We start from the raw sequence: 111,244 nt of genomic DNA on the forward strand, positions 1-111,244 counted from the left end.
TCCGGGCCATGGAACTGCGCGCCACCGACTATCGCTACAGCGGCTACGTGGTTCTGGGCTGCGCCATCAAGGGCGCCACCGACCACTACGAGCACGTCTGCCGCGAGGCCATTTCCGGCGTCCAGGCGCTGGCCGTGCAGTACTCGCTGGCCCTGGGCAACGGCATCCTGACCTGCCAGACCCGCCAGCAGGCCGAGGAGAGAGCCCGGGTCGACGGCGACTATGACGTTGGCGGCCGGGCCGCCAAGGCCTGCCTGCGCCTGCTTGAGGTGAAGCGGGAAGTCGGCCTGTAACGCCTCCCATCCCGCGCCGCCAAGCCCCGCCACCCTTTCGTTTCGATAGAAGAATGACCGCCGACACCCCTCCAACGCCGCTGGCCGAAACCCCGGCCGATCCGCGCTCCATGGCCCGCCTCAACGCCGTACAGGCGCTGTATGGGCTGGCCGTCAGCGAGGCCGCCGTCGATGACGTGCTGCTCCAGTTCCTGCCCCAGCGCCTGGGCGACGAGCGGCTGGGCGGCGCCTCCATCGAGGAGGACCCGGACACCGGCGACGAAACCGACGTTTCCCTGGGCGAGCCGGACAGCGCCCTGCTGATCCGGCTGGTGCGCGGGGTTTGTGAGCGGCGCGACGACCTGGATCGCCTGATCGGCGGCGCCCTGACCGGCGACTGGACCCTGGCCCGCCTGGAGTTGACCGTGCTCTGCCTGCTCCAGGCCGGGGTGTGGGAACTGCTGGCCCACGCCGAGGTGCCATCCAAGGTGGTCATCACCGAGTACGTGGAGCTGGCCCGGGCCTTCTACGCCGGTCCCGAGCCGGCCATGGTCAACGCGGTGCTCGACCGGCTGGCCCGCACCGTGCGCGAAGGCGGCCTTGCCGCCGCCCCGCCACCAAGCGCCGGATAGGGTCGATGACATCCCGCACCCGCAGCGAGTTCGACCTGATCGGCCAGGTCTTCGCGCCCCTGGCCAAGACGCTGCCCGGCGCCTTCTCGCTGACCGACGACGCCGCGGTGCTGACCCCGACCGCCGGCCACGATCAGGTGACGACCCTCGACGCGGTGGTCGCCGGGATCCACTTCCTGGCCGACGATCCGCCCGAGTTGGTGGCCAAGAAGGCGGTGCGGGTCAACCTCTCTGATCTCGCCGCCATGGGCGCCCGCCCGCGGGCGCTGTTCGTCGCCGCCTGCCTCAACCGCGACCTGTCGGACGCCTGGATCGACCGCTTCGCGGCCGGCCTGGGCGAGGACCTGGCGGCCTTCGACGTCGCCCTGGCCGGCGGCGATACCGTCTCCACCCCGGGGCCGACCACCCTGGCGGTGACCGCCGTTGGCGAGGTGGCGCGCGGCGCCGCCCTTCGGCGCAACGGGGCGCTGCCGGGCGATCTGGTGGTGGTCAGCGGGACCATCGGCGATGGTGCCTTCGGCCTGATGGCGGCGCGCGGCGAGTTGGACGGACGTCTGGAGGCGGCCGAGTGCGTCAGCCTCGCCGAGCGCTACCGGCTGCCTCGGCCACGCTGCGGCCTGGGCCAGCAACTGGTCGGCCGGGCCACCGCCTGCATCGACGTCTCCGATGGCCTGTTGGCCGACCTGGGACACATCGCGCGCGCCTCCGAAGCACGGCTGATCGTTGAACGCTCCCGCCTGCCGCTGTCCGGGCCGGTGCGCCGGCTGATCGCGGCGGCCGGGGACGACGACAGCGCCTGGGCCCCGGTGTTGTCGGGCGGTGATGACTACGAACTGGCCTTCACCCTGCCCGAGGACCGCCTGCCGGCCCTGGCCGCCGCCGTCCAGGCCGAGGTGCCGCTGACCGTCATCGGGCGGGTCGAGGCGGCGGGCGCCGGCACCGCCGGCCGGCCGGGGGTCGACCTGTTGGACAGCGGCGGCCGCCGGCTGGCCGTGCACCGCACCGGCTGGCTGCATCGCGAGGCGGCGGAAGAGGGCACTCCCCGGTCATGAAAAAGCTGATCCCCATCGCCCTGGCCCTGATCGTGGTCGCCGCCGCCGCATGGTTCGGGCTGACCGCCCTCGGTCTGGTCCCCGACTCCCTGGGCCTGGGCATCGGGCCGCCGCCGGCCGAACAGCAAGCCGCCGAGCCCGAAGTCAAGGAAGAGCCGCCGCCCCCGGCCGCCGAGTTCGTGCAACTGGACGACCTGATCATCCCCGTCATCGGCGGCGGCGGACCCCAACGCACCCTGTACCTGACCGTGCGCCTGAAGGTGCCGGCCGGCGGTCAGGCCGCCTTGGCACCGGAAAAGGCCCGGATTCAGGATGTTTTCTTCCGCCATCTGTACGATTTCCTGCCCCGCCACATGGCTGACGGCCGGGTCCAGCCCGACCTCGAGGTATTGAAGTCGCGCCTGCTGACGGTGGTCCGGCGCACCGTCGAGACGCCGGTGAACGAGGTTCTGATCATCTCCGTCTACACCCGCTGACGCCGCCCCCACATTGTGGATCATGACGGTTGCCTGACGGGGGGGAGTCTGGCAAGTTCTTGCCGCCTTCGGCCCGGCTCCCTTGGGGGGGACCGGCGTCGGGGCGCCCACGGGGGATGGCGCCCCGCCCGTCGCCTCTTCGCGGCCCGGGCCCGGCGCACCAAGGAGGGGGGCTCGCACCGGAACACCGTTCCCATCACCGACCGACAGGGTCGCGGCGGGACACGCTGTTCGCGCCCGCCGTATCCCACACGCCCTCGTCGGACGGTGGCACGACTGAGCACTTCACGTCGCTGCCCTTTTAGATCCCGCGCACTCGAACCCTTGACGCGATGGAACCGTCCATGACTGAGACATATTTCGTGATCATTGCCTGCGGCCTGTTGGCCCTGGCCTACGGGGCCTATTCCATACGCGCGGTGCTGGCCCAGGATGCCGGCACCGAGCGCATGCAGGAGATCGCCGCCGCCGTTCAGGAGGGGGCCCAGGCCTACCTCAACCGTCAGTACCGCACCATTGCCATGGTCGGCGTGGTGGTCGGCATCCTGCTTGGCCTGAGGCTGGGCATGCATGTGGCCGTCGGCTACTTCATCGGCGCCGTGTTCTCCGGCGTGGCCGGCTACATCGGCATGCTGGTGTCGGTGCGGGCCAACGTCCGGACCACCGAGGCGGCCCGCTCCGGCGGCCTGCAGCCGGCGCTTGACGTGGCCTTCAAGTCGGGCGCCATCACCGGCCTGCTGGTGGTCGGCCTGGGCCTGCTGGGTGTGGCTGTCTACTACGTGGTCCTGCAGAGCATGGGGATCGAGCAGCGCGGCATCCTGGAAGCCCTGGTTGCCCTGAGCTTCGGCGCCTCGCTGATCTCCATCTTCGCCCGTCTGGGTGGCGGCATCTTCACCAAGGGGGCCGACGTCGGCGCCGATCTGGTGGGCAAGGTCGAGGCCGGCATCCCCGAGGACGACCCCCGCAACCCGGCGGTGATCGCCGACAACGTGGGCGACAACGTGGGCGACTGCGCCGGCATGGCGGCCGACCTGTTCGAGACCTACGCGGTGACCATCGTCGCCACCATGCTGCTGGGCGCCATCTTCTTCACCGGCGAGGCCCAGGACCTGCTGATGACCTTCCCGCTGCTGGTCGGCGGGGTGTGCATCGCCGCCTCGGTGGTCGGCACCTTCTTCGTCAAGCTGGGGCCGTCGAACAACATCATGGCCGCCCTGTACAAGGGCTTCATCGTCACCGCCGTGCTCTCGGCGCTGCTCATCGTCGGCTGTGCCTACTATCTGCTGGGGGGTGACTTCACCGCCACCGCCAGCAACGGGGTGTCGATCAGCACCATGGGCCTGATCGGCTGCGCCGTCACCGGTCTGGTCGCCACCGGCCTGATCGTCTGGATCACCGAGTTCTACACCTCGACCGAGTACCGCCCGGTGCGCTCGGTGGCCCAGGCCTCGACCACCGGCCACGGCACCAACGTCATCCAGGGTCTGGCCGTCTCCATGGAGGCCTGCGCCCTGCCGGTGCTGGTCATCTGCGCCGGCATCATCGTCGCCTACATGCTGGGCGGCCTCTACGGCATCTCGGTGGCGGCGACCACCATGCTCGCCCTGGCCGGCATGGTGGTGGCGCTGGACGCCTACGGTCCGGTCACCGACAACGCCGGCGGCATCGCCGAAATGGCCGACCTGCCGGAGGACGTGCGCAAGACCACCGACGCCCTGGACGCCGTCGGCAACACCACCAAGGCGGTGACCAAGGGCTACGCCATCGGCTCGGCCGGTCTGGCTGCCCTGGTTCTGTTCGCCGCCTATACCGAGGACCTCAAGCACTACTTCCCCAACGTCGATGTCAGCTTCGAGCTGCAGAATCCCTACGTGGTGGTGGGTCTGTTCATCGGCGGCCTGATGCCCTACCTGTTCGGGGCCCTGGGCATGCAGGCGGTGGGCCGGGCGGCCGGCGCGGTGGTCGTCGAGGTGCGCCGCCAGTTCAAGGAAATCCCCGGTATCATGGAGGGCACCGGCAAGCCCGAGTACGGCACCTGCGTCGACATGCTGACCAAGGCGGCCATCAAGGAGATGATCATCCCCTCGATGCTGCCGGTGCTGTCGCCGATCGTGCTCTACTTCGTGATCTCGGCCATCGCCGATCAGGCCGCCGCCTTCGCGGCGCTCGGCGCCATGCTGCTGGGCACCATCGTCACCGGGCTGTTCGTCGCCATCTCCATGACCTCCGGCGGTGGCGCCTGGGACAACGCCAAGAAGTACATCGAGGACGGCAACCACGGCGGCAAGGGCTCGGAAGCCCACAAGGCCGCGGTGACCGGCGACACCGTCGGCGATCCGTACAAGGACACCGCCGGCCCGGCGGTCAACCCGATGATCAAGATCACCAACATCGTGGCCATCCTGCTGCTGGCCCTGCTGGCCGCCTGATCGGGCGCCGGCAGATCACCGAAACCAAAGGCCCCGGGGAAACCCCCGGGGCCTTTTTCGTGGTCGGATTTTCGCCCCTCGAGACCGGCCATCCCCACCCGGGCGGGGAAACCTACATACGCGGGGTGTGGTCCGCCTCGCCCTCGACCCGGGCGATGCGCAGGATGTTGGTGGTCCCCGGGGTGCCGAAGGGGACCCCGGCGATCAACACGATCTGCTCGCCGGGGGGAGCGAACTCCTCGCTCCGGGCCACCTCGCAGCCCTGGATGACCATGTGGTGGAAGCTCGCCACCTCGCCCTTGGTGTGCACGTTGTGCAGGCCCCAGACCAGGGCCATGGCGCGCGCCGTGCCGACGTTGGTGGTGACGCACAGGATGGGCACGGTGGGCCGCTCGCGGGCCGCCCGCAAGGCGGTCGAGCCGGACGAGGTGAAGGTGACGATGGCCGCCGCCTCGATGGTGCGGGCGACCTGGCTGGCCGCCGCCGACAGCGCCCCGGCCGAGGTGCGCACCGGGGCGTGGCCCCGATTGCGGACCACGTCCTCGTAGTGCTCGTCCTTTTCGGTGCGGTCGATGATCTTGTTCATCATCGCCACCGCCTCGAACGGGTACTCGCCGACCGCGGTCTCGGCCGACAGCATCACCGCGTCGGCCCCATCCAGCACCGCGGTGGCCACGTCCGAGGCCTCGGCCCGGGTCGGTGACGGGCTGGTGATCATGCTTTCCAGCATCTGGGTGGCGACCACCACCGGACGCCCGGCGCGCCGGGCCGTGGTGGTGATGCGTTTTTGCAGGATGGGCACCGCCTCGGGCGGGGTTTCCACGCCGAGGTCGCCGCGCGCGATCATCACCGCGTCGGACAGGCCGACGATGTCGTCGAGATGGGTGATGGCCGAGGGTTTCTCCAGCTTCGAGATGATGCGCGCCCGGCCGTTGATCAGGCGGCGCGCCTCGGCCACGTCCTCCGGCCGCTGGACGAAGGAGAGGGCGATCCAGTCGGCCCCCAGATCGAGCGCGAAGGTCAGATCCTCGCGGTCCTTGGCGGTCAGCGCCGAGATGGGCAGGGTGACGCCCGGCACGTTGACCCCCTTGTGGTCGGACAGCATGCCGCCGGTGACCACCTCGGTCTCGGCCCAGTCCTCGCCGTGGGCCAGAACCTTCAGGCGCAGCTTGCCGTCATCGAGCAGCAGGTCGGTGCCGTCCTCGATGGCCTGAAAGATTTCCGGGTGGGGCAGGGGGGCGCGGCTTTCCGAGCCCTGCCGGCTGTCCAGATCGAGGGTGAAGCGGGCCCCGGCCTTCAGCAGCACCTTGCCCGAGGTGAAGCGGCCGACCCGCATCTTGGGTCCCTGGAGATCAACCAGCACGCCGATGGGCCGCTTGAGGCGGCTTTCCACCTCGCGGATCGCCTTGTAGCGGCGGCGGTGATCCTCGTGCTCGCCGTGCGACATGTTCAGTCGGAACACGTCGGCACCGGCCAGGAACAGACGCTCGATGGCGTCCGTCCCGGAGGTGGGGGGGCCCAGGGTGGCGATGATCTTGGCGTATCGTTGTCGGCGCATGACGACAAGAGTAGGCAGGAAAACCCTGCTTCGCCAGAGGGAAAAGAGGCCGCCGCGGTGAAGGTTTTCCGACCGCCCGCGGGCCAGGGCTCAGCCCATCACCAGGAAGGCCCGGAAGTCGTTGACGTTGGTCAGGGTGGGACCGGTCACCACCAGATCGTCCAGACGCTCGAAAAACCAACAGGATTGATGATGGTCGAGCATGCCTTCCGGGTCCAGCGCCTGGGCCCGGGCCCGGGCCAGGGTGTCGGGGGTCAGGATGGCCCCGGCGTTGTGGCCGCTGCCGTCCTTGCCGTCGGTGTCGCAGGCCATGCCCCAGATGCGCGGATGCCCTTTGAGGGCCAGCGCGGCGGCGAGCAGGAATTCGCCGTTGGGGCCGCCGTTGATGGGCGCCGTGCGGGCTTCGGGCGGGGGCAGGGTGACGGTCAGCTCGCCGCCCGAAAGCAGCACGCAGGGCGGCGCCAGCGGCATCTCGTGGATCGCCGCCGAGAGGGCCATGGGGGCCAGGGCGCGGGCCACCTGGGCCGCTTCGCCTTCCAGCGCGTCGCCCAGGATGACCGGCTTCACGCCGGCCTCGCGGGCTGCCTCGGCGGCCGCCCTCAGGGCTTCCATGGGGGTGATGATCAGCCGGTTCTCGACCTTCTCGAAGCAAGGGTCGTCCGGCTTGGGGGTTTCGGCCTCGCCGCTTTCCAGGACCCGGGTGATGCTCGGTGGCGGCGTCACCCCGATCCGGGCGAGCACGGCCAGGGCGTCGGCGCAGGTCGAGGGGTCGGCCACCGTCGGCCCGGAGGCGATCACCGAGATGTCGTCGCCCGGCACGTCGGAGACGATCATCGAGACCACCCGGGCCGGCGCGGCGGCGCGGGCCAGCCGGCCGCCCTTGACCGCCGAGATGTGCTTGCGCACCGTGTTGAAGGCGCGGATGTCGGCCCCGCTGGCCAGCAGGGCCTCGGTCAGCGCCTGCTTGTCGGCCAGATCAATGCCCGGCAGGGGCTGGCTGAGCAGGGCCGAGCCGCCGCCGGAGAAGAGGCCGATGACCAGATCATCGGCCGACAGCGACTCGAGCCGGGCGAGCATCCGCGCGGTGGCCTCGAGGCCGGCCTGATCGGGCACCGGATGGGCTGCCTCCACCACCTCGATGCGCTGGGTCGGGCGGGCGTGGCCGCGCCGCGTCACCACCAGCCCGGAAACCGCGTTCACCGCCGAGGGCAGCCAGCGCTCGGCCAGCACACCTTCCAGGGCCTCGGCCATGGCCCCGGCCGCCTTGCCGGCGCCGACCACCACGGTGCGGCCGCGCGGCGGATGAGGCAGGTTGGCCATCAGCCGCTCGAACGGATCGACGGCGTTGAGCACCGCCCCGAACAGGGTGCTGAGGAAGATGCGCGGATCGGCCGGGCCTTGGTTGGGCGGCGGGCTCATTCACGGGGTCCTCGACTTGACGGGTCCTCGAACCTGGGGCTTCCCCCGACGCCCACCGGCGCGGCGGACATCGATGGCGCTCACACCGCGCGATCCTCGCTGTCGACCTGCCGGCAGCGGGTCTCGCGGGCCAACAGGGCGGCGAGCAGGGCCAGCCCCCAACAGCCCGGCAGCACGGCCAGGGCCAGACCATAGGTTTCCGGCGAATAGACCCGGGCCCCGTCCATCATGCCGCCTTGCCAGCCAAGATCAAGCAACCAGCCGAGCAGGGGCTGGAAAACCGCCCCCGAGCCCATCACCGACATGTTGACGAAGCCCAGCGTCGCCCCGGCGTGGCGCAGGCGGTTGTGCTCGCGGGCGAAGGCGAACACCAGCACCATGCCGCCGTTGAACAGCCCGGTGACGAAGAACAGTGCGATCACCGCCCACAACGGCAGGCCGGCATACAGCCAGACCAGCGAGACCACGAGATTACCCCCCGAGGCCATCAGCATGAACGGCTTGCGGCGCCGGAAATGATCCGACATCCAGCCGACGATGGGCGAGGCGACGCCCCAGCCCAGCAGCATGGCCGAGGTGGCCATGGCGGCATCGGTGCGGGGCAGGCCGTAGGTGCTCATCATGTAAGGCACGCCCCACAGGCCGGCGAAGGCCAGGATGGGCGCCGCCATCATCGGCCCGTAAAGGCAGGCGACCCAGGTCTGTGGCCGGCGCAGGGCCTGGCCGACGCCGTACAGGATGCCGGGGCGGGCCGGCTCGTCGGCGGCCCGCTCGGGGGGCGAGTAGGGGCCCCGGTCGCGCACGATCAGCCACAGCGCCCCGCCGAGCAGCAGGGCGAAGCCGGCGGCCCCGGTCATGGTGGTCCGCCAGCCCAGGGTATCGACGGCGGCGGCCAGGGGGGCCTGTCCGCCGACCGCGCCGATCATCCCCAGGGCCATGGTCATGCCGCTGATCATGGCGAAGCGCTGCGGCGGGAACCAGGCGGCGGCGATGGTCAACCCGCCGACCCAGGTCACCGCGGCGCCGACGCCGATCAGGGCGCGGCCCAGATAGGCCATCCACAGGCCATCGGCGGTGGCGAAGAGCAGGCTGCCCAGGGCGCTGACCAGGGCCGCCGAGGTCAACAGCTTGCGCGGCCCCCAGCCGTCGAGCAGCACGCCGACCGGCAGCTGCAATCCGGCGTAGGTGTAGAAGTAGAGCGCCGAAAGCATGCCGGTGATGGCGCCGGCGGCGGCGAAGTCGCGCATCAGGTCCTCGACCATGACGCTCGGCGCCACCCGCTGGAAGAAGGCGTAGAAGTAGAAGGCCGCGCCCAGCCCCCACATCACCCAGGGCAGCCAGCCGGCGCCACGGGTCGTGTCGGCGCGCCCGGTCATCGGCCCACGCCGCCCCGGCGGCGGGGAAAGGTCTGGTCGGAGAGCATGTCGGGAACCTGTATATGAGGAAAAACAGCGGTGTAAGCAGGGCATGGTAGAAAAGGGGGCGGGGTCCGTCAATCGACCAGCCAAGCGGCCTCCCCCCTTGACCTCCCCCCTTGACCTCCCCCCTTGGCGGCCCCGACGCATGGGGTATAGTGGCGGACATGATGTCACCCCCGCTGACCGATCCGGCCCCCGACGAGGCCGAGACCACCCCACTGCTCGAGGCCGATGAGCCGGCGCCCCTGGAAATCATCAACGCCGAGGGCGCCCGGCCGGTCCTGCTGATCTGCGACCACGCCAGTTGCCGCGTGCCGCGCCGGCTGAACGGCCTGGGGCTGCCGCCCGACGAGTTGCGGCGCCACATCGGCTGGGACCTGGGCATCGCCCCGGTGGCGCGTGGTCTGGCCGAGCGGCTGGACGCGCCGGCCCTGCTGGCCGGCTATTCGCGTCTGGTGATCGACCTCAATCGCCAGCCGGGCGACCCCGAATCCATCCCCGAGGTGAGCGACGGCACGGAGGTTCCCGGCAACCGGGCCCTGCCCGAGGCCGAGCGCATCGCCCGCCAGAAGGCGCTGTTCGATCCCTATCACGAGGCCATCACCCGGACCCTGGCCCATCTGTGGCGGGTCCACGGCCATGCCCCGGCGCTGATCTCGCTACACAGCTTCACGCCCAGCCTGAGGGGCGGGCCGCCTCGGCCCTGGCACATCGGCACCCTGTGGCACCACGACCCGCGCCTCGCCGGGCCGTTCATGTCGCGGCTGGCCGAGGCCAACCCCGAGCTGTGCATCGGCGACAACCAGCCCTATGCCGGGGCCGAGTTGGGCTACACCGTGGATGCCCATGGCGAATCCGCCGGGCTGCCCTGCCTGGGCCTGGAGGTGCGCCAGGACGGCCTCGCCACCCCGGCCGACCAGCAGCGCTGGGTCGAGCGTCTTCACAACGCCTTGTCAGGCGTGTTGGCCGATAGCACACTCTACCGGGTACGCCACTACTGAGCCGCCGCCGGGCCCGCCGGCGGCGTTCTGGCGAGCAAGGGAGAGGACAATGGCCAACCTCCACCAGCCGGCCTTCACCATCGGCGTGGAGGAGGAATATTACCTGGTCGATCCGGCGACCGGCGATCTGGCCACCGATCCCCCCGAAGAGATGATGAAGGCCCTGGAGGGCAGCGCCGTCGGCGTGGTCGGGCCGGAGTTCCTGCGCTGCCAGCTTGAGATCGCCACCCCGGTCTGTGGCTCGGTGGGCGAGTTGAAGCGGGCCCTGACCGACCTCCGGGGCATGGTCGGCGAGGTCACCGGGCGTTACGGTCTGGCTCCGGTGGCCGCCTCGACCCACCCGGTGGCGGCCTGGGACCAGCAACAGCACACCGACAAGGAACGCTACAACTTCCTGGCCAACGACCTGCAGGGCGTGGCGCGCCGGCTGCTGATCAACGGCATGCATGTGCATGTGGGGCTCGAGGACAGCGAGCTGCGCATCGATCTGATGAACCAGATCACCTATTTCCTGCCCCATCTGCTGGCCTTGTCGACCAGCTCACCGTTCTGGCGCGGCCGCGACACCGGGCTGATGAGCTACCGGCTGTCGGTGTTCGACGAGTTGCCGCGCACCGGCCTGCCCCAGGTTTTCGACTCCTATGGCGAATACGAACGCCACATCGAGGTTCTGACCCACTGCGGGGTGATCGAGGATGCCAGCCGCATCTGGTGGGATGCGCGCCCCTCGGTGAAGTTCCCGACCCTGGAGATGCGCATCACCGATGTCTGCACCCGGGTCGAGGACGCCATCGCCATCGCCGCCCTCTACGTCTGCGTGCTGCGCATGTTGTACCGGCTGCGCGTCACCAACCAGCGCTGGCGCATGTACGGCGGCATGCTGATCAACGAGAACCGCTGGCGGGCCCAGCGCTACGGTCTGGACGAGGGGATGATCGATTTCGGGCGCGGCGAGATCGTGCCCTATGGCGACCTGCTGGAGGAACTGCTCGATCTGGTCGCCGAGGACGCCGAGGCCCTGGGCGCCGAGCAGGAAGTGGCGGCGGCGCGCGATATCCTGAGCCGCGGCACCTCGGCCCACATGCAGCGCCGGGTCTACCGCCAGGCCCTGGCCGAGGGATGCGCCGAGGAGGTCGCCCTGAAGCGGGTGGTGCAGCATCTGGTGGCCGCCACCGTGGGCCGGGACGGCGGGTAGGGCTGGTCCCCCGGACGACCAGCCCCCGCGCCGGTGGATCAGGCCTCCAGGCGGGCGGTGGCCTGGGCCTCGGCGGCCTCGCGATGGTCGCGCACCACCTTTTGCAGCTTCTCGAAGGCGCGCACCTCGATCTGGCGCACCCGCTCGCGGCTGATGCCGTACTGCTGGCTGAGGTCTTCCAGGGTCAGCGGCGCCTCGCGCAGGCGGCGCTCGACCAGGATATGACGCTCGCGCGGGTTCAGGGTGCCCATGGCCTGATTGAGCAGACGGCGCCGCAGCCCCTGTTCCTGCCGGTCGCCCAGGGCCGACTCCTGGTCCTGCTCCTCGTCGACCAGCCAGTCCTGCCACTCGCCCTCGCCATCCATGCTGAGTGGGGTGTTCAGGCTGTGGTCGGGGGCCGCCATGCGGCGGTTCATGTGCAGCACCTCGGCATCGGGCACGCCCAGCTTGTCGGCGATGACGCGGATCTGTTCCGGCGCCAGATCGCCTTCCTCGACCGCCCGCATCTGCGCCTTCATGCGCCTGAGGTTGAAGAACAGCTTCTTCTGGGCCGCCGTGGTGCCCATCTTGACCAGCGACCAGGAGTGCAGGATGTACTCCTGGATGGCGGCCCGGATCCACCACATGGCATAGGTGGCCAGCCGGAAGCCGCGATCCGGGTCATAGCGCTCGATGGCCTGCATCAGGCCCAGGTTGCCCTCGGAAATGATCTCGCCCAGCGGCAGGCCGTAGCCCGAGTAGCCCATGCCGATCTTGGCGACCAGCCGCAGGTGACTGTTGGCCAGGGCATGGGCGGCGGCCAACTCGCCGCCGTCGCGGAAGCGATAGGCCAGGGACTGCTCTTCCTCCACCGTCAGCATGGGAAAGCCCCGAATGACGCGCAGATAGCGCGACAGGTTGCGTTCCGGCGTGAGGTCCGGCGCCAAGGTCGGGCGCAGGGGCGTCGGACGCGGGGGCGTCGGACGTGGGGACGGGGAGGGCGTGGAAGCGGGGGAGCGCTGGGTCGTCATGGTCGATCTCCGCGCCGTCGGGAAGGGCCCCCATGGGCGACCGGCGGACCATCCGCCGCGCCTGGGAGTTGTGCGCTGGAGATGATGGTAGAGCAGGGCCGGCGGCCCCGACAATCATACCCTTGAACCGCCCTCCGAGAGCCCCCAAGGCTCAGATGACGGGCCAAGAGCGCCCTGAAACTGCTTGAAATCAGGCGGAGTTTCCGACTGGAAAACCATTCTTTCCTGACTATACGGATGGGTAATTTCCAGGCGCCACGCATGGAGTAGCTGGCGGCTCAAAGGCATGAGCCGCGCATCCTCGGGCAGCCCACGCGCCTTGCTGGCGTGGCCCCGGCCGTACAGCGGGTCGCCGACCACCGGGTGGCCCAGGTGGGCCAGATGGACCCGGATCTGATGGGTCCGCCCGGTTTCCAGCCGACAGGTCAGCAGGCTGACCAAGGGCCAGGTGCGTTCCACAGTCCAATTGGTGACGGCGCGGCGGCCGTTCAAGCGAACCACGGCCATCTTCGTGCGGTTGCTGGGACTGCGCCCGATCAGGGTGTCGAGCCGGCCGGATGGCGCCTTGGGCACCCCCCAGACCAGGGCCTGGTAGGTGCGCCCGGCGCTGTGGGCGGCGAACTGCTCGGCCAGGTGCAGGTGGGCGCGGTCGGTCTTGGCGACGACCAGCAGGCCGCTGGTCTCCTTGTCCAGCCGGTGCACGATGCCCGGCCGGCGGGTGCCACCGATGCCCGACAGACTGTCGCCGCAATGGGCCAGCAGGGCGTTGACCAGGGTGTGGTCCGGGTTGCCAGGGGCGGGATGGACGACCAGCCCGGCCGGCTTGTCGATGATGATCAGCGCCTCGTCCTCGTAGACCACGCTCAGCGGCAGGGCCTGGGGGGCGGCCTCGGCCGGGGCCGGCGGAGGAACCTCCAGGCTGACCGGCAGACCCGGTTTGATTCGGTGTTTGGGCTCGGTTATGGTCTGCCCGCCGACGCTCACCCGACCGTCGCGGATCAGCCCGGCCAGCCGGGCCCGCGACAGCTCCGGGCAGGCCTCGGCCAGCCACTTGTCGAGCCGTGCCCCGGCCGCCTCGGCGCCGGCGATTAGGTGTTGTGTCGTCGCGCCGGGCGTCACGCCGTCGTTCGCTTCTTCAGCCATCATCGTCCAGCCCCCGGGAGACCCCGCATGAGCGCCCTGTTGAAGACCCTGGTCATCGGCATGGGGGTGTTGATCGTCCTCGGCATGGGGGGTGTGGCCTACGGCATATACGCCAACATGCAGCGCTTGCAAGAGAGTGCCAGCGGCGACGGCTGGGGCGAGGTGGTGGTCGAGCTGCCGGCCGGGGCCCGGGTGACCGACATGGAGGCCGCCGACGACATGCTCTACCTGCACCACCAGCGGGCCGGCACCGGCGGCGATGGCGTGGTGGTGGTCGATACCCAGCGCGGCCGCGTGGTCGGCCGCCTGCGCTTCGAGGCCGCCACCGAGTGAGCCGCCTGTGGCTGCCCAAGGCCCTGGCCGAGACGATGCGCGCCGAGGCCCGGGCGGCCCATCCGGCGGAGTGCTGCGGCCTGCTGATCGGCACCGGAGACCCCTCGGCGGCGGACGGCGCCCGGGTGGAGGAGGTGGTCCCGGCGGCCAACCTGGAAGCCTCCCATCGACAGGATCGTTTCGAGATCGATCCGGCCATCCGGCTGGCCGTGATGCGCCGCCTTGGCCAGTTGGACGGCGACAGTGGCGCGCGCGCCGAGCGTTCCCTGCGGGGGCCGCGTCTGCTCGGCCACTATCACAGCCATCCGGCGGGCGCCGCCGAGCCCTCGGAGACCGACCGTCAGCGGGCCGAGGAAAGCGGGCTGGTGTGGCTGATCATCGGCGCCGAGGGACATCTGGGCGCCTGGCTGGCCGAGCCGGACGAGGCGGGCCGCCCGAGCTTCCGCCGCCTGACCCTGCGGCTGGGCTGAGCGGGCCCGTGCCCTCGGGCGAAACCCGCGCCTTCGGTCAAAAAAGGTGTTGCCAGCCGCGGCGATGTCCGGTAGGTAACGCGTCCTCCACAGGCCGACGGCCACCGCGCTGTCCCCTTCGTCTAGAGGCCTAGGACACCGCCCTCTCACGGCGGCAACAGGGGTTCGAATCCCCTAGGGGACGCCAATCCGGCCTGTAATACAAAAAGCCGCCCACAACGGGCGGCTTTTTGCGTTGGGGGCTGGCGGCAGCGGGCCGCGAACCGCCTATACAGAAATATGGCGGGGCATGCCCGACGAAAATGCGAAATATTCGTTCGCCATGGCCCTCAGAATAGGACGTTGCCGTAATCAGGAAAAATCGGGAGAATTGTTGAGCTGTCCGTCTGAGCGAGCCTTTATATGACGACGGGGATGGGCCTTTCCATTCTTTCTGCCTTTGGCACGAACGGCAGTCTTCGGTGAGGAAACCGAACTTTCCAACGGATCCCTCAGTGGCGTTTCTACTCAGCCCGCTGCGGATCAATGTCGAAGTGAAGCGCCTCTTCGCGCTGCCCGAGTTTGGAGTAGAGCGCGATGGCCGCATCGTCGCCGTGATCGGCCTGGACGAAGACCACCCAGGCGCCGCGCTTCTTTGCTATGGCGGAGAAGGTGCCTATCATCGCCGTCGCAACACCGCGCCGACGGTAAGGCCCGGAAACGGCGAGGTCGTAGATGTAGAATTCGCTCCGCTCACGCTCGAACTTGCGAAGCTCGTAGCCGGCAAGCGCACCTATGACGTTCTCCGCTTCGACGGCGACCAAGGCGATGAAATTCTCTTCGGCGAGAAGACCATCGCGGTAAGCCGCGCCCGGCGATGCGCCGAGATAGGTTTCGTGTTCCTCAAACGCATCGGCGAAGATCGTCAGCATGCCGTGGAAGAGAACGGCGTCGCCGGGACGAAGGCGGACTATTTCGACCATCTCAAATCGCTTCCTCCACCGGCCAGTCACGCACGACCGCGCCAACACTACGCGCTTGCCGCGCCCGTTGTGATGAGAGTTTTGCGCGCGGAGCATGCGGTCACCTCATGGCGCCTGAACCAGGCGTCGTGCCGCAGCTCGGTGTTGCCGCGCGGGTCGAGGCCGATCGTCAGCCGGTTTTTGAACGTGCCGCCAATGATCCGGACAAACGTCCTCCGGCGCCTGGCCGTATCTGCGCGCCACAAGATGCGTGGAAACTGCAAACGGCGTTTACACTTTTGTTCCAGGGTGGCGGAGGAGGTGGGATTCGAACCCACGAACCCGGTGAGGGGTTGCTGGTTTTCAAGACCAGTGCCTTAAACCGCTCGGCCACTCCTCCCGCATGGGCCTTCCTTTAGGCATTCGGCCGGGGGCAGGTCAACGCCCATCTCGGCACCCCCCTTTCAGGCGCCTCGACATCGACTGGCAAGAGGCAGAGGTCACTTCCGCCGCCGGTTATTCCTGATAGTGTGAAGCACCGATCCACCCCGCCCGGCTTGCGAGACCCCCCGTCCGATGCGCCCACACCTCCTGTCCGTCCGGCTTGCTGCCCTGCTCGTGGCGCTGTGGGCCACCCCGCCGGCCCTGGCGCAACAGGATGTCTTCCGCTTCGGGGCCTGGAAAGGGCAGGCATTCTTCGACCACGACAGCGGCGCCTTCACCTACTGCGCGGCCGGCCAGATCGATGAGGCGCTGGGCGAGTTGTCGTTTTTCCTGTCGCGCAACCGTGTTCCGGCCCTGGGCGTCCATCGCCCCGATTGGCACCTGAAGGCGGCGGCACCGCCCGAGGTTGGGCTGACCATCGATGGCCGGATCACCCACACGGTGGTGCAGGCCTCGGTGCCCGATCCCCATTTCCTGGTCCTGCCGCTGCCCATGGACGACCTCGACCTGATGCAGGCGGTGGCCGCCATGCGCGCGCTTGAGGTGCATGCGGCCGGGCGCACCGCGCGCTTTCAGGTAAAGGACCTGCGGCAGGTGATCTTTCGCCTCAACGACTGCGTGGATGTCCGCCTGCGTGCCGAGGCGGCGAACAACTGACCCATCCGGCCCGCCCCATCCCGTGCCCCCATCCTCCCCATCCTGCCCCCCCCGGAGCCTGAACGACAGTGGACCTGGACCCGACCTACCTTTTGGCCAAACTGGCGCGCCCCCTGACCGATCTGGAAGGCCTGCTTTCCCTGCTTCTGGTGCTGGCGGTGATTGGCCTGTTCATCGGCCGCTTCCAGCGTGTGGCGCGGCGGGTCCTGGCCTGCCTGATGGGAGTCGGCCTGCTTGGCAACGCGCTGCCGCTTGGGCCGTGGCTGGCGTTGCCGCTGGAAACCCGGTTCCCCATCCCCGAGCGCCTGCCGGAACGGATCGATGGCATTGTCGTCCTGGGCGGCTACATGAACCTGGCCGCGACAGAGCTCAGCGGCCAGCCGCAGGCCGACGGCGCGATCGACCGCCTGCTGGTCGGCCTGACGCTGGCCCAACAGCACCCACAGGCCCGGGTGGTTCTCTCCGGTGGCGCCGGCGACCCATTCGACCAGAGCCGGCGCGAGGCCGACCTGGCGGCCGGCGTGATCGCCCGGCTGTATCCCGACACGCCCGACCTGGGCGGGCGACTGGTGATTGAGCGGGAGTCGCGCAATACCCGCGAGAACGCGCTGTTCAGCCACCGAATGGCGACCCCCCAGCCGGGGGAAAACTGGGTTCTGGTCACCTCGGCCCTGCACATGCCGCGCGCCGTGGGCAGTTTCCGCGCCGCGGGGTGGACGGTGCTGCCTTACCCGGTGGATCATAACCACGCCTTTAGGCCGCCAGCGGTGGTACGCTGGCCGCGCCTGCCACACAGTCTGCTGCCCGGGGTGAATACGGCACTGGAAGCCTGGGCCGGCCTTGTCTGGTACCGGGCGCGGGGCTACATGACGACCCTGGTTCCGGGCCCCGACCCGACGTGAAGCCCTTGAAAAAAATCGCCAAGCCCTTTGGGGAGAGCCTTGTCATGCGCCATGTCTCGTTGCCCGCCATCGTCGTTGGCGTCTGCGCGCTGCTGATCGGGTGCGCGGCACCGGGGCAGGGGGCGGAAAACGAGCCCGGCGAAACCGCCGCGGTCGGCGCCGAGCCGACACCGCCCGCCCAGGCAACGGCGCCCCCCGCCGCCGAACCTGTCACCCCAGCTCCGCCCCCCGAAGCGGCGCCACCGTTCGACGTCTGGCTGGCCGGGCTGCGGGCCGAGGCACGGGGGCGGGGGGTCTCCGAGGCGACCCTGGATGCCGCGCTGACCGGCATTGCCCCGCTGCCAAAAGTGCTGGAGTACGACCAGCGACAGCCCGAATTCACCCGCACCTTCTGGGACTACATCGGGCGTGCCGTCGATCCGTCGCGGATCGCGCGCGGGCAGGACCTGCTGGCGCAACATGCCGGGCTGCTGGCCCGGGCCGAGGCCCGCTTCGGCGTGCCGGCCCACGTGCTGGTCGCCTTCTGGGGGCTGGAGACCGATTTCGGCCGCCATTTCGGCGGCTTCCCGGTGGTCGAGGCACTCGCCACCCTGGCCCATGACCGGCGGCGCAGTGCCTTCTTTCGGCAGGAACTGTTGTTGGCTCTGGACATCCTGGAGCGTGGCGACATTCCGGCGCCGCGGATGGTCGGCTCGTGGGCCGGGGCGATGGGGCATTTCCAGTTCCTGCCTTCGACCTTCACCCGCCACGCCGTGGACGCCGATGGCGACGGGCGGCGGGACATCTGGGGCAGTCTGCCCGATGCCGTGCTCTCGGCCGGCAACTTCCTCGGCAATCTGGGTTGGCGGGCCGGCGAGTTGTGGGGCCGCGAGGTCAGCCTGCCCGAAGGCTTCGACTATGCGCTGGCCGACGGGCAGGTGGAAAAGCCGCTGGCCGCGTGGCAGGCCCTGGGCGTGCGGCGGGCCGATGGTCGGCCGCTGCCGGTGGCGGAGATGGAGGCCGCCCTGCTGGTGCCGGCCGGTCACCAGGGGCCGGCCTTCCTGGTCTACCCCAATTTCCGGGTCATCCTCGACTGGAACCGTTCGGAGCTGTACGCCCTGGCGGTCGGCCACCTGTCCGACCGTCTGGCCGGCCGGCCGGGGCTGTCGGTCGAGCGGCCGGCCGACCTTCAGCCCCTGCGCCCCAGCGACATCGCCCGCCTGCAGGCGGCGTTGGCCGATCTCGGCTTCGATCCGGGGCCGGCCGATGGTATGCTGGGCCCGCGCACCCGAGGGGCGCTCAGGGCTTGGCAGCAGGCCCACCGGCTGCCGGCCGACGGCTACCCGACGCGGGCCATGATCGGCCGCATCGTGGCCGAAGCGGAGGCCTGACCCCCCAGGAGGCCCAGCCCCCCAGTCGCCGCCAGCAAGGAACCCCCGGATGAGCCGAGTCGCCCGATCGTCGAGCCCATGGACCATTGCCCTGATGGTGGGAGTGCTGGGGGTCGCCCTGGCCGGCTGCGCCGAAACCAAGCTGGCCTCGCACGCCGTGAAATCGGCGGTGCCCAGCGAACAGGTGAATCCGGACACCCGGGGCGGCACCTACAAGGTTGGGGCGCCCTATCAGATGGCCGGGGTGTGGTACTACCCCAAGGAGGACTATACCTACCGCGAGGAGGGGGTGGCCTCGTGGTATGGCCCCAAGTTCCACGGCAAGCCCACCGCCAACGGCGAGATCTACGACCAGAACGGCCTGACCGCCGCCCATCGCACGCTGCCCATGCCCAGTCTGGCCCGGGTCACCAATCTGGCCAACGGACGCTCGGTGGTGGTGCGCATCAACGACCGTGGGCCGTTCTCCAAGCGCCGCATCCTCGACTGTTCGCGCCGTTGCGCCCAGTTGCTGGGCTACCTGAACCAGGGCACGGCCCATGTCCGGGTCGAGATGATGGCCGATGAAAGCCTGGCCCTGAAGAACCGCATCCTGGGCCTGCACGGTCGCCAGCCCGACCCGCTGCCGGCCACCCCCTCGGGCACGGTGAGCCAGGGCACCCTGTCGGTTCCGGCCGCGCAGCCGGCGCCGCAACCGGTCGCGGCCACCGCCAGCGTGACGCCCCAACCGACGGCGGCCCGGCCCGCCCCCCAAGTTCCCCCCCAGGTTGCGTCCGAGATCACGCAGCCAAGCCCGCCACCCGTCGTGACCACGGCCAGCCCGAGCGCCCCGCCAAGCGCCACGGCTTCCGCCCGCGCCGCGCCCCCATCGACGCCCCGACCACCGCTGCGGGCGACCACCGCCGCTCCGGCCTCTCCGCCCGGGCTGCCCCAGGGCACCTTCATCCAGGTCGCCTCGTTCTCCAGCCGCGGCGCCGCCAGCCAGGTCCTGACCGATTTGGGCGGGGTGGCCAGCGGTCTGCTGGCCGAGGCCGAGGTGGGCGGCCAGACGTGGTACCGGGTACAATTGGGCCCGCTGGCCGACGCGGCGGCGATCCAGGCGGCCCTCGACGCGGCGCGCCGGGCCGGTTATGCCGATGCCATGATCGTCCGCCGCTGAATCGCCTTGATGCGCCCGTATCCCTCGACCCCGACCCCGACCAAGCCACCGCGAAGGACCTCCATGCTGCGCTGCCCCACGTCGCTCCCGCCGCGCCTCCCGGCGCGCCATCTCATCCGCCCGCTGTTCCTCCTGCTGCCGCTGGTCGCCCTGCTGCTGGCGGCGGCGCCGTCGGCCCGGGCCATCGACACCTCGGCCGACTATGCCTGGATGGAGGATTTCGAGACCGGCGCCGTGCTGCTCGACAAGAACGGCCGGGCTCCCATGCCGCCGTCCTCGATGAGCAAGCTGATGACCCTCTACATGCTCTTCGAGCAGCTCAAGGAGGGCAGCCTGTCGCTGGACGACAGCTTCCGGGTCAGCGAGAACGCGTGGCGCAAGGGCGGGGCGGCGAGCGGCGGCTCGACCATGTTCCTCGAGCCCAACACCTCGGCCCGGGTCGAGGATCTGGTGCGCGGCATCATCATCCAGTCGGGCAACGACGCCTGCATCGTGGTGGCCGAAAATCTGGCCGGCTCGGAGGCCGCCTTCGCCCAGTTGATGACCCGCCGGGCCCATGAACTCGGCCTGACCGACAGCACCTTCGTCAACGCCACCGGCCTGCCCGAGCCCGATCATTTGACCACGGCCCGCGATCTGGCCCGGCTGACCCGCCACCTGATCAGCGATTTCCCGCAGTTCTACCCGATCTTCGCCGAGACCGAGTTCACCTACAACGGCATCCGCCAGTACAACCGCAACCCGCTGCTCTACGGCTACAGCGCGGCCGATGGCCTGAAGACCGGCCACACCTCGGTCGCCGGGTATGGCCTGACCGCCTCGGCGAAAAGCGCCGACCGGCGGCTGATCATGGTGCTGAACGGCCTGGACAGCGCCGAAAGCCGCAGCCAGGAAAGCGCCCGGCTGCTCGACTGGGGGTTCAGGTCGTTCGCCAACTACCACCTGTTCCAGGCCGGCGAGACGGTGACCCAGGTGCCGGTGTGGCTGGGTCAGGCCGAGGCGGTGCCGGTGATGATCGAACCCAAGGTCACCGTCACCCTGCCGCGCAGCGCCTGGAACGACACCGTGGTCAAGGCGGTCTATGGCGGTCCGGCGGCAGCCCCGGTGGCGGCCGGCCAGGAAATCGCCACCCTGGTCATCGAGGCCCCCGATCTGGCCCCGGTGCACTACCCGCTGGTCGCCGCCGAACCGGTTGCCCGGCTGGGCTTTCTGGGCCGCATGGCCGCCGCCGCCGAACATCTGCTGATGGGCCGCTTGCAGTGATGGCCCCGGCGGCCGGACGCTTCATCACCTTCGAGGGTGGCGAGGGCGGCGGCAAGACCACCCAACTGGCCCGTCTGGCCGAGGACCTGCGCGCCGCCGGCCATGCGGTGCTGACCACCCGCGAACCCGGCGGCAGTCCGGGGGCCGAGGAAATCCGCCGCCTGCTGGTCACCGGCGAGGCGGGACGCTGGGACGCCCGCACCGAGGCCCTGCTGCACATGGCGGCGCGGCGCGATCATCTGGTCCGCGTGGTCTGGCCGGCCCTGGCCGAGGGCAAGGTGGTGCTGTGCGACCGTTTTCTTGATTCCACCCGGGCCTACCAGGGGTATGGCCATGGCCTGGGCCGTGATTGGGTTGATCGGCTGGCCAGCGTGGTGATCGGCGACTTCGCCCCCGACCTGACCCTGATCCTCGACCTCGACCCGGCCCAGGGGCTGGCCCGCGCGGCCGGCCGGGGCGACGCCGAGACACGCTACGAAACCTTGGCCGACGCCTTCCATCAGCGCGTCCGCGAAGGCTTCCATGCCATCGCCAAGGCCGAGCCCGGGCGCTGCCGGCTGATCGACTCAAGCCAGCCGAAAGAGCGCGTGGCGGCACTGATCGCCGGGCAGGTGAGGGCGCTGCTGGCGGCCTCGCCACAGGCGGTCCGGACGCCATGAGCCGGTTGCCCGAGCTGGTCGGCCAGGAAGCCGCCGAGGCCCAGTTCATGACCGCCTGGGAGGGCGGGCGGCTGGCCCACGCCTGGCTGCTCTCCGGGCCCCGGGGCATCGGCAAGGCGACCCTGGCGCGGCGCATCGCCGCCCTGGTGCTGGGCCGGCCGGCCGGGCAGGGGAGTCTGCTCGGGGCCGGGCCGGGCGGGACCGGGGGGCGGGTCGAGCCCGACCCGGACCACCCGGCGGTGGCCCAGGTGACGGCGGGCAGTCACCCCGACCTGCGCCTGCTCACGCCGGGCGTCAATCCCAAGACCAACAAGCAGCGCGACGAGATCGTCATCGACGATGTGCGCGAGGCCATCCACTTCATGGCCATGACGCCGGCGCAAGGCGGCTGGCGGGTGGTCATCGTCGATGCCGCCGACGAGATGAACATCAACGCCGCCAACGCCCTGCTGAAGGTGCTGGAGGAGCCGCCGCCGCGCGCCCTGCTGCTGCTCGTCGCCCACCGGCCGGCCCGGCTGCCGGCGACCATCCGCTCGCGCTGTCGTGGCCTGACCCTCAGGCCGCTGCCCGAGGCGATCCTGGAGCACCTGCTGGCGGCCCGCGCCGAACAGCCGGACAGTGGCATCGCGGCGGCCGATCTGCGCTTCCTGGTCCGCCTGGGCGAGGGCAGTGTCGGCCGGGCGCTGGATCTGGCCCGCCTGGGCGGGGTCGACATCTACCGCCAACTGGTCGACCTGCTGGCCGCCTTGCCCGGGCTCGATCCGGGCCAGGCCTACGCCTTCGCCGAGAAGGTGACCCGGCATCCGGAAGGCCTGCGCATCGCCGGCGACCTGCTGGAAGGCTGGGTCGCCCGGCTGGCCAGCACCGGGGCGCGGGGCGCCGATCCGGCGGCCAGCTTTCCCGGTGCCCCCGGCGAGGCCGAGGCGGCGCGCCGCCTGCTCGCCGCCGCGCCCCTTGATCGCTGGGTCGGGGTGTGGGAAAAGATCAGCCACCTTCTGGGGCGGGCCCGGGCGGTTCATCTCGACCCCCGGCAGTGCCTGGTCAACGCCTTCCTTGATCTGGACACCGTGGCCCGGGGCGGACGCCCGGGCTGACGCCGGCGCCGACCCCCGTCGTCCCCAGCCTTCCTTCCGCGCCAAGGGGCAGCAACGACCATGAGCGGGCCCAAGCCCTACTACCTCACCACGCCGATCTATTACGTCAACGACAAGCCGCACATCGGCCACGCCTACACCACCCTGGCCTGCGACGTGATGGCCCGCTTCAAGCGGCTGGACGGCTTTGACGTGCGCTTCCTGACCGGCACCGACGAGCACGGCCAGAAGGTGGAGAAGTCGGCCCAGGCCCAGGGCATCGAGCCGCAGGCCTTCACCGACCGGGTGTCGGCCAATTTCCGCGATCTGGCCCAGGCCCTGAACGCCACCACCGACGACTTCATCCGCACCACCGAGGATCGCCACCGCACCGCCTGTCAGGCCTTGTGGCAACGGCTGATGGCCGAGGGCCACATCTATCTGGACAGCTACGCCGGCTGGTACGCGGTGCGCGACGAGGCCTTCTACGCCGAAAGCGAGCTGACCAAGGACCCCGACGGCACCCGCCGCGCGCCCTCCGGCGCCCCGGTGGAGTGGGTCGAGGAGCCCAGCTACTTCTTCCGCCTGTCGGCCTGGCAGCAGCCGTTGCTGGACCTCTATGCCCGGCGGCCCGACTTCATCCTGCCGGAAAGCCGGCGCAACGAGGTGATCCGCTTCGTCGAGGGCGGCTTGCAGGATTTGTCAGTGTCGCGCACCACCTTCCGCTGGGGGGTGCCGGTGCCGGGCGACGACGCCCACATCATGTACGTGTGGCTGGACGCGCTGACCAACTACATCACCGCCATCGGCTATCCCGATACCGACAGCGACCTGTTCCAGCGCTACTGGCCGGCCGCCCTGCACATGGTCGGCAAGGACATCCTGCGCTTCCACACCGTCTACTGGCCGGCCTTCCTGATGGCCGCCGGCATCGAGCCGGCGCAGCGGGTGTTCGCCCACGGCTGGTGGACCAACGAGGGGCAGAAGATCTCCAAGTCGCTGGGCAACGTCATCGACCCCTACGAGCTGTTCGAGACCTACGGCCTGGATCAGGTGCGCTACTTCATGCTGCGCGAGGTGCCGTTCGGCAATGACGGCGATTTCGCGCACCGGGCCATTGTCGGGCGGATCAACGGCGAGTTGGCCAACGAGCTGGGCAACCTGGGCCAGCGCGTGCTCTCCATGATCGCCAAGAATTGTAACGCCTCCGTTCCGACCCCGGGCTCGCTGGAGCCGGCCGACCACGAGCTGCTGGACGCCGCCGCCGGGGCCCTGGAGGCGATGCGCCGGGCCATGGACCGCCAGGCCTTCCACGAGGCCATCGAGAGCGTCTTCACGGTGATCCGCCAGGGCAACGTCTACGTAGACCGTCAGGCCCCCTGGGTGCTGCGCAAGAGCGACCCCGCGCGCATGGCCACGGTGCTGTACGTGCTGGCCGAGGCGTTGCGCCATGTGGCCATCCTGCTGCAGCCGGTCATGCCCCAGGCCATGGGCCGGTTGCTCGACCAGTTGGCGGTGCCCGAGGACAGGCGCACCTTCGCCGACCTGGGCGAGGCCGGGCGGCTGGTGCCGGAAACCCCGCTGCCCAAGCCCGAAGGGGTGTTCCCGCGCTATGTGGAACCGGAGAACGAATAGGTCCTTAAAAGCGATGTCCGAGACGCCTTTCCTGGTCGACAGCCACTGCCACCTGGATTTCCCCGACTTCGCCGAGGAACTGGACGAGGTGGTGGCCCGGGCCGGGCGGGCCGGCATCGGGACCATGCTGACCATCTGCACCCACGTCACCCGCTTTCAGCAGGTGCGCGCGTTGGCCCATCGGTTTGACGCTGTCTGGTGCTCTGTCGGCATCCACCCGCACGAAGCCGGGCGCGAGCCGGCCACCGATGCCGCCCGGCTGATCGAGCTGGCCGACGACCCCAAGGTGGTCGGTTTCGGCGAAACCGGGCTCGAGTACTTTTATGAGCACAGCCCGCGCGCCGACCAGCAGCGGGCCTTCCGGGCCCACATCCAGGCGGCCCGCGAAACCGGCCTGCCGTTGATCATCCACAGCCGCGACGCCGACGCCGACATGGCCGCGATCCTGCGCGAGGAAGCCGGGCAGGGGGCCTTTCCGGGGCTTGTGCACTGCTTCAGCTCGGGACCGGAACTGGCTGAAACGGCGCTGGAACTGGGCCTTTACCTTTCCTTCTCCGGCATTGTCACCTTCCCCAAGGCCGAGGCCTTGCGGGAGGTGGCCAAAACGGTGCCGCCAGAGCGCATCCTGGTCGAGACCGACGCCCCGTACCTGGCCCCGGTGCCCAAACGGGGCAAGCGCAACGAGCCGGCCTTCACCGTCCACACGGCGACCCGGCTGGCCGAGGTGCTGGGCATGGAAGTGGCCGATCTGGCCGCCCAAACGACCGAGAATTTCTTTACCTTGTTCGGCAAGGTCCAGAGGCCAAGCCCTTGAGTGGTTTGGAAACCCACCCTCAAGGAACCCGCCTGACCCTGCTTGGCACCGGCGGCGCCGGCGGGGTGCCCATGGTCTCCGTCGGCTGGGGGGCCTGCGACCCGGCCGAGCCGCGCAACCGGCGTCTGCGCTCCTCGGCGCTGATCGAGACGGCCGGGCGGCGCATCCTGATCGACACCACGCCCGATCTGCGCCAGCAATTGCTGACCGTCGGGGTCAATCGGCTGGATGCCGTGCTGTTCACCCATACCCATGCCGACCACATCCACGGCCTGGACGACCTGCGCGAGGTGAACCGTGTCATCCGCGACGGCCTGCCGGTCTACGCCGACGCGTCGACCCTGGACAGCCTGACGCATCGCTTTGCCTATGCCTTCGATGAGCTTGATCTGGAAAAGGAACCAGTCTGGCGGCCCTGGCTGCGCCCAAGGGTGATTGCCGACCCCAAGCCGGGCCCGGTGCGTTTCGAGGTGGCGCCGGCGGATGGCGGGGCGGCGGTGACGCTGACGGCGCTGTGGCAGGATCACGGCATCGGCCACTCGCTGGGCTTCCGCATCGGCAACATGGCGTACTGCACCGACGCCTGGGAACTGCCGCCTTCGACCCGCGATGCGCTGCGCGGCCTTGAGGTGTTGGTGGTCGGCTGCCTGATCAACCGCGAGCATCACACCCATGCCCATGTCGACAAGGTTCTGGCCTGGGTCGACGACCTCAAGCCCCGGCGCACCGTGCTGACCCACATGGGGCCGGGGCTCGATTTCGGGCGCCTGAGCCGCGAACTGCCCGAGGGCGTGGAGCCGGGCCACGACGGAATGGTGCTGTACGGCACGTAACCCCAGGCCCTGGCCCGCCTCTGGTGGCTGGTTTGTATTCATAATATAAATTATGCGACAATTGGTTCGGGGCTGTTGTGCCGAGACACGGCTCGCTTGAGCCCAAGGTCATACCCCTCACCTCGACCTCTCAACGCCCGCTGGAAGCGCTTGGGTCGTCAGCCGGCATCCTGCCAGAGCCAAAGCCCGCGACGGGTCCGGCATGGCGGATGGCGCTGAAGACACTCACCGCACAGAAAGCGGCGGTGAGCCCGCCCCGGCCGCCCCCGGCCATCCCGCAAGATTCACGAAGCACGTGCTCTATGGCGCGGCGAACAGATGATAGCGGTCGATCCTGACTCGCAACGACTGCCCTGGCTGCAGCTCACGCCATCCTTCGCCCTTCATGGGCAGTTCCAGTTCGATGGGTCGCGCCAGCCCCCCAACTTTCATGTCGACGCGCACACGGCCAAGGGAAACCCGCACCATTTCGGCGATCCCCCCCAGCCCAGGGCCTTGCCTGTCGACGGCAAGCATCATGTCGCACGGCCTGGCTTGCAGGGTGTAGTGGCCGTCGCCGGCCTCGATGCCGTCTGCCACCGGAACGGGGCACCCCGCGAAGAAGGCCCGGCCGTCGCGGACCTCCACCGGCAGCACATTGGTGGAACCCAGGAAGTCGAAGACAAACGCGCTCTCCGGCCGCAGGTAGGCCTCGCTGGGTGTGCCGATCTGTTCGAGGCGTCCCTGGTTGATGATGGCGACGCGGTCGGACAGTTCGAGGGCCTCTTCCTGATCGTGGGTCACGAACACGGTGGTGTGGCCAGTACGGTCGTGCAACTGCCTCAACCACCGCCGCAAGTCCTTGCGTACCTTGGCGTCGAGGGCGCCGAAGGGCTCGTCGAGCAGCAGGACCGTGGGCTCGATGGCGAGTGCGCGGGCGAGCGCCACGCGCTGCCGCTGGCCGCCCGAAAGCTGGGCCGGGGAGCGATGCTCCAGCCCCTGCAACTGCACCAGCGCCAGAAGTTCCTCCGCGCGTCTGCGGATTTCCGCCTTGGCGGGCCGATTTGCGCGCGGCCGCGCCGCCAGACCAAAGCCGACGTTGTCCAGCACCGTCATGTGGCGGAACAAGGCGTAGTGCTGGAAGACAAAGCCGACGTTGCGCTCCTGCACGGTACGGTGGGAGGCGTCATCGCCGTCGAACAGGACTGAGCCGCCGGTTGGGAATTCCAGGCCGGCGATGACGCGCAGAAGGGTCGTCTTGCCCGACCCCGAGGGCCCAAGCAGGGCCAGCAATTCGCCCGAGCGGATGGTCAGGCTGATGCCGTCCAATGCGGCGGCGGTGCCGTCGAACGTCTTGCGGATATCGTGGACCTGAATTTCCATGGTGGAAGGCTCCTACGGCCTGCCGGACGAGGACACGCCGGGCCCGCCGCGCGCTTCGAGGCAGGTCTTGAGGACCAGGGTGACGAGCGCCAAAACGGCGAGCAGCGAGGCGACGGCGAAGGCAGCGGCGAAGTTGTACTCGTTGTAGAGAATTTCCACATGCAGCGGCATGGTGTTGGTGAAGCTGCGGATATGGCCGGACACCACCGAAACGGCCCCGAATTCCCCCATGGCCCGCGCGTTGCACAGCAGAACGCCGTACAACAGGCCCCACTTGATGTTGGGAAGGGTGACCTTCAGAAACGTGCGCCAACCGCTGGCCCCCAGCGACAGGGCGGCCTCCTCGTCGTCGGTACCGCTCTGCTGCATCACGGGGATGAGTTCGCGAGCCACGAAGGGCAGCGTTACGAAGATGGTGGCGAGGACGATTCCGGGCACGGCGAAGACGATCTGGATGTCATGCCCGGCCAGCCAGGGGCCAAACCAGCCCGACGATCCGAACAACAGGACGTAGATCAGCCCCGCGATCACCGGCGACACCGAAAACGGCAGGTCGATGAGCGTGACAAGCAGACTCTTGCCCTTGAACTGAAACTTGGCGATGGACCAGGCGGCGCACAGGCCGAAGATCAGGTTCAGCGGAACCGAGATCGCCGCGACCAGCAGCGTCAGCTTGATGGCCGCGATCGCGTCGGGATCAACCAGCGCGGCAAAATAAGGGCCGATGCCCATCCGCAGCGCTTCCACGAAAACCGCCGCGAGCGGCATCAGGAGGAAGAACAGAAGGAAGACGAGCGCGGTCACGACCAGGAGCCATCTGGTGGCGGGCCTCTCCGTTACCGGCGAGACCCGGCGAAGCCCCGGTGTGGTCGGGTGCGGTGGGGCGGAAAGGCGCATGGTGTCACGCCCTCCCCATCCGTTGAGAGCTCCAGGCCTGGATCAGATTGATGAGCAGCAGCAGAATGAAGCTGATTGCCAGCATGATGGCGGCAACGGCTGTTGCCCCGGCATAATTGAACTCCTCCAGCCGAATCACGATTAGAAGGGGCGCGATTTCAGAAACATGCGGGATGTTGCCGGCGATGAAGATCACCGACCCGTACTCCCCGACGCCGCGCGCACAGGCGAGCGCGAAACCGGTCAACAGGGAGGGACTGAGAACCGGCAGGATGACCTTTCGAAACGTGCGGGCGCGGCCGGCGCCGAGGGTGGCCGCGGCCTCCTCGATCTCCGCATCCAGATCGTGAAGGACCGGCTGGATGGTACGCACCACGAAGGGCAGACCGATGAAGGTGAGCGCCACCATGATGCCAAGTGGCGCATAGGCGACCTTGATGCCCAAGGGTTCGAGGAACTGGCCAATCCAGCCGTTGCCGGCGTAGAGCGACGTCAGCGCGATGCCGGCGACCGCCGTCGGCAAGGCGAAGGGAAGATCCACCATGGCGTCGAGGACCCGCTTACCGGGAAAGCTGTAGCGAACCAGCACCCACGCCACGAGCAACCCGAACACGGCATTGAGGGCCGCCGCCAACAGAGCGGTTGAGAAGCTGAGGCGTACCGCCGCCAGGGTCCGGCTGTCGGTGGCGAGTGCGAGAAAGTCCTGCCACCCCAACCCGGCGGCGCGAAACATGACAGCGGACAGTGGGATCAGCACGACGAGGCCCAGGTAAGCGAGCGTGAACCCCAGCGTCATGCCGAATCCTGGCATGACGCTCGGACGCACCCACCCGGAGCAGATGGCACGGGCGCTCATGACCCCCTCACTTCGGCTGGTAAATCTGATCGAAGATGCCGCCCTCGGCGAAGAACTTCCGCTGCGCGGCCTGCCACCCGCCAAAGGTGTCGTTGACCGTCACCAGCCTGGCGTCGGCGAAGCGGGCAAGGTCTTCCGGCGCGGCATGCTCGGGGCTCACGGGGCGATAGTAGTGCCTTGCCGCCAACCGCTGGCCCTCGGGCGAATAGAGGTAGGCCAGGTAGGATTCGGCGACATCGCGTGTCCCGCGCCTGTCAACCCCGCGCCTGTCAACATTGCCATCGACCACGGTTACCGGTGGCTGCGCCAGGATGCTGAGCGACGGCACCACGATCTCGAACCGATCGGGCCCCAGTTCCTCAATGGCGAGGAACGCCTCGTTCTCCCACGCGAGCAGCACGTCGCCGATCCCCCGTTGAACGAAGGTGGTCGTCGAGCCGCGCGCTCCCGTATCGAGGACCGGCACGTTCTTGTACAGCGTGCTCATGTAGCCGGCGGCGCGTGACTCGTCGCCACCGAACCGGTCAAGCGCCCAGGCCCAAGCGGCGAGGAAGGTCCATCGGGCTCCGCCGGACGTTTTGGGGTTCGGCGTGATGACCTGCACGCCCTCCCTCACCAGATCGTCCCAGTCCTGGATGTCCTTCGGGTTGCCCTTGCGGACCAGCAACACGATGGTCGAGGTGTAGGGCGCGCTGTCGTTGGGCAATTCGGCCTGCCAGTCGGCATTGATCAGGCCGGTGCGTTGACCAATGGCGTCGATGTCGTAGGCAAGCGCCAATGTCACCACGTCGGCGGCGAGGCCGTCGATCACCGCGCGGGCCTGCTTGCCGGATCCGCCGTGCGACATGCGGACCACCACGTCCTCGCCTGTCTTGGCCTTCCAGTGCGCGGCGAAGGCCTGGTTGAACGCCTTGTAGAGCTCCCGCGTCGGATCATAGGACACGTTGAGGAGGACGCTTTCCGCCCGGGCGGGGCTCCCCCAGGCGAGACTCGCGGCGAGAGCGGCGATGGCGCCAAAGCGCATGAAACGGGTCGTTCGCATGATTTGCATTGCCCGGTGCGGCGGAACACTCTTTATATTCCCTATCTAGTAGGTCTACAAAGTCAAGATTGATTTTGGGCCTCGCCTCCCGCCGTGACCTTCGTGATGGACCTTGACCCACTCCGGCGTATCGGCGACCAAAGGCAGCCCACCCCCAGCGCGCGGATCCGGAGCGTGATCTCTCAGAAGGCAAAGTATGCATTGCGTGCCCTGCTGGCACTGGCCGATGTCGGCGTCGGTGAATCGGTGCTGATTTCAGACATCGCCGAGAGGCAACGGATTCCGCGCAAGTTCCTCGAACAGATCCTGCTCGACCTGAAAAACCGCGGCCTGCTGAGCAGCCGGCGCGGAAAGAACGGCGGTTATGCGCTGTTGCGCGACCCCAACCAGATCACGGTGGGAGACGTTGTCCGTATCGTTGACGGCCCGCTGGCCCCCCTGCCCTGCCTGTCGCGCATGGCCTACCGCCGTTGCGAGGACTGCGACGGCAACGAGGACGCCTGCCGCATCCGCCGGGTCTTCGCCGAAGCGCACCGCGCCAACACGGACGTCCTTGACGGCACGACCCTCACCCAAATGGCCGGACAGGATATCAGCTTGGCCGCCGATGCGGGTTGAGTTGAATTCGGGCTTGCAATAAGCCCCCCTGCCTCACGGAGCCCCCCAATGTCTGGCGACCTCCCGCAACGGCCCATGGACCGACTGCTGGCCATCATGGCCCGGCTGCGCGATCCCGATACCGGGTGTCCCTGGGACGTGGAGCAGACCTTCGCCACCATTGCCCCCTACACCCTGGAGGAAGCCTACGAGGTGGCCGACGCCATCGCGCGCGACGACATGGACGATCTGCGCGACGAGTTGGGCGACCTCCTCTTCCAGGTGGTGTTTCACGCCCGCATGGCCGAGGACTCCCCCGATCCGGCGCGCCGCTTCACCTTCGACGAGGTGGCCGCCGGAAGCTGCGCCAAGATGGAGCGCCGCCACCCCCATGTCTTCAGTCAGGCCGAAATCGCCGATGCCGAGGCGCAGACCCAAGCCTGGGAGGAACACAAGGCGGCCGAGCGCGCCGCCAAGGCAACCGGCGAGCCCAGCGCCCTGGACGGCGTGGCGCTGGCCCTGCCGGCCCTGCTGCGGGCCCTCAAGCTTCAGCGTCGCGCCGCCCGGGTGGGCTTCGACTGGCCCGACTGGCGGCCGGTGGTCGACAAGCTGCACGAGGAATTGGGCGAACTGGCCGAGGAACTGGACGTCGAAACCCCGAACCCCGATCGCCTGCTCGACGAAATGGGCGATCTTCTGTTCGTCTGCGTCAATCTGGCCCGCAAGCTGGATCTCGACCCGGAAGCCGCCCTGCGCCACGCCAACGACAAGTTCAGCCGCCGCTTCAAGGGTGTGGAGGCCCGCCTTCGGGCTTGCGGCCAGACCCCCGAGACCGCCACACTGGAGGACATGGAGGCCCACTGGCAGGCGGTGAAAGCCGCCGCGCGGGCCGCCGGGAATTCCTCCTCCGGGGATTGAGGACATGACCTTCAAGGTGCTGAAAAGACTGGCTGCCGCCCTGCTTCTGGTGGGCGGGCTGAACAGTTGCTACCTGCCCGACGACTACCTGGCCGAGATCCGCCTCAACTGGAGCGGCGGCTATGGCCTGATCTACAAGGGCATCCTGACCTGGGTGCCGCTTTATGCCGACATCATTGATGGCAAGCTGAGCGCCGCCGAGGCCAGCGAGAAGGTGGCCCAGATCCGCGACGATCTGGCCCGCGACAGCCACTTCAAGAGCATCGAGTCCCTGGGCCGTGGCCAGTTCCGCGTCTACTACGAGCGCGAAGGCATCCTGGGACCCAGCGAGCAGGTCTCCTTCGTGCGCCGCAACGCCCTGATCCTGAGCCTGATTTCCAAGGAGGACGGAACGCTGGAGGTGCGTGCCAACACCATCCCGGCGGAGCGCCTGAGCGATCTGGACCGCCTCGACCTCAGCACCATCGGCCGCTTCCGTGTCACCACCAACGCCCAGGTCATCAAGCACAACGCCCCGGTGGCCGGCCCCTACCCCCAGGGCTACCCGGGATTCTATGTCTTCGACTGGCATCTGACCGGCAATCCGGCCTTGATGGACAGCCCCAAGCTGACCGCCGTCCGCCGCCCGGCCAAGGGGTTGCCGTGAAGTCTTAAAGGGCTTGGTCAGGGTTTGGGCAGGTCGGGGCGCAAGTCCTCGGCCAGGGCGGCCGAGTTGGTGAGCAGCAGCCGACTGTTGCCGCGATACGCCACCGGACGGTAGGCGGCCGGCGGGTCGTCGGCGTGATGCACCTCGGCATGGCCGCCCGCCTCTTCCAGGATCAGCACCCCGGCGGCATGGTCCCATGGCATCATGCGGCCGAACAACGCCACCTGAAGCCGCCCGCCGGCCAGATCGAGATAGTCCAGCCCGGCACTGCCCTGGCGGCGGGCGGCGTGCATGCGCTGCCCCAGAGGTCCCTGCGCGGTGCGCCAGGCCAGACTGGCGGTCAGCCGCTCGGCGTCGCCGACCAGCAGCCGGTGGCCGGTGTGATCGTAAGCCCCCTGCCCGGCCACGGCCACCGCCCGGCGGCCGCTCATCGGCTCCAGGATCCAGCCGCCCCGGGTCTCGCCACCCAGGACCAGGGCAACGATCATGGCGAAGCCCGGTCGGCCGTGGGCGAAGTTGCCGGTGCCATCGACCGGATCGACGATCCACAGCGGCGGCGCCCCGGCCCCGGTATCGGCGCACCAGTCGAGCCGCCCGGGGTCGGCGAAGGCTCCCTCCTCGCCCAGCACGCGGCTGCCCGGCAGCAACGCGGTCAGCCGCGCCTCGAGGGCCCGTTCGGCGGCCAGATCGGCCTCGGTCACCAGATCGCTGGCGTGCCGTTTGGCCCGGATGTCCTCGGGCGCCAGACGGCGGAAGCGCGACACCACCTCGGTCAGCGCCACCTCGGCCATGATCTCGGCCACCATTGCCGGGTCGACCGGCAGGGGGGCGGCGGGGTCGGCGGGCGTGGCGGGAGGATGGCTCACGGGGCGTACATGTCCCGGTCGCGGTGATAGGCCCCGGCCAGCAGATCGAGCAGACGCCGGGCCTCGGGGTTGTGTTCGGCCTGTTGGCGCAGACCCTGGGTCAGGTAGGCCGCGAAGCTGACCGCCTCGGCCTTGCCCTTCAGGTCGAAGGCCTGGGCCGCCTCGGTCAGGAAGCCATGCACCTGGGCCCGGGCCATGACGTTGAGCTGGCTTTTCACCGGCCGGTTCTTGGCCCGCCAGCGCTGCTGGGACGTGGTGGCGGCCATCGGGGTCCTTTCGGGGTCGGAACGAGATACGGGATATCTACTAGTAGACCGCGCCGGTTAATAGATCATGCCAGCCGACGGACTGTCAAACCGGCCGCAGGGAATGCTCTGGAAACGTGGCGCTGAAACGCCCGACATTGGCCGCGTCCAGGCGCACGGTGACGAACAGGCGCTCATCCTCGGTTTTCTGCGCGACCACCTCGCCATGGCGATGCAGCCAGGCGAGGATCTTCCCGTCGGCTGTCGGCAGCTCCAGGCGATAGCTGAGCCGGTTCTCGTCGAACACCTCGTCCAGCGCCGCGACCAGCGCCGCGATGCCCTCGCCGGTCAGCGCCGACAGGGCCACCGTGGCGCGCACCGGCGGCCCCTCCCCGGCCCCTTCCGGCGGCGCCGGCAGGGGGTGGCGGCGGGCGTCGTCGCCGGCCAGTTGGTCGGCCTTGTTCAGCGCCTCGATGACCGGCACCGTGGCGTCCGGCCCCAGACCCATCTGGCCCAGCACGCTGTCCACGTCGGCCTTCTGGGCGGCGCTGTCGGGGTGCGCCACGTCGCGCACGTGGATCACCACATCGGCCGACAGCACCTCTTCCAGGGTGGCCCGGAAGGCGGCCACCAGTTCGTGCGGCAGGTCGGAGACGAAGCCCACCGTGTCGGACAGAATGACCCGCCGGCCGCCCGGCAGGTCGATGCCGCGCATGGTCGGGTCGAGGGTGGCGAAGACCTGATCCTCGGCCCACACCGAGGCCCCGGACAGGCGGTTGAACAGGGTCGACTTGCCGGCGTTGGTGTAGCCGACCAGGGCGATCACCGGGTGCGGCACCTGGGCCCGGGCCTGGCGATGCAGGCCACGGGTGCGGCGCACCTCTTCCAGTTCGCGGGTCAGGCGGGTGATGCGCTCGCCGATCAGGCGGCGGTCGATCTCGATCTGGGTTTCGCCGGGGCCGCCCAGGAAGCCCACGCCGCCGCGCTGGCGCTCGAGGTGGGTCCAGCTTCGGACCAGCCGCGAGCGTTGGTAGGTCAGGTGGGCCAACTCGACCTGCAACTGGCCTTCGCGGGTGCGCGCCCGCTGGCCGAAGATTTCCAGGATCAGGCCGGTGCGGTCGATGACCTTGGTTTGAAGCGCCCGTTCCAGATTGCGCTGTTGCAGGGGCGACAGGTGGCCGTCGAGCACCAGCAGGCCGATCTCGTCCTCGGCCACCTGGGCGGCCAGACGGTCCAACACCCCCTGCCCGAGCAGCGTCGCCGGGCGCGGCCGGCCGAGCGGCACCACCTCGGCCCCCACCACCTCCAAATCGATGGCGCGGGCCAGTCCGACGGCTTCCTCGAGGCGATTTTCCGGGCTGCGCCCCCGGCGGGCGTCGCGGACGCCGGGGTGCTTCAGGGCCGGATGAACGACCAGGGCCCGGGTCGAAGCCGGGCGTTCGTATTCAAAGCCGCCAACGGGCATGGGGCTGAACCGGACCGGCGCTTACGCGGCGCCGTCCTCCTTGGGCTGCGCCGGATCGTGATCGAACAGCTGGACCGGCACGGACGGCATCACGGTGGAGATGGCGTTCTTGTAAACCAGCTGGGTATGACCGTCGCGTCGCAAAAGAAGCGTGAAGTTGTCGAACCAGGTGATGATGCCCTGGAGTTTCACCCCGTTGATCAGGAAGATGGTAACCGCCACCTTGTTCTTGCGGATGTGATTGAGGAAGACATCCTGAACGTTCTGGTTCTTATCGTTAGGCATGGGTTCTCTCTTTTTATTGGTTCTTGACAGCTCACTGGCGGATACGGCGGAGCCGCTCCGTTAAGGTCCGGCGGCGACTCCACCGACTCTCCGTAAGGTATTCGCTGTCATGGATATTTCAACCGGCTTCCGAAGCTGACCCGACACAGGTCGCGGAATCCGGCCCAATCGTCCACCCGGTGGTCGGCCGGCCACTCGGCAAAGGCGGCGTCGGCGGCCCGCTCGGGGTCGGCGATGAGCACCGTGGTGCAGCCGGCCTGCCGGCCACACCCCATGTCCACCGCCGCGTCGCCGACGAACCAGACGTCGGGCCCGGGGGCGATGCCGGAACCTTCCAGGGCCAGCAGCGCGCCGTCCGGATGGGGCTTGTCGCGGGCCGCGTCGCCGGCCCCGACCAGACGGTGGAAATGGCTGTTCCAGCCCAGGGCCTCGGCCTCGCGCAGCAGCAGGAAGGTGGTCTTGTTGCTGACCACGCCCAACGCCACCCCCGCCCCGGCCAGCCCGGCCAGCAGTTCGCCGGCCCCCGGAAAGGGGCTCAGGCGGTCGATGTGCAGACGGCCGAAGGCGGCGTAGAAAACATCGCGGGCTTCTTCCCAACGCTCCTTGAACAGCTCCGGGAAGGTGTCGCGCAGCGAGCGCCCCACGTTGCGCCGGGTGTCGGCCACGTCCCAGACCGGGTGGCCCATGGCGGCCAGGGTTTCGTTCCAGGCGGCGTGGATCACCGGCCAACTGTCGATCAGGGTGTTGTCCCAGTCGAGCAGCACCGCCCGGGGAGCCGGCAGGTTGGCGCCGTTCATTGCCACCAGGCCGCCTCGGTCAACTGGCCGATCATGCCTTCGTACAGCTCGCGCAGGCGGCGGGTGACGGCACCGGGGCGGCCATCGCCGATCACCGCCTCGTCCACCTTGACCACCGGCATGGCAAAGGCCGTGGTGCCGGAGACGAAGGCCTCGCGCGCCGCCAGGGCCTCCTTGAGGGTGAAGATGCGCTCTTCCACCTCGATCCCCTCGCCGCGGGCCAGTTCCAAAAGCTTGAGGCGGGTGATGCCGGCCAGGATGCGGTTGGACAGCGGCCGGGTGATGGCCCGCCCGGCCTGATCGACGATCCACACGTTGGAGGCCGCCGCCTCGCTGATGGTGCCGTCGTCCTCCACCTGCCAGCACTCGAAGGCGCCGGCCCGGGCCGCCTTTTCCTTGGCCATGCAGTTGGGCAGCAGGGCAACGCTCTTGATGTCGCGGCGCAGCCAGCGGATGTCCGGCGTGGTGACCACCGTCACGCCCTTCTCCAGCACCGCCGCCGGGGTCGGCGGCAGCGGTCGGGCGGTGATCACCACCGAGGGTTCCGGGGCCGGGTTGGGGAACGGATGTGAGCGGGGCGCCACCCCCCGGTTGACCTGAAGATAGACGATGCCATCCCACACCCGGTTGGCCCGCACCACGCGGCGCATCACCATGACCATGGCCTTGGGCGTCATCGGCATGGGGATGTCGATTTCCCCCAGCGAGTGTTCCAGGCGGCGCAGGTGGGCCGCCATGTCGACCGGCACCCCGTGGCGGATGGCGATCACCTCGTAGACGCCGTCGGCGAACTGGTAGCCCCGGTCCTCGATGTGAACCAGGGACTCGGCGTGGCGGGTGTACTGGCCGTTGACGTAGGCAAGGCGGAACATGGGGTTCGGGGCTCCCTGGAAGCTTGGCGGAATGGATGAGGAATCTGGTTTAACGGCCTCGATCAGAAAAACTCAAGGCGAACCTGGAACATCTTTTCGATCTTCTTCACCGCCTCGGCGACGGCGAACAGCACCACCCGGTCGCCGGCCTCGATGACCGTGCTGCCGCGTGGGCTGATCACCTGATCGCCGCGCACCACGGCGCCGACCAGCACCCCGGGCGGCAGCTTGACCTCCTTCAGGGGCGCGCCGACCAGGGGCGAGGTTTCCAGGGCGTCGGCCTCGATCAACTCGCCGAAGCCCTCGTGCAGGCTGTGCACCGAGTGGATGCGTCCCCGCCGCACGTGCTGCAGGATGGTCGACACGGTGATCGAGCGGGGATTGACCATGGCGTCGATCCCCAGGGTGTTGACCAGCGGGTTGAAGGTGGTCTTGTTGGTCAGGGTGATGGCCCGCCGGCAGCCGTAGCGCTTGGCCAGCAGCGACGACAGGATGTTGGTCTCGTCGTCGTCGGTCAGGGCGATCACCGTGCCGGCCGAGCGCACCCCGGCCTCGTCCAGGATGTCGGGGTCGAGCACGTCGCCGTGCAGGACCACCGTGCGCTCCAGCGTCTTGGCCACGAACTCGGCCCGCTCGCGCTTGGCCTCGATCACCTTGACGTTCATCTCCGGGTGGTTCTTTTCCAGGCTCTGGGCCAGGAACAGCCCGATGTTGCCGCCCCCCAGGATAAGCACCCGCCGGGCCTTGGCCTCCTCGTGGCCGAAGGCCGCCAGGGCCCGCCGCGTCTGATCCGTTGCGACAACGAAATAAACCTGGTCGCCGGGCAGGATCTGATCCTCGGCGGCCGGCACCATGGGGTGGTCGCCGCGCAGGATGCCGACCACCACCAACTGAAGATCGGGAAACAGCGCCGTCAACTGGCGAAGCGGCGTGTTGACCACCGGCGTTTCCTCGCCGCAGCGCACGCCGATCAGGCGCACCTTGTCACCGACCAGGGGGATGACGTCCATGGTGCCCGGCACCTGCAGGCGGCGGTCGATGGCCCGGGCCACCTCGATCTCCGGCGAGATGACCACGTCGATGGGCATGTTCTCGCGGCTGAACAGGTTGGCCCACTCGCCGCGCAGATAGCTCTGGTCGCGCACCCGGGCGATCTTGGTCGGCACGGCGAACAGCGAATGGGCGACCTGACAGGCGATCATGTTGATCTCGTCGGTGTAGGTCACCGCGATGATCATGTCGGCATCACGGATGCCGGCGCCTTCCAGCACGTCGGGCTGCGAGGCGTGGCCGACCACCCCGGAGACGTCCAGCGAGTCGCTGATCTTGCGGATCAGGTCGGCGCGCTGGTCGATCACCGTGATGTCGTTGTTCTCGCTGGCCAGATAGCGGGCGATCGACGAGCCCACCTGACCGGCGCCACAGACGATGACCTTCATGATTCCCCTCCCCGGCCGGTCCGCCGCCTCACGCCCGACCCTCGGCGACCACGCCCAGGCTCTTCAGCTTGCGGTGCAGGGCCGAGCGTTCCATGCCGACGAACTCGGCGGTGCGCGAGATGTTGCCGCCAAAGCGGGTGACCTGGGCCAACAGGTATTCGCGCTCGAACATCTCGCGGGCCTCGCGCAGGGGCAGGCCAAGCAACTCGCTGGCCCCCTCCAGGCGCAGGGTCTGCGGGGCGTCGCTGGTGATCTCCGGGGGCAGCATCTCGGCCTTCACCGGGCTGCCCGGCGTCCCGCCGCCCATGATCAGTACCCAATCGATGACGTTGCGCAGCTGGCGCACGTTGCCCGGCCAGTCGTAGGCCTGCAGGGCGGCCAGGGCGTCAGCGGCCAGCGGCCGGGGCGAGACCCCGTTGAGGCGCGCCGCGCGGGCCATGAAGTACTCGGCCAGGGCGGTGATGTCCTCGCGCCGCTGGCGCAGGGCGGGGACCTCCAGCGACACCACGTTGAGGCGGTAGAACAGGTCCTGGCGGAAGCGGCCGGTGGCGATGGCGGCCTCCATGTCGCGGCTGGTGGTGGCCATCACCCGCACATCCACCTCGACCCGGGTCGAGCCGCCGACCCGGCAGAAGCGTTGTTCCTGCAACACGCGGACGATCTTGCCCTGGGTTTCCTCGGGCATGTCGGCCACTTCGTCGAGCAGCAGGGTGCCGCCATGGGCCTGCTCGAACAGGCCGATGCGGCGCGCACCATTGGGGCTGTCGGCCGGCGGGTTCTCGGTCCCGAACAGTTCCAGTTCCATCGACTCCGGGGCCAGCGCGGCGCAGGTGACGACCACGAAGGGTCCGGCGGCGCGCGGCGAGGCGGCGTGGATCTGCCGCGCCACCACTTCCTTGCCGGCCCCCTGGGGGCCGTTGATGAAGACCCGCGAACTGGCCGGCCCCAGTTTCTCGACCATCTGACGCAACTGCCCGTGATGGCCGGAGGCGCCGATGAACTCGTCGCCGGCCACGGTGCGCTGGCGCAGGTCGGCCAGCTCGCGGCGCAGCCGGGCGATCTCGATGCCGCGCTCGACAATCAACAGCAGGCGGTCGGTCTGGAACGGCTTTTCGATGAAGTCGAAGGCGCCCCGCTTGATCGCCGAGACGGCGGTCTCGATGTTGCCATGGCCGCTGATCATGACCACCGGCACCTGCGGGTGGTCGCGGACGATCAGGTCGAGCAGTTGCAGCCCGTCGAGCCGGCTGCCGACCAGCCAGATGTCGAGAACGACCAGACTGGGCGGCCGTTCCAGGATGGCGGCGCGGGCCGCCTCGCTGTCGGCGGCCTGACGGACGGTGTAGCCCTCGTCCTCGAGGATGCCGGCGAGAATGGCCCGGATGTCGGCCTCGTCGTCGACGATCAGGATTTCCTTGGCCATGCTCACTCTCCGCGGCTGTCCGGCGGGTTGTCGGGCAACACCACACGCACCCGGGCACCGCCCCCGGGCCGGTCTTCCAGTATCAGTCTGCCGCGATGGTCTTCCAGGATTTTCTTGACGATGGCCAGCCCCAGGCCGGTGCCCTTGCTGCGTGTGGTGACATAGGGCTCGGTCAGGCGGGACCGCTCGTTTTCGGGCAGGCCACGGCCGTTGTCGGCCACCGTCAGATGGATCTCGCCATCGGCGCGCTCAAGCGACAGGCCGACCCAGCCGGGCGGCGGGTCGGTGTCGTCGCGGCCCTCGATGGCCTCCACCGCGTTCTTCACCAGATTGGTCAGCACCTGGCCGATCTGGCGGGCGTCGCAGGCCAGGGTCAGCGGCGCCTCGGGCAATTCGGTGGTGAAGCGGATGTGGGGATGGGCCTCGCGCTGGAACACCACCGCCCGGGCCACCAGATCCTTCAGGTTTTCGGGCTTCATCACCGGCGAGGGCATGCGGGCGAAGGCCGAGAACTCGTCCACCATCTGGCCGATGTCGCCGACATGGCGGATGATGGTGTCGGTGCACTGCACGAAAACCTCGCCGTCGTCGTCGATCTGTTTCAGGTAGCGCCGTTTCAGCCGTTCGGCGGAAAGCTGGATGGGGGTCAGCGGGTTCTTGATCTCGTGCGCGATGCGCCGCGCCACGTCGGCCCAGGCGGCCATGCGCTGGGCCGATTGCAGGTCGGTGATGTCATCGAAGGTCAAGACGAAACCGATGGTCTCGCCGCGTCCATCCGTCTCCAGGCGCTCGGCGGCGATGACGGCGCGCAGGGTGCGCCGCCGGCCGCCCCGGGTCAAGGCCACCTCGGCGCTGACCGGCGCCCCGGCGCTCCGCTCGTCACCCTTCTCCTGGGCCCGCGCCTGGGCCGCCGACAGCAACCCGGCCAGGTCGGGCGCCACCTCGGCCAGCGCCCGACCGACCAGATCGTCGGGAGCGGCGGCCAGCAGTTCCGCCGCCGAGCGGTTGGGCAGGGTGATGCGGCCATCGCGGTCCAGCCCGATGACCCCGGCCGACACCCCGGACAGCACGGTCTCGGTGAAGCGGGTGCGCTCGTCCAGCGCCCGGTTGGTTTCCAGCAGGTGGCGTTGCTGCTCGGAAATGCGGGCGGTCATGCGGTTGAAGGCGCGGCTGAGTACCGAGATTTCGTCGCCGGCGGCGATCTCCGGCACGCGCACCGCCAGATCGCCGCCACGCACCTTTTCCGAGGCATCGATCAGGGCGACCAGCGGCCGGGCCAGTCGGTTGGCCAGGATCAGGCCGAAGCTGATCGCCGCCAGCAACACCAGCAGGGTGACCACGATGAAGATCAGGGTGAAGGTGATCTCGAAGCCGGAGCGCTCGCCCTCCAGTTTCTGGTAGTCGTTGACCGCCTGCTCCACCTCCTCGACGTGGGCCAGCACGGAGGCATCGACAAAGCGGCCGACGAACAGGAACAGGTTGGCCAGGGGATCGACCCGGACCAGGGCCCGCACCCGGTCGTCCTCGTCCGAGGGCAGGATCACCACCTCGCCCTGGGCCGCCTGCTCCTTCGACCAGATGGGCACTTCCTCGAACTGCAAGGAATAGGAATAGCCGGCGTAGGCCAGGATGTTGCCGTTGCCGGTCACCACCATCGCCTCGGACAGCCCGCGAAAGCCGATCTGCTGGGACAGGAAGCGTTGCAGGGCGCCCGGATTGCGCGACAGCCCCTCCCACTGGCGGGCCAGATCGCTGGCCATGGCGGCGGCGTCACCGGACAGTGTTTGCTGGTGCTCGCGCAGATAGGCCTGGGCCACGTGATAGGACTCGGTGACCGCCGTGCGCACCGTGTCGTTGAACCAGCTGGTCACCCCCTGATTGAAGAACAGGGCGGAAAACAGGGCGGTCAGCCCGGCCGGCGTGACGGCGACCAGCGAGAACAGGACGACCAGCCGCACATGCAGCCGCGAGCCCGCCCCGCCCCGCCGTCGGTCGGCCCACAGGCGGACCAGCCGGCGCGCCACGATGGCCCCCAGGGCGAGCAGCACCAGCAGGTCGATATTCAACAGGATCAGGACGTTGGTGGCTTCCGGGGCGATCGGCCCCTGGCCCGTGAGCAGGATGTAGGTGGCCGCGCCCAGGAGCACCGCCAGAATGCCGAGCGCCACGGTCAGCCGCCGGCTGAGGCGAACCCGGCGGGCCCACAGGCCAAGCTTGAGGAGGCGGCGATGCAGTCCGGCCGACATGGTTTCTCAGGGTCCGGTTAGAGCAAACCCCCAGCGATCCAGAACGGGTCGCGACGACGATTTGCGGCAATATCAAGAGTCTAGAGCATGTCGCGTTTTTCACAAAGCACGCAACAGGCCCCAAGGCTCAGCGGGCGCCGCGCACGACACTGATGTCGAGGTCGCGGATCTTCTTGCGCAGGGTGTTGCGGTTGAGGCCCAGCACCTGGGCGGCGCGGATCTGGTTGCCGCGTGTCGCCTCCAGGGTCAGGGTGATGAGCGGACGTTCGATCTCGCGCAGCACCCGGTCGTAGAGGCCGGGTGGCGGCAGACTGTTGCCGTGGCTGGAGAAATAGTCGCGCAGGTTGCGCTCGACCAGATCCCCCAGCCCCTCGCCCTCGCCGCCCCGGGTCGGCGGTGGTGGCGGGGTGGCGGCGGCCAGTTCGCCCTCGATCTCCTCCAGGCCCAGGACTTCCTGGTTGTAGAGGGCGGCCAGCCGGCGCACCAGGTTCTCCAGCTCGCGCACGTTGCCCGGCCAGCGGTGGCGCGACAGGGCGGCCATGCCGGCCGGATCGATGGTCTTGGGGGGCAGCCCCTCCTCCATCGCCTGATCGAGGAAGTGCTGGACCAACTCGGCGATGTCCTCGACCCGCTCGCGCAGGGGGGGCAGGCGGATCGGCACCACGTTCAGGCGGTAGAACAGGTCCTCGCGGAACAGGCCCTGGCGGATCAGCTGGCTCAGGTCGCGGTGGGTGGCGGCGATGATGCGCACGTTGGCGCGCATCGCGGTGCGCCCGCCGACCCGGGTGTATTCGCCTTCCTGGAGGACGCGCAAAAGGCGGGTCTGGGCATCGGGCGGCATGTCGCCGATCTCGTCCAGGAACAGGGTGCCCCCCTCGGCCTGCTCGAAGCGGCCCAGGGCGCGGGCGTTGGCGCCGGTGAAGGCGCCCTTCTCGTGGCCAAACAGCTCGCTTTCGATCAACTCGCGGGGGATCGCCGCCATGTTGATGGCAACGAACGGCCCGTTGCGCCGCTTGCCGTAGTCGTGCAGGGCGCGGGCGACCAACTCCTTGCCGGTCCCCGACTCGCCGGTGATGGTCACGGTGAGGTCGGTGTTGATGAGCCGGGCCAGGGTCCGATAGATCTCCTGCATGGCCGGCGAGCGGCCGATCAGCGGCAGCCGCTCGTCGTCGGCGTCGCGCCCGGCCCCGGTGGCCGGGGTCTGCGGGGTGGCGAAGGCGCGCTCGACCACGCCGACCAGCTCGCCCAGGTCGAACGGCTTGGGCAGGTATTCGAAGGCGCCGCGCTCGGCCGCCTTGACGGCGGTCAGAAGGGTGCTCTGGGCGCTCATCACGATGATGCGCAGGTCGGGGCGGATCTTCTTGATGCGCGGAATAAGGTCGAGGCCGCTTTCATCGGGCATCACCACGTCGGTGATGACGAGATCGCCCTCGCCGGCGGCGACCCAGCTCCACAGGGTGGCGGCGTGGCCGGTGGTGCGCACCTCGTAACCCTTGCGGCCCAGGGCCTGGGTGAGCACGGTGCGGATGCCGTTGTCGTCGTCGGCGATCAGAATGGTCGACGGCTGACTCATCCCCTGTCCTTTTCCTGTGGGGGCTGGTTGCCCAGTTCCCGGTTGCCCAGCTCCCGGTGGGGTTCGCTGTACATGGGCAGCATGACGCGGAACACGGTGCGCCGGGGCATGCTGTCGAACTCGACGATACCGCCGTGGTCGGAGACGATCTTGGCGACCAGGGCCAGCCCCAGGCCGGTCCCCTTCTTCTTGGTGGTGACGAAGGGATCGAACAGGTGCTGATGCAGATCGGCCGGGATGCCCGGGCCGTTGTCCTGCACGCTGATCACCAGGGGCAGGCTAACCCGGCTGGTCGAGCCCGGCACCGAGACCCGCACCCCGTGGCGATAGCCGGTGGCCAGCACCACCTCGCCGCCTTCCGCCACCACCGCCTCGGCGGCGTTCTTGATCAGGTTCAGGAAGACCTGGACCAACTGATCGCGGTTGCCGAGCACCGGCGGCAGCGAGGGGTCGTAGCGCTCGATGATGCGCACCCCCCGGGCAAAGCCGTTCTCGGCCACCCGGCGGACATGTTCCAGCACCAGGTGGATGTTCACCGCCTGACGCTCCAGCGGCCGGTCGTCGGCGAACACCTCCATGCGGTCGACCAGGGCGACGATGCGGTCGGCCTCGTCGCGGATAAGCTGGGTCAGGGGACGGTCCTCGGCCGAGACGCCCTCCTCCAGCAACTGGGCCGCCCCGCGAATGCCGGACAGTGGGTTCTTGATCTCGTGGGCCAGCACGGCGGCCATGGCGGTCACCGAGCGGGCGGCATGGCGGTGCGACAGCTGCTGGCCGATCTTGATGGCCAGGGTGTGTTCGAGCAGCGACAGCACCACCCAGCGCGGCCGCTCGGCGATCGGCACCACCTGCACCGTGACCATGCGCTGGCCGGTGCGGATGCTGTCCAGCATGACGCCGTATTCCGAGGTGCGGATTTGCGCCCCGCGAGCCTGCTCGGCCAGATTGACCACCGGCGAGTCGGCCGGCAAAAGGTCGGTCAGCGACATGGAGGTGAGGTGGGAAAAGCTCGATTCGAAAAGCTGTTCCGCCGCGCTGTTCACGTAGGCGATGCGGTTTTCCTCGGCCAGCACCAGGACCGCCGCGCCCAGACAGTTGAGCACGGTGACGGCGTCGATGGTCCCCGAGGGTGGGGTGGGTGCGGTCTCGGAGGGGGGCATCAGGCAGCCATTCCCGCCTCGGCGGCGCGGGCCAGGAAGTCGGCGATGGCGGCGCGGGCCCGGGCGGCGTCCTCGATGGCGAAGTAGGCGGCCCGGAAGACGGCTCCGCCGGGCTTGCCTCGGGTATACCAGCCGATGTGCTTGCGGGCCACCTTCAGGCCGTTTTCGGTTCCGTAATGACCCAGCAGGGCGTCGAAGTGGCGGACCACCAGGGCCGTCTCCTCGGCTGCCGCCGGCGGCCGCAGCGGCGTCCCCCGGCGCAGCGCCTCGGCCAACCGCCCGGGCAGCCAGGGCGCCCCCTGGCAGGCCCGGCCGACCATCACTCCGTCGGCTCCGGTGGCGGCCAGCAGACGCCGGGCGCTGGCCGGGTCGGTGACGTCGCCGTTGGCGATCAGCGGCAATCGGGTGGCCGCCTTGACGGCGGCAATGCCCTCGGGGTCCACCGTGCCACCGTAGAACTGGTCGCGGGTCCGCCCATGAACGGTGAGCAGGGAAATCCCCTCTTCCTCGGCGATGGCGGCGAGGCGCGGCGCGTTCAGGCTGTCGCGATCCCACCCCAGACGCATTTTCATCGATACCGGCACCGTCACCGCCGCCACCACGCGGGCCATGATGTCTCCCGCCAGGGTCTCGTCGCGCATCAGGGCGGCGCCGCCGCTCGCCCCGTTGACCACCTTCTTGGCCGGGCAGCCCATGTTCAGGTCGATCATGGCGGCGCCCTGGTCGGCGGCGAAGCGGGCCGCCTCGGCCATCAGGGCGGGGTCGCGGCCGGCCAGTTGGACGATCAGCGGCGCCTCGTCCAGCGGCGCGGCGCGCAGCCAGTTGTGGCGGCGATGGGCGTGCATCAGCTCGGCCCCGGCGATCATCTCCGACACGGTGATCCCCGCCCCGTACTCCCGGGCCAGGGCACGGAAGGGACGGTCGGTGATCCCCGACATGGGGGCCAGCAGGACCGGCGGGTCCAGGGTCAGCGGGCCAACCCCGAGGGCCGGCGGCAGGGCAGCGGAATCAGGCATCACGGGGTTCCGGATGTCATCCAGGAAGCAGTGCATATTAATTAGGCAGTTGGTCGGGGCGCAATGGGCAACACCGCCCCCCGTCCCTGGTCGGCCGAGGTCAGGGCAGCAGCACGTCGGCGACGAACTTCACCCCCAGGTAGCCCAGGGTGAGATGCAGATAGGCCAGCAGGATCCAGCGCGCCGCCAATCGGCCGCGCACGCCGATCCACTGGTGCGCCGCCAGCACCCCGCCAATGATGACGAAGGTGGCGAAAGACAGCAGCGTCTTGTGGTCGAGCAGCCTGATCTCGTCATAGAGCAGCAGATCAAGCGCCAGACCGGTGCCCAGGCCCACGCCAAGCACCAGCTCGCTGCCCATCAGCAGCTTGAAACTCAAGGATTCGCCGGCCGCCGCCGGGGGCAGCCGGCGGGACAGCCGGGTCGGCCGCTTCAGCTTCAGGGCGCGCTCCTGCAGGAAGGCGCCGAAAGCCGCCACGGCGGCCAGGGTGAGCAGGGCATAGGTCAGCACGCCGACCAGGATGTGCAGGGCCACCCAGGGGTTGTCGCGCACGCTCAGGACCAGCCCCTGGGGCTCGCCGGGCAGCAGGATGGCCATCAGGGCCAGGGCCGCCAGATAGGGCATCAGCAGCGGCAACAGCCGGCGCATGGCATCGGACACCACCGTGCCCGCCACGTAGAGGATCAGGCTGGTCGCGATGCTCACCCACAGGGCGGCCGAGAGTTCCGAATCCCAGCCCCCGAGCAGCGCCATGCTGCCCCGGCTGAGGGCCGAGAGCAGGGCCATGGCCAGCGCCGCCCAGAAAACCCAGCCGCCGACCCGCAGCGTTTTCGGGTCCTGCCCGGCGCGGGCCGGGTTGCCGGTGCGCAGGGGCACGTAGCCCACCCAGCCGACCATGGTCGCCGGAAGCAGGCCGAGAAAGGCGGTCAGGGAATGGGTCAGAAGGGTGTCCATGGGCCCGGACTATACGACGCGCGCGGCGAAACTCAATCCACGAATGGAAACCCATCGCGGCGGCCCCCACAAGGCCGGGCGGCCTTGAATCGGAACAATGGGCAAGGCCGGGAGGCCTTGAGACGGGCAATGGGCAAGGCCGGAGGCCTTGCGTCGGGACGCCGGGGCGGGTAAGCGAACCCCCGACACGAACACTCGGCAGCGGGAGCACTTCCCCCATGGCTCTGAAATGCGCGGTTCTGGTGGTGGCGGCCGGGCGCGGCCAGCGATTCGGCGGCGGCCTGCCCAAGCAGTACCGCGACCTGGGCGGCCGCCCGGTGCTGGGCCACAGCCTGGCCACCTTCGCCGCCCATCCCGAGGTGCGTCTGGTGCGCGCCGTCATCCACCCCGACGACCGACCGTTGTACGATCACGCCAGCGCCGATCTGCCGCTGCTCGAGCCGGTGCCCGGCGGGGCCAGCCGCCAGGAGTCGGTGCGCCTGGGCCTGGAGAGTCTGGCCGGCCTCGACCCGGCGCCCGATGTGGTGCTGATCCACGATGGCGCCCGGCCGCTGGTCGATCCGGGGCTGGTGTCGCGGGTCATCGCGGCGCTCACCGAGCACGACGGAGCCATCCCGGCGCTGCCCATGGCCGACACCGTGAAGCGCGCCGACGGCGATGGTTTCTGCCTCGAAACAGTTCCCCGCGAGGCCCTGTGGCGGGCCCAGACCCCGCAGGGCTTCCGCTTCGCTCCCATCCTGGCCGCCCACCGGGCCGCCGCCGGCCGTGAGCTGACCGACGATGCCGCGGTGCTGGAGGCCAATGGCGGCAAGGTCAAGCTGGTGCTGGGGGCGGAGCGCAACACCAAGGTCACCACCTCGGACGACCTGCGGCGTCTGTCGCGCCTCTTCACCGGGGCCGAGGAAATGCGCACCGGAACCGGCTACGATGTTCACAAGCTGGAAGAAGGTGACGGCGTATTCCTTTGTGGAATCAAGATTCCGCATGACCGGAAGCTGGCCGGCCATTCCGATGCCGACGTCGCCCTGCACGCCCTCACCGACGCCCTCTTGGGGGCTATCGGGGCGGGCGACATCGGGCATCACTTCCCGCCGTCGGACGCCCAGTGGAAGGGCGCCGCCTCCGACCAGTTCCTGGCCCACGCCGCCCGGCTGGTCCGTGCCCTGGGCGGGCGCATCGTCAACGCCGACCTGACGGTGGTCTGCGAGGCCCCCAAGGTCGGCCCCCACCGCCCGGCCATGATCGCCCGCACGGCGGAGATTCTCGAGCTGCCGGCGGGTCGGGTCAGCGTCAAGGCCACCACCAGCGAACGCCTGGGCTTCACCGGCCGCGAGGAAGGCATCGCCGCCCTGGCCAGTGTCACCGTCGCCCTGCCGGCGCTGGACGGCTGAGCCCTCCGGGGTCAGGCGGTCTCCTCGCCGATCCAGTCGAGGAACGGCGGGTGCCCGCCCTCGATGGGCAGGGTGATGGCGCACGGGCAGTCGTAGGTGTGGATCTCGGCCAGACGAGCGGTCAGCCGTTCCACCAGATCCTGGCGCGTCTTGGCGATCAGGGCCACTTCCTCGCCATCGGTGACCCGGTCCTGCCAGCGGTAGACCGAGGTCATGGCGCCCAGGATGTTGACACAGGCGGCCAGGCGTTCCTCGACCAGGGTGCGGGCCACTTCCTTGGCCTCGTCGTGGCTGCCGGCGGTCATGTAGACCACGCAGTAGGACATGGACTCCGTCCTCCTCGATCCGTAAGGTTGGCGCGCCGCCTCGGTGTGCGTATCCCCGCCCAACAGACTGGCCGCGCCGACCCCATGTCGTCCACCCCACAGTCCCCAACCGCCCGTGCCGCCCCGTCCAAGGCCCCGCCGCCCGCCGGCAACGGCCGCCCGGGGAGCCCGACTCCGGCCCAGGCGGCGTGGCTGGCCCGCGGCCTGGACCAGCCCGGGGGCAAGCTGCCCCTGTTCGACACCAACGGGCGCAAGGTCAACGCGCGGATGATCCGGGCCTGCCTGGACAAGGGCTGGGCCGAACCGTGGTTCGCCAACCCGGTGAAGCCCGACTGGCTGGTCTGCCGCCTGACCGAGGCCGGCCGGCGCGCCGTCGCCGACCGCCAAGGCTGACCCTGCCCGCTGATCCTACCCCCCGTAGCGGGCGACCAGCGCCTCGGCGATCTGCTCGGCGCCATCAGGCGGTTCCGGGCGCGGCCATGGCGCATCCTGGCGCATCAGGCGGCGCAACAGGCGCCCCACCCGGCCCGGGCCCAGAGCCTCCAGCGACACCATCTCCAGCGGCACATGGCGCGCCGTCCAGGCCAGCAGGCCCTCGGTTTCCGGCCAGTCCGGGCGCTCCTGGCAAAGCACCGGCGTGCCGACCAGCGCCGCCTCGGTCAGCGTGCCGTAGCCCGGCTTGGTGATCACCGCGTCGGCCGAGGCGATCAGGTCGGGCAGCGGACAGCCCTTGTCGTCACCCACGGCGACCATGTGCGGCGGCAAGCGGCGCGGTGTTTCCGGCCCCCGGGGAACGGCGTAGATCCAGCCCGGTTGCTCCGGCCAGGACCACACATCGATGCCCGAGGCCATGCCCCCGAAGGCAACCACGGCCAGCCGGTCCTCGTGGGCGATGCCCAGGGCGGCGCGCAGTTCGGGCCCCCGGGGCCGGCCGCGCCGGCACACCGGGCCGACCGGGACCAGATTGGGCAGGTCGGCCATGGGCAACGCCGGCTGGGGTGCGAAGAAGGCGTCGCAACCGGCGTAGATCTCGCGCATCAGGGCGATCAGGCTGTCCATCCCCGGTTCGTCGCCGCAGTAGGCGTCGAGGATGTCGGCCCAGTGGAACGGCCCCAGCCCCACCGCCGGCACCCCCAGGGCCTGGGCGGCGGCCAGACTCTGCGCCGGGATGCAGCCCAGCACCAGGTCCGGCGCCACGGCCCGGATGCGCCGCGCCTCGGCGACCAGGATGCGCCGCCAGTCGGCCGCCTGATGGCGATAGGCGGCGGCGCTGGCCGCCACCCGGACCCGGGTGGCGCTGTCCATGATCATGCCGAAGTCGCTGCCCTGGGGGATCAGGCGGAAGGGCACCTCCAGCCGGCTGGCCAGCCAATCGGCCGGCAGGTCGCCCTGGATGGTCACATCCAGCCCCGGACGACGGCGGGCCAGGGCATTGATCACCTGACAGGCGATGGCGCCATGCCCCAGGCCGTGCGGGGTGACGGCGCAATACAGGCGCTCCAGGGGCATGGCTTTTGGGGTCCGTGAGCAGGCGGCGGCCGGGGCGGCGGAATCACGCCAGCAGATTGAGCAGGCTGCCCGGCCGGGTCAAGCCCTGCCCGCTGGCGCCGTCGTCGTTGCCCCGCATCGCCAGCCGTTGCTCGGCCAGCACCGCGTCCAGGCGGCCGGGCTGGGGAGTGGCCTCGGACTCCTCCCGCTCGGCGCGCTGTGCCTCGTTCTTCATCCGGGCCAGCTCAGCCTCGGCCTGGGCGGCGACGGCCTCGGCCTGGGCGGCCACGGCGCGATCCTGGGGCGAGGGCTCGGCCGGGGCCAGGGCGGCCCGCTTGATCGCCTCCATCTTGCGGATGGTCGCCTCGGGGTCGCCGTTGACCGCACTGACATCGATCGACACCTCGCCGGCCACCGCGTACTGCCGGCCGTCCGGGCCGGTCACCGTCTGGATGGAGGCCGGGCCGGTATAGGGGCCGCCAGCCGCCTGATGGGCCTGCTCGTGGGCCCGCACCTTGGCGTCGATGCGTTGCAGGCGGGCCACCTCGGCCTTTTCCTCGGGGCTCAGCTCGAAGGGATTGGCGGTGCCGCCCGGCTCGGGGGAGTCGTCCTGCCGCGCCAGACGGTCCACCTCGGCCAGCGTCTCGTCGGCCAGCCGGGCCCGCGACGGTCCGCTCAAGGGAGCCGGGCCGGCGGCTCCCCCGGGGCCGCCCCCCTGCCCCGGCGCCGCCACGTTGTCCGCCACCTTCGGCGCAACCGGAGACCCCACCGGCGCCACCGGCGGCGGCGGTTGAATCGGCTCGGCGGCCAGCGGCAGGATATAGGCCATCGCCTTTCCTCCCGACCTTGGTCAGGCGGAGGGTTCAAGGGTAATATCAGGCGGCCGGAGGGCGCCGACAACCCGCCCGCCTGCCTTCAAGGGGGGGACTCTGCCGCCATGGCCTCGGAAACGCCGACCCGTCTGGGTCGCCTGCGCCGCGCCCTGCTGTCGTTGCGGGCGCTGCGCCTGCTGCTTACCGCCGGGCTGCTGGGCGGCGGCGCATGGCTCACCTGGAGCCAGCCCTATCTGGTTGATTTCACCCGCGAACAGGTCTGGGATGAACTGGTCTCCCGGGCCCCCCGCCAGCCCCCGGCCAACCTCCCCTTCCAGGTGCGGGTGATCGACATCGACGAGCGCAGCCTGGACCGCCACGGCCAGTGGCCCTGGCCGCGCACCCGCATCGCCCGCCTGCTCGACGAGCTGCGCGCCGCCGGGGCGCGGGTGGCGGTGATGGACACCATCTTCGCCGAGCCCGACCGCACCACCCTGGCCCGGGTGATCGACGACCTCTCGGCCGACCTGCCCGACTTTCAAAGCCCGCTGCCACCCACCGCCCTGGCCGCCCTGCCGGACAACGATCAGGTGCTGGTCCGCGCCCTTCGGCGGATGCCCACGGTGCTTGGCTTCAGCGTCACCGAAAGCCCGACCGAGGGCCGCCTGGACAGCCTGCCGCGCATCCGCTTCGACAATCGCCGCCACCAGCGCTATCTGCCGCGCTACGAGGGGAGCGTGGCCAGCCTGCCCGAGTTGCAGGCCGCCGCCGCCATGAACGCCGCCCTGATCATGGTCACCGACCCCGATGGCGTGTTGCGCTGGGTGCCACTGCTGGTGCGGGCCGGGCCCGACAACGCCCCCACCCTGTCCTCGGCCGCCCTGGCCGTGGCCCTCGAGGCTCCCATCGCCGCCCACAGCCGGGATCGGGGGCTGGAGGCGGTCTCCATCGGCGCCTACACCATTCCCACCGACCGCTTCGGACGGATGCGGCTGTATGACAGTGGCAGCCGGCCGGATCGCTATGTCTCGGCGACCGACGTGCTGGACGGCACCCTGCCCGAAGGCGCCCTGGAAAACGCCATCGTGGTGGTCGGCTCCAGCGCCGCCGGCCTCAAGGACATCCGCATCACCGCCCTGGAAGGCGCCGTGCCGGGGGTGGAAATCCACCTCCAGGCGCTGGAGCAAATCCTCGCCGGCCAGTTCCTGACCCGGCCGGACAGCGTACGTCAGGCCGAGCTGGCCGGCCTGATCGCCGTTTCCTTGCTCATGCTCGGGCTGGCCGCCACCCAGGGCGGCGCCGCCCAGGGCGGGCGGCGGAGCGTGCCCATCGCCCCGTGGATGATCGCCGTGATCGCCGCCGGGGGAGTCACCGCCACCGCCCTGTGGGCCTTCCAGACCCGGGGCGTGCTGGTCGACCCGCTGTGGCCGGCCGGCACCGTGCTGCTGGCCGGGCTGGTCGAGCGGCTGATTCTGCTGGCCGAGGTGCACCGCGAGCGCAGCCGCATCCGCAACGCCTTCACCCGCTATCTGGCCCCGGCCCTGGTCGACCGGCTGTCGGCCGACCCCTCCATGCTGCGCCTGGGCGGCGACCGCCGCGACCTGACCGTGATGTTCGCCGACGTGCGCGGTTTCACCGCCATTTCCGAGCGCTTCTCCGACCGCCCGGAAGACCTGACCCGGCTCATCAACCGCCTGCTCACCCCGCTGACCGAGGCGGTGCTGGCCGAGGGCGGCACGGTCGACAAGTACATGGGCGACTGCATCATGGCCTTCTGGAACGCCCCGGTGGACGTGGCCGACCACGCCCGGGCGGCCTGCCGCACCGCCCTTGCCTTCCGCCGCGCCATGGTCGGGATCAATGCCGAACTGAGCCAGGACCCCGGGTTGACCGGCCTGCTCGACGGGTTGGCCATCGGCACCGGCCTGAACAGCGGCACCTGCTTTGTCGGCAACATGGGGGCCGACCAGCGCTTCGACTATTCGGTGATCGGCAACGCGGTCAACCTCGCCTCGCGCCTGGAGGGCCAGTGCAAGACCTATCTGGTCGACGTGGTGGTGGGCGAGGAAACCGCCCGGCTGGCCGGCGACGCCTTCCGCTTCTTCGAACTGGACCGGGTGGCGGTCAAGGGCATGCAGCGCCCAGCCGCCGTGTTCACCCTGCTCGCCGAGGCTCCGCCCGGCGCCGAGCCCGACCTCGACCGCCTGATCGACCGGCAAGGCGCCTTCCTGACCGCCTACCGAAGCCAGGACTGGGACGCCGCCGAGAGCCACCTGGAGGCCCTGAAGGACCACCCCGCCGCCGGCCCCGTGGCCCGCTACCTGGGCATGATGGCCGGCCGCCTCGCCGCCTTCCGCGCCACCCCTCCCGGCACCGACTGGGACGGCACCTTCCGCGCCACCGAGAAGTGATCCGCCGCATCCCGGCGAGACGAGGCAGAGGCAAAGGGGCGCTGCCCCTTTGAACCCCGCTGGGGAGGCCGGGAGGCCTCCCCAGACCCCACCATGAGTCAAAGCCGTGAAGAGGGGGGTATCCGAGCGCGCGCGCTCGGATACCCCCCTCTTCACGGCTTTAAGTCGCGGCGGGGGTCCGGGGGGGCCCCTGGTCCCCCCGGCGGGGGTTCCAAGGGGGCAGCGCCCCCTTGGCTCTGCCGCGTCCCGGCGGGATGTGGGGGATCAGCTTGACGGGATCAGGAACATGCCTTGGCGGTATTGTTCCTCGCTGACCTGGGCCGAGGTCAGGCAGGCCTGGAACATGGCCCGAGTGCCGTCCTGTTCGCAGCGCCTGAGCAGCTTGCCCACCTGATCGGCCTGTCCGCTCCGGCGGTGCACGGTGATGGCGTAGGGCACAATGGTCACCGGGTCGCCGTACACCTGTCGCGCCTTGTCGAGGGTGGCCACGGCGCGGTCGGTGCGGCCCTGCTCCAGTTCCAGTTCGGCCATGTTGCGATAGACAGACCACGGCACCTCGGGATCGCGCATGGCCAACTCCAGGTTCTGGCGCGCCTTGTCGCGCCGCCCCTGCATCTTGCGCACCTCGAAGAAGGCCAGCCGCGGATAGGGCGCGTTCTCGGTCGGGCTGCCGACCGAGGTGCGCGCGGCGGCCAGGGCCGGGTCCACCTCGCCGGCATAGATCTGCTTGCGGGCCTGGGAGGCGGCCTCGTAATGGGCCAGCACGGTGCCGGTCACCCCGCCGCCGTGGATCGCCTTCCAGGCATCCTCGGTGAAGCGGCGGCGGCGGTCGTCGCGATGGAACTGGCGGATGTATTCGCTGACCTGCTCCTTGCGCTCCTCGGCCGAGCGGTGCTCGCGGGCGGTATCCGAGGTGGATATCCAGGCGGCGCCGACCTGGATCAACCCGGCGGCGGCCTCGATGGCATCGCCGGTGCTCATCGAGCCGGTGGCTCCACCCTCGGCCAGCTTCATCACCGAATTGGACAGCGCCTCCTGGTTGGCCGGGTCGTCGAGCACGCTCTGCGCCTCGGCCCGCTCCTCGATCAACTTTTCGTAGGCGATCAGCACGTCCATCACCCGGCTCATGCCGGTGGGATTGTAGCCCGCCTTGGTCATCAGGTCGGTGCCCAGAAAGTCGGCCTGATCCTCCTGGTCGCGGGTCCAGGCCGGGCCGACCACGGTCTCGCTGACCAGATAGACGGCGCGCGCCGCCTGGGTGGTGCTGTTCAGACTGCTGACCACATCCGAACCGGCCATCTGACCGAGCAGCATGGTCGCCCCGTTCAAGGCATTCAGGCCCTTGGCCAGATCATCCTGGGTTTCCAGGAAGCTGTCGCTGTCGTGGTGCCCATAGAGGATGTGCGACAGCTCGTGGCCGAGCACGGCGGCGATTTCGTCCTCGCTCTTGAATTCGCGCAGCAGGCCAAGCGGGATCAGGATGCCGCCCCCCTTGGTGGCCACGGTGGTGAAGTCGTTGTTGGGCAGCACGAAGGCACGGGCCTGACAGTCGGGCCGCGGCGAGGCGGCGACCAGCCGTTTCAGGATGCCGTTCATGTAGGCTTCCAGACGCGGCTCGCGAACCACGCCCAGGCCGAAGTCGACCCGGGCCATCTGCACCGCGTCGGCGCCATCGCCGCCACAGGGACCGGTCGGGGCGTCGGCCGTCATCTCCTCGTAATGGGAGGTGGTCACCTCCGGGCCGCCGTCGGACAGGCCGAGGGACTCGCCGGCCTCGTCCAGGGTCTGGCAGCCGCCCAGGGTGAGCCCGGCGCCAAGGGTCAGGGCAAGGACGAAACGGCTCATTCCGCACACCCCTCGCCCAGGCCGCGCGAGCCGAACTCCACCGTCGAGCCCTTCATCTCGGGCTCGCAGGCGATGTCCAGCGACAGGGTGCGGTCGGTCTCCACATCGTCGGCGATGACCCAGTATTCGGCGCCATTCACCTTGAGCAGCACCATGCCGTTGCCGCTGGCTTTCAGCACCGGGGTCGGGAAGGAAAAGTCGCCGGCACTGGCGGTGCCCACCGGATCGGCCATTTCGTCGGTCGAGGAAAACAGGTCCAGGGGCTCGTAGGCCAAACCGACCACGTTGACCCCGGTGCCCTCGGCCACGGCCGCTCCGCCGGACCACAATGCCGTGCCCACAACGGCCGCCGCCAGGCCGCTCCGCCAGTTGAACATGCGCATGCTTCGGGTTCCTTCCAAATGCGCGCCGGCGGACGTGTCGGACCCGTTCAGGCCGTGCAAACCCGATCAGGCATCCGTGGCCCGCCCCCCGACAGGTCTCCACGGTTTTCGTGATATAGACTAAGGGGCGGACACGTTGTTCTTCAACGCCAATACGCAATCCGGCGCGGGAATGACCCATCGCCGGGCGGCACCGTCCCCCGGTTCCCGACCCAATTCAGCCCGACTCGGAACCGGTCTGGGCGATGGCGCCGACGGCACGCAGCACTTCCTGACAATAGAGGTGGTGTGCCTCCGGCAGGCCGGACGGCGTCGCCAGCCAGAAAGCCAGCACCACCGTGCTGGCGCCACCGCCGAAACGGCCGACCAGATGAGATGCCAGATCGACCAGAAGATCGACCTGGCAGGCCGGCAGGTCGGCGCGGATCGGCTCGCCGGGGGGGGCCGCCGACATCTAGTGTACCTGCCGAGGCGCGGGGTGGAGTGGAGGTGGCTCGCTTTCCGTGCCGGCGGCACGGGCTTCGTGGGCGGCGGTCATCGCCAACTCGATGAGAAACGCCAGTTCCCGGCACGATGGGCAATTCATGGTCAGGGCCATGGTGCGCAGACAGTTGAGGTGCTCGTGGATGAAGGCAAGATCTTCCAGGACCCGGCAATCGCCTGTCGGCGGTTCGTTGTCCATCATCGAGGGCATGGGTCGAACTCTCCACTGGCAACGTTGAAATCGCGGCACACAAAGGGGTGTCCCGCAAGATGGGACACGGAATCGATGTCGGTTCACTCGTCGCAGGGGATCCGTGGCCCCTTCTCCACAGGGTGACGGTGCCTCGGCGGGGCGGCAAAGTCGTAAGAAGTTACGATGCCATCCCGCCTCACGGTTCGATCAGCCCCAGGCGCAGGGCCTTGGCCACCGCCTGGGGCTTGGAGAAGCTGTCCAGCTTGCGCAGCGCCTTGTAGGTGTGATGCAGCACCGTGCGTTCGCCGATGCCCAGGATCAGGCTGATTTCGGCGGCCGTCTTGCCATCGGCGGTCCAGGTCAGGACCTCGCGCTCGCGCGGGCTTAAAGAGGGGCTGGACGGGGCCAGGGTTCCCTCCAGGCCAGCCAACAGCGGCTGAAGATGCAGGCTGAACAGATGCAGGGCGTGGGCCTGCTCGGCGACCAGACGCTTGAAATCCGCCGGCCCGGCGCGCGAGATGACCGACATCAGCGCGAACTCCCCGCCCGGCCCGTAGACCGGCAGGGTGACCCCGCGTCGCACCTGATGATCGCAGGCGGCATTCAGGAAACCGCGCGTCGGGTCGGCATGGGTTTCGGCCAGTTGCTCGGCGTCCCAGGCGTAGGGCAGCCGGCGGCGCAGGGTTTCCACCACCACCGGATCGATGGCGCCGAAGTCCTCGCTCAGGTAGGTCGCGACCCAGTCGGGGGGAAAGCGGTTCAGGAACAGCGGCGGCACGGCCCACATGTCGTGCCCGCCGCGCCGGGGATTGAAGGCCCGCCCGCTGAACCACGCATAGCCGTCGAACCCGGCGCCGCCAATCAGATCGGCCAGCCAGCGCTCCAGACGCGGCACGGCCTCGTCCGTGGGCGTCGCGTCGACCAGCGAGCCCAACCTGTCGGCCATTTCGGCAGGATTGATCAGGAGGTTTCGGCCCATCGTCCAGCGCCCCTCCCGAGCGTGGCGAGGCGCCGCTGGCGCCGCCGGCGGCACCGTATCGTGCCGTCGGAAACCACCTTCAACGCCGATCAGAAAGCCCCCAGACCACAAGAGGATGATGGTCCCGGCTGATCGGCGTCAAGGCGGAAATGGTCGGAGCGACTGGATTCGAACCAGCGACCCCTTGACCCCCAGTCAAGTGCGCTACCAGACTGCGCCACGCTCCGACCTCATGGTGCCCGCCACCTCGCCCCGGCTGCCCCATTCGATCACTCAAACAGGGGAGCGGTGGACTTGGCGGCGGCGCCAAGGGGGCGCACTATAGCCGCCGTCCCGGGGCGACGCAACACGCCATTTGGCGCCTTTTTGCGGCTTTTCACGCGGCCCCGTTCAAGGCGCCACGGCTCGCCCAAGAAGACCCTTCAGGTCTTCCAGTTCGGCCACCACCTCGGCCAGGATGCGGCGCGTGTCGGCGTCCATCGGCGCGGCCTGACGGGGCGCCGACGCCTCGGATGGGCTTTCCGGGACACCGGCCATGGGATCGACCGGCTGCTCGAGCAGGGCCTTCACGCCCCGTTCGGCAAGCAGCTTCTGAACCCCGCGGATGGTCAGGCCGTCATCATGCAACAGGGTCTGGATGCGGCGCAGCAGGGCCACATCCTCGGGCCGGTAGTAGCGCCGCCCGCCGCCCCGCTTCAGCGGCTTGACCTGGGTGAACTTGGTTTCCCAGAAGCGCAGGACATGCTGCGGCACCCCCAGGTCGTCGGCCACCTCGCCGATGGTCCAGAAGGCGTTGGCTGACTTCTCTCGGGCAGATTTCTCTCGGGCCGACTTCTCCCGGCTCGCCTTCTCGCGGGCCGGCTTCTCCGGTGCCGCCTTTTCGTGGCGGAGGTTGGACGGGTCATCGGCCGAGCCAGCCACCGTCGGGGCCACCGTCGGGGTCACCTTGACGAGCGGCGGCGACGCCTCCTCGGTCGTGTCCCGGGGCGTTTCAGGGGGGGTGGTCAGGGCACTTCGATCGCCGGGCATTCACCGTACGCCTGGTTCAGAGCCTTTACGGCCCAATGGGTTGATCGGCCTTTCTCACGTGGCTGATGAGCGCGGTCCCGCCGTCATGCCTTGGCGTTGATGCGCCCCTTCAGCAACTGCGAAGGCCGAAAGACCAACACGCGGCGGGGCAGGATGGGCACTTCCTCGCCGGTCTTGGGGTTGCGCCCCACCCGCTGGCCCTTGCGCCGCACCGAAAAGCTGCCGAAGGAGGAGATTTTCACCACCTCTTCCTGGACCAGGGCCTGGGAAATCTCATCCAGCACCATTTCCAGCAAATCGGCCGACTCGTTGCGTGACAGGCCGACCTCCTGATAGATGGCCTCGCTGAGCTGGGCCCGGGTAATGGTTCGCTCCGACATGCTTTGTGCATCTCCCCCTGTGTCAGGCTCGATCAGCGGCAGTTTGCCTCGATCCACCCGCGTTGCCCCGAAAACAGCCGTGCGGCTCACCGCTCGCGGCGTCGCTCGCGGCGTTGTGCAAGGGCGCGGGCACAGCCAAGCGCGCCTCCCTCCCACTGGAGTCGGGAGAGAACCGTAGCCTGACGGAGGAAACCCGTCAATATCAGAGCCTTGAAGAGGGGTTTTTGAGAGCCGCGATTGACTCGTTTCAGACTCGTAACAGAGCCGAAGCCCAAGTGAATCCGCCTCCCATGGCCTCGAACAGAACCAGGTTCCCGGGCTGGATTCGGCCATCCCGCACGGCCTCGGAGAAGGCCAGGGGAATCGAGGCGGCCGAGGTGTTGGCATGACGATCCACCGTCACCACCACCCGCTCGGCGGGAATACCCAGCTTGCGGGTGGTCCCCTCGATGATCCTCAGGTTGGCCTGATGGGGCACCACCCAGTCCACCTCGCCGGCCGCGACGCCGGCGCTGTCGAGCGCCTCGCGCGCCACCTCGGCCAGCTTGACCACGGCATGGCGGAAAACCTCGCGGCCCTCCATCTGCACCGTGCCGGCGGTGCCGGTGGTCGACACACCACCATCGGTGTACAGCAGGTCGTGGTGGCGCCCGTCGGAATGCAGGTGGGTGGTCAGCACACCCCGGTCGGCCGGGGTGCCCGTGCCCTCGCCGGCTTCCAGCAGCATCGCCCCGGCGCCGTCGCCGAACAGCACGCAGGTCCCCCGATCCTCCCAGTTGAGGATGCGCGAGAAGGTCTCCGCCCCGATGACCAGGGCGGTGCGCGCCTGACCGGAGACCAGGAAGCGGTCGGCCATCGCCAGGGCATAGACGAAGCCCGAACAGACCGCATGCACATCGAAGGCGAAGGCCCGCGGCCCGGTCGCCCCGAGCATGGCCTGGACCCGCACCGCGGTGGCCGGAAAGGTGTGGTTGGGGGTCGCGGTGGCGACGATGATCAGATCGACATCCTCGCCCTTGCGGCCGGCCTGCTCCAGGGCCTGGCGGGCGGCGGCGGCGGCCATGTCGGCGGTGGTCTCGCCCTCGGCCGCGATGTGGCGCTGGCGAATGCCGGTGCGCTCCCGAATCCAGTCGTCGCTGGTCTCGATCTGTCTGGCGAGGTCGTCGTTGGTCATCACCCGGGCCGGGAGATACGCTCCCGCCCCGATCATCCGGGATCTTGGCACCATCAGCGTTCGGCCGCCTTACGCTCGCTCCCGGCGGCAGCGACCCTGGGCTCGGCCCCCGGCCCGGGAATCACCTTGGAATTTTCGCCCAGTTTGGAACTGTTGCCCAGTTCCGGCCCCACCTCGCCGTGCGGGGCGTGCAGATGCCTGAACTCCTCGCGGATGCGGTCGTTCAGGCCCTGCGAGATCAGGTCGATGGCCACCCCGACCGCGTTGGCGAAGCCCAGCGCGTCGGTGCCGCCATGGCTTTTCACGGCGATGCCGTTGAGGCCCAGCAGCATGGCGCCGTTGTAGCGCCGGGGGTCGGCCCGCATGCGCACCTTGTGCAGGGCCCGGCTGGCCAGCAGGTAGCCCAGCTTGGCGACCAGCGAACTGGCGAAGGCCTCGCGCAGGTAGGACGAATAGAGGCGCGCCGTGCCCTCGACCGACTTCAGGGCAACGTTGCCGGTGAAGCCGTCGGTGACCACCACGTCGACCGTGCCCTTGCCCAGGTCGTCGCCTTCGACAAAACCCTTGAAGTCAAGCGACAGGTCGCTTTCCTCGCGCAGGGTGTTGGCCGCCTGACGCAGCGCCTCGGTGCCTTTCAGGTCTTCCGAGCCGACGTTCAGCAGGGCGATGGTCGGCCGCTCCAGACCGAGCAGGACGCGCGCGAAGACCTCGCCCATGATGGCGAACTCGATCAGGTTGTTGGCGTCGCACTCGGTGTTGGCGCCCAGATCCAGCATCACGCTTTCGCCGCGGATGTTGGGCATCAGCGAGGCGATGGCCGGCCGGTCAATGCCCGGCAGGGTGCGCAACTGGAACTTGGCCAGGGCCATCAGGGCCCCGGTGTTGCCCGCCGAGACAACGCCGGCGGCGCGCCCTTCCTTGACCGCCTCGATGGCCAGCCACATGCTGGTCTGACGGCCCCGGCGCAGCACCTGCGAGGGCTTGTCGTCGTTGCTCACCGCCTGATCGGTGTGGACGATCTCGGTCACCTCGCCGAGGCCGGCCTTGTCGACCAGCGGACTCAACCGGGCCTGATCGCCGAACAGCAGGTAGCGCACCGCCGGGTAGCGGACATGGGCCTTCTTCAGCCCTTCCACCACCATGGTCGGGGCGTGATCGCCGCCCATGGCGTCCAGCGACAGGGTGAAGCCCGAGGTCACGACAACACAGCTCCCGGCAGCGGAGACACGACGAGGCATGGCGCGAGCAGTCCCCCGCCCTCCCGGCTGAGAGGGCTGGCGAGACTGCGACGACGCCCCATGCCGCGATGATCCTTACGCGGCTTCCTCGGTGGAAACCACCTCGCGACCGTCATAATGCCCGCAGGCCGGGCAGACGTGGTGCGGCCGCTTCAGCTCCCCGCAATTGGCGCACTCGCCATAGCTGGCGGCGGGCAGGGCATCGTGGGCGCGGCGCATGTTGCGCTTGGATTTGGAGACTTTTTTCTTGGGGACAGCCATGACGCAAAATGTGTCCTGTGACAGGAGTCGGTACGAAAGGTGTGGACGGAGCCCGCTTATTTAACGGATTGCCCGGCGCCCCGCAAGCCAAACCCTGGGCCAATCGGGTGTATTCCAAAAGGCTCGGGACTCAACCGTCGGAGCGAAGCCGGGCCAGGGCCGCGAATGGCCCCTTCCCGCCCGACGCCGAGTCCGCCTCTTCCGGGGGGTCGGGGTCGCCCAGGGGAGCCGGCGGCTCGGCCTCGGCGGCGCGCGGGAAGGGGTCGAGGCCCAGCGACAGATGCTCCAGCACGATGGCCGACAGATCGACACTGTCGCCGACCAGGGTCTCCGGCGGGTCGTCGCCGGTCGGCTCGATGTCCGGCGCCCCTCCCCGGTCGGCCCGCCCCGGCGGCACGAACCGCACCCGGAAGGCCTCGTCCACCTGACCGGTGACCGGAGCCAGACTGACCACACAGGTCTGGACCACCCGGGCCTGCACCCGGCCGCTGACGGTGAGTCCCCGGCCACGCGGCTTCAGCTCGGCCTCGACGCTCAGCCGGTCGATGGCCGGCAGATCGAGAAAGGCGGCGACCCGGGCCCGGGTCTCGGCATCGGCCTTCAGGCGCACCACGCGCCCGTTGCCCGGCAGGTCGGTCACCGTGACCGGCGGACAAAGCACCGGTGGCGGGATTTCGGCGGAGCGGGTCATGGCAATCTCACGCCTCGGGCGCGGCGGGGAAATCCACCTCGCCGGCCAGCAGGGCGTCCAACGGCTGGGTTTCCAGGTGACGCACCGACTGGCGGGCATAGGCAGCCACCCGGGCCACCTGCTCGGCCGACACCGACTCGGCGCTGCGGTACAGGTTGCGGAACAGGACATCGCTCAGCGGGCCATCGATGGTTTCCGACAGCGCCGCGTCATAGGCGGCAAGGCGGCCGGAAAAGGCGGCCGACATGCGCTTCACCTTGCGCGCGATGCTCATGTCGCCGACCCCCATCTCGCGCAGCGACTGGTCCATGTCGACGAACAGGCGGTCGTACAGCGCCTGGGAAACCACGCCCGCCGCCGCGCCGCGCCCCTTCAGGCGATGCATCACCAGGGTGGCGTGCAGGGCGATCATGTCGAAGCGGCCGTCCAGGGTGTCGGCCACCCCGCAGACGGTATAGAATCCGGGCTGGCGGGCCTGGGCGACCACCGCCGCGTAAAGCCGGTCGGCCGCCTCGCGGATCGCCCTGCGGGCTTGTCGACGTTCCTGCCAGCGTCGCCAGATCATCGTCGGGAAGGTCCTGTCATCAAGGGAATCGGAAAAGCGATGGGCCTGACATACGCCATCGCCCGGGGGCCCGGCAAGCGTCGGCCGCCCGGCATCCGCGAGGGGGCTTGGTGGCGATACCCGGGCAGTGCTATCTAGGGGGCTTGCAACCCCCCTGCCAGCGGACCCGCCCATGCCGTCTCGCCCGCCCGTTCTTTCCGTCGCCACCGTCGTCCTGGCTCTCGGCCTGACCCTGGGCGCCTGCGCCCAGGATGTGGTGCCGCGCGGCAACGAGCCCAACCCGGACATGCTGACCCAGATCAAGCCCGGCGAGGTCGGCCGGCGCGAGGTGGCGGCCCTGCTCGGCACGCCCTCGACGCGCAGCGCCTTCGGCCAGGAAACCTGGTACTACATCAGCTCCAAGACCGCGCAGTGGGCCTTCATGGAGCAGGAAGAGTTGGATCGCCAGGTGGTCGCCATCGATTTCGACGAGAAGGGTGTGGTCAGCCAGGTGCGCACCCTGGGCCTGGAGGACGGCCAGCAAGTCGGTCTGGTCGACCGGGAGACCCCGACCCATGGCAACGAGCTGAGCCTGATCCAGCAGTTGCTGGGCAACGTCGGCCGCTTCGGCGACACCAGCGGCGAGCAGTAGAACCGCTACACCCCGACCGGGCGCGGACCGCCGGTCGCCCAGTCGAGCAACTCCACGGTGTGAACCAGGGTCAGGTCACTGTCCCGATCCAGATGGGTCAGGCAGCCGATGTTGCCAGCCGCCACCACGCGGGCCCCGGTGGCCTGAAGGTTGGCCAGCTTGCGGGCCTTGAGGCGGCCGGACAACTCGGGCTCGAGCACGCTGTAGGTGCCGGCCGAGCCGCAGCAGATGTGCCCCTCCGCCACCTCGCGCACCTCGAATCCGGCCGCCTTCAGCAGGTCGCGCGGTGGCGCCTTGATCTGTTGGCCGTGCTGCAGCGAGCAGGCGGCGTGGTAGGCCACCGGCATTCCCGGCGCGATGACCGGCGCCTTCAAGCCCCCCTCGCCCAGGATATCAGCCAGCACCTCGGACACATCGCGGGCCAGCCCGGCGATGCGCCGGGCCGCCTCGGCCAGTTCCGGATCGTCGGCCAGCAGATGCCCATAGTCCTTGACCGTGGTCCCGCAGCCCGAGGTGTTGATGACCACGGCATCCAGGCCACCACCCTCCAGTTCCCGGGTCCAGGCAATGACGTTGGCCCGGGCCAGGGCGCGGGCCTTGTCCATCTCGCCCATGTGCTGGACCACGGCGCCGCAGCAGCCGGCCCCCTTGGCGACCACCACCTCGACGCCATGGCGGGTCAACAGGCGCACCGTGGCCTCGTTGATCTCGGGCCTCAGGGCCGGCTGGACGCAGCCGGTGAGCAGGGTGACCCGCCGGGTGCGTTGACCCTCGGCCGGGAACACTCCGGGCCGCGAGGCCGGGCCGGCCGCCGGCACCGTCTTCGGGGCCTGATCCATCAGGGCCTGCATCGGCTCGGGCAGCCGGGGCTTCAGGGCCGAGGTCACGGGGCCGGCGGCGCGCGACAGGGCCAGCGCGGCGCGGAAGCGGTTTTCGTGGGGCAGGATGCGGACCAGGGCCTGACGCAGCAGGCGTTCCGACCGCGGCCGCTCGTAATTGCGGGCGATGAAGGCCCGGCCCTGCTCCAGAAGGTGCATGTAATCGACCCCCGAGGGGCAGGTGGTCATGCACGACAGGCAGGTCAGGCAGCGGTCGATGTGGCGCACCACGTTTGGGCTGGGCGCGGTGTCCTTCTCCAGCATCTGCTTCAACAGGTAGATGCGGCCGCGCGGGCTGTCCAACTCGTCGCCCAGCAGCAGGTAGGTGGGACAGGTGGCGGTGCAGAAGCCGCAGTGCACACAGGTCCGGAGGATGTCGTTGGCCTGGCGCAGCATCGGCTCGCGGGCCAGCCGGTGGTCGGGGAACTCGGTCTTCATGGGGTCACTCTTCCGGCTGCTCGGCGATCAGGCGCCCGCGATTGAGGATCAGGCGCGGATCGAAGCCCAGGCGCAGGCGCCGCGACAGGGCGGCGGTCACCCGGTCCTCGGGCTGGAACACCGCCACCCGGGCCCGCAAGGCTTCCGGGCCGCGCAGCAGCAGGGCGTGGCCGCCGCCGTGCTCGGCCAGCGCCCGGCGGATCGGTCCGGCGCCGCCATCGCCCTGCGCGGTGTCGCCCGGCACGGCCAGCCAGACGAGGCCGCCGGCCCAGTCGTAGAGCCCCCGGGTGCCGGGCAGCCGCTGGACAATGGCATGGGCGATCTCCGGGCCCCGCATGGGGGTCACCGAGAGCCGCCAGATGAGCCCCTCGGCCGGCTCGGCGAGCAGGGTGGCGTCGCGGATTTCCTGCCACAGGGTGGCCCCCTGGGCGTCGTGGATGTCCTCGGCATCGGCCGACAGGTCGGCCAGATCGGTCTTCAGGCCGCCGGCCCGATGGGCCACCGAGGGCCCCGGGCCCTCCACCTTGAGGGCGGTGACGGCCCGCCCCTCGGCCCCCGCCCGGGCCACCGCCGCCACCTTCGACAGCGCCGCCACCCCGGCCGGCAGGTGGGCCGCGGCGGCCACCTCATGCGGTCCGCCCATGGCCCGTGACAGGGCGCGCACGCCCAGGCCGTCGGTGAGGCCAAGCAGCAGCACGGTCCGACTGGTCTCGGGCAGCGGCTGGACCTTCAGGGTCAGCTCGGTCAGCACGCCCAGGGTGCCCCAGGAGCCGGCCATCAGCTTGCACAGATCAAAGCCGGTGACGTTCTTCATCACCCGACCGCCGGCCTTGTAGGCCTCGGCCCGCCCGGAGACGGCCTTGTAGCCCAGCAGGTGGTCGCGCGGCGCCCCGGCCGACAGGCGGCGCGGCCCGCCCAGGTTGGGCACCACCATCCCGGCCAGCGTCCCCCGCCCCGCCGGTCCGCCGAGCAAAGCACCCAGGTCGGGCGGATCGAAGGCCAGACGCTGCCGCTCGGCGGCCAGGGCGGCCTCGATCTCGGCCCGGGGCGTGCCGGCGGCGGCCCTTAAGACCAGTTCCGCCGGCTCGTACAGGCTGATGCCGGTCAGCTTCGAAAGATCGAGCCTGGACTCGGCTTCCATGGGTCGGCCAATCGCCCGTTTGCTGCCCTGGCCGACCACCTCGAGCGGCGTTCCGGCGGCCAGGGCCTGGGCCACGGCGTCCACCACCTGGTCGGCGGTGGCGGGCTTCAGGGTTTCGGACATGCGGGAAGCCTTATTCCTAGAAACGCGGCAAATCGGGGAACGGCATCCGTCCGCCCGACACATGCAGGCGGCCCAGTTCGGCACAATTGTGCAATTCCGGGAACATCTTGCCCGGGTTGAGCCGGTGCCGGGGGTCGAAGGCGCATTTCACCTGTTGCTGGTGGGCCAGATCGACCGGTTCGAACATCACCGGCATCAGGTCGCGCTTTTCCACCCCGACGCCGTGTTCGCCGGTCAGCACGCCGCCCACCTCGACGCACAGCTTCAGGATCTCGGCCCCGAAGGCCTCGGCCTTTTCCAGGTCGCCCGGGCGGTTGGCGTCGAACAGGATCAGGGGGTGCAGGTTGCCGTCGCCGGCGTGGAAGACATTGGCCACGTCGAGGCCGTATTCGGCCGACATCTGGCGCATGCGGCCCAGCACATGGGGCAACTGGTGGCGCGGGATGGTGCCGTCCATGCAGTAATAGTCGGGGCTGATCCGCCCGACCGCCGGAAAGGCCGCCTTGCGCCCGGCCCAGAAAGCCTGGCGTTCGGCCTCGTCGGCCGAGACGCGCAGCGAGTTGGCCCCCTTGCCCCGGGCGATGGCGGCCACCTGCTCGATCAGGTGCTCGACCTCGGCTTCGGGGCCGTCCAGCTCGCAGATCAGCAGGGCCTCGGCGTCCAGCGGATAGCCGGCATGGCAGAACGCCTCGGCGGCGTGGATGGCCGGGCGGTCCATCATCTCCAGCCCGGCCGGAATGATGCCGCCGGCGATGATGGCGGTGACGGTGTCGCCGGCCGCCTCCGACGACTCGAAGCCCATCAGCAGGGCGCGTGCCGTGGCCGGCGTGGGCAACAGGCGCACGGTGACCTCGGTGACCACGCCCAGCAACCCTTCCGAGCCGGTGATCACCCCCATCAGGTCGTAGCCCGGGCTGTCCAGGTGCTTGCCGCCCAGGCGGATCACCTCGCCCTCGATGGTGACGAACTCCAGGCCCAGCAGGTTGTTGGTGGTCAGGCCGTACTTCAGGCAATGCACCCCGCCCGAGTTCTCGGCCACGTTGCCGCCGATCGAGCAGGCGATCTGGCTCGAGGGATCGGGGGCGTAATAGAACCCCTGCCCGGCCACGGCGGTGGAAATGGCCAGATTGGTCACCCCCGGCTGAACCACGGCGCAGCGGTTCTCGAGGTCCACCTCGAGGATGCGGTTGAACTTGCCCAGGCCCAGCGTGATGCCATCAGCCAGCGGCAGCGCCCCGCCCGACAGCGAGGTGCCGGCCCCGCGCGGCACCACCTTGACCCCGGTCTCGTGGCAGTATTTCAGCACCTGGGCCACCTGCCGGGTGGTCTGGGGCAGCACCACCACCAGCGGCAGTTGGCGGTAGGCTGTCAGGCCGTCGCACTCATAGACCGCCAGTTCGTCGGGGTCATGGATCACCCCGCCCGGCTCGGGCACCATGCGCCTGAGCTCGTGGACCACCGACAGGCGGCGGTCCAGGGTGGTGGCGTCGGGCTCGGGCATGCGCATGGGGGGACCTCGGCGGGCAAAGATGAGGTTCGCCGAACGGCCTTGAAGGAACGCCGTGCGACCCAGTAGGCCGCCAGTATGGCCAGAAAATCCAGCAGCAACAACAGGCTGTCGCAACTTGGAAGCGGGATCGTCGCCCCGCCTACCGGACGACCGGAGAGTCTGTCCCGGCCAGTGGCGGGCTGCCCCGTGTCACCCCAGGGGGAATATCAGTCGTGCCGGCGCAGGACGAACCAGGTCAGGTCGTCCTGCGGGAAGGCCGGATCGCGTTTCCAAACGAACCCATAGTCGACCAGTTCCATGTCATCGAAACGGTCGAGAAACTCGCCGGCAAAATCGCGCTTGAACAGCTTCTCCCGGTGGCCCCGGTAGGTCACTTCAACCGGGGTGGGATTGTAGTACTCGGCGATGACGACATAGCGACCGGCGGCCTGGTGAAGAGTGTCGTAAACCCCCGGCAGCGCCGACGGATCGACATGGATCAGAAAGCCTTTGGTGATGACCAGGTCGTAAAGGCCATCGGGCTCCCACTCCAGAGCCGACTGGTTGATGGCGCGCACATTCGGCACCCGACCCAACTCGGCCGCCGCGCCGGCCTGAATCTCCACCCCGGTCATCCGGGACTCGGGGCTCAGGACGTTGATCGCCCGCAGGTTCTGACCCACGTTGGCGCCCAATTCCAGAACGCTGCCAGGCACCCCGGTCAGTTCCAGAATGCGTGACCAGAAGGCCACATTCGCACTGCGGAACTTGGTCGACCGCTCAGTATAGGCCACACCGAACTCGCCGGCCCAGAAGGCTTCCTGCTCGGTCTTATAACGCGTCATCGGCGGTTCTCAAATCAGGGCACCCTTTGCGCTGGCGCCCGGCAAACCGCCGGGGCCACGTCGCGCGGAGCGTGCAACCCAGTCGGCTCAGCCCTGGCGGGCCTTCATCCGGGGGTTCTTCTTGTTGATCACGAAAACCCGGCCACGGCGGCGCACCACGCGGCAGTTCTTGTCCCGGGTCTTGGCCGATTTCAGGGAGTTGCGGACCCGCATCGGGGAGATCCTTCTTGCTTGCTTCGTTACGGCAACAGAAAACCGGGGCCGCCGACCCAAGGGGCCGGCGGCGCCGAAATGAGGAGCGCACCCTAGTCAGCGCCGCCTGCCCTGTCAACGAGCTTCACGCGCCCAGGGGAATCCCGGGGCCGGCGCCCCTATTCCGGCAGGGCCCCGGGATCGGGAATGACGTCGGCCCGCCGCTCCAGTTTGCGCGCGACGTGGCGGGCGGACAGCTCGGTCAGGCGCCTGACGGTGGCGTCCAGCTCGCCCAGTTCGCGCAGCATCTCGTTGGACAGCTCGTCCATGCCGACCAGATTGACACACTGGCGCAGGCTGTCCGAGTGCCCCTCAAGCACCTTCACGAAATCTGCGATGCTGCGCGGCCGGGTCATGTAGACGGCGTGCACGTTGCGCAGGTTTTCCATCAGGATGTCGATCAGGGCACGGATGAACGGGTCGGCCCGACCCAGCTTGTCCTGCACCACCCGGCCCGGGATGCGCACCAGGACCGAGGCCTCCAGCGCCACCGCCGAGGCCATGCGCGGCGAACCATCGACCACCGCCATCTCGCCGAAGATCGAGCCCTTGTGCAGGGTGCCCAGATGAACCTTGCGGCTGTCCACCTGCTTGTAGATGGCCACCTTGCCGCTTTCCACCAGATAGGCGGCATCGCCGGGGTCGTTCTGGCGGAAGATGGTGGCGCCCTCCGGGAAGGGGCGACGTTCGAGCAACGGGTCACGGAACATCGGCGACGCCCCTTCTGCAAGGCCCGGCCGGCGGGAGAGACAGGCCGGCCATCAAACGACCGGCATCACGGCCCGGTCAGCCACAGGCGCATCAGGGCGGTGACCGCCACCGGCTGCTCCAGCGGCGACAGGTGGCCGCACGCCTCGATGATGGCCAGACGGGCCCCGGGGATGCCGTCGGCCATCTCCTGGTGCACCTTGGGCGGCGTCAGGGCATCCTCGCGGCCGCACAGGACCAGGGTCGGCACGTCGATGGCGCCCAGTTCGGGGCGGCTGTCCGGACGCTCCAGCAGGGCCCGCTGCTGGCGCACGAAGGTTTCGGCGCCGACCCGCTCGGCCATCGCGTCGACCTCGGCGTTCAGGGCCGCGTCGGCCATGCGGTCCGGGTGGATCAGGAATGGCCGGGTGGTGCGCACCGCCTTCTCGAAGCCGCCGCCCTCGGTCATCTCGATCAACTGGCGGCGCTGCTCCTTCTGTTCGTCGCGGTCGGCCCGGGCGTTGGTGTCGAGCAGGCACAGCCGGCTGACCCGCTCGCGGGCCTGACGCAGCACCGCAAAGGCGATGTAGCCGCCCATGGACAGGCCAGCCAGGGCAAAGCGCGGCGGCGCGGCGGCCAGCAGGTTGGCGGCGATCTCGTCAACCGTCGTGCCGGCGGCCGCATCGGCGATGGTGATGTCGGCCACCTCGGCCAGCGGCTCGACCTGCCGGGCCCACAGCCCGTGATCACACAAAAGCCCGGGAACGAGCACCAGCGGCGTTTTTTCCATTGCGAACGTTTCCTTGTTTGACAACAGGTTATTTGATCAGCTTCTGCATTTCCTTGAAGGCCGGATGACGCGCGTCGCCCAGCCATTCGAAGAGCACCATCTCCACCGTCACCAGGTCCACCCCGGCCCGGGCCAGACGTTCCAGGGCCGCCGCCTGGCTCTCCGGCTGGCGCGACGACACCGCATCGCGCACCACCCGGGTGGCGTAGCCCATGCGGTGCAGGTCGAGCGCCGTCTGGGTGACGCAAACGTGGGCCTCGATGCCGGCGATGACCACCCCGGGCCGGCCCAGCTGCTCCAGGCGGCGCAGGATCGACGGCTCGCCGGCGCAGGAGAAGGTGGTCTTTTCCAAGAAGGCGTCGGGCTCGGCCAATTCGCGCAGGTCGATCATGGTCGGCCCCAGGCCCTTGGGGTACTGTTCGCTGACCAGCACCGGCACGCCGACCAGCGCCGCCCCCTTCATCAGACGCTGCCCGTTGACCAACACCCGGCGCGGGTCGTCCATCACCGGGGCCAGCTTTTCCTGCACATCGACCATCAGCAGCACGTCGCGTGCATGGTCCATCAGCATTGGTTCGTCTCCTGACTGAATGGCAACGGCAAAGACGCCATGACGGGTGGCGAAGCTAGCGCAGATTGCGAGGTGGAGAAACCATCTTCCCCCGCTCACGCGGGCCGCCCGGCCTTGATCGCGCCGGCCGTCCGGCCGTGGCACCCGGGACACGCCCAGCGCGGAAACCGGCGGCACCACGCCGCCGGAGGTTGACAGCCCCCGGTCAAGGGCGGATAGTCCGCCGCCGGTCGGGGTTCCGACACCCTCCGCCGCCGCCATTCGGCGGGCGCCCGAAGGATCCAGGGACCCCGTGGGCCGGCTCTTGGGAAACCGGCTCTTGGGAAACCGGCTCTTGGGAAAAGCGTCGGGCTGCGTGCCGGAGCACCGGGCGTGACGGCCGGAACCGCGCCGGACCAAGGCGTCAACCGGGCACACCGCCGCTCCCAAGGCGCGGGACCACCTCGAGCCATGGCCCCGCGTTGCGTGGCCGGTCGCCCGGGTCCAGCCCGCCGCTGGCGGCTCCATCGTGCCGCCGGTTGATTTTTGCCCCCCGGTTTGCCGTATCCGAAATTTCCCTATCCGAACTTCCCCCGTATCCGAACTTCAAGGACAGTCGGTCAGAGTTGATGAGTTTCGCCGACCTCGGCCTCAGTGCCGACACCCTCAAGGCCGTTACCGAAGCGGGCTATGAGACCCCCACCCCGATCCAGAGCCAGGCCATCCCGATGGTCCTGCAGGGCCGCGACGTGCTGGGCATCGCCCAGACCGGCACCGGCAAGACGGCCGGTTTCACCCTGCCGATGATCGACATCCTGACCAAGGGCCGGGCCAAGGCGCGCATGCCGCGCTCGCTGATCCTCGCCCCGACCCGCGAGCTGGCGACCCAGGTCGCCGACAGCTTCAAGAACTACGGGCGCTATCACCGGCTGACCCACGCCCTTCTGATCGGCGGCGAATCGGTGGTCGAGCAGCGCAACGTGCTGATGCGCGGCGTCGACGTCTTGATCTGCACCCCGGGCCGCCTGCTCGACATGTTCGAGCGCGGGCTGCTGCTGCTCACCGACGTCAAGATCCTGGTCATCGACGAAGCCGACCGGATGCTCGACATGGGCTTCATTCCGGACGTGGAACGGATTGTCGGCCTGCTGCCGCCGATCCGCCAGACGCTGTTCTTCTCGGCCACCATGGACAAGGAAATCCAGCGTCTGGCCGACGCCTTCCTGATGAACCCCAAGGAAATCCGCATCGCGCCCAAGATCTCCACCGCCGAGACGGTGACCCAGCATCTGGTCTGCGTGAACGTGATCGACAAGCGCGAGGCACTGCGCCACGTCCTGAACATGGAGGAGGTGCGCAACGCCTTCATCTTCTGCAACCGGAAGCGCGACGTGGACGTGCTGCAACGCTCGCTGCACAAGCACGGCTTCGACGCCGTCGCCCTGCACGGCGACATGCCCCAGTACGTGCGCACCCAGACCCTGGAGCGCTTCAAGGCCGACCAGATCAGGCTTCTGGTCTGCTCCGACGTGGCGGCGCGCGGGCTGGATGTGGTCAACGTCAGCCATGTGTTCAATTTCGACGTCCCCAACCACCCGGAGGACTACGTCCACCGCATCGGCCGCACCGGCCGGGCCGGGCGCGAGGGCAAGGCCTACACCCTGGCCACGCCGGAGGACGGCAAGCATCTCGACGCCGTCGAGCGCTTCATCGGCCGGGCCATTCCGGAAATCGTCCTGGAAGGCATCGACCGCTGCGAGATCACCGAGCAGGACCGCCAGGAAGGCGGCAAGAGCCGCCACAAGCGGGCCGGCGGCGAACGCGGCGACCGGCGTTCTTCGTCCAAGACGGAGCGCACCGCCGCCCGGCCGCCCCGAGGCGAGCGCGGAGAGCGTCCTGAACGCGGTGAACATCCTGAGCGCGGAGAGCGCCCTGAACGCCCCGAGCGCCCTGAACGTCCTGAGCGCAACGCCCAGCGGGAAGAGCCGCGGGACAGCCGCCCGATCCGCTCCGACGAGCGGCCGGCGCGCGGGCGGGATCGCGGATCGCGGGGCGACTCCGGGCGTGAGGGCGGCGACCGGCCGGTGGTTGCCTTCGGCGATCAGATCCCGGCCTTCATGCTGATCGAACCCCGCCCGGCCGGCGGCAGCGACGACGACGACGGCGAGATTGCGCCCGAGGACTCCAAGCCCGCCGCCAAGCCCGCCACCAAGAGCCGCCGCAAGAAGGCCGCGCCGGTCGGCGAGGGCAAGCCGCGCCGCAGCCGCAAGAAGGCCGAGCCGACGCCAGAGCCCGACAGCGTTGAGGCGCAAGTTGAGGCGCCAACGGTTGAGGCGCCAACGGTTGAGGCACAGGGTGAGCCACAGGGTGAGGACGCTGCCGAGGCAGCTTCCGAAACCGCTCCCGAGGCCCTTCCCGAGACTGCTGCCGCCAGCGACGACGCCGCGCCGCCGGCCAAGAAGCCGACCCGACGCCGCACCACGCGCAAGAAGGCGGAGGCGGCGGACCCCGCCGAGGCAGCGGCCGAGACGACGGCGGAATCCCCGGCCGAAGGGGCCGAGGAGACTCCGCCGACCGCCAAGCCCGCGCCGCGCAAGCGTCGCAGCCGCAAGAGCGCCGAAAGCGGCGCCGCAGCCGGCCCGGCCGAGGGTGGCGAAGGAACCGGCGCCGACAGCGTCGAGCCCCCCGCCGCCAAACCGGCCCGCAAGCCCCGCACCCGTCGCAAACCGGCCGCCAAGGCCGAGACCGCCGACGCTGCCGACGCTGCCGACGTTCCCGACAAGGCACCGGAGCCGTCGCCCTCCGAAGCCGCCAGCGAAACGCCCGCCGACTGAAGCGCGCCGCGACGGGGCGATCTCTGGGAATTCACCGTTCGGGGATCGCCAGGCGCCCTTGATTGCCGGACCCAGGCCACGTCCCGGCCAGTTGAGGGCGGCGGGCAACGCCACCGGGCCGCGACCCTGCCACCATCATTGAATTGATGGGGAGGCCGATTTGGGCGACAACCGGAAGCCACCATGTGGTTCCCCCTTGTTCGCCCCCGGCTCCAGGAATCCCCCACCATGTCCATGCCTTCCGCCGCCGGCACCGCCCCTCTCGGACGGGTCCTGCTGGATGCCCTGCGCGCCCACGGGGCGCGTGAGATCTTCGGCATCCCGGGCGATTTCGCCCTGCCCTTCTTCCGCCACGTCGAACAGGCCGGCATCCTGCCCCTGTTCACCCTCAGTCACGAGCCGGCGGTCGGCTTCGCCGCCGATGCCGCGGCGCGCTGGCACGGCGGACCGGGGGTGGCCGCCGTCACCTATGGCGCCGGGGCGTTGAACATGGTCAATCCGGTGGCCGGAGCCTATGCCGAGAAATCGCCACTGGTGGTGATCTCCGGCGCCCCGGGGCTGGCCGAGCGCGACCGGGGGCTGCTGTTGCATCATCAGGCCCGCACCGTCGATTCCCAGTTCCGCATCTTCTCGGAAATCACCTGCGACCAGTGCGTGCTCGACGACCCGGCCGAGGCCCCGGCCCGTCTGGCCCGGGTGCTGCGCCGCTGCCGCGAGGAGTCGCGGCCGGTCTACATCGAACTGCCGCGCGATCAGGTGGACCGCCCCTGCGCCCCGGTGCCGGTGCTGCCCGCCTCGCCGATCGACACCGAGGTCGTGGACGCCTGCGCCGACGCCGTGCTGGCGCGCCTGGCCGAGGCCCGCGCCCCGGCCATGATCATCGGCGTCGAGGTGCGCCGCTTCGGGCTGGAGGACAAGGTGGCGACGTTGGCCCGCCGGCTTGGCCTGCCGGTGGCCAGCACCTTCATGGGGCGCGGCCTGCTGGCCGAGGCCGAGGCGCCGCTGCTCGGCATCTACCTGGGCCCGGCCGGCCATCCCGAGGTCAGCCAGCCGATCGAGGAGGCGGACGCCCTGCTCATGCTCGGGGTGCTGCTGTCGGACACCAACTTCGGCGTCTCGGCCCGGCGGATCGACCTGAGGCGGGCCATCCGTGCCGTGGATCGCACCGTCAATCTGGGCTTCGCGGTCTATCCCGAAGTGCCGCTGGGAGCCCTGCTCGACGCCCTGCTGGCCCGTCTGCCAGAGGCCACGCCGGCCGGCCGGCCGGTGCCGCCGCGCGCCGAACCGCCGCACGGGCTGATCGCCGACGAGGCGCCGGTTGCCCCGGCCGACATCGCCCGCGCCGTCAACGACCTGTTCGCCGCCCACGGTCCGATGCCCATCGCCGCCGACATGGGCGACTGCCTGTTCACCGCCATGGACATCGCCCCCAGCCATCTGGTGGCGCCGGGCTACTATGCGACCATGGGCTTCGGGGTGCCGGCCGGGTTGGGGCTGTGCGCCACCGACGCCGGGCGGCCGCTGATCCTGGTCGGCGACGGGGCCTTCCAGATGACCGGCTGGGAGCTGGGCAACTGCCAGCGCCTGGGCTTCGCGCCGCTGGTCATCGTCTTCAACAACGCCAGCTGGGAGATGCTGCGCACCTTCCAGCCCGAGGGCGGCTACAACGACCTATCGGCCTTCCGCTTCGCCGACATCGCCGAGACCCTGGGCGGGCGCGGCCACCGGGTGAGCACCCGGGCCGAACTGAAAAGCGCGCTGCAGGCGGCCCACGCCGACCACGGCCGCTTCCAGCTGGTCGAGGTGATGCTGCCCAAGGGGGCGGTGTCGGACATGCTGGGCCGCTTCGTGGCGGCGGCGCGCGGCGCCAACAGCTGACCGCGCCTCACACAGGCGGTCGGCGCGGCCATGCAAGCCGCGCCGGCCGGAAGCGGGATCAGCCGTGCAGCCGCTCGTACTTGGCGGTCAGCTCTTCCTGGCTTTCCTCGTGGTTGGGATCGACCAGGATGCACTCCACCGGACAGACCACGATGCACTGCGGCTCGTCGAAGGCACCGACGCACTCGGTGCAGCGGTCCGGATCAATGGTGAAGATCGGGTCACCCTCTTCGATGGCGTCGTTCGGACACTCGGTGGGACAAGCCCCGCAGGCGATGCAGTCTTCGTTGATGTAAAGGGCCATGGGAAAGCTCCTCGGCGATACTTCTGGGGCGATACGTCTGGGGCGAACCGTCCGGACGTCAATCGGGGTGACGGGGCCCAGGTTTCAAGGCACAAGGCCCGGCGAGCGGTGGCGGAAAGTACCGCTCGGCGGGCCGGTTATAGGGAATGCCGACGGTGGAATCCACCCTGCATTTCCTGCCGGTTTAGCCGATCACGCGGCGCCATGAATTGAGACTTATCAACCCCCACGGACGACCGCCGCGCCAAGTCACCGATCGCCGCCCCGGGCTTGATTGGCAATATGTGTCGGCTTGGTGTATACCCTCCCTTCAAAAGGCGCCCTTCAACCTTCAAAAGGTGCCCCTTCCAGACCTGCCCGGCCCGCTGGGCCAAGGGCCGGCCCCGACGACCTTTAAAGACGCCGCAAAGATGCCGGCGCTGATTGATCCCGAGGTTGTGAATTGATCCCGAGGTTGTGAGAAGCCCATGTCCAATCCGTCCGTGTCGATTGCCCTGACCGGCAGCGGCGGCGCCGGGGTGATGACCGCCGGCCAGATGCTGCTCACCGCCGCCGCCCGAGCCGGCTGCTATGGCCTGATGAGCCGCTCGCTGGGGCCGCAGATCCGGGGTGGCGAAAGTGCCGCCCTGCTGCGCCTGTCGACCGCCCCGGTCGATGGCCCGGACGACATCTTCGACCTGCTGCTGGCCTTCGACTGGGGCAACATCGACCGCTTCGCCGCCGAGCTGCCGCTGAACGAAAACAGCGTGGTCATCTACGACCCCGGCCAGGGCCCGGTGCCCGAGGTGGTGCGCGAGCCGGGGCCGCGTCTGGTCCAGGTGCCGCTGAAGGAGATCGCCAAGGGCATCCCCGGCGGCCGCGAGAACATGGTCGGCCTGGGCCTGATCACCACCCTGATTGGCCTGGACGCCGCCTCGCTGCGTCAGGTGATCGAGGAGAGGCTGGGCCGCAAGGGAGCCGAGGCGGTCGACACCTCGTGGCAGGCGGTGGAAGCCGGCGCCGAGGCCGCCACCGTCGACGGCCTGCCCCGGCTCGACCAGGCCAGCCCCGCCGCCCCGGGCAGCCGCTGGCAGATTTCCGGCAACGATGCGGTCGGCCTGGGCGCGCTGCGCGGCGGCGTGCGTTTCGTCGCCGCCTATCCGATCACCCCGGCCACCGAGATCCTGGAATGGATGGCCGTCAACCTGCCCAAGGTGGGCGGCGCCCTGGTCCAGTGCGAGGACGAGTTGGCCTCGGTGTGCATGGCGCTGGGCGGCAGCTACGCCGGCGTGCCCTCGATGACCGCCACCGCCGGCCCCGGTCTGGCCTTGATGACCGAGGCCATCGGCCTCGGCGTGGCCAGCGAAACCCCGGTGGTGATCGCCAACGTCATGCGTGGCGGCCCCTCGACCGGCATTCCCACCAAGTCGGAACAGTCCGACCTCAACATCGCCTGTTACGGCCTGCACGGCGACGCGCCGCACATCGTCACCGCGCCGACCTCGATCGCCGACTGTGTGTTCACCGCCCAGTGGACGGTCTATCTGGCCGAGGCCCTGCAATGTCCGGCCATCCTGCTCTCCGACCAGGCCATGGGTCAGGCCCAGGCGGTGATCGAGAAGCCCGCCGAGGTGGCCTTCATCGGGCGGCGCAAGGTGGCCCGTCCGGCCGATCTGGAGAACTACCAGCGCTATCGCATCACCGCCGATGGCATCTCGCCGGTCGCCCTGCCCGGCATGCCCGGCGGCCAGCACACCGCCGACGGACTGGAACACGCCCCTTCCGGCACCCCTTCGACCCAGGCCGCCCACCACCAGGAACAGCTCGACAAGCGGCGCCGCAAGCTCGACAGGTTCGACTACGGCGACCACTGGGCGATCCGCGCCGGCGACCCCGAGGCCGAGCTGGCCCTGATCACCTTCGGCTCGCTGACCGGGGCTGCCCGCGACGCGGTGACCCGTTGCGCGGAGGCCGGCCTGCCGGTGCGCCTGATCGCCCCGCGCCTGCTGCTGCCGGTCCAGGTCGAGCGTTTGGAGGCCGCCCTGGCCGGAGCGACCAAGCTGCTGATCGTGGAACAGAACCACGAAGCCCAGTTGCGCCACCTGCTGGCCGGCCATATCCGCCTGCCGGCGGTGGTCGACAGCCTCAACCGGGCCGGCCCGCTGACCATCCGCCCCGGCGAGATCGTCAGCGCCCTGACCACCCTGGCCGCCTGAGCCCCGTCCCCTCCCGAGCAGAGCCGAGACAGAGCCGACCATGAGCGCCATCGACGCCGACACCGCCGCCCCCGTCCTCAAGGCCAGCGACTACAAGTCCGACGTCAAACCCGTGTGGTGCCCGGGCTGTGGCGACTTCTCGGTCCTTTCCGCCATCACCAAGGCGCTGGCCGAGCTGGGCATTCCGCCGCACGAGGCGGTGGTTGCCTCGGGCATCGGCTGCTCGTCGCGCATTCCGGCCTACACCACGGTCTATGGCTTCCATTCCGTGCACGGCCGGGCGCTGCCGGTGGCCTCGGGCATCAAGCTGGCCCGGCCCGAGCTGACCGTCCTCGCCGCCGGCGGCGACGGCGACGGGTTCTCCATCGGCGGCAACCACTTCATCCACGCCTGCCGGCGCAACGTCGACATGACCTACATCGTCATGGACAACGCCGTCTACGGGATGACCAAGGGCCAGGCCAGCCCGACCACCGAGCCCGACTGGACGGCCAGCAAGCTGACCCCGGACGGCCCCGGCATCAGCGCCTTCCAGCCGCTGGAAATGGCCCTGTCGGCGGGCGCCCAGTTCATCGCCCGGGGCTTCACGGCCAATCCCAACACCCTGGCCCACCTGATCTGTCAGGCCATCCGCCATCCCGGCTTCTCGCTGGTCCAGGTGCTCAGCCCGTGCATCACCTACCGGCCCGAACAGCGCGCGTACAAGAACCGGGTGCACCAGCACTTCGGCCATCCCGAGCCGGCCACCGACCGCCGCGAGGCCTTTGCCCGCCTGATGGACGACGATGGCTTTTCCCTCGGCGTGCTCTACAAGGGGTCGCAGCCGGTCTATCAGCCCGCCCCGGCGCCCAGCGCCACGCCCGAGGAAGTGGCGGCCCAGTTCGCCATCTGCTGAGCTCCCTGCCCGCCCCTTGGCCCGACGCCCGCCGGGTCGGCCTCACGCCCCCCTGTATCCACGCAGCCCATGGAGGAGACGGCCCCATGGATACCCTGGGAGAGTTCCTGGTCCACGCCATCACCCTGGAGGACGAGTCGGCACAGCGCTTCGACGAGTTGGCCGACGTGATGGAGGTCCACCACAACAGCGAGGTGGCCGGCCTGTTCCAGCGCATGGCCCACTACTCCCGCCTTCACCTGGCCGACATCAAGCGGCAGGCCGAGGGCAAGGAGTTGCCCCACATCCCCCCCTGGGAGCTGAAGTGGCCGGATGACGAGGCCCCGGAAACGGTGGCCCACGAGGAAGGCCACTACCTGATGACGGCCTACCACGCCCTGCGCGCCGCCCTGCGCAGCGAGCGCACCGGCCACGCCTTCTATGCCGGCGTGGCGCGGGATACCCAGGACCCGGAAATCCGCAAGCTGGCCAGCGAGTTCGCGGCCGAGGAAGCCGAGCACATCGCGCTGCTCGAACAATGGCTGCTGAAGTACCCGCCGCCCCGCGAGGGTTGGGACGAGGACCTTGACCCGCCTGCGGTAGTGGATTAATCGAGGTTGGCAATCCCCTGATATATTTTGGAGTTCAACCGTTCATGAGCCGCGTCGCGTTCGACTGGGAAGACCCCCTGCTGCTGCGTGAGGAACTGTCCGACGAGGAGCGCCTGATCCTCGACAGTGCCCGCGCCTATTGCGCCGACAAGCTGATGCCCCGGGTGCTGTCGGCCCATCGCGAAGAACGTTTCGATCGCGAAATCATGAGCGAGATGGGCGAGATGGGCTTCCTCGGCCCGACCCTGCCCGAAACCTATGGCGGGACCGGGGTGAGCCACGTCGCCTATGGCCTGATCGCCCGCGAGATCGAGCGGGTCGATTCGGGCTACCGCTCGGCGATGAGCGTGCAAAGCTCGCTGGTCATGCACCCCATCCACGCCTACGGCAGCGAGGAGCAGCGCCAGAAGTACCTGCCCAAGCTGGCCACCGGCGAATGGGTCGGCTGCTTCGGCCTGACCGAACCCGACCACGGCTCCGACCCCGGCGGCATGAAAACCCGCGCCGAGGCCATCGATGGCGGCTATCGCCTGAACGGCCAGAAGATGTGGATCACCAACAGCCCGATCGCCGATCTGGCGGTGGTGTGGGCCAAGTCGGCGGCCCATGACGGGCGCATCCGCGGCTTCATCGTCGAGCGCGGCATGGCCGGCTTCTCGACCCCCAAGATCGAGGGCAAGTTCTCGCTCAGGGCTTCGATCACCGGCGAGATCGTACTGGATGACGTGGAAGTGCCCGAAGCCAACCTGCTGCCCGAGGGCAGCGGCCTCGGCGGGCCCTTCGGCTGCCTCAACAAGGCGCGCTACGGCATCGCCTGGGGGGCCCTGGGCGCCGCCGAGTTCTGCTGGCACGCCGCCCGCACCTATACCCTGGATCGCAGCCAGTTCGGCCGGCCGCTGGCCGCCAACCAGCTGATCCAGAAGAAGCTGGCCGACATGCAGACGGAAATCACCCTGGGGCTGGCCGGGGTGCTGCGCCTGGGCCGGCTGATCGACGCCGGCCAGGGCGCGCCGGAAGCGATCAGCCTGATGAAGCGCAACAACTGCGGCAAGGCGCTGGACGTGGCCCGGATGGCCCGGGACATGCACGGCGGCAACGGCATCAGCGACGAATTCCACGTCATCCGCCACCTGATGAACCTGGAGACGGTGAACACCTACGAGGGCACCCACGACATCCACGCCCTGATCCTGGGCCGCGCCCAGACCGGCCTGCAGGCCTTCACCGGGGCCTGAGCACCGGCCCGCGATGAGTAGGACTCATCGCGGCGTGGTCAAGCCCTTAGGGTCCGGGCGCCAAGTTGGGGGCTTTGCCCCTTCGGCCGCTCAGGCGGTTGATTGGGGGCTTTGCCCCCAACCCCCCATCGGGGGACCGAGGCGGTCCCCCGAACCCCCTCCATTCATTAATTCATTCATTGATCGCCGAGCGAGCCGAACAGTCGGACGGATTTCCGCAGGCAGGCCACCAAAAACCAAGACGTGCTCCGCTCAGAGGCAACGATTGTTCACCAACGAATGGAGGGGTCCGGGGAAGCCCTGCTTCCCCGGTGGGGGTTTGGGGGCAAAGCCCCCAACTTAATAACGCCCCAAACTTGGCGCCCGGACCCTGATACGGACCTTTGGATGAGTTTCTCTCATCGCCGGTTGGTATCAATAGGTCAGGGCCGGCGACACCCGGACCACCACCCGGCGGTTGATTTCCTGGTTGTTGGGCAGGGGCTCGCCGAAGGGATCTCGGTTGGGCACCTTGGGCGCCACGTCGGCCAACCCGATGGCGCTCATGCGCGGCGTGTAGATGCCCTGGTCGGCGAAGAAACGGACCACCGAGGAGGCCCGGGCCGACGACAGCTCCCAGTTCGAGGGATACTTCTCGGTGCTGATCGGGGTGTCGTCGGTGTGGCCCTGGACCTCGATCTGGAAACCCACGTAGCGTTCGCCCATCAGGGTGGCGGCGACCCGGGTCAGAATGGGCAGGGCGGCCGGGTTCAACTCGGCCGACCCGGGGGCGAAAAAGGCGGTGGAGGCGAACTCGATGGTGATGCCCCGGCTGTCCTCGCCCAGACCGACCACGTCCTCCACCTGCATGGTCTCGATGGTATCGGCCAGTTCCTTCTTCAGGGTCTCGATGGGACGTTCCCTGGCCTCGGCGCCCAGCCCCTCGGCCAGCCCCGCCTGGACCTGCTCGAACAGCACCAGATCGACCTTGGAAATGGAGGCCAGAAGAACGAAGAAGGCGAGCAGCAGGGTCACCATGTCGCCATAGGTGATCATCCAGTCCTCGGCCCCTTCGTCGTTCCGACGCCGCGAGGTGAACTTGCCGTCTTTCTGATGGAACATGCATCCCCCCTGCCCGGGGTCTGACCGCCAGGGGTCAGCCCGGCCGGCGCTTCATCTTGTCGATGTTGAAGTGGACCGAGGGATCAAGATAGCTGTTCATGCGGTCCTGGATGTAGCGTGGCGACTTGCGCTCGGCCAACAGGGCCAGCCCCTCGGCCAGCAGGTAGTTGCGAAAGCGCACGATTTCCTCGCGCTGCTGGACCTTGCTCGCCGCCGGCAACAGCACCAGACGCGACAGCAGCACGCCATACAGCGTGGTCACCAGGGCCACCGCCATGCCCGGCCCCAGCATGGCGGGATCCTCGCCCATGTTGTCGAGCATGATGATCAACCCGACCAGGGTGCCGATCATGCCGAAGGCCGGCGCCGTGCTGCCCATGTTGCGCAAAATGTCGGCCTGCACGGTGTTGCGGCCGTAGTTGCTTTCGATGGTGTTGGCCATGATCTCGCGCACTTCCTGGCCGGTGTAGCCAGAGGTCACCAGATCCACCCCGAAGCCCAGGAAACGGTCGTGCCGACGCACCTTGCCGGCATCGGTTTCCAGGCCCGGCAGGCCGTTCTTCTGGATGATGTAGCCCCAGCGGATGACCCGGCCCACCTCGTTGGTCAGGATGGCCCGGGTGACCTCGGTGGTGAAGAGGATCGACAGCAGCCCCCGGAAGGCCTGCACCACATAGCGCGCCTCGAAGGAGACGAAGGCCGCCGCGAAAGTGCCACCGGCGACCATGATGAAGCTTGGCCCATCCAGGAAAACCAGGATGTTGTCGGTTTTGAGGACCACCGCGCTGACGAACAGCCCGAAACCGATGATCACTCCCAGAATGGTGGCAAAGGACATCGGCTGGCGCCCTGATCAACCCCTCCGGCGGCGGTCCGACCCCTGGCCTTCCGGGTCTGCTGTTCCACCAACCGGCCCCAAATGTTGCGGCCATTGTCACAAGATACACGTTTCAGGCCAGAAGCCAAGGCGCACCAAGGGATTGTCGGGGCAAACCCGGGCTTTGCCCAAGGGCTCAGCGCTCGCGGAAGGCCTCGTGGCGCAGCTTCAGCACCGGGCGGATCAGGTAGTCGAGCACGGTGCGGGTGCCGGTGTGGATATCCACCGTGGCCTGCATCCCCGGCGAGATGGGCAGGTCGCCCGGTCCATCGCCCAGCCAGGTGCGGTCGGTGGCGACCACCACCCGGAAGAAGGGGGCCTGCCCCTCCGGCGTGGTGGAATCCGGGGCGACATGGATCACCTCCCCCTCCAGGCCGCCATAACGGGCGAAATCGTAGGTGGAGACCTTCACCGTCGCCGGCTGGCCCTCGCGCACATAGCCGCGGTCGACCGGCGACAGCCGGGCCTCGACCACCAGTCGGTCGCGCGACGGCACGATGTCCATGATCGGCGCCCCGGGGCTGACCACGCCACCGATGGTGAAAAAGCGCAGGTTCTTGACCACGCCGGTGATCGGGCTTTCGATCACCGTGCGCCGCGCCTGATCGGAGGCCAGCTTGAGCATCTCGCGGTGGCGGGCGATGTCGGCTTCCACCTCGCCGGCGTTTTCCAGGGCCTCGCGCCGGAAGGCCTGGCGGGTCTCGGTGATGCGCTGGCTGATCTCCGACAGCGCGGCGCGGGCCCGGGCCAGCGCTTCGCCCTGGCTTTCCAGCTCGCCGCGCAGGCTTTCCACCTCGCCTTCCAGGCGAACGTGTTCCATGCGCGCCGTCAACCCCTCGGCCAGCAGGTCGGCCGACATGGCCAGACGCTCCTCGGCCAGGTCCAGTTCGCGGGCCAGCGAGGCGCGGCGCGAGGTGATTTCGGCGATGTCGGCCTGACGCTGACGCTGCTGGTCGGCCAACACGCCGAGGGTCGAGATCAGCTCCTGCTGGCGGGCCCGGTAGGTGCTCTGTTCCGAGGCCAGCAAGGCCGGGCGGCGCTCGGCCGGACCCGGCGGGAACTCGGGCGGAAGCTCGGGCGGCCGACCCTCGGCCTCGGCGGCGAGGCGGGCCCGGGTCAGCAGCAGGCCGTCCAGGCGGACTTCCATCTCCTCCTTGTTCATGGCGGTCACCGCCAGATCGAGCCGGACCAGCGGCGTGCCCGGGCTGACCCGGTCGCCCTCGCGGACCATCAGCTCGGCGATGATGCCACCTTCCAGGTGCTGGATGGTCTTCACCCGGCCCTGCGGCACCACTTCGCCGGTGGCCACCGCCACCTCGTCCAGCTCGGCCACCGAGGCCCAGGCGACCAGCCCGGCGAGCAGGGCCATGACCAGCCAGCCGAGGGGTCGCCAGCCGGGCAGGCGATGGCGGGCCAGAACCCGGGCCAGCGGGCTGTCGGGCGGAGGGTGGCTCATGACCGGCTCCCCCGCGACAGGTAGGCCAGCACCTCGGCCGCCGGACCGGAGGCGGCCAGCCTGCCCTGTTCCAGCACGAAGATGGTCCGCGCCGCCTGGAGCAACACCGGGCTGTGGCTGACCACCACCACCGTGCGCTCGGCGGCGAGGCGGCGCAGGGTCTCGGCCAGCCCCCGTTCGGCGGCGCTGTCCAGGCTCGCCGTCGGCTCGTCGAGGACGATCAGCGGCGGCTCGCCGATCAGCGCCCGGGCCAGGACAAGGCGCTGCCGGATGCCGGCCGACAACCGTCCGCCCCCCTCGCCGACCGGCGTGCCGTAGCCCTCCGGCAGGGCGGCGATGGCGTCGTGGACCCCGGCCAGCCGGGCGGCGGCGACCACCGCCGCGTCATCGACCGCGCCCCGGACGGCACCCAGGGCGATGTTGTCGCGGATGCTGCCGGCCAGCAGCACGCATTCCTGCGGCGCGTAGCCCACCCAGGCGGCCAGATCGTGGCGGCCGAACTGGCCGATGTCGGCGCCATCCAGCAGCACCCGCCCCTCGGCCGGCCGATAGAGCCCGATCAGCAGCTTGAGCAGGGTGGTCTTGCCGCAGCCGTTGCGGCCCATGATGGCCGTGATGCCGCCCGGGCGGATGGTCAGGGCCAGGCCGTCCAGCACCGGCGGCGCCGGCGGCGCGGCGAAGCGGAAGGTCAGGTTCTCGACCGTCAGATGGCCGGCCGGACGCGGCAACTCGACCGCCCCCCGGGCCGGCTCGGTGGGCAGGGCGAAGGCCTCGCCCAGACGGGCCGCCGCCTGCCGGGCGGCGATCAGGCCGCGCCAGCCGCCGACCAACTGGTTGAGCGGGGCGAGCAGGCGGCCGCCCAGCATGTTGGCGGCGATCAGGCTGCCGATGGTCATCTGATGGTCGATGATGGCCAGGGCGCCGACGGTGGTCATGGAAACCGTGGTCACCACCCCCAGCGCATGGCCGATGTGCACGAAACGATCCTGGCGCTGGCCGCGCCGCACGGCGTGGTCGATGGTTTCGGCCCGCGCCTTCTCCCAGGCCGGGGCCAGGGCGTGTTCCATGGCCAGCGCCTTGACCGTGGTCCGGCCAAGCAGCCGCTCGGCGAGCAGGGTGTCGCGCGCCTGCGCCCCCGTCCGTTCGGCCCGCGCCACCGCCCCCACCGAGAAGCCGGCCCACACCGCGAGCCCGAAAAAGGCCGCGAAGGCGATGACCAGGATCCACGCCACCGGCTGGGCGATCAGGAAGACCAGGCCGATGAACAGGAAGACGAACGGCAGGTCGGCGGCCAGCAGGGCAATGCCGCCGCCCAGGGTGTTGCGGACCAGATCCAGGTCGCGGTGCAGGCCCTGCCAATGGCTGGCCGGGCGCGCCTCCAGGATGGCCAGGGGGAGCGCCGCCAGATGGGCGTCCAGCTTCTGGCCGGCCCTCACATCGACCCTCAGGGCCACCCGCTGCATCAGGCGGGCCCGCAGGCCGCGCAGCAGGAAGTCGAACACCACCACCCCGGCCATGCCCAGGGTCAGCCCGGTCAGGGTCGACAGGCCGGCGTGGAAGACCACCCGGTCGTAGACCTGCAGCACATAGACCGGGGTGGCCAGGGCCAGCAGGTTGACGAAAAAGGAAACCAGCAGAACCTCGCCCAGGTAGGGGCGCAAGGGGGCCAGCACCGGGGCCAGCCAGCGCCGGCGCCCGGCCATCGGAGGGTCCGCGAAGGGCGGGGTTGCGTCGGCCATGACCGGCATCAAACACCGCCGCCCCGAAGTTGGCAAGGCGGGGGAATTTCGCTCGCCGGACGGGGCGCGCGGCGCTACCCTTTCCCGATAAGTTTCCGGGGCAAGGGCGGCGGCGGCCGGGCGAGGGATCGGTGGCGGACAAGCAAGGCAAAAAAGGGCGGCGCACGGCCAAGTCGGGCAGCAAGCCGGGTGGCCGGCTGGCCCGTCTGTGGTCGGCCAGCCTGAAGAGCGGGCGGCTGGTCGCCCTGATCATGCTGGTCGTCTTCATCAGTCTGCGGCTGGCCGACCCGGCCCCCTTGCAGATCGTCCGCAAGCAGACCTTCGACCTCTACCAGCGCCTGAAACCGCGCGAGATCACCGCCCGCCCGGTGACCATCGTCGACCTGGACGAAAAAAGCCTGGCCGAGGTCGGCCAGTGGCCCTGGCCGCGCACCCTGGTGGCCGATCTGATCGATCGGCTGTTCGCCATGGGCGCCATCGTGGTCGGCTTCGACATGGTGTTCGCCGAGCCCGACCGCATGACCCCGGACAGCTTGGCCGAGGTGCTGCCCGGCCTCGACCCGGAGATGCGCGACAAACTGCGCGGCCTGCCGGGCACCGACGAGGTGTTCGCCCGGGCCATCGCCAACGGTCGGGTGGTGATGGGCCAGTCGGTGCGCAACGACGCCCCGCCCCAGGCCGAGGACGCGCCGACCACCTCGGTGGCCTGGGTCGGCGGGGTCGATCCCCTGCCCTACCTGGAGCCCCACGGCGGACTGGTCCGCAACATTCCCCTGCTCGACCATCAGGCCATGGGGCGCGGGGTGTTCAACGTCTCGCCGGAGCTGGACGGCATCATCCGCCGGGTGCCCATGGTGCTCAACGTGGAGGACCAGATCCACCCCTCGCTGTCCACCGAGATGCTGCGCGTCGCCACCGGCAACACCACCATCCTGGTGAAAACCCCCAAGAAGGGCCAGGGGGTGGAGGGCGTCTACATCAAGCCCAAGCTGATCAAGACCGACGAGGCGGGCCGGGTGTGGGTCTACTTCTCGCGCTACGACACCGCCAAGTACCTGCCGGCGGTGGATGTCCTCAACGGCACGGCACCGCCCGAGATGGTGCGAAACAAGCTGGTCATCATCGGCACCTCGGCGGTCGGGCTGCTCGACATCAAGTCCTCGCCGGTCAATTCCTTCCTGCCCGGGGTCGAGGTGCACACCAACATCATCGAGAACGTGCTGTCCGACACCCAGTTGCGCCGCCCCGGCTACATGCTGGGCAGCGAAATGACCATCGCCCTGGTTCTCGGGCTGCTGCTGATGATCGTGGTGCCGCTGGCCCCGGCGGTGTGGACCCTGGGCACCTTCATCGTCGTCGCCGGCGGGTTGGTGGGAACAAGCTGGTATCTGTTCGCCCAGCACCTGCTTCTGTTCGATCCGGTGATGCCGTTCAGCTCGTCGCTGCTCATCTACGGCTTCCTGACCTACGCCAGCTTCTCGCGGGAGGAGGCCCAGCGCCGTCAGGTGCGCGAGGCCTTCAGCCGCTACATGTCGCCGGCCCTGGTCGAACGGCTGGCCGACGATCCGGGCCAGCTCAAGCTGGGCGGCGAGATGCGCGACATGACCCTGTTGTTCTGCGACGTGCGCGGCTTCACCACCATCTCCGAACAGTTCGACGCCGAGGGCCTGACCCGCCTGATCAACCGCTTCCTCACCCCCATGACCAACAAGATCCTGGAACACCGGGGCACCATCGACAAGTACATGGGCGACTGCATCATGGCCTTCTGGAACGCCCCGCTGGACGACGCCGAGCACGCCCGCAACGGCTGCAACGCGGCCATCGAGATGAAGGGCCTGCTGGTCGGCCTGAACCAGGATCTGAAAGCGGAGGCCGAGGCCGAGGGCCGCAGACACATCCCGCTCAACATCGGCATCGGCATCAATTCGGGCATCTGCTGCGTCGGCAACATGGGCTCGGACCAGCGCTTCGACTATTCGGTGCTGGGCGACAACGTGAACCTTGCCTCGCGCCTGGAGGGGCAGTCCAAGACCTACGGCGTGACCACCGTGCTGGGCGAGAACACCCGGGCCCTGGTCCCCGACTACGCCACCCTGGAGCTGGACCGCATCCGGGTGAAGGGCAAGACCCTGCCGGTGACCATCTTCGGCCTGCTCGGCAACCCGGAGGTGGCACGATCAGAGGAATTCCAGACCCTGGCCGCCCACCACGGCGAGATGATCGCCGCCTATCGGGCCCAGGACTGGGATACCGCCGGCGCCGCCCTGGACAAGGCCCGCGCCGCCGCCGAGCCGTGGCACATCGACGGACTCTATGCCCTTTACGCCGCACGGCTGGAGGACTACCGCCTGAACAGCCCCGGGGCTGACTGGGACGGGGTCTACGTGGCACTCACCAAATAGGGTACTCACCAAATAGGGCACTCACCGAACAGGCGGCCCTACCCGGCCAGGCTCCGTTCCACGGCGGCGCGCAGCTTGGCCGCATCCGGCTTGGTCATGCTGGAAAACCAATCGACCAGCCGGCCGTCGGGGCCGATCAGGTACTTGTGGAAGTTCCACTTGGGGGCCGACAGGAAGCCCCCCTGCTGGCGCGCCCAGGCATAGAAGGGATGGGCCGCGTCGCCCTTCACCGAGACCTTCTCGGTCATCGGAAAGTTGATGCTGAAGTTGACCGTGCAGAACTCCTTGATCTCCGCCTCCGAGCCCGGCTCCTGGCCGGCGAAGTCGTTGGACGGCACGCCGAGCACCACCAGCCCGCGCTCCCGATAGGTCTCCCACAGGCTTTGCAGGCCCTCGTACTGGGGCGTGAAGCCGCAGCGCGAGGCGGTGTTGACGACCAGAACGGTCTTGCCGGCGAAGTCCTTGAGGGGCAGCGGCTGGCCATCGATGGTGGTGAAGGAGAAGTCGTGGGCGGTGGTCATCGGGGTCTCCGCGGTGGGTTCCGGGGTCGCCGAGTCGGCGGGTGCGGCCAGCGGCAGCACAAGACAGGCGAGAAGCAGCGAGAGGCCGGCCACATCGGCCAGCCGGCGCATCAACAGGGAACGGGACATGGCGAGGCTCCGGCCAGGCGTTGGGGGTGTCTGCCCCTTCCTACGCCCGGCCCGGCCGGCTGGATCACCCCTTCTCGCGCAACAGGCGCCCTTTCTGGCGTTCCCAGTCGCGAGCCTTTTCGGTCTGCCGCTTGTCCACCTGCCGCTTGCCCTTGGCCAGCCCGATGTTCAGCTTGGCGATGCCCCGATCGTTGAAATACAGGTGCAGGGGGACCAGGGTCATGCCCTGGCGGCCGACCGCCTGGAACAGGCGGGCGATCTCGCGCCGCTTCAGCAGCAGCTTGCGGCGCCGCTTGGGCTCGTGATTGAACAGCGCGGCGTTGGGGTATTCGGGGATGTGGGCGTTGATCAGCCACACCTCGCCGCCCTCCACCGAGGCGTAGGACTCCTGGATGTTGGCCCGCCCGTGGCGCAGCGACTTGACCTCGGTGCCGGTCAGTTGGATGCCGGCCTCGAAGGTGTCGCCGATCTGGTAGTCATGCCGCGCCCGGCGGTTCTCGGCCACCCGGCCGGTGGCGATCAGTCCACTCTTTGCCTGCTTGCCCGCCATGATGCCCTAGAGAATCCCGGCGTGGATCATCGCCGCCTTGATGCGTTCCCGGGTCGGCGGGCTCACCTCGCACAGCGGCAGACGCACCGTGGGCTGGCACTTGCCGAGCAGGCTGGCGGCGTACTTCACCGGGGCCGGGCTGGATTCCAGGAACAGCGCCTCGTGCAGCGGCATCAGGCGGTCGCGCAAGGCCATGCAGGTGGCCAGATCCCCGGTCCGCCAGGCCTCGTGCAGGCGGCTGGACAGGCTCGGCGCCACGTTGGCGGTGACCGAGATGCAGCCCACCCCACCCTGGGCCAGGAAGGCGACCACGGTGGCGTCCTCGCCGGAGAGCTGGCAGAAATCGGGACCCACGGCGACTCGCGTCTTCAGCGGCCGGGCCAGATCGGCGGTGGCGTCCTTGACCCCGACGATGTTCGGGATCTCGGCCAGCCGGGCCATGGTGGTGACCGACATGTCGATCACCGACCGGCCGGGGATGTTGTAGATGATGATCGGGATATCAACCGCTTCGGCCACCGCCTTGAAGTGCTGGTAGAGCCCTTCCTGGGTCGGCTTGTTGTAGTAGGGCGTCACCACCAGGGCGGCATTGGCGCCGGCCTCGCGGGCGTGGGCGGTCAGCTCGATGGCCTCGGCGGTGGAGTTGGAGCCGGCGCCGGCGATCACCGGCACCCGGCCGGCCGCCACCTCAAGGCACAGCTCGACCACCCGTTTGTGCTCGTCGTGGCTCAGCGTCGGGCTCTCGCCGGTGGTGCCGGTGGGGACCAGGGCATGGCTGCCCTGCTCGATCTGCCAGGCGACAAAGTCCTGGAAGGCGCGCTCGTCGACCGCCCCGGAGTCGGTAAACGGGGTGATCAGCGCCGGAATGGAGCCCTGAAACATTTCTCTGACGTTCCCGATGGTTGGCCGGCCCCCGACCCGTATCGGGCGGAGCGCCGGGAAAGCGACGAAATCTAGCCGCTTCGCCGGGCCCAGGTCAAAGCCCTTGAGAGCCGGGGGTTCAGGCGACCTCCAGGCGGCTTGTGTCAGCAAAATGATACGGGGCCACCCTTGTGGGGCGGGGGGCGGGTTCCCTACACTGAATGCCGTGGCACGTCGACCCGCTCGAATAAGGGGAGGATGATGGTCGGGCTTTCATGCACGGCGCGGCGCGGTGTCGCCGGCTTGGCCTTTGTCCTGGCGCTCGCCTGGGGGCCGGGCGGGGCCAATGCCTCGCCGCTCACCCCGGAAGATCGCGCCCACTATACGGAAGCCTTCCGGCTGGCCGACGACAATGCCTGGGACGCCGCCCACGCCGAGGCGGCCAAGGGCGGCCTGCCGCTGCTCGCCAAGGTGCTGCGCTGGCGCCACTATCTGGAGCCCCGGGCCGATGTGGGTTTTGCCGAGATCACCGCCTTCCTCGCCGCCAATCCCGAGTGGCCCTACCCCAGCCTGCTGCGGCGCCGGGCCGAGGAAGCCATCCGCATCGGCGAGGACCCGCGGGCCGTGGTCGACTGGTTCGAGGCTCACCCGCCACTCGGCACCGATGGCCACATCGCCCTGGCCCGCGCCCTCGACACCCTGGGCGAGGAAAGCCGGGCCGCCGAGGAAGCCCGCGCCGCGTGGCGCACCGGCACCTTCGGGCGGGCCCAGGAGCGCGCCTTCCTGGCCCAGTTCGCCGAGGACCTGACCCCGGACGATCACATCGCCCGCCTCGACCACCTGATCTGGTCGCGCGAGTTGGTCTCGGCGCGGCGCATGCTGAAACGGGTGCCCGATGATCATCGCCATCTGGCCCACGCCCGACTCGCCCTGGCCGACCGCCAGAACGGCGTTGATGCCGCCATCAAACAGGTCCCGCCGGCGCTGCGCGACCACCCCGGCCTGGTCTACGAGCGGCTGAACTGGCGCCGCGCCAAGGGGCGCTACGAGGCCGCCATCGCCCTGCTCGACCACCCGGCGGCCAACCAGGGCGATCCCGACCGCTGGTGGCGCGAACGGGCCATCCTGGCCCGCGAGGCCCTGGAGCGCGGCCACATCACCGCCGCCTACCGGGCCGCCGCCGAGCACGGCCAGGAAAGCGGCGCCGGTTTCGCCGAGGCCGAGTGGCTGGCCGGCTGGATCGCGCTCAGGTTCCTGCGCGAGCCTGAAACCGCCGTCGGCCATTTCGCGCGCATGTACGACGGGGTGCGCTATCCGATCAGCCGGGCCCGCGGCGCCTATTGGGCCGGCCGGGCCGCCGAGGCGGCCGGCGATGCCGCCGGCGCCGCCCACTGGTATGGCGAGGCCGCCCCCCACGTGACCACCTATTATGGCCAGTTGGCCATCGCCAAGCTGGGCGATCCGCGCTCCTGGCCGCTGCCGGTCGACCCCCTGCCGACGGCCGACGACATCGCCGCCGTCAACGCCCGCGAGGCGACCCAGGTGATCCGCCTGCTGCACGCCCTGGAGCGGCGCGACGAGATACCGGCCTTCGTCCTTCGCCTGGGGGATCTGGCCGAAACGCCGGGGCAGGCCGCCTTGGCCGCCACCCTGGCGCGCGACAACGGTCGCCCCGATGCCGCCGTGGCCCTGGCCCGCCGGGTGGTGCTGGAGGGCACCTCGCTGGTCGAGTCGGGGTGGCCGGTGCCGCGCCTGGACTATCCCCCGGCGCCGGAACAGGCCCTGATCCTGTCGATCATCCGCCAGGAGAGCAATTTCAATCCGGAGGCGGTCAGCCGGGCCGGGGCGCGCGGCCTGATGCAGCTGATGCCGACCACCGCCAGCCGGGTCGCCAAGGCCGCCGGGCGCCCCTACGACAAGGCCCAGCTGACCGAGGACCCGGTCTACAACGTGCAGATCGGGGCGCACTATCTGGCCTCGCTGATCGATGACTATGGCGGCTCCTACGTGATGGCCATCGCCGCCTACAACGCCGGGCCGTCGCGGGTCGCCCGCTGGGTGCGCGACAATGGCGACCCGCGCGACCCCGACATCGATCCCATCGACTGGGTCGAACAGATCACCTTCAAGGAAACTCGCAACTACGTGCAGCGGGTGCTGGAAGGCCTCCAGGTCTACCGCCACCGCCTGGGCACCACCGAGTTGGCCCTGTCGTTGGACAGCGACCTCAAACGGTCCGACCGATGACCCGGCCCCCCAGCCATGACCGCATCCTGGCCGCCGCCGACCGGCTGGCCGGACTGATCGGCCCCACCCCGCTGCTGCCCAGTCCGGCCCTGGCCCAGGCCAGCGGCGCCGCCGCCGTATGGCTGAAGGTGGAGGCCCTGCAGCACACCGGCTCGTTCAAACTGCGCGGGGCCAGCAACCGGCTGGCCCTGATTCCCGAGGAGAGTCGCCCGGCCGGCGTGGTCACCTGCTCGTCGGGCAACCACGCCCAGGCAGTGGCGTGGGCCGCCGCCCGGCTGGGCATGCCGGCGGCCATCGTCATGCCCACCGACGCGCCGCCGGTGAAGCGTCAGCGCACCGAGGCCCTGGGGGCCGAGATCCATCCCTACGACCGCTGGCGGGAAGACCGCGAGGCGCTGGCCCGGGCGTTGACCGAGGCGCGCGGCGCCACCTTCGTCCACCCCTACGAGGATCCGGAGGTGATCGCCGGCCAGGGCACCGTGGGCCTGGAGTTGGTCGCCCAGTGCCGGGCCGCCAACGGCCAGCCGCCCCAGACGGTGCTGGTCCCCTGCGGTGGTGGCGGGCTGTCGGCCGGGGTCGCCCTGGCGGTGGATGCCCTGGCCCCGGGCTGCCGGGTGCTGGCGGTGGAGCCGGAAGGGCTGGACGACACGGCGCGCTCGCTGCGCGCCGGCCGGCGTCTGGCCAATCCGCCCGAGGCGCGCTCGATCTGCGATGCCCTGCTGGCCCCCGAACCCGGCGCCCTGACCTTCTCGCTGAACCGCGCCCTGCTGGCCGGCGGGCTGGCGGTCGGCGATGGCGAGGTGCGGCGTGCCATGGGCTGGCTGTTCCGCGAACACCGGGTGGTCGCCGAGCCGGGGGGCGTCGTCGGCGTGGCCGCCCTGCTCGCCCGACGCCTGGAGGTTACCGGGCAGCGGGTGGTGGTGGTGGTGTCGGGCGGCAACGTGGACCCCACCCTGTACGCCGAGGTGCTGGGGGAGATGGCCGGGCCGGCGCCAGGGTCGGCGTAACCGCCGCCCTCGGCTCAGCCGGTGGCGCTGGCGTTGCCGGGTTCGGCGCCGCGGGCCGCCTTGAGCAGCTTGCGGGCGGGATTGCCGCCCTCCACCCGGGCCGCATCCGCCGAATTGGCGGCCGGATTGGCGGGCGTGGCACCGGCCTGATTGGCCGCCGGAACCTGATTGGCCGCCGACCGGGGGGCATGCGAAGGTGCCTCGGACGGATCGACCCGCCGGCAATGGCCTTCCATGTGAGCGCCGGGCTCGATGGCCAGGCTCTCGTGGCGGATGTCGCCCTTCATCTGGGCGGTGCTGGCCAGGAACACGGTCTGGGCGCTGACCAGACCGTGGATGGTGCCGTGCAGCCGCACCGTCTTGGCGGTCACCTCGCCGGTCACCCGGCCTTTCACCCCGACGACCAGGGTGCCGCAGCGGATGTCGCCTTCCACCTGACCATCGATCTGGATTTCGCCGGCGCATTCCAGGTCGCCGACCACCTTGAGGTCGGTGCCAAGCAGCGACGGCACCGACTTGCCGGTCGCCGTTTCCGACCGGTTGGCCTCCGGCAGTTGCCTGCCCGCGCTCTTGCTGCCGCCCTTAGAGAACATGCTTGCCTGCCCGAATGAATTTCATCGGATTCACCGGCTGGTCGTCCTGGCGCACCTCGTAGTGCAGGTGGGGACCGGTGCTGCGCCCGGAGTTGCCAAGCCGGCCAACCACGGCGCCGCGCTCCAGCTTCTGGCCCACCTTCACCGCGATGCTCGACATATGGCCGTAGCGGGTCTTCAGACCCATCCCATGATCGACCTCGACCAGCCGGCCATAGTTGCCTTTCCACCCGGCGAACGTCACGACGCCCGGCGCCGTGACCTTGATTTTCGCTTTGAGAGGGGCCCCGAAGTCAAGCCCTTCGTGCATCGCCTTGCGGCCGTTCATCGGATCGGTGCGCAACCCGAAGCCCGAGGTAATGAAGTATTCATCCAGCGGGACGGCCAGGGGCAGCCAACCGGTCAGTCCGGACAGGCTTTCCCAGCGGTCGATTCGGTCATTCAGGGTGGCAACCGAGTGCTTAAGGCGCTCATCGCGCGCAAGCACCGACTGGGCCGGCACGAACGGCCCACCGACCCCGACCCGGGCCCGCGCCTTGTCCAGCAGTTCGTCGAGATCGAGCCCGGTGGCGGCCAGATGTTCCTCGATCTCGGCCACCTGCTCCTCGGCCAGATCGGCGAAGCGCTCGAACACGGCCAGTTGCACCCGCTCCATCTCGCCCAGGGTTGTTTCCAGCTCGGCGACCCGGTGGGCCAGACTGTCGCGCTCCGAGTAGGCCAGATCCCGTTGCAGGACCACCTTGCGCAGTTCCAGGTCGATGGTGTCGATGTCCATGGCCCCGGTCTCGGCCACCTGGACCATCTCCTGTTCCAGGTAGTCCAGTTCCTTGGCCAGCCGGGCCCGCTCGCGCGCCGCCGCCTCGCCGCGGGCGGCCACGTCGCCGACCTCGTCGCGCAGTTCGGCCACCGGATCGGGCGACGCCTCGTCGCCGCCGCGCTCGGCGGCCACTTTCACCTCGGTCTTCAGGCGTTCCAGCTTGCCGTGCAGGCGGGCCCGCGCGTCCTCGATCCGCTGGCGCGCCTCCTCGCTTTGCTCGAGTTCCGAGAGAAGGCTCTCAAGCCTATGATCCAGTTCGGCTTTCTCTTCCATCAGGGCGATGGTGACGCCGTGATTCTGCTCCAGGTCGCGGGCCACCGTGGCGACCCGGTCGCGGTACGCCGTGACCTGGGTGAGCAGCGCCCGGTAGGCATTCTCGGCCTCGCGGACCTGATGTTCCTTGGCCGCCAGGATGATCCCGTTGGCCCCCAGCATGGCGGTGGTGAACAGCCCCCAGGCGACCAGCAGCACCACCCCGATGGCCAGCGTCATCTGCAGACGGCTGCCCAGGGTCACTTCGCGCAGGTGGTGGCCGTCCGAACCGCCGCGAATGACGATCTGGCGTTTGGCGAACACCCGCTGAATGGCGCGTTGAAAAGGTGAAAGTTCTCGGGTCAGCGGATCGAAAGCGCTCATACCCCTGTCCGTCCCCCAAGTTTTCGAACAACCGTTTTCGAGCAATCGCCTCGGATCGGGCTTTCCTCGCCCCCCGTTAACCCGCTCTGCCAATGGTCCACGCCGGCCCGGCCAGAATCCTGGCCGACCGCCGACTGCGGCCCAGGGCCCGACGGCTGCTTCCCGACGCCGTCGATGGACTCCTGACGGATGGCAGTTCACGGACGGGCGGGACTGTACCCGCCCGGTGCTGGACCTGGCAAACGGAAAGTACGTAACCGAGCCCACAGGAAGGTGTCAAAAAACGTCTCAGGTATTTGATATTGCTCAGACCATCTCCCATGATGCAGCACCCCGCGCGCGCCAGCCGCCCCCACCTTGGAGTCGCCCATGCCTGCCCCCGCCAAGCCTTCCGCCGCCGCCCACCTGCTGGCCATCTGGTTCGGCTGCGGCCTGTCGCCCAAGGCGCCGGGCACGGTCGGCTCGCTGGCCGCCCTGCCCCTGGCCGCCCTGCTGGCGTGGCTGGGCGGCCCCTGGCTGCTGGCCGGGGCGACCCTGGTGGTGGCCGGAGTCGGCTGGTGGGCCAGCGCCGAGGAGGCCCGGAGCAGCGGCGACGCCGACCCGAGTCGGGTGGTCATCGACGAGGTCGCGGGACAGTGGCTGACCCTGATCGCCCTGCCCCTCGACCCGCTGGCCTACCTGATCGGCTTCGCCGCCTTCCGGCTGTTCGACATCACCAAGCCCTGGCCGGTGGGCTGGGCCGACCGGCGCCTGAAGGGTGGTCTTGGAATCATGGTGGACGACCTTCTGGCCGGCTGCTATGCGGCGGCCCTGAGCGGCCTTGTCCTGTGGGCCCTGAGCTGACCCCCACCCCCATCGACACCGCCATTTGGAGGCCACCAATGAGCATCCTGCCCGCCGATCTGGTTCACGCCGCCGAGCAGACCATCGCCCTGCTGGTCGAGCGCGACCTGACGGTGACGGTGGCCGAATCGTGCACCGGCGGGCTGATCGCCGCCTGCCTGACCGCCGTTCCGGGGGCCTCGGCGGTGTTCGAACGCGGCTTCGTCACCTACGCCAACGCCGCCAAGGAGACCATGCTCGGGGTGCCGGCCGAGTTGATCGCCGAGCACGGCGCGGTCAGCGAGGTGGTGGCCTGCGCCATGGCCCATGGGGCGCTGGTCAACGCGCCGGCCGGGGTGGCCCTGGCGGTGACCGGCATCGCCGGTCCGGGCGGGGGCAGCGCGGAGAAGCCGGTGGGACTGGTCCATGTGGCGGTGGCCCGCCGGCTGGGCGAGGACCCGGCGGCCGAGGACCCGGACGTGGAGATCCTCCACAAGCGCTTCCAGTTCCTGGGCGACCGCGACCACGTGCGCCGGGCCACGGTCAGCGCGGCGCTCGATCTGCTGGCGGCGATGCTGGAGGAGGCGGTCGAGGACGACCCCGACCAGACGGCGGCTCAGCCGGCCGAGGACAGCCCGGAGGGGCCGTAAAGCTGCCGGGCCCGCTGCTCGAAGGCGGCGACCATGCGCTGCACCGCCTCGTTGAACAGGGTGCCCATCAGCTTCTGAAGCATTTTCGAGCGGAACTCGAAATCGACATAGAAGTCGATGCAGGTGCCGTTCTCCTGCTCGATGAACACCCAGTGGTTGTTCAGGTAGCGGAACGGCCCTTCCTTGTAGGTGACATTCACCTTGTCGGTACCGATCAGCTCGACGCGCGAGGTGAAGCGCTCGCGGATCATCTTGAAGCCGACCACCAGATCGGCCTCGAACACCGTGTCGCTCAGGCGGCGCTTGATGCGCGACCCCAGGCACCAAGGCAGGAAGTCGGGATAGCGTTCGACATCGGCGACGAGGTCGAACAACTGCTTCTGGGTGTACGGAACGATCCGCTTTTCGGCGTGCGTGGGCATGACGGCGCGGAAACTAGTGGATTTTTCGGCGAAGGCAAATCCTTTCGCCGTTTCTGGCTTATTCTTTTTCACCCCGCTGGCCGGACAGGGCCCGCTGGCGGGCTGCCTGAAGCTCCGCGAAGTCGGCGTCGGCATGGTACGAGGAGCGGGTCAACGGGCTGGCCGAGACCATCAGGAAGCCGCGCCCCCGGCCCCGTGCCGCCAGATCGTCGAAGGACTCCGGGGTCCAGAAATCGATCACCGGGGCGTGCTTGGGGGTCGGTTGCAGGTACTGGCCGACGGTCAGGAAGTCGACCCCGGCCGAGATCATGTCGTCCATCACCTGGCTCACCTCGTCGACGCTTTCGCCCAGACCGACCATCAGGCCCGACTTGGTGAACATCGCCGGGTCCAGTTCCTTGACCCGGGCCAGCAGGCTGAGGCTGTGGAAGTAGCGCGCCCCAGGGCGGATGGACGGGTAAAGCCGGGGCACCGTCTCCAGGTTGTGGTTGAAGACGTCCGGCCGCGCCGCCACCACCGTTTCCAGGGCGCCTTGCTTGCCCCGGAAATCGGGCGTCAGCACCTCGATGGTGGTTTCCGGCGAGGCCTGGCGCACGGCGGCGATGGTGGCGGCGAAGTGGGCCGCCCCGCCGTCCGCCAGATCGTCGCGGTCGACCGAGGTGATCACCGCGTGCCTGAGGGCCAACTCACGCACCGAGGCGGCGACCCGCCCGGGCTCGTCGGCATCCAGGCCCGAGGGCTTGCCGGTGCGCACGTTGCAGAAGGCACAGGCCCGGGTGCAGGTGTCGCCGAGAATCATGAAGGTGGCGTGGCGGCGGGCCCAGCACTCGCCGATGTTGGGGCAGGCCGCTTCCTCGCACACCGTGTGCAGGCCGGCGTCGTGGACCAGCCGGCGCACCTCGCCATAGCCCTTGGAGGTCGGCGCCTTGACCCGGATCCACCCCGGTTTGCGCGGCGACGGATTGTCCGGCCGACGGGCCTTCTCGGGATGGCGGGGGCGGACCGACGGCGCGGCGTCGGCCGGGGACTGAACGGTCATCGGCAACGGCTTTCGATAAAACGGAGCGGGTGACTCAGAAATGTAGGGCCCGCCCCTCGGCGTCAAGGACGCTTTCGTGCATCATTTCCGACAGGGTGGGATGGGGAAAGACGGTGTGGATCAGCTCGGCCTCGGTGGTTTCCAGGCCCATGGCGATGGCATAGCCCTGGATCAGCTCGGTCACCTCGGCGCCGATCATGTGGGCCCCCAGCAGCTCGCCGGTGTCGGCGTCGAAGATGGTCTTGATCAGCCCCTCGGCCTCGCCCAGGGCCACCGCCTTGCCGTTGCCGATGAAGGGGAAACGCCCGACCTTCACGGCATGCCCCTGGGCCTTGGCCTTGTCCTCGCTCAGGCCGACGCTGGCCACCTGCGGATGGGCGTAGGTGCAGCCCGGAATGCGCAAGGGGTCGAGCGGTTCCAGCCCCTTGACCCCGGCGATGTGCTCGGCCGCCAGCACCCCCTCGTGCGAGGCCTTGTGGGCCAGCCAGGGGGGCGCCGTCAGGTCGCCGATGGCGTAGACGCCGGGCTCGCCGGTCACCCCGAAGGGTCCGGTCACCACGTGCCCCCGGTCCAGCTTCACCTTGCTCCCCTCCAGGCCCAGGTTGGCGCTGTTGGGGCTGATGCCGACGGCCAGCAGGACGCGCTCGGCCGTCACCTGGTGCTGCTTGCCGTCGCGGGCCAGGGTGGCGACCACGCCGCCGTCGCGCACCTCCAGCTTCTCGACCGTGGTCCCGGTGTGCAGGGTCATCCCGTCGCGCTTCAGCGACTTGGCCATCAGGGCCGAGATTTCGGCGTCCTCCTGGGGCAGGATGCGGTCGAGCACCTCGACCACCGTGGTCTGGCTGCCCAGGGTGTGGAAGAAGCTGGCGAACTCGATGCCGATGGCGCCGGAGCCGACGACCAGCAGGCTCTTGGGCAGGGTTTCGGCCTTCAGGGCGTGGCGATAGGTCCAGATGTGCTCGCCGTCCGCCTCCAGGCCGGGGAAGGTGCGGGCCCGCGCCCCGGTGGCCAGGATGATGTGCTCGGCGGCGAGGGACTCGGTGCCCTTCTCGCCGCGCACCGCCAGCCGCCCCGGGCCGTCAAGCTGGGCCCGGCCGCGGATCACCGTCACCCCGTTCTTTTTCAGCAGGTGCCCCACCCCGCCCGACAACTGCCCGGCCACCTGCCGCGAGCGGGCGACGATGGCCTTGAGGTCGGCGCCCACCTCGCCGGTTTTCAGGCCAAAGCTGTCGGCCTGCTTCAGGGTGCGGTAGATGTCGGCCGAGCGCAGCAGCGCCTTGGTCGGGATGCAACCCCAGTTGAGGCAGATCCCGCCCAGTTCGGCCGCCTCGACAATGGCCGTCCTGAGGCCCAGCTGGGCGGCCCGGATGGCCGCCACGTAGCCGCCGGGACCAGACCCGACCACCGCCACCTGGAACGCCGGCTCGGCCTTCCGCTGTTCGGCCATCGGCGGGGGCTCCTTTCGCGTTGCTGGAGTTTCAGCGCTCGGCCAGCGGCTGCCAGGCCGTGTCGGGCACCTTGCGGCCCAGCGCGCCCTCCAGGGTTTCGATGACGAACGCCGTACGGGCGGTGTCCTCGGCGGCGCGCAGGCGCTCGTAGCTGAAGCGGGCCATGTCGAGCACCGGCAGCAGGTTGAGGCGCCAGATGTTGTCCACCCGCTCGAAGATCAGCGACACCGACGACGGCTTGCCATCGGCCTTCATCATCAGGGCCTCGGCGGTCCAGCCCAGGCCCCGGGTCGGGCCGAGCTGGATGGTCTCCACCCCCTGGCGGCCGAACAGCCCGGCGCCCAGCGCCAGGGCAGCCAACTGGCGACCGTGGGCCGCTTTCAGGGTCTCGGCGTCATGGGTCAGGCGCAGGCGCAGGACCAGGATCTGATCGGCGATGGCCAGACTCTTGACCTCCTCGGCCGAGGCATACAGGGCGGCGTTGCGGATGCTGGCCAGCACCGGCCAGGAACTGGGCGAAACCAGGGCCGCCGCCGAATCATAGTCCTCGTCCTGCAGGGCGATGCGGAAGGCGTCGAACGACGTCTTCAGCGCCGCGTCCTCGGCCTCGGACAGCGGACCGGGCTTTACCTGACGCATCTCGGGCGCCTGATCGGCGGGTGGCTCCTCGGCCCCGGCGGGCAGCGCCGGCGCGGTGGCGAGCAGGGCGAACAGACCAAGGATCGGCAACAGGAGGCGAGCGGACACGGTTGAAATTCCTTGTTCAGGGAGTGACGACGCCGGAGTCTACAGCATCAGGGTGATCGGGTCCTCGATCAAACCCTTGAGGCGGGCCATGAAGGCCGCCGCCACGGCGCCGTCGATGCAGCGGTGATCGACCGCAAGGTTGAGGCTGAGCACGGTGCCCACGGCCAACTCGTCGCCGCGCACCACGGGCCGGCGCTCCCCCGCCCCGACCGACAGGATACCCCCCTGCGGCGGGTTGAGGATGGAGGTGAAGCTCTTCACCCCGAACATGCCCATGTTGGAGATGGTGAAGGTGCCGCCGCTGTATTCCTCCGGGGTCAGCTTGCCGGCGCGCGCCTTCTCGGCCAGCCGGCGCGCCTCGGCATGCAGGGTGGACAGGCTCTTGGCCGGCACGTCGCGGATCACCGGGGTGATCAGGCCGTCGTCCAGGGCCACCGCCAGCGCGATGTCGACCCGCGAGAAGTGCAGGATCGCCGCCTCGGTGAAGGCGACGTTGCAGCGCGGCTCGGCGACAAGGGCGGCGCCGGTGGCCTTGACGATCAGATCGTTGACCGAGATCCGGTCGGCCTTGTCGGCGATGCGGCCGTTGAGGTCGGCCCTGAGGCGCAGCAGCGGATCGAGGTCCACATCAATGGCGACGCTGAAATGCGGCACGTCCCGCGCCGAGGCGGTGAGCCGCCGGGCGATGGTGCGGCGCATGGAGGAATGGGGTTTGGCCTCGTGGGGCGGCAGGCCGAACAGCAGAGGATCGTCGGCTTGCGGCGTCTCGGGCGCCTCGGCCTGTGTCTTGCCGGCCGCCGGTTGGGGAGCCGTCCCGCCGGCCTCGACCGCCGCCTCGATATCGGCCTTGAGGATGCGCCCGCGCGGCCCGCGCCCGGACAGGGCGGCCAGATCGATGCCATGGCGCGCCGCCAGCCGGCGGGCCAGCGGCGAGGCGAAGACGCGCGACCGGTCGGCCGGCGGGGTGGCCGGACCAGGGGCGGGCCGCGGCGCCTTGGAGGCACCTTTCGGGGCATCGTCCTTGGCGGCGGGAGTCTCGGCCTGGGGGGACGGCGGCGGCTGCGGGCCCGCCTGTGCCGGCTCCGCGTCCAGCGCCGCCGCATCCTCACCCTCGGCCAGCAGGCGGGCGATGGGGGTGTTGACCGCCACTCCCTCGGTGCCCTCGGGCACCAGGATGCGGCCCAGGGTCCCCTCCTCCACCGCTTCCATTTCCATGGTCGCCTTGTCGGTCTCGATCTCGGCCAGAAGATCGCCCGCCGCCACCGGGTCGCCTTCGGCTTTCAGCCAGCGGGCCAGCTTGCCTTCGGTCATGGTCGGCGACAGGGCCGGCATGAGGACATCGATGGGCATCGGGCTTGGCACTCCCCCCTGGGGTTGGATCGGGTGGTGAACGGGACGTCAGTAGCGCCCCTGGCAGACGGCGCGTGCCGCCTCGGCGACCCGTTCGGCATCGGGCAGGGCGAGGCGTTCCAGGTTGGCGGCGTAGGGCAGCGGCACATCGGCCCCGGCCACCCGGGCGACCGGGGCGTCCAGCCAGTCGAAGGCCTTTTCCATGACGGCGGCGGCGATCTCGGCGCCGATGCCGGCCACCGGCCAGCCTTCCTCGACGGTGACCAGCCGGTTGGTCTTCTTCACCGAGGCGACAATGGCCGGCAGGTCGAGCGGGCGCAGGGTGCGCAGGTTGATCACCTCGGCCTCGATGCCCTCGCCGGCCAGACTCTCGGCCGCCTCCAGGGCCACCCCGACCATGCGCGAGAAGGCGACGATGGTCACCGCCTCGCCCGGCCGCTCGACGCGCGCCCGGCCGATGGGCAGGACCCACTCGGGGTCCTCGGGCACCGGGCCGGTCTGGCCATAGAGCAGCTCGTGCTCCAGGCAGATCACCGGGTTGGGATCGCGGATGGCGGCCTTCAGCAGCCCCTTGGCGTCGGCCGCCGACCACGGCGCCACCACCTTGAGGCCCGGCACGTGGGCATACCACGAGGCGTAACACTGGCTGTGCTGGGCACCGACCCGAGAGGCGGCGCCGTTGGGCCCCCGGAAGACGATCGGGCAGCCCATCTGGCCGCCCGCCATGTACAGCGTCTTGGCCGCCGAGTTGATGATCTGGTCGACGGCCTGCATGGCGAAGTTGAAGGTCATGAACTCGACCACCGGCTTCAGGCCGCCGAAGGCCGCGCCCACCCCCAGACCGGCGAAGCCGTGCTCGGTGATCGGGGTGTCGATCACCCGTTTGCCGCCGAATTCCGCCAACAGGCCCTGGGTGACCTTGTAGGCCCCCTGGTACTCGGCCACTTCCTCGCCCATCACGAAGACCGCGTCGTCGCGCCGCATTTCCTCGGCCATGGCGTCGCGCAGGGCCTGACGGACGCTGGTTTCCGGGCTGTCGCCCTGGGGCGTCGGATCGGGCGTGTCGTCCGGTGGGCTGTAGGCGGTGGTGGTGCGGATCAGCCCGGCCACCGGATCGTCATCCTGGGCCAGATCGTCCGTGGGGGCCGACTTCGCCGCCGCCGGGGGCGCGGCGGGCTTCTCCGCCGGCTGGTCCGCCGACTGGTCGTCGGGCTGGGCCGGTTGAGGCGGGGCCTCGGCCGGCGGGGCGTCGTCGAGCGCCGATTTGTCCTCGCCCTCGCCCAGCAGACGGGCGATGGGGGTGTTGACCGCCACCCCCGTGGTGCCGGCGGGGACCAGAATCTGGCCCAGGGTGCCCTCGTCGGTGGCTTCCATTTCCATGGTCGCCTTGTCGGTCTCGATCTCGGCCAGAAGGTCGCCCGCCGCCACCGGGTCGCCTTCCGTCTTCAGCCAGCGGGCCAGCGTGCCCTCGGTCATGGTCGGCGAGAGCGCCGGCATCAGCACGTCAATGGGCATGGGGCTCGGGTGTCCCTTTTCTGTCGGGCCCGGTTTTTGTCAGGCCCGGTTTCCATCAGGCTTCGATGAGAATGTCGGTGAACAGTTGGTCGGGGTCGGGTTCCGGGCTGTCCTGGGCAAAGGTGGCGGCGGCGTTGACCACTTCCTTGATCTCGCGGTCGATGGCCTTGAGGCCGTCCTCGTCCAGATGGCCGCCGTCGAGCAGCAGGGCGCGCACCTTGTCGATGGGGTCCTGCTCGGAGCGGATCTTGTTGACCTCCTCGCGCGAGCGGTACTTGGCCGGGTCGGACATGGAGTGGCCGCGATAGCGATAGGTGCCCATCTCCAGGATCATCGGCCCCTTGCCGGCCCGGGCATGGCTGGCGGCTTCCAGGGCGGCGTCGCGCACCGCCACCACGTCCATGCCGTCGACCCCCTGGCCGGGGATGCCATAGCCCTCGCCGCGCCGGAACAGTTCGCCCCGAGCGGCGTGGCGGGCCACCGAGGTGCCCATGCCATAACGGTTGTTCTCGATCACATAGACCACCGGCAGCGACCACAGGGCGGCCATGTTGAAGGATTCGTAGACCTGCCCCTGGTTGACCGCGCCATCGCCCAGATAGGTGAAGCACACCCCGCCGTCCTCGCGGTAGCGGTGCGAGAAGGCCAGCCCGCTGCCGATCGGCACCTGCGCCCCGACGATCCCGTGGCCGCCGAAGAAGCCCTTGTCGCGGCTGAACATGTGCATGGAGCCGCCCTTGCCGGCCGAATAGCCGTCGCGGCGGCCGGTCAACTCGGCCATCACCCCGTTGGGGTCCATGCCGGTGGCCAGCATGTGGCCGTGGTCGCGGTAGCTGGTGACCACCGTGTCGCCCGGCTCGGCGGCCGCCTGCACGCCGACGACCACCGCTTCCTGGCCGATGTAGAGGTGGCAGAAACCGCCGATCAGGCCCATCCCGTAAAGCTGGCCGGCCTTCTCCTCGAAGCGGCGGATGAGCAGCATGTCGCGCAGCCAGGAAACCAGTTCGTCCTTGTCCGGTCCCTGCTTGCCCGGACCCTGCTTGCTCGGCCCCTTGCGGCGGCGGCCCTTGGCGGGGCCGCTGTTGCGGCCCTGGGCTGACGTCTGCTCGGCCATCGGCTGGGCTTCCCTTGTTGTTCCGGACGCTGGGCCATCACCGGCTGGCGATGCACCGGACCCGGGCGGGCACGCCGCGGACCCCTGCGGCAGAGATGTGGCAAGGCCCTTGCGGAATCAAGGCGATCCGGGAATAAAACTTTGTTTTGCAATGCACAAGCAATCAAGCCGACATGCTGCGTCGCAGCATCCAGGGAGCATCCCGGAAGCCGCCAGAGGCGCCGCTCACTGCCCCTCGTCGAGCCCCTCGCCCGGCACCAGCGGCACCACCCGCTCGCCCGGATAGCCCATGCCCAGGCGGCGCCGGGCCAATTCCTCGACCATGTCGGCATCCAGCGAGTCGGGGCGCAGCAGGCGCACCCGCTCGGCCAGTTCGGCCCGCTGGGCGGCCAGCCCGGCGGCCTCGACGCGGGCCTGCTCCAGTTCCTGGCGCACCTGCCACCAGCGCAGCAGGCCGCGATCGCCATGCACCGTGTGGAAGCCGAAGTAGACCACCGCCACGGCCCCGATCATGGGGCCCACGGCGCGGCGCAGTCTGTCCTTGAGGTCGCTGTGGGTCGGGCGCATGGCCAACCCAGGGAATCACCAACCCGACTCGGCGTCAAGTCAAGTTTTCCGCCGAGTCGGGCTTTTTGTCCCGGGGTCTTTCGCCCTACCCCTCGGCGAGGTTGCGGATGGCCGAGGACACGGGGATGCGCCCCTGGCCGGTATAGGACTCGTGGTTCTTCTCGATCTCGTTCAGCTTGTAGAGGTAGTTGACCATCATGCCGGCCGAGCGGGTCAGGCCGTTGGTCGAGGTGTCGGCCATCCAGTTCAGGCGCTCCAGGCGCGCCCCGTTGGTCAGATGGAAGTGGGCCACCGGGTCGAGCGCCGTCGGCGGGCCTTCGGCCGGCACGCCGTCGCGTGGCGAGCGCTTCTCCAGGTACAGATAGCGCGCCGCCAGCCGTTGCAGCAGCGGCTTGACGGCCGCCGCCGTGGCCTCGTCGGACAGCCAGTCGGAGTGGCCCAGCACCTCGGCGAGCATGGTCGAGGGGGCCTCTTCCCAGTCCTTGCCGAGGGCCTTCAGGGTCTTGCGCTCGGCATTGGTGAGCAGGGCCTCGATCCCCTCGCCGGCCAGCCGGGCGTCGAGCCAGGCCCTGAAGCCGGGGATCGGCGACAGGGTGGCGAAGGTCTTGAGGTTGGGGAACTCGGTGCTCAGCTCCTGCACCACCCGCTTGATCAGGAAGTTGCCAAAGCTGATCCCGGCCAGCCCGCGCTGGGCGTTGGAGATGGAATAGAAGATCGCCGTGTCGGCCTTGGTCGGGTCGAGCACCGGGGCTTCCTCGTCGAGCAGCGCCTGGATGCTGTCGGAGATGCCACCGACCAGGGCCACCTGCACGAAGATCAGCGGCTCCTCGGGCATGCGCGGGTGGAAGAAGGCGTACAGCCGACGGTCCGAGTCGAGGCGGTTCTTGAGGTCCTGCCAACTGTCGATGCGGTGCACCGCCTCGTAGGCGATGATCTTTTCCAGCACCGCCGCCGGCGAGCGCCAGGTCAGCCGCTCCAGGTTCAGGAAACCAACATCGAACCAGTTGGTCAAAAGGTCCTTCAACTCGCCCTGCAGGGCCTTCAGGGCCGGGTCGCGACGCGACAGGCGCAGCAGTTCGGCCCGCATGTCGACCAGGAAGTGCACCCCCTCGGGCAGGGCATTGAACTGGGTCATCAGGCGGACGCGCGGCGGCTGCAGGGCCTGGCGCACCCGATGCGCCGCCCGGGCCAGGGCCGTGCCGTCCTCCGGGTTGGTCGACTGATAGGCGGCCATGGCGGCCAGCGCCGCGTCGCGGTCGGGGCCGTACTCGGCGGCCAGCAGATGCAGGAAGCGGGCCCGCCCCTCCTCGTTCAGGCCGGTGTAGGCGCGCCCCAGGGCGGCCGCCCGCTGGCGCGCCGAAACCTCGCCGCCCAGACCCTCCAGACAGGCCTCCATCTGGGCCTGGACGCGCATCAGGTCGGACTCCGGCAGCCCCGGCTTGAGGTCGGACAGATCGCTGCGCCCGCCCCCCACGTAGCCGTGCCAGAGCCGGGAAAAGCGCTCCATGAAGCCAAGCCCGCCCGTCCCTTGCGGGGATTCGGGAGGCGCCGTTTCGGTGATCGTCTCGCTGGCCATGCCCTGCCTCTCTGCTGCGAGCGATGGCCACTCCGGCCACCGCACATCACGGATTGTTTCCGATTATTTCAGTCCTCAGTGTTACCAGAGCAAGGGGCTCGGACAAGAAGGAAGTTTTCGGGTCAGCGCGGATCGGGCGCCCCGAACAGGTGGCGCAGCACCCCGGGCAAGGCCTCCGGCAGGTCCTCGGCGATCAGCCCCGGGCCGACCGCCCGGCCCGCCGCCCCATGCAGCCAGACGGCGGCGCAGGTGGCCTCGAAGGGTGCCATGCCCTGGGCCAGGAGGCCGAGGACGAAACCGGCCAGCACATCGCCGGTGCCGGCGCTGGCCAGATCGGGCACCGCGTTGGCATTGATCACGGCCCGGCCATCGGGCGCCGCCACCACGCTGTCGAAAGCCTTGAGGACGACCACCGCGCCGCTGCGCCGGGCCGCCGCGCGCGTCGCCTCCAGGCGGCCCAGGCGGGCCGGGTCGAGGTCGGGAAAAAGGCGGGCGAACTCACCGCCATGGGGAGTCAGCACGGCCGGCCCGCGCACCGCCCTGAACAGGCTTTGCGGGGCCTCGGCGAAGCTGGTCAGGGCGTCGGCATCCAGCACCACCGGGCGGCCGCTGGCCAGCACCGTCAGCACACGACCGGCCAGCACCTCGCCGGCCCCGCCGCCGGGCCCGAGCAGCCAGGCGTTGAGGCGGGAGTCGGTGAGCAGGGCATCCAGATCGCCCGGACCATCCAGCGGGCGCACCATCACCCCCGGCTGGTCGCCGGCATAGAGGGCATGGACCGCCGCCGGGGCGGCCACGCTGAGCAGCCCGGCGCCGACCCGCCGCGCCGCCCGGGCGGCCAGCCGGCCGGCCCCGGTCAGCCGCCCGCCGCCGACCACCAGGGCGTGGCCCCGGCTGTACTTGTGGCCCGCCGGGTCGGGCCGGGGCAGCGTCCACAGGGCCGGGTCGTTGAGCCACAGGCGGCCGTCCTGGGCGGCCACGGCGGCCTCGGGGATGCCGATGTCGGCGACCACCAGTTCGCCCCTCTTGAGCCGTCCCGGCAGCAGCCAGTGGCCCGGCTTGGCGCGGGCGAAGGTGACGGTCAGCGCGCAGTCGGGCGCCTCCCCCAACGCCAGCCCGGTGTCGCCGGCGATGCCGCTCGGCAGGTCGACCGCCACCACCGGCAGCCGGCGCTGGCCCAGGGCGGCGATCACCTCGGCCGCCACGCCCTCCAGAGGCCGGGTCAGGCCGGCCCCGAACAGGGCATCGACGGCCAGCCCGGCGCCCTCCAGCAGAGCCGGCGAGAGGGGCTCGACGGGACCGGCCCAGGCGTCGCGCATGTGGGCCGCGTCGCCTGTCAGGGCCGCCGGGTCGCCGAGCAGCCCCAGGCGCACCGGCCAGCCCGCCTCGGCCAGCCGGCGGGCGATCACGAAGCCGTCGCCGCCGTTGTTCCCAGGGCCGCAGAGCACCGCCACCGGGCCGCGCGCGAAACGGGCGGTCAGCGCCTCGACCACCCGCTGGCCGGCGTTTTCCATCAACCTGATGCCGGGCACCCCGGCCACGGCGGCGGCGTGGTCGGCGGCGGCGCTCTCGGCCACGGTCAGCAGGCGCAGCGCGGCGCTGGGGTCGGACATGGCGGAAAGACTCCCGAAGGTTGGCGCGGCCCCGCCCGGACGGCTATATCGGGGCGGCGCCACCGCGCCGGGCGGGGCAGCGCCACCGCGCCGATGTGGCCGTCCGGGCGGGGCACATGGATCGCGTTCGAAAAAAAGGGTAACCGCCGTGCGGGTGATTGTCATCGGAGCCGGGGTGATCGGCACCACCAGCGCCTGGTATCTGGCCGCCGACGGCCATCAGGTGACGGTGCTGGAGCGCCGCCCCGGCCCGGCCGAGGAAACCAGCCGGGCCAACGGCGGGCAGATCTCGGCCAGCCACACCGAGCCCTGGGCCAGCCCGGCCAACCTGATCCAGGCCATCGGCTGGCTGGGCCGGCGCGACGCCCCGCTGGTCCTGCCGTGGTGGAAACCCGACCCCGAACTGTGGGGCTGGCTGCTGGGATTCCTGCGCAACTGCACCCCGGGCCGGGCCCAGGCCAACCAGGCCCGGGCGCTCCGGCTGGCGGTCCACTCGCGGGTCTGCCTGGGTGCCCTGCGCGACCAGCTCGACCTTGATTACGAGCAGGCCCGGCCGGGCATCCTCAACCTCTACCGGACGCCGCAAGGCTGGACCCGGGCGCGCCGCGCGGTGCCCGCCATGCGGGCCAACGGGCTGGCCGTGGAGCCCCTGGAGGCCGCTGCCATCAAGGCCCGCGAGCCGGCCCTGGCCCATCTTGGCGATCTGGCCGGCGGCCTGCTCAGTCCCGACGACGAGACCGGCGACGCCCACCTGTTCACCCGCGCCCTGGCCACCCACGCCGCCCAGGCCGGGGTGGGGTTCCGGTTCGACTGCCCGGTGCGCGGCTTGCTGGTCGAGGGCGGCGGGCGGCGGGTGATCGGGGTGGAAACCACCGACGGCCCCTGGCGCGCCGACGCGGTGGTGCTGGCGGCGGGCAGCTTTTCCGCCCCGCTGGCCGGCAAGGCTGGTCTTGAGCTGCCGATCTATCCGGCCAAGGGCTATTCACTGACCGTCGACACCTCGGCCACCCCGGCCGAGTATCTGCCCCGCCACAGCCTGATCGACCATCACACGCGGATGGTCTACGCCCGCCTGGGGGATCGGCTGCGCGCCGCCGGGACCGCCGAGTTGACCGGCTATGGCGACGATGTGGACCCGGGCCGCTGGGCGGTGGTGCGCGACCACGCCCGCGCCCTGCTGCCCCACGCCGGCGACTATGCCGAGGCCCAGCCGTGGGCCGGTCTGCGCCCGGCCACCCCCGACTCGTGCCCGATCATCGGCCCGGCGCCCCTGCCCGGCCTGTGGCTGAACAGCGGTCACGGCACCCTGGGCTGGACCATGGCGGCGGGCAGCGGCCAGCTTCTGGCCGACCTGATGGCCGGCCGCGCCCCGGCCATCGAGGCTGCCGATCTGGGGTTGAACCGCGGGCGTTCCTGAAATTCCCCCCTGCGCGCCGAACGTTCTCGACCGATTTGGTGCGGAATTGCCGGAACACACCGTGACCGCCCGAAAAGGGCGGCCCCCGGGGAACGGATTTTTCTCTACTAGTAGAAGATGTCCTTGGACACCAGGGGACCGGAGCACTCGACCTTCTGGTTGTCGCGGTCGTGCATGAAGACCCGCACGAAGGTGACGCTGTCCAGGTCCCGCAAAAGCTGGTTCGGGGCCCGTTTGACCCCGAACCGGCCGGGCTCGAAGAAATAGGCGTACAGGCTGCCGCGCGAGGCCTTGATCAGGTAGCCGTTGCGCCCGTCGATGCCGGCGTCCCAGCGGATGCGGTTGAGAATTTCCCGGCAGTTGCGCTGCGTCGCCGGGAAGGTGCCGATGAGGAAGGCCTGAATCTGCAACTGCTGGCGGTCAGCATCGAACACAGCGTCGATGTCGGCGTAGTTCTCGGCCTCGATGCCATTCAGGCTGTGGTTCAGGGCGTTCAGGCCGCAGGCCAGCAGCGAGGGCTGCTCCAGGCCGCAGGCGTCGGTCACCGGCATGGTCTGCTGCAGGAAACCCAACGCCTCGCGCGGGCCGGCGGCCTCGGCCAGACCGGGCGAGCCCCAGCCCAGGGCCAAGCCGACCATCACCACCACGCTCATCATGCCACGACCCATGCCACGGCGGTCCTTGAAACAGCGCCTCGTCATGCCTTGCCTGCCTCTTCAGAATGGCTCTTCAAGGACCTCCCGCGCCACACGGGGACGGTCCACACACGGGGACGACCCACCCGAACAGCCCGGTGGTGGCTCCGGCGGATAGCGGGCGGGTCAGCCCGCGCGGCCTCGGCCGCGAACACAACGCCAGCGGCCCCGGGGAGCCGGTTCGCCCTTCCTCTAGCACGGACCGGCCGGCATAAGAAACCATTTGCCGACATGGCGCCGGCTTTTTTTTGTCGCGTGGCGCGACCCGGGCCGGGCGACAAAAAAGCCGACGCGCCAACGCAATGATGTGAAAAAAGGCGCTTGGCCGGCGCCTTGGGGCATGCTGCCTGCTTGGCGACCCACACAACATGCCACAAGGTTCTGATATTGGAAAATATTGCGCCCCCTGCCCTTCAAGAAGGGAGCGGTGGTCACACCTTGGAGAGGGGGGTGTCAGAAGGGAATCCAGGAGTGCTCGTGGCTGTAGTGCAGGTAGCCGATGTTGGCCCCTGCCCGCAAGCCAACCCCGGTGCGGATGGGGGCCAGGACCAGTTCGCCGGAGCGCTGGTAGTTCACCCCCACCCCGCCGACGAAGTAGAAGGTCCCCTCGACGCCGGGAATGCGCTGATACAGCTCGTGATCCGCCCCCAGGTGATAGACCAGGGTGAACACCCGCGAGGCATTGCCGCCCAGGTCGAAGCCCACCGACGGTCCCTGCCAGTAGATCGGCCGGGTGGCCCCGCCCTTGCGGTTGAGGGTGCCCTCGCCATAGCGCAGGCCGACACCGATGGCGCCGCTCACCTCCTCGCCGGTGATGTAGGCGTTGGGCCGGCCATGGTCGGCGAACACCTTCTCGACCACCTGGGCCAACCCCTCGGTGGTGGCGCCGAAGAAGCCCCGGGCGGCCTCGAGGATCTCGTTCTGGCTGAAGGTTTCCTCCTCGGCCAGGGCGGGACGCGCAACCAGCACGACAAGCAGGCAGACGGCCAGGGCGGCCCGCCCGACGACGAAAAACCGTTTCATGATGCTGCCTTTCGGCTGTGGTCAGGTCGGCTGAGATCAGGACTCGGCCGGGCCTTCCGGTCCCGGCTGGGCCAGCCAGGCGAGG

Annotated in this window: 108 protein-coding genes and 3 tRNA genes (2 of these 111 cut by a window edge); 40 read left to right on the forward strand and 71 right to left on the reverse strand. The window is 69.7% G+C overall.

What is annotated here, in order from left to right; all coding sequences use genetic code 11:
- From BLR95_RS06165 to BLR95_RS06185, 5 genes are all read left to right on the forward strand, one after another.
- Nucleotides 1-293, forward strand: partial view of a 6,7-dimethyl-8-ribityllumazine synthase gene (locus tag BLR95_RS06165; RefSeq protein ID WP_092617001.1) — the 3' portion only. It extends 166 nt beyond the left edge of the window; 293 of the gene's 459 nt are visible here — the last part of the coding sequence; its start codon lies beyond the left edge, outside the window; its stop codon occupies nt 291-293.
- Nucleotides 294-346: 53 nt separating this feature from the next.
- Entirely contained in the window at nt 347-904 is a 558-nt protein-coding gene (nusB, locus tag BLR95_RS06170; RefSeq protein WP_092617004.1) for a transcription antitermination factor NusB, read from the forward strand.
- Between the two features lie 5 nt (nt 905-909).
- On the forward strand, nt 910-1,956 hold the full coding sequence (gene thiL / locus BLR95_RS06175; protein ID WP_092617007.1) for a thiamine-phosphate kinase: 1,047 nt from the start codon (nt 910-912) through the stop codon (nt 1,954-1,956).
- Complete coding sequence (locus BLR95_RS06180) at nt 1,953-2,432, forward strand: hypothetical protein (RefSeq protein ID WP_092617010.1); 480 nt, start codon at nt 1,953-1,955, stop codon at nt 2,430-2,432. The genes thiL and BLR95_RS06180 overlap by 4 nt, the downstream gene beginning before the upstream one ends.
- Nucleotides 2,433-2,776: 344 nt before the next feature.
- The gene (locus tag BLR95_RS06185) at nt 2,777-4,861 is read left to right on the forward strand and encodes a sodium-translocating pyrophosphatase (protein WP_092617013.1); all 2,085 of its coding nucleotides are present in this window, start codon (nt 2,777-2,779) and stop codon (nt 4,859-4,861) included.
- 112 nt (nt 4,862-4,973) lie between these two features.
- On the opposite strand, the gene pyk is transcribed toward BLR95_RS06185, so the two are convergent.
- From pyk to BLR95_RS06200, 3 genes are all read right to left on the reverse strand, one after another.
- Nucleotides 4,974-6,419, reverse strand: a complete 1,446-nt coding sequence (gene pyk / locus BLR95_RS06190; protein WP_092617016.1) for a pyruvate kinase — start codon at nt 6,417-6,419, stop codon at nt 4,974-4,976.
- Nucleotides 6,420-6,509: 90 nt separating this feature from the next.
- Nucleotides 6,510-7,838, reverse strand: a complete 1,329-nt coding sequence (locus tag BLR95_RS06195) for a glycerate kinase type-2 family protein (RefSeq protein ID WP_092617019.1) — start codon at nt 7,836-7,838, stop codon at nt 6,510-6,512.
- Between the two features lie 80 nt (nt 7,839-7,918).
- Nucleotides 7,919-9,214: an MFS transporter gene (locus BLR95_RS06200; RefSeq protein WP_092617022.1), complete on the reverse strand. Its 1,296-nt coding sequence runs from the start codon at nt 9,212-9,214 to the stop codon at nt 7,919-7,921.
- A 206-nt stretch (nt 9,215-9,420) separates the two neighbouring features.
- On the opposite strand from BLR95_RS06200, the gene BLR95_RS06205 reads away from it, so the two are divergent.
- Both BLR95_RS06205 and BLR95_RS06210 read left to right on the forward strand, forming a co-directional pair.
- Nucleotides 9,421-10,257 (forward strand): N-formylglutamate amidohydrolase, encoded by an 837-nt coding sequence (locus BLR95_RS06205; protein ID WP_245689308.1) that lies wholly within the window; start codon nt 9,421-9,423, stop codon nt 10,255-10,257.
- Between the two features lie 49 nt (nt 10,258-10,306).
- Nucleotides 10,307-11,452, forward strand: coding sequence for a carboxylate-amine ligase (locus tag BLR95_RS06210; RefSeq protein ID WP_092617025.1), 1,146 nt, complete (start codon nt 10,307-10,309; stop codon nt 11,450-11,452).
- A gap of 38 nt (nt 11,453-11,490) precedes the next feature.
- Here BLR95_RS06210 and rpoH read toward each other — a convergent pair whose 3' ends face one another.
- Both rpoH and BLR95_RS06220 read right to left on the reverse strand, forming a co-directional pair.
- The gene (rpoH, locus tag BLR95_RS06215) at nt 11,491-12,378 is read right to left on the reverse strand and encodes an RNA polymerase sigma factor RpoH (RefSeq protein ID WP_342719705.1); all 888 of its coding nucleotides are present in this window, start codon (nt 12,376-12,378) and stop codon (nt 11,491-11,493) included.
- A 198-nt stretch (nt 12,379-12,576) separates the two neighbouring features.
- Nucleotides 12,577-13,605 carry an RluA family pseudouridine synthase gene (locus BLR95_RS06220; RefSeq protein WP_092617455.1) on the reverse strand — a complete coding sequence of 343 codons (1,029 nt, stop codon included), beginning with the start codon at nt 13,603-13,605 and terminating at the stop codon, nt 12,577-12,579.
- Nucleotides 13,606-13,632: 27 nt separating this feature from the next.
- On the opposite strand from BLR95_RS06220, the gene BLR95_RS06225 reads away from it, so the two are divergent.
- From BLR95_RS06225 to BLR95_RS06235, 3 genes are all read left to right on the forward strand, one after another.
- The gene (locus BLR95_RS06225; RefSeq protein ID WP_092617031.1) at nt 13,633-13,938 is read left to right on the forward strand and encodes a hypothetical protein; all 306 of its coding nucleotides are present in this window, start codon (nt 13,633-13,635) and stop codon (nt 13,936-13,938) included.
- Entirely contained in the window at nt 13,935-14,408 is a 474-nt protein-coding gene (locus BLR95_RS06230) for a M67 family metallopeptidase (RefSeq protein ID WP_218119498.1), read from the forward strand. Before BLR95_RS06225 ends, BLR95_RS06230 begins: the two co-directional genes overlap by 4 nt.
- A gap of 111 nt (nt 14,409-14,519) precedes the next feature.
- Nucleotides 14,520-14,595: transfer RNA gene (locus tag BLR95_RS06235), tRNA-Glu, on the forward strand.
- 316 nt (nt 14,596-14,911) lie between these two features.
- On the opposite strand, the gene BLR95_RS06240 is transcribed toward BLR95_RS06235, so the two are convergent.
- Complete coding sequence (locus BLR95_RS06240; RefSeq protein ID WP_092617034.1) at nt 14,912-15,370, reverse strand: AAC(3)-I family aminoglycoside N-acetyltransferase; 459 nt, start codon at nt 15,368-15,370, stop codon at nt 14,912-14,914.
- A gap of 289 nt (nt 15,371-15,659) precedes the next feature.
- Nucleotides 15,660-15,749 (reverse strand) — tRNA-Ser (locus BLR95_RS06245).
- A 176-nt stretch (nt 15,750-15,925) separates the two neighbouring features.
- Between BLR95_RS06245 and BLR95_RS06250 the strand changes: the two genes are divergently transcribed.
- The 10 genes from BLR95_RS06250 (at nt 15,926) to BLR95_RS06295 (ending at nt 26,158) form a co-directional block, all read left to right on the forward strand.
- A complete protein-coding gene (locus BLR95_RS06250) occupies nt 15,926-16,450 on the forward strand; it encodes a hypothetical protein (RefSeq protein WP_092617037.1) in 525 nt (174 codons plus the stop codon).
- A gap of 68 nt (nt 16,451-16,518) precedes the next feature.
- Nucleotides 16,519-17,352 carry a YdcF family protein gene (locus BLR95_RS06255; RefSeq protein ID WP_092617040.1) on the forward strand — a complete coding sequence of 278 codons (834 nt, stop codon included), beginning with the start codon at nt 16,519-16,521 and terminating at the stop codon, nt 17,350-17,352.
- A gap of 44 nt (nt 17,353-17,396) precedes the next feature.
- Nucleotides 17,397-18,722 (forward strand): lytic murein transglycosylase, encoded by a 1,326-nt coding sequence (locus BLR95_RS06260; RefSeq protein WP_092617043.1) that lies wholly within the window; start codon nt 17,397-17,399, stop codon nt 18,720-18,722.
- Nucleotides 18,723-18,771: 49 nt separating this feature from the next.
- Nucleotides 18,772-19,881 carry a septal ring lytic transglycosylase RlpA family protein gene (locus BLR95_RS16210; protein ID WP_176787670.1) on the forward strand — a complete coding sequence of 370 codons (1,110 nt, stop codon included), beginning with the start codon at nt 18,772-18,774 and terminating at the stop codon, nt 19,879-19,881.
- A 63-nt stretch (nt 19,882-19,944) separates the two neighbouring features.
- Nucleotides 19,945-21,144, forward strand: a complete 1,200-nt coding sequence (locus BLR95_RS06270; RefSeq protein ID WP_092617046.1) for a D-alanyl-D-alanine carboxypeptidase family protein — start codon at nt 19,945-19,947, stop codon at nt 21,142-21,144.
- Nucleotides 21,144-21,803 carry a dTMP kinase gene (gene tmk / locus BLR95_RS06275; RefSeq protein WP_092617049.1) on the forward strand — a complete coding sequence of 220 codons (660 nt, stop codon included), beginning with the start codon at nt 21,144-21,146 and terminating at the stop codon, nt 21,801-21,803. The genes BLR95_RS06270 and tmk overlap by 1 nt, the downstream gene beginning before the upstream one ends.
- Entirely contained in the window at nt 21,800-22,897 is a 1,098-nt protein-coding gene (locus BLR95_RS06280; RefSeq protein ID WP_092617052.1) for a DNA polymerase III subunit delta', read from the forward strand. The genes tmk and BLR95_RS06280 overlap by 4 nt, the downstream gene beginning before the upstream one ends.
- Before the next feature lie 60 nt (nt 22,898-22,957).
- Nucleotides 22,958-24,511, forward strand: coding sequence for a methionine--tRNA ligase (gene metG / locus BLR95_RS06285; RefSeq protein ID WP_092617055.1), 1,554 nt, complete (start codon nt 22,958-22,960; stop codon nt 24,509-24,511).
- 13 nt (nt 24,512-24,524) lie between these two features.
- Nucleotides 24,525-25,325, forward strand: coding sequence for a TatD family hydrolase (locus BLR95_RS06290; protein ID WP_092617058.1), 801 nt, complete (start codon nt 24,525-24,527; stop codon nt 25,323-25,325).
- Nucleotides 25,322-26,158: an MBL fold metallo-hydrolase gene (locus BLR95_RS06295; protein ID WP_245689310.1), complete on the forward strand. Its 837-nt coding sequence runs from the start codon at nt 25,322-25,324 to the stop codon at nt 26,156-26,158. The genes BLR95_RS06290 and BLR95_RS06295 overlap by 4 nt, the downstream gene beginning before the upstream one ends.
- A 300-nt stretch (nt 26,159-26,458) precedes the next feature.
- On the opposite strand, the gene BLR95_RS06300 is transcribed toward BLR95_RS06295, so the two are convergent.
- From BLR95_RS06300 to BLR95_RS06315, 4 genes are read right to left on the reverse strand one after another with little or no spacing between them, the layout of a single operon-like run.
- A complete protein-coding gene (locus BLR95_RS06300) occupies nt 26,459-27,520 on the reverse strand; it encodes a sulfate/molybdate ABC transporter ATP-binding protein (RefSeq protein WP_092617061.1) in 1,062 nt (353 codons plus the stop codon).
- A gap of 12 nt (nt 27,521-27,532) precedes the next feature.
- A complete protein-coding gene (cysW, locus tag BLR95_RS06305; protein WP_092617064.1) occupies nt 27,533-28,417 on the reverse strand; it encodes a sulfate ABC transporter permease subunit CysW in 885 nt (294 codons plus the stop codon).
- Between the two features lie 4 nt (nt 28,418-28,421).
- Entirely contained in the window at nt 28,422-29,273 is an 852-nt protein-coding gene (gene cysT, locus BLR95_RS06310; protein WP_092617067.1) for a sulfate ABC transporter permease subunit CysT, read from the reverse strand.
- A 7-nt stretch (nt 29,274-29,280) separates the two neighbouring features.
- Nucleotides 29,281-30,297: a sulfate ABC transporter substrate-binding protein gene (locus BLR95_RS06315; RefSeq protein WP_218119499.1), complete on the reverse strand. Its 1,017-nt coding sequence runs from the start codon at nt 30,295-30,297 to the stop codon at nt 29,281-29,283.
- 192 nt (nt 30,298-30,489) lie between these two features.
- Here BLR95_RS06315 and BLR95_RS06320 point away from each other — a divergent pair, with 192 nt between their 5' ends.
- The 3 genes from BLR95_RS06320 to BLR95_RS06330 are packed head-to-tail and all read left to right on the forward strand — an operon-like array spanning nt 30,490 to nt 32,476.
- A complete protein-coding gene (locus BLR95_RS06320; protein WP_092617069.1) occupies nt 30,490-30,933 on the forward strand; it encodes an RrF2 family transcriptional regulator in 444 nt (147 codons plus the stop codon).
- Nucleotides 30,934-30,981: 48 nt separating this feature from the next.
- Complete coding sequence (mazG, locus tag BLR95_RS06325; protein WP_092617072.1) at nt 30,982-31,830, forward strand: nucleoside triphosphate pyrophosphohydrolase; 849 nt, start codon at nt 30,982-30,984, stop codon at nt 31,828-31,830.
- Nucleotides 31,831-31,834: 4 nt separating this feature from the next.
- Nucleotides 31,835-32,476 (forward strand): hypothetical protein, encoded by a 642-nt coding sequence (locus BLR95_RS06330; RefSeq protein WP_092617075.1) that lies wholly within the window; start codon nt 31,835-31,837, stop codon nt 32,474-32,476.
- Between the two features lie 17 nt (nt 32,477-32,493).
- On the opposite strand, the gene BLR95_RS06335 is transcribed toward BLR95_RS06330, so the two are convergent.
- The 13 genes from BLR95_RS06335 to ccsA form a co-directional block, all read right to left on the reverse strand.
- A complete protein-coding gene (locus BLR95_RS06335) occupies nt 32,494-33,342 on the reverse strand; it encodes an inositol monophosphatase family protein (RefSeq protein WP_092617078.1) in 849 nt (282 codons plus the stop codon).
- A complete protein-coding gene (locus BLR95_RS06340) occupies nt 33,339-33,608 on the reverse strand; it encodes a hypothetical protein (protein WP_092617081.1) in 270 nt (89 codons plus the stop codon). The genes BLR95_RS06335 and BLR95_RS06340 overlap by 4 nt, the downstream gene beginning before the upstream one ends.
- 85 nt (nt 33,609-33,693) lie before the next feature.
- Nucleotides 33,694-35,052: a GTPase HflX gene (gene hflX / locus BLR95_RS06345; RefSeq protein ID WP_092617084.1), complete on the reverse strand. Its 1,359-nt coding sequence runs from the start codon at nt 35,050-35,052 to the stop codon at nt 33,694-33,696.
- A 21-nt stretch (nt 35,053-35,073) separates the two neighbouring features.
- The gene (gene hfq, locus BLR95_RS06350) at nt 35,074-35,337 is read right to left on the reverse strand and encodes an RNA chaperone Hfq (protein ID WP_092617087.1); all 264 of its coding nucleotides are present in this window, start codon (nt 35,335-35,337) and stop codon (nt 35,074-35,076) included.
- A gap of 107 nt (nt 35,338-35,444) precedes the next feature.
- The gene (locus BLR95_RS06355; protein ID WP_092617090.1) at nt 35,445-36,134 is read right to left on the reverse strand and encodes an HAD family hydrolase; all 690 of its coding nucleotides are present in this window, start codon (nt 36,132-36,134) and stop codon (nt 35,445-35,447) included.
- The gene (locus BLR95_RS06360) at nt 36,131-37,006 is read right to left on the reverse strand and encodes a D-amino-acid transaminase (protein ID WP_092617093.1); all 876 of its coding nucleotides are present in this window, start codon (nt 37,004-37,006) and stop codon (nt 36,131-36,133) included. The genes BLR95_RS06355 and BLR95_RS06360 overlap by 4 nt, the downstream gene beginning before the upstream one ends.
- A gap of 62 nt (nt 37,007-37,068) precedes the next feature.
- Nucleotides 37,069-38,445, reverse strand: coding sequence for a Trk system potassium transporter TrkA (gene trkA / locus BLR95_RS06365; RefSeq protein ID WP_092617096.1), 1,377 nt, complete (start codon nt 38,443-38,445; stop codon nt 37,069-37,071).
- A gap of 28 nt (nt 38,446-38,473) precedes the next feature.
- Nucleotides 38,474-39,868, reverse strand: a complete 1,395-nt coding sequence (gene ntrX / locus BLR95_RS06370; RefSeq protein WP_092617099.1) for a nitrogen assimilation response regulator NtrX — start codon at nt 39,866-39,868, stop codon at nt 38,474-38,476.
- Between the two features lie 2 nt (nt 39,869-39,870).
- Nucleotides 39,871-42,114, reverse strand: a complete 2,244-nt coding sequence (locus tag BLR95_RS06375) for a sensor histidine kinase NtrY-like (protein WP_092617102.1) — start codon at nt 42,112-42,114, stop codon at nt 39,871-39,873.
- Between the two features lie 127 nt (nt 42,115-42,241).
- Nucleotides 42,242-43,687 carry a nitrogen regulation protein NR(I) gene (gene ntrC, locus BLR95_RS06380; protein ID WP_092617104.1) on the reverse strand — a complete coding sequence of 482 codons (1,446 nt, stop codon included), beginning with the start codon at nt 43,685-43,687 and terminating at the stop codon, nt 42,242-42,244.
- Nucleotides 43,684-44,847, reverse strand: coding sequence for a two-component system sensor histidine kinase NtrB (locus BLR95_RS06385; RefSeq protein WP_092617106.1), 1,164 nt, complete (start codon nt 44,845-44,847; stop codon nt 43,684-43,686). Before BLR95_RS06385 ends, ntrC begins: the two co-directional genes overlap by 4 nt.
- Nucleotides 44,847-45,863 carry a tRNA dihydrouridine synthase DusB gene (dusB, locus tag BLR95_RS06390; RefSeq protein WP_092617108.1) on the reverse strand — a complete coding sequence of 339 codons (1,017 nt, stop codon included), beginning with the start codon at nt 45,861-45,863 and terminating at the stop codon, nt 44,847-44,849. The genes BLR95_RS06385 and dusB overlap by 1 nt, the downstream gene beginning before the upstream one ends.
- A gap of 100 nt (nt 45,864-45,963) precedes the next feature.
- The gene (ccsA, locus tag BLR95_RS06395; RefSeq protein WP_092617111.1) at nt 45,964-46,818 is read right to left on the reverse strand and encodes a cytochrome c biogenesis protein CcsA; all 855 of its coding nucleotides are present in this window, start codon (nt 46,816-46,818) and stop codon (nt 45,964-45,966) included.
- Nucleotides 46,819-47,036: 218 nt separating this feature from the next.
- On the opposite strand from ccsA, the gene BLR95_RS06400 reads away from it, so the two are divergent.
- Nucleotides 47,037-48,209 carry a bifunctional 2-C-methyl-D-erythritol 4-phosphate cytidylyltransferase/2-C-methyl-D-erythritol 2,4-cyclodiphosphate synthase gene (locus BLR95_RS06400; RefSeq protein ID WP_092617114.1) on the forward strand — a complete coding sequence of 391 codons (1,173 nt, stop codon included), beginning with the start codon at nt 47,037-47,039 and terminating at the stop codon, nt 48,207-48,209.
- Nucleotides 48,210-48,220: 11 nt separating this feature from the next.
- Here BLR95_RS06400 and cutA read toward each other — a convergent pair whose 3' ends face one another.
- On the reverse strand, nt 48,221-48,535 hold the full coding sequence (cutA, locus tag BLR95_RS06405) for a divalent-cation tolerance protein CutA (protein ID WP_092617117.1): 315 nt from the start codon (nt 48,533-48,535) through the stop codon (nt 48,221-48,223).
- Nucleotides 48,536-48,619: 84 nt separating this feature from the next.
- Between cutA and BLR95_RS06410 the strand changes: the two genes are divergently transcribed.
- Nucleotides 48,620-48,928: a hypothetical protein gene (locus tag BLR95_RS06410; protein ID WP_245689312.1), complete on the forward strand. Its 309-nt coding sequence runs from the start codon at nt 48,620-48,622 to the stop codon at nt 48,926-48,928.
- 15 nt (nt 48,929-48,943) lie between these two features.
- Here BLR95_RS06410 and BLR95_RS06415 read toward each other — a convergent pair whose 3' ends face one another.
- Together BLR95_RS06415 and BLR95_RS06420 are read right to left on the reverse strand one after the other, a co-directional pair.
- Entirely contained in the window at nt 48,944-50,044 is a 1,101-nt protein-coding gene (locus tag BLR95_RS06415) for a glycosyltransferase family protein (protein WP_092617120.1), read from the reverse strand.
- A 43-nt stretch (nt 50,045-50,087) separates the two neighbouring features.
- On the reverse strand, nt 50,088-50,852 hold the full coding sequence (locus tag BLR95_RS06420) for a putative metalloprotease CJM1_0395 family protein (RefSeq protein ID WP_092617123.1): 765 nt from the start codon (nt 50,850-50,852) through the stop codon (nt 50,088-50,090).
- A 108-nt stretch (nt 50,853-50,960) separates the two neighbouring features.
- On the opposite strand from BLR95_RS06420, the gene BLR95_RS06425 reads away from it, so the two are divergent.
- Entirely contained in the window at nt 50,961-53,246 is a 2,286-nt protein-coding gene (locus tag BLR95_RS06425) for a CHASE2 domain-containing protein (RefSeq protein ID WP_176787672.1), read from the forward strand.
- A 264-nt stretch (nt 53,247-53,510) separates the two neighbouring features.
- On the opposite strand, the gene BLR95_RS06430 is transcribed toward BLR95_RS06425, so the two are convergent.
- From BLR95_RS06430 to BLR95_RS16310, 7 genes are all read right to left on the reverse strand, one after another.
- Entirely contained in the window at nt 53,511-55,091 is a 1,581-nt protein-coding gene (locus BLR95_RS06430; RefSeq protein ID WP_176787675.1) for a M48 family metallopeptidase, read from the reverse strand.
- On the reverse strand, nt 55,088-55,474 hold the full coding sequence (locus BLR95_RS15725) for a hypothetical protein (RefSeq protein ID WP_176787677.1): 387 nt from the start codon (nt 55,472-55,474) through the stop codon (nt 55,088-55,090). Before BLR95_RS15725 ends, BLR95_RS06430 begins: the two co-directional genes overlap by 4 nt.
- Nucleotides 55,475-55,691: 217 nt before the next feature.
- Nucleotides 55,692-55,928 (reverse strand): hypothetical protein, encoded by a 237-nt coding sequence (locus tag BLR95_RS06435; protein WP_092617132.1) that lies wholly within the window; start codon nt 55,926-55,928, stop codon nt 55,692-55,694.
- On the reverse strand, nt 55,929-56,168 hold the full coding sequence (locus BLR95_RS06440) for a hypothetical protein (RefSeq protein WP_092617135.1): 240 nt from the start codon (nt 56,166-56,168) through the stop codon (nt 55,929-55,931). It abuts the gene before it with no gap.
- Between the two features lie 178 nt (nt 56,169-56,346).
- Nucleotides 56,347-57,096 carry an autoinducer binding domain-containing protein gene (locus BLR95_RS06445; protein ID WP_176787678.1) on the reverse strand — a complete coding sequence of 250 codons (750 nt, stop codon included), beginning with the start codon at nt 57,094-57,096 and terminating at the stop codon, nt 56,347-56,349.
- Between the two features lie 183 nt (nt 57,097-57,279).
- Nucleotides 57,280-57,356, reverse strand: a tRNA-Pro gene (locus BLR95_RS06450).
- Between the two features lie 163 nt (nt 57,357-57,519).
- On the reverse strand, nt 57,520-57,900 hold the full coding sequence (locus BLR95_RS16310) for a MerR family transcriptional regulator (protein ID WP_425438432.1): 381 nt from the start codon (nt 57,898-57,900) through the stop codon (nt 57,520-57,522).
- Between the two features lie 7 nt (nt 57,901-57,907).
- Here BLR95_RS16310 and BLR95_RS16315 point away from each other — a divergent pair, with 7 nt between their 5' ends.
- The gene (locus BLR95_RS16315) at nt 57,908-58,258 is read left to right on the forward strand and encodes a pentapeptide repeat-containing protein (protein ID WP_143130945.1); all 351 of its coding nucleotides are present in this window, start codon (nt 57,908-57,910) and stop codon (nt 58,256-58,258) included.
- Here the strand turns inward: BLR95_RS16315 and ihfA are convergent.
- The 6 genes from ihfA to BLR95_RS06485 all read right to left on the reverse strand — a co-directional run bounded on the left by ihfA (nt 58,242) and on the right by BLR95_RS06485 (nt 62,467).
- A complete protein-coding gene (gene ihfA / locus BLR95_RS06460) occupies nt 58,242-58,538 on the reverse strand; it encodes an integration host factor subunit alpha (RefSeq protein ID WP_092617141.1) in 297 nt (98 codons plus the stop codon). The genes BLR95_RS16315 and ihfA overlap by 17 nt on opposite strands.
- A 247-nt stretch (nt 58,539-58,785) precedes the next feature.
- Nucleotides 58,786-59,766: a beta-ketoacyl-ACP synthase III gene (locus BLR95_RS06465; RefSeq protein ID WP_092617144.1), complete on the reverse strand. Its 981-nt coding sequence runs from the start codon at nt 59,764-59,766 to the stop codon at nt 58,786-58,788.
- Nucleotides 59,766-60,911, reverse strand: a complete 1,146-nt coding sequence (gene plsX / locus BLR95_RS06470) for a phosphate acyltransferase PlsX (RefSeq protein ID WP_092617148.1) — start codon at nt 60,909-60,911, stop codon at nt 59,766-59,768. The genes BLR95_RS06465 and plsX overlap by 1 nt, the downstream gene beginning before the upstream one ends.
- 114 nt (nt 60,912-61,025) lie before the next feature.
- Nucleotides 61,026-61,211: a 50S ribosomal protein L32 gene (gene rpmF, locus BLR95_RS06475; protein WP_092617151.1), complete on the reverse strand. Its 186-nt coding sequence runs from the start codon at nt 61,209-61,211 to the stop codon at nt 61,026-61,028.
- A gap of 130 nt (nt 61,212-61,341) precedes the next feature.
- Nucleotides 61,342-61,902 (reverse strand): YceD family protein, encoded by a 561-nt coding sequence (locus BLR95_RS06480; RefSeq protein WP_176787680.1) that lies wholly within the window; start codon nt 61,900-61,902, stop codon nt 61,342-61,344.
- 7 nt (nt 61,903-61,909) lie between these two features.
- Complete coding sequence (locus BLR95_RS06485) at nt 61,910-62,467, reverse strand: ubiquinol-cytochrome C chaperone family protein (RefSeq protein WP_092617157.1); 558 nt, start codon at nt 62,465-62,467, stop codon at nt 61,910-61,912.
- 172 nt (nt 62,468-62,639) lie between these two features.
- On the opposite strand from BLR95_RS06485, the gene BLR95_RS06490 reads away from it, so the two are divergent.
- On the forward strand, nt 62,640-63,098 hold the full coding sequence (locus BLR95_RS06490) for an outer membrane protein assembly factor BamE (RefSeq protein ID WP_092617160.1): 459 nt from the start codon (nt 62,640-62,642) through the stop codon (nt 63,096-63,098).
- A gap of 5 nt (nt 63,099-63,103) precedes the next feature.
- Here BLR95_RS06490 and glcF read toward each other — a convergent pair whose 3' ends face one another.
- From glcF to BLR95_RS06530, 8 genes are all read right to left on the reverse strand, one after another.
- Nucleotides 63,104-64,414, reverse strand: a complete 1,311-nt coding sequence (gene glcF, locus BLR95_RS06495) for a glycolate oxidase subunit GlcF (RefSeq protein ID WP_092617163.1) — start codon at nt 64,412-64,414, stop codon at nt 63,104-63,106.
- A gap of 4 nt (nt 64,415-64,418) precedes the next feature.
- Nucleotides 64,419-65,678, reverse strand: coding sequence for an FAD-binding protein (locus BLR95_RS06500; RefSeq protein WP_092617166.1), 1,260 nt, complete (start codon nt 65,676-65,678; stop codon nt 64,419-64,421).
- A 16-nt stretch (nt 65,679-65,694) separates the two neighbouring features.
- Complete coding sequence (locus BLR95_RS06505; protein WP_092617169.1) at nt 65,695-67,185, reverse strand: FAD-linked oxidase C-terminal domain-containing protein; 1,491 nt, start codon at nt 67,183-67,185, stop codon at nt 65,695-65,697.
- A gap of 209 nt (nt 67,186-67,394) precedes the next feature.
- A complete protein-coding gene (locus BLR95_RS06510) occupies nt 67,395-68,012 on the reverse strand; it encodes a pseudaminic acid biosynthesis-associated methylase (protein WP_092617172.1) in 618 nt (205 codons plus the stop codon).
- Between the two features lie 87 nt (nt 68,013-68,099).
- On the reverse strand, nt 68,100-68,225 hold the full coding sequence (gene ykgO, locus BLR95_RS06515) for a type B 50S ribosomal protein L36 (protein ID WP_092617175.1): 126 nt from the start codon (nt 68,223-68,225) through the stop codon (nt 68,100-68,102).
- Between the two features lie 158 nt (nt 68,226-68,383).
- Nucleotides 68,384-68,974, reverse strand: coding sequence for a cyclic nucleotide-binding domain-containing protein (locus BLR95_RS06520; RefSeq protein ID WP_092617178.1), 591 nt, complete (start codon nt 68,972-68,974; stop codon nt 68,384-68,386).
- 65 nt (nt 68,975-69,039) lie between these two features.
- Nucleotides 69,040-69,741 (reverse strand): alpha/beta fold hydrolase, encoded by a 702-nt coding sequence (locus tag BLR95_RS06525; protein WP_092617180.1) that lies wholly within the window; start codon nt 69,739-69,741, stop codon nt 69,040-69,042.
- A 28-nt stretch (nt 69,742-69,769) separates the two neighbouring features.
- The gene (locus tag BLR95_RS06530; RefSeq protein ID WP_342719713.1) at nt 69,770-70,306 is read right to left on the reverse strand and encodes an isochorismatase family protein; all 537 of its coding nucleotides are present in this window, start codon (nt 70,304-70,306) and stop codon (nt 69,770-69,772) included.
- A gap of 614 nt (nt 70,307-70,920) precedes the next feature.
- Here BLR95_RS06530 and BLR95_RS16320 point away from each other — a divergent pair.
- Together BLR95_RS16320 and ipdC are read left to right on the forward strand one after the other, a co-directional pair.
- A complete protein-coding gene (locus BLR95_RS16320; protein WP_092617185.1) occupies nt 70,921-73,125 on the forward strand; it encodes a DEAD/DEAH box helicase in 2,205 nt (734 codons plus the stop codon).
- Nucleotides 73,126-73,353: 228 nt separating this feature from the next.
- The gene (gene ipdC / locus BLR95_RS06540) at nt 73,354-75,003 is read left to right on the forward strand and encodes an indolepyruvate/phenylpyruvate decarboxylase (RefSeq protein ID WP_245689314.1); all 1,650 of its coding nucleotides are present in this window, start codon (nt 73,354-73,356) and stop codon (nt 75,001-75,003) included.
- A gap of 58 nt (nt 75,004-75,061) precedes the next feature.
- Here the strand turns inward: ipdC and BLR95_RS06545 are convergent, their stop codons facing one another.
- Nucleotides 75,062-75,307, reverse strand: a complete 246-nt coding sequence (locus BLR95_RS06545) for a YfhL family 4Fe-4S dicluster ferredoxin (protein WP_092617188.1) — start codon at nt 75,305-75,307, stop codon at nt 75,062-75,064.
- Nucleotides 75,308-75,774: 467 nt separating this feature from the next.
- Here BLR95_RS06545 and BLR95_RS06550 point away from each other — a divergent pair, with 467 nt between their 5' ends.
- From BLR95_RS06550 to BLR95_RS06565, 4 genes are all read left to right on the forward strand, one after another.
- Nucleotides 75,775-77,502, forward strand: a complete 1,728-nt coding sequence (locus BLR95_RS06550; protein WP_092617191.1) for a 2-oxoacid:acceptor oxidoreductase subunit alpha — start codon at nt 75,775-75,777, stop codon at nt 77,500-77,502.
- Nucleotides 77,503-77,542: 40 nt separating this feature from the next.
- Nucleotides 77,543-78,397 carry a 2-oxoacid:ferredoxin oxidoreductase subunit beta gene (locus BLR95_RS06555; protein WP_092617194.1) on the forward strand — a complete coding sequence of 285 codons (855 nt, stop codon included), beginning with the start codon at nt 77,543-77,545 and terminating at the stop codon, nt 78,395-78,397.
- 86 nt (nt 78,398-78,483) lie between these two features.
- Nucleotides 78,484-78,987, forward strand: a complete 504-nt coding sequence (locus BLR95_RS06560) for a ferritin-like domain-containing protein (protein WP_092617197.1) — start codon at nt 78,484-78,486, stop codon at nt 78,985-78,987.
- Nucleotides 78,988-79,031: 44 nt separating this feature from the next.
- Nucleotides 79,032-80,222, forward strand: coding sequence for an acyl-CoA dehydrogenase (locus BLR95_RS06565; protein ID WP_092617200.1), 1,191 nt, complete (start codon nt 79,032-79,034; stop codon nt 80,220-80,222).
- A gap of 414 nt (nt 80,223-80,636) precedes the next feature.
- Here the strand turns inward: BLR95_RS06565 and BLR95_RS06570 are convergent, their stop codons facing one another.
- From BLR95_RS06570 to BLR95_RS06585, 4 genes are all read right to left on the reverse strand, one after another.
- Complete coding sequence (locus BLR95_RS06570; RefSeq protein ID WP_092617203.1) at nt 80,637-81,323, reverse strand: OmpA/MotB family protein; 687 nt, start codon at nt 81,321-81,323, stop codon at nt 80,637-80,639.
- 34 nt (nt 81,324-81,357) lie between these two features.
- Nucleotides 81,358-82,161: a motility protein A gene (locus BLR95_RS06575; RefSeq protein WP_092617206.1), complete on the reverse strand. Its 804-nt coding sequence runs from the start codon at nt 82,159-82,161 to the stop codon at nt 81,358-81,360.
- Between the two features lie 175 nt (nt 82,162-82,336).
- Nucleotides 82,337-83,656, reverse strand: a complete 1,320-nt coding sequence (locus BLR95_RS06580) for an HlyD family type I secretion periplasmic adaptor subunit (RefSeq protein WP_092617210.1) — start codon at nt 83,654-83,656, stop codon at nt 82,337-82,339.
- Nucleotides 83,653-85,395 (reverse strand): peptidase domain-containing ABC transporter, encoded by a 1,743-nt coding sequence (locus BLR95_RS06585; protein ID WP_176787681.1) that lies wholly within the window; start codon nt 85,393-85,395, stop codon nt 83,653-83,655. The genes BLR95_RS06580 and BLR95_RS06585 overlap by 4 nt, the downstream gene beginning before the upstream one ends.
- A gap of 131 nt (nt 85,396-85,526) precedes the next feature.
- Here BLR95_RS06585 and BLR95_RS06590 point away from each other — a divergent pair, with 131 nt between their 5' ends.
- On the forward strand, nt 85,527-87,800 hold the full coding sequence (locus BLR95_RS06590; protein ID WP_245689316.1) for a CHASE2 domain-containing protein: 2,274 nt from the start codon (nt 85,527-85,529) through the stop codon (nt 87,798-87,800).
- A 38-nt stretch (nt 87,801-87,838) separates the two neighbouring features.
- Here the strand turns inward: BLR95_RS06590 and BLR95_RS06595 are convergent, their stop codons facing one another.
- The 3 genes from BLR95_RS06595 to dapA all read right to left on the reverse strand — a co-directional run bounded on the left by BLR95_RS06595 (nt 87,839) and on the right by dapA (nt 89,882).
- The gene (locus BLR95_RS06595; protein WP_342719716.1) at nt 87,839-88,450 is read right to left on the reverse strand and encodes a glutathione peroxidase; all 612 of its coding nucleotides are present in this window, start codon (nt 88,448-88,450) and stop codon (nt 87,839-87,841) included.
- A 64-nt stretch (nt 88,451-88,514) separates the two neighbouring features.
- The gene (smpB, locus tag BLR95_RS06600) at nt 88,515-89,000 is read right to left on the reverse strand and encodes an SsrA-binding protein SmpB (protein ID WP_092617216.1); all 486 of its coding nucleotides are present in this window, start codon (nt 88,998-89,000) and stop codon (nt 88,515-88,517) included.
- Nucleotides 89,001-89,006: 6 nt separating this feature from the next.
- A complete protein-coding gene (gene dapA / locus BLR95_RS06605; protein ID WP_092617219.1) occupies nt 89,007-89,882 on the reverse strand; it encodes a 4-hydroxy-tetrahydrodipicolinate synthase in 876 nt (291 codons plus the stop codon).
- 282 nt (nt 89,883-90,164) lie between these two features.
- Here dapA and BLR95_RS06610 point away from each other — a divergent pair, with 282 nt between their 5' ends.
- A complete protein-coding gene (locus BLR95_RS06610) occupies nt 90,165-92,108 on the forward strand; it encodes a lytic transglycosylase domain-containing protein (protein ID WP_143130946.1) in 1,944 nt (647 codons plus the stop codon).
- The gene (locus tag BLR95_RS06615; RefSeq protein ID WP_092617224.1) at nt 92,105-93,115 is read left to right on the forward strand and encodes a threonine ammonia-lyase; all 1,011 of its coding nucleotides are present in this window, start codon (nt 92,105-92,107) and stop codon (nt 93,113-93,115) included. The genes BLR95_RS06610 and BLR95_RS06615 overlap by 4 nt, the downstream gene beginning before the upstream one ends.
- A 14-nt stretch (nt 93,116-93,129) precedes the next feature.
- Here BLR95_RS06615 and BLR95_RS06620 read toward each other — a convergent pair whose 3' ends face one another.
- Together BLR95_RS06620 and BLR95_RS16050 are read right to left on the reverse strand one after the other, a co-directional pair.
- Complete coding sequence (locus tag BLR95_RS06620) at nt 93,130-93,708, reverse strand: bactofilin family protein (protein ID WP_092617227.1); 579 nt, start codon at nt 93,706-93,708, stop codon at nt 93,130-93,132.
- A complete protein-coding gene (locus BLR95_RS16050; RefSeq protein WP_092617230.1) occupies nt 93,698-95,161 on the reverse strand; it encodes a peptidoglycan DD-metalloendopeptidase family protein in 1,464 nt (487 codons plus the stop codon). Before BLR95_RS16050 ends, BLR95_RS06620 begins: the two co-directional genes overlap by 11 nt.
- Nucleotides 95,162-95,530: 369 nt before the next feature.
- On the opposite strand from BLR95_RS16050, the gene BLR95_RS06630 reads away from it, so the two are divergent.
- On the forward strand, nt 95,531-96,004 hold the full coding sequence (locus tag BLR95_RS06630; RefSeq protein WP_092617233.1) for a phosphatidylglycerophosphatase A family protein: 474 nt from the start codon (nt 95,531-95,533) through the stop codon (nt 96,002-96,004).
- A 38-nt stretch (nt 96,005-96,042) separates the two neighbouring features.
- On the forward strand, nt 96,043-96,633 hold the full coding sequence (locus tag BLR95_RS06635; RefSeq protein ID WP_092617236.1) for a CinA family protein: 591 nt from the start codon (nt 96,043-96,045) through the stop codon (nt 96,631-96,633).
- Here the strand turns inward: BLR95_RS06635 and BLR95_RS06640 are convergent.
- From BLR95_RS06640 to BLR95_RS06685, 10 genes are all read right to left on the reverse strand, one after another.
- Nucleotides 96,600-97,055, reverse strand: a complete 456-nt coding sequence (locus BLR95_RS06640) for a type II toxin-antitoxin system RatA family toxin (protein WP_092617239.1) — start codon at nt 97,053-97,055, stop codon at nt 96,600-96,602. The two genes, BLR95_RS06635 and BLR95_RS06640, sit on opposite strands and share 34 nt — an antisense overlap.
- A gap of 58 nt (nt 97,056-97,113) precedes the next feature.
- Nucleotides 97,114-98,094, reverse strand: coding sequence for a lipoyl synthase (gene lipA, locus BLR95_RS06645; RefSeq protein WP_092617242.1), 981 nt, complete (start codon nt 98,092-98,094; stop codon nt 97,114-97,116).
- 34 nt (nt 98,095-98,128) lie between these two features.
- Nucleotides 98,129-99,541 carry a dihydrolipoyl dehydrogenase gene (lpdA, locus tag BLR95_RS06650; protein WP_092617245.1) on the reverse strand — a complete coding sequence of 471 codons (1,413 nt, stop codon included), beginning with the start codon at nt 99,539-99,541 and terminating at the stop codon, nt 98,129-98,131.
- A gap of 31 nt (nt 99,542-99,572) precedes the next feature.
- Nucleotides 99,573-100,289 (reverse strand): hypothetical protein, encoded by a 717-nt coding sequence (locus BLR95_RS06655; RefSeq protein WP_143130947.1) that lies wholly within the window; start codon nt 100,287-100,289, stop codon nt 99,573-99,575.
- Between the two features lie 39 nt (nt 100,290-100,328).
- Complete coding sequence (locus BLR95_RS06660) at nt 100,329-101,639, reverse strand: pyruvate dehydrogenase complex dihydrolipoamide acetyltransferase (RefSeq protein WP_092617251.1); 1,311 nt, start codon at nt 101,637-101,639, stop codon at nt 100,329-100,331.
- Between the two features lie 48 nt (nt 101,640-101,687).
- A complete protein-coding gene (locus BLR95_RS06665; protein ID WP_092617254.1) occupies nt 101,688-103,154 on the reverse strand; it encodes a pyruvate dehydrogenase complex E1 component subunit beta in 1,467 nt (488 codons plus the stop codon).
- Nucleotides 103,155-103,209: 55 nt separating this feature from the next.
- The gene (gene pdhA / locus BLR95_RS06670; protein WP_092617257.1) at nt 103,210-104,268 is read right to left on the reverse strand and encodes a pyruvate dehydrogenase (acetyl-transferring) E1 component subunit alpha; all 1,059 of its coding nucleotides are present in this window, start codon (nt 104,266-104,268) and stop codon (nt 103,210-103,212) included.
- A gap of 225 nt (nt 104,269-104,493) precedes the next feature.
- Nucleotides 104,494-104,835 carry an FtsB family cell division protein gene (locus tag BLR95_RS06675; RefSeq protein ID WP_245689318.1) on the reverse strand — a complete coding sequence of 114 codons (342 nt, stop codon included), beginning with the start codon at nt 104,833-104,835 and terminating at the stop codon, nt 104,494-104,496.
- A gap of 85 nt (nt 104,836-104,920) precedes the next feature.
- Nucleotides 104,921-106,411 carry a malonyl-CoA decarboxylase gene (locus BLR95_RS06680; RefSeq protein WP_245689320.1) on the reverse strand — a complete coding sequence of 497 codons (1,491 nt, stop codon included), beginning with the start codon at nt 106,409-106,411 and terminating at the stop codon, nt 104,921-104,923.
- 122 nt (nt 106,412-106,533) lie between these two features.
- Nucleotides 106,534-108,024, reverse strand: a complete 1,491-nt coding sequence (locus tag BLR95_RS06685) for an NAD(P)H-hydrate dehydratase (protein ID WP_092617260.1) — start codon at nt 108,022-108,024, stop codon at nt 106,534-106,536.
- 148 nt (nt 108,025-108,172) lie between these two features.
- Between BLR95_RS06685 and BLR95_RS06690 the strand changes: the two genes are divergently transcribed.
- Nucleotides 108,173-109,441, forward strand: coding sequence for a D-amino acid dehydrogenase (locus BLR95_RS06690; protein WP_092617263.1), 1,269 nt, complete (start codon nt 108,173-108,175; stop codon nt 109,439-109,441).
- A 107-nt stretch (nt 109,442-109,548) separates the two neighbouring features.
- On the opposite strand, the gene BLR95_RS06695 is transcribed toward BLR95_RS06690, so the two are convergent.
- The 3 genes from BLR95_RS06695 to BLR95_RS06705 form a co-directional block, all read right to left on the reverse strand.
- Nucleotides 109,549-110,142 (reverse strand): hypothetical protein, encoded by a 594-nt coding sequence (locus tag BLR95_RS06695; RefSeq protein ID WP_143130948.1) that lies wholly within the window; start codon nt 110,140-110,142, stop codon nt 109,549-109,551.
- A 447-nt stretch (nt 110,143-110,589) separates the two neighbouring features.
- Nucleotides 110,590-111,159 carry a DUF1134 domain-containing protein gene (locus tag BLR95_RS06700; RefSeq protein WP_092617268.1) on the reverse strand — a complete coding sequence of 190 codons (570 nt, stop codon included), beginning with the start codon at nt 111,157-111,159 and terminating at the stop codon, nt 110,590-110,592.
- Nucleotides 111,160-111,195: 36 nt separating this feature from the next.
- Nucleotides 111,196-111,244, reverse strand: partial view of a glycosyltransferase family 2 protein gene (locus BLR95_RS06705; RefSeq protein WP_092617271.1) — the final stretch only. It continues 926 nt past the right edge of the window; the window shows 49 of its 975 coding nt (coding positions 927-975); its start codon lies beyond the right edge, outside the window — the gene reads right to left on this strand; its stop codon occupies nt 111,196-111,198.

Origin of the sequence: Roseospirillum parvum (genome assembly GCF_900100455.1) — a bacterium.
GTDB classification, from domain to species: Bacteria; Pseudomonadota; Alphaproteobacteria; order Rhodospirillales; family Rhodospirillaceae; genus Roseospirillum; species Roseospirillum parvum.

Coding starts and splice junctions, on each gene's coding strand:
- nusB (WP_092617004.1), top strand. CDS start 347: ATGACCGCCGACACCCCTCCAACGCCGCTGGCCGAAACCCCGGCCGAT.
- thiL (WP_092617007.1), top strand. CDS start 910: ATGACATCCCGCACCCGCAGCGAGTTCGACCTGATCGGCCAGGTCTTC.
- BLR95_RS06180 (WP_092617010.1), top strand. CDS start 1,953: ATGAAAAAGCTGATCCCCATCGCCCTGGCCCTGATCGTGGTCGCCGCC.
- BLR95_RS06185 (WP_092617013.1), top strand. CDS start 2,777: ATGACTGAGACATATTTCGTGATCATTGCCTGCGGCCTGTTGGCCCTG.
- pyk (WP_092617016.1), bottom strand. CDS start 6,419: ATGCGCCGACAACGATACGCCAAGATCATCGCCACCCTGGGCCCCCCC.
- BLR95_RS06195 (WP_092617019.1), bottom strand. CDS start 7,838: ATGAGCCCGCCGCCCAACCAAGGCCCGGCCGATCCGCGCATCTTCCTC.
- BLR95_RS06200 (WP_092617022.1), bottom strand. CDS start 9,214: ATGACCGGGCGCGCCGACACGACCCGTGGCGCCGGCTGGCTGCCCTGG.
- BLR95_RS06205 (WP_245689308.1), top strand. CDS start 9,421: ATGATGTCACCCCCGCTGACCGATCCGGCCCCCGACGAGGCCGAGACC.
- BLR95_RS06210 (WP_092617025.1), top strand. CDS start 10,307: ATGGCCAACCTCCACCAGCCGGCCTTCACCATCGGCGTGGAGGAGGAA.
- BLR95_RS06220 (WP_092617455.1), bottom strand. CDS start 13,605: ATGGCTGAAGAAGCGAACGACGGCGTGACGCCCGGCGCGACGACACAA.
- BLR95_RS06225 (WP_092617031.1), top strand. CDS start 13,633: ATGAGCGCCCTGTTGAAGACCCTGGTCATCGGCATGGGGGTGTTGATC.
- BLR95_RS06240 (WP_092617034.1), bottom strand. CDS start 15,370: ATGGTCGAAATAGTCCGCCTTCGTCCCGGCGACGCCGTTCTCTTCCAC.
- BLR95_RS06250 (WP_092617037.1), top strand. CDS start 15,926: ATGCGCCCACACCTCCTGTCCGTCCGGCTTGCTGCCCTGCTCGTGGCG.
- BLR95_RS06260 (WP_092617043.1), top strand. CDS start 17,397: ATGCGCCATGTCTCGTTGCCCGCCATCGTCGTTGGCGTCTGCGCGCTG.
- BLR95_RS16210 (WP_176787670.1), top strand. CDS start 18,772: ATGAGCCGAGTCGCCCGATCGTCGAGCCCATGGACCATTGCCCTGATG.
- BLR95_RS06270 (WP_092617046.1), top strand. CDS start 19,945: ATGCTGCGCTGCCCCACGTCGCTCCCGCCGCGCCTCCCGGCGCGCCAT.
- tmk (WP_092617049.1), top strand. CDS start 21,144: ATGGCCCCGGCGGCCGGACGCTTCATCACCTTCGAGGGTGGCGAGGGC.
- BLR95_RS06280 (WP_092617052.1), top strand. CDS start 21,800: ATGAGCCGGTTGCCCGAGCTGGTCGGCCAGGAAGCCGCCGAGGCCCAG.
- metG (WP_092617055.1), top strand. CDS start 22,958: ATGAGCGGGCCCAAGCCCTACTACCTCACCACGCCGATCTATTACGTC.
- BLR95_RS06290 (WP_092617058.1), top strand. CDS start 24,525: ATGTCCGAGACGCCTTTCCTGGTCGACAGCCACTGCCACCTGGATTTC.
- BLR95_RS06300 (WP_092617061.1), bottom strand. CDS start 27,520: ATGGAAATTCAGGTCCACGATATCCGCAAGACGTTCGACGGCACCGCC.
- cysW (WP_092617064.1), bottom strand. CDS start 28,417: ATGCGCCTTTCCGCCCCACCGCACCCGACCACACCGGGGCTTCGCCGG.
- cysT (WP_092617067.1), bottom strand. CDS start 29,273: ATGAGCGCCCGTGCCATCTGCTCCGGGTGGGTGCGTCCGAGCGTCATG.
- BLR95_RS06315 (WP_218119499.1), bottom strand. CDS start 30,297: ATGCGCTTTGGCGCCATCGCCGCTCTCGCCGCGAGTCTCGCCTGGGGG.
- mazG (WP_092617072.1), top strand. CDS start 30,982: ATGTCTGGCGACCTCCCGCAACGGCCCATGGACCGACTGCTGGCCATC.
- BLR95_RS06330 (WP_092617075.1), top strand. CDS start 31,835: ATGACCTTCAAGGTGCTGAAAAGACTGGCTGCCGCCCTGCTTCTGGTG.
- BLR95_RS06340 (WP_092617081.1), bottom strand. CDS start 33,608: ATGGCCGCCACCACGTCCCAGCAGCGCTGGCGGGCCAAGAACCGGCCG.
- hflX (WP_092617084.1), bottom strand. CDS start 35,052: ATGCCCGTTGGCGGCTTTGAATACGAACGCCCGGCTTCGACCCGGGCC.
- hfq (WP_092617087.1), bottom strand. CDS start 35,337: ATGCCTAACGATAAGAACCAGAACGTTCAGGATGTCTTCCTCAATCAC.
- BLR95_RS06355 (WP_092617090.1), bottom strand. CDS start 36,134: ATGAACGGCGCCAACCTGCCGGCTCCCCGGGCGGTGCTGCTCGACTGG.
- BLR95_RS06360 (WP_092617093.1), bottom strand. CDS start 37,006: ATGTTCCGCCTTGCCTACGTCAACGGCCAGTACACCCGCCACGCCGAG.
- trkA (WP_092617096.1), bottom strand. CDS start 38,445: ATGAAGGTCATCGTCTGTGGCGCCGGTCAGGTGGGCTCGTCGATCGCC.
- ntrX (WP_092617099.1), bottom strand. CDS start 39,868: ATGGCCAAGGAAATCCTGATCGTCGACGACGAGGCCGACATCCGGGCC.
- BLR95_RS06375 (WP_092617102.1), bottom strand. CDS start 42,114: ATGTCGGCCGGACTGCATCGCCGCCTCCTCAAGCTTGGCCTGTGGGCC.
- ntrC (WP_092617104.1), bottom strand. CDS start 43,687: ATGAGTCAGCCGTCGACCATTCTGATCGCCGACGACGACAACGGCATC.
- BLR95_RS06385 (WP_092617106.1), bottom strand. CDS start 44,847: ATGCCCCCCTCCGAGACCGCACCCACCCCACCCTCGGGGACCATCGAC.
- dusB (WP_092617108.1), bottom strand. CDS start 45,863: ATGCCTGATTCCGCTGCCCTGCCGCCGGCCCTCGGGGTTGGCCCGCTG.
- ccsA (WP_092617111.1), bottom strand. CDS start 46,818: ATGGACACCCTTCTGACCCATTCCCTGACCGCCTTTCTCGGCCTGCTT.
- BLR95_RS06400 (WP_092617114.1), top strand. CDS start 47,037: ATGGCTCTGAAATGCGCGGTTCTGGTGGTGGCGGCCGGGCGCGGCCAG.
- cutA (WP_092617117.1), bottom strand. CDS start 48,535: ATGTCCTACTGCGTGGTCTACATGACCGCCGGCAGCCACGACGAGGCC.
- BLR95_RS06410 (WP_245689312.1), top strand. CDS start 48,620: ATGTCGTCCACCCCACAGTCCCCAACCGCCCGTGCCGCCCCGTCCAAG.
- BLR95_RS06415 (WP_092617120.1), bottom strand. CDS start 50,044: ATGCCCCTGGAGCGCCTGTATTGCGCCGTCACCCCGCACGGCCTGGGG.
- BLR95_RS06420 (WP_092617123.1), bottom strand. CDS start 50,852: ATGGCCTATATCCTGCCGCTGGCCGCCGAGCCGATTCAACCGCCGCCG.
- BLR95_RS06425 (WP_176787672.1), top strand. CDS start 50,961: ATGGCCTCGGAAACGCCGACCCGTCTGGGTCGCCTGCGCCGCGCCCTG.
- BLR95_RS06430 (WP_176787675.1), bottom strand. CDS start 55,091: ATGAGCCGTTTCGTCCTTGCCCTGACCCTTGGCGCCGGGCTCACCCTG.
- BLR95_RS15725 (WP_176787677.1), bottom strand. CDS start 55,474: ATGCGCATGTTCAACTGGCGGAGCGGCCTGGCGGCGGCCGTTGTGGGC.
- BLR95_RS06435 (WP_092617132.1), bottom strand. CDS start 55,928: ATGTCGGCGGCCCCCCCCGGCGAGCCGATCCGCGCCGACCTGCCGGCC.
- BLR95_RS06440 (WP_092617135.1), bottom strand. CDS start 56,168: ATGCCCTCGATGATGGACAACGAACCGCCGACAGGCGATTGCCGGGTC.
- BLR95_RS06445 (WP_176787678.1), bottom strand. CDS start 57,096: ATGGCCGACAGGTTGGGCTCGCTGGTCGACGCGACGCCCACGGACGAG.
- BLR95_RS16315 (WP_143130945.1), top strand. CDS start 57,908: ATGGTCCAGAAGGCGTTGGCTGACTTCTCTCGGGCAGATTTCTCTCGG.
- ihfA (WP_092617141.1), bottom strand. CDS start 58,538: ATGTCGGAGCGAACCATTACCCGGGCCCAGCTCAGCGAGGCCATCTAT.
- BLR95_RS06465 (WP_092617144.1), bottom strand. CDS start 59,766: ATGGTGCCAAGATCCCGGATGATCGGGGCGGGAGCGTATCTCCCGGCC.
- rpmF (WP_092617151.1), bottom strand. CDS start 61,211: ATGGCTGTCCCCAAGAAAAAAGTCTCCAAATCCAAGCGCAACATGCGC.
- BLR95_RS06480 (WP_176787680.1), bottom strand. CDS start 61,902: ATGACCCGCTCCGCCGAAATCCCGCCACCGGTGCTTTGTCCGCCGGTC.
- BLR95_RS06485 (WP_092617157.1), bottom strand. CDS start 62,467: ATGATCTGGCGACGCTGGCAGGAACGTCGACAAGCCCGCAGGGCGATC.
- BLR95_RS06490 (WP_092617160.1), top strand. CDS start 62,640: ATGCCGTCTCGCCCGCCCGTTCTTTCCGTCGCCACCGTCGTCCTGGCT.
- glcF (WP_092617163.1), bottom strand. CDS start 64,414: ATGAAGACCGAGTTCCCCGACCACCGGCTGGCCCGCGAGCCGATGCTG.
- BLR95_RS06500 (WP_092617166.1), bottom strand. CDS start 65,678: ATGTCCGAAACCCTGAAGCCCGCCACCGCCGACCAGGTGGTGGACGCC.
- BLR95_RS06505 (WP_092617169.1), bottom strand. CDS start 67,185: ATGCGCATGCCCGAGCCCGACGCCACCACCCTGGACCGCCGCCTGTCG.
- BLR95_RS06510 (WP_092617172.1), bottom strand. CDS start 68,012: ATGACGCGTTATAAGACCGAGCAGGAAGCCTTCTGGGCCGGCGAGTTC.
- ykgO (WP_092617175.1), bottom strand. CDS start 68,225: ATGCGGGTCCGCAACTCCCTGAAATCGGCCAAGACCCGGGACAAGAAC.
- BLR95_RS06520 (WP_092617178.1), bottom strand. CDS start 68,974: ATGTTCCGTGACCCGTTGCTCGAACGTCGCCCCTTCCCGGAGGGCGCC.
- BLR95_RS06525 (WP_092617180.1), bottom strand. CDS start 69,741: ATGGAAAAAACGCCGCTGGTGCTCGTTCCCGGGCTTTTGTGTGATCAC.
- BLR95_RS06530 (WP_342719713.1), bottom strand. CDS start 70,306: ATGGACCATGCACGCGACGTGCTGCTGATGGTCGATGTGCAGGAAAAG.
- BLR95_RS16320 (WP_092617185.1), top strand. CDS start 70,921: ATGAGTTTCGCCGACCTCGGCCTCAGTGCCGACACCCTCAAGGCCGTT.
- ipdC (WP_245689314.1), top strand. CDS start 73,354: ATGTCCATGCCTTCCGCCGCCGGCACCGCCCCTCTCGGACGGGTCCTG.
- BLR95_RS06545 (WP_092617188.1), bottom strand. CDS start 75,307: ATGGCCCTTTACATCAACGAAGACTGCATCGCCTGCGGGGCTTGTCCC.
- BLR95_RS06550 (WP_092617191.1), top strand. CDS start 75,775: ATGTCCAATCCGTCCGTGTCGATTGCCCTGACCGGCAGCGGCGGCGCC.
- BLR95_RS06555 (WP_092617194.1), top strand. CDS start 77,543: ATGAGCGCCATCGACGCCGACACCGCCGCCCCCGTCCTCAAGGCCAGC.
- BLR95_RS06560 (WP_092617197.1), top strand. CDS start 78,484: ATGGATACCCTGGGAGAGTTCCTGGTCCACGCCATCACCCTGGAGGAC.
- BLR95_RS06565 (WP_092617200.1), top strand. CDS start 79,032: ATGAGCCGCGTCGCGTTCGACTGGGAAGACCCCCTGCTGCTGCGTGAG.
- BLR95_RS06570 (WP_092617203.1), bottom strand. CDS start 81,323: ATGTTCCATCAGAAAGACGGCAAGTTCACCTCGCGGCGTCGGAACGAC.
- BLR95_RS06575 (WP_092617206.1), bottom strand. CDS start 82,161: ATGTCCTTTGCCACCATTCTGGGAGTGATCATCGGTTTCGGGCTGTTC.
- BLR95_RS06580 (WP_092617210.1), bottom strand. CDS start 83,656: ATGAGCCACCCTCCGCCCGACAGCCCGCTGGCCCGGGTTCTGGCCCGC.
- BLR95_RS06585 (WP_176787681.1), bottom strand. CDS start 85,395: ATGGCCGACGCAACCCCGCCCTTCGCGGACCCTCCGATGGCCGGGCGC.
- BLR95_RS06595 (WP_342719716.1), bottom strand. CDS start 88,450: ATGTCCCGTTCCCTGTTGATGCGCCGGCTGGCCGATGTGGCCGGCCTC.
- smpB (WP_092617216.1), bottom strand. CDS start 89,000: ATGGCGGGCAAGCAGGCAAAGAGTGGACTGATCGCCACCGGCCGGGTG.
- dapA (WP_092617219.1), bottom strand. CDS start 89,882: ATGTTTCAGGGCTCCATTCCGGCGCTGATCACCCCGTTTACCGACTCC.
- BLR95_RS06615 (WP_092617224.1), top strand. CDS start 92,105: ATGACCCGGCCCCCCAGCCATGACCGCATCCTGGCCGCCGCCGACCGG.
- BLR95_RS06620 (WP_092617227.1), bottom strand. CDS start 93,708: ATGTTCTCTAAGGGCGGCAGCAAGAGCGCGGGCAGGCAACTGCCGGAG.
- BLR95_RS16050 (WP_092617230.1), bottom strand. CDS start 95,161: ATGAGCGCTTTCGATCCGCTGACCCGAGAACTTTCACCTTTTCAACGC.
- BLR95_RS06630 (WP_092617233.1), top strand. CDS start 95,531: ATGCCTGCCCCCGCCAAGCCTTCCGCCGCCGCCCACCTGCTGGCCATC.
- BLR95_RS06635 (WP_092617236.1), top strand. CDS start 96,043: ATGAGCATCCTGCCCGCCGATCTGGTTCACGCCGCCGAGCAGACCATC.
- BLR95_RS06640 (WP_092617239.1), bottom strand. CDS start 97,055: ATGCCCACGCACGCCGAAAAGCGGATCGTTCCGTACACCCAGAAGCAG.
- lipA (WP_092617242.1), bottom strand. CDS start 98,094: ATGACCGTTCAGTCCCCGGCCGACGCCGCGCCGTCGGTCCGCCCCCGC.
- lpdA (WP_092617245.1), bottom strand. CDS start 99,541: ATGGCCGAACAGCGGAAGGCCGAGCCGGCGTTCCAGGTGGCGGTGGTC.
- BLR95_RS06660 (WP_092617251.1), bottom strand. CDS start 101,639: ATGCCCATCGATGTCCTCATGCCGGCCCTGTCGCCGACCATGACCGAA.
- BLR95_RS06665 (WP_092617254.1), bottom strand. CDS start 103,154: ATGCCCATTGACGTGCTGATGCCGGCGCTCTCGCCGACCATGACCGAG.
- pdhA (WP_092617257.1), bottom strand. CDS start 104,268: ATGGCCGAGCAGACGTCAGCCCAGGGCCGCAACAGCGGCCCCGCCAAG.
- BLR95_RS06675 (WP_245689318.1), bottom strand. CDS start 104,835: ATGCGCCCGACCCACAGCGACCTCAAGGACAGACTGCGCCGCGCCGTG.
- BLR95_RS06680 (WP_245689320.1), bottom strand. CDS start 106,411: ATGGCCAGCGAGACGATCACCGAAACGGCGCCTCCCGAATCCCCGCAA.
- BLR95_RS06685 (WP_092617260.1), bottom strand. CDS start 108,024: ATGTCCGACCCCAGCGCCGCGCTGCGCCTGCTGACCGTGGCCGAGAGC.
- BLR95_RS06695 (WP_143130948.1), bottom strand. CDS start 110,142: ATGACGAGGCGCTGTTTCAAGGACCGCCGTGGCATGGGTCGTGGCATG.
- BLR95_RS06700 (WP_092617268.1), bottom strand. CDS start 111,159: ATGAAACGGTTTTTCGTCGTCGGGCGGGCCGCCCTGGCCGTCTGCCTG.